Source organism: Azospirillum palustre (genome assembly GCF_002573965.1).
Lineage (GTDB): Bacteria > Pseudomonadota > Alphaproteobacteria > Azospirillales > Azospirillaceae > Azospirillum > Azospirillum palustre.
This window is the reverse complement of sequence record NZ_PDKW01000041.1, coordinates 340,654-455,996: the sequence shown is the minus strand read 5'-3', so window position 1 is coordinate 455,996 and position 115,343 is coordinate 340,654. Positions and strand designations below refer to the sequence as shown.

General features: G+C 69.1%; 95 protein-coding genes, 1 tRNA gene and 1 pseudogene (1 of these 97 running past the window's edge). 38 read left to right on the top strand and 59 right to left on the bottom strand.

All coding sequences use genetic code 11. The features are described 5' to 3' along the window. Positions 1 to 224, bottom strand: the beginning of a protein-coding gene (locus tag CRT60_RS15735; protein ID WP_098737452.1) for a GntR family transcriptional regulator. Its footprint begins 466 nt before the window's first position; 224 of the gene's 690 nt are visible here — the first part of the coding sequence; its start codon is at positions 222 to 224; its stop codon lies off the left edge, out of view. A 148-nt stretch (positions 225 to 372) separates the two neighbouring features. Beyond that, entirely contained in the window at positions 373 to 1,029 is a 657-nt protein-coding gene (locus tag CRT60_RS15730) for a thiamine phosphate synthase (protein ID WP_193548435.1), read from the bottom strand. Positions 1,030 to 1,421: 392 nt separating this feature from the next. Here CRT60_RS15730 and oxlT point away from each other — a divergent pair, with 392 nt between their 5' ends. Further along, positions 1,422 to 2,729 (top strand): oxalate/formate MFS antiporter, encoded by a 1,308-nt coding sequence (gene oxlT, locus CRT60_RS15725; RefSeq protein WP_098737449.1) that lies wholly within the window; start codon positions 1,422 to 1,424, stop codon positions 2,727 to 2,729. 80 nt (positions 2,730 to 2,809) lie between these two features. Here oxlT and CRT60_RS15720 read toward each other — a convergent pair whose 3' ends face one another. From CRT60_RS15720 to CRT60_RS15705, 4 genes are all read right to left on the bottom strand, one after another. Next, positions 2,810 to 3,220, bottom strand: a complete 411-nt coding sequence (locus CRT60_RS15720; protein WP_098737448.1) for a flagellar basal body-associated FliL family protein — start codon at positions 3,218 to 3,220, stop codon at positions 2,810 to 2,812. 188 nt (positions 3,221 to 3,408) lie between these two features. Then, positions 3,409 to 4,317 carry a pantoate--beta-alanine ligase gene (gene panC / locus CRT60_RS15715; protein ID WP_098737445.1) on the bottom strand — a complete coding sequence of 303 codons (909 nt, stop codon included), beginning with the start codon at positions 4,315 to 4,317 and terminating at the stop codon, positions 3,409 to 3,411. 211 nt (positions 4,318 to 4,528) lie between these two features. Beyond that, on the bottom strand, positions 4,529 to 4,693 hold the full coding sequence (locus CRT60_RS15710; RefSeq protein WP_098737443.1) for a sugar tyrosine-protein kinase: 165 nt from the start codon (positions 4,691 to 4,693) through the stop codon (positions 4,529 to 4,531). Between the two features lie 208 nt (positions 4,694 to 4,901). Beyond that, positions 4,902 to 4,976 (bottom strand) — tRNA-Val (locus CRT60_RS15705). 206 nt (positions 4,977 to 5,182) lie between these two features. Between CRT60_RS15705 and CRT60_RS15700 the strand changes: the two genes are divergently transcribed. Beyond that, positions 5,183 to 6,076 (top strand): DUF3108 domain-containing protein, encoded by an 894-nt coding sequence (locus tag CRT60_RS15700; RefSeq protein WP_244592523.1) that lies wholly within the window; start codon positions 5,183 to 5,185, stop codon positions 6,074 to 6,076. On the opposite strand, the gene CRT60_RS15695 is transcribed toward CRT60_RS15700, so the two are convergent. Then, positions 6,021 to 6,287, bottom strand: a complete 267-nt coding sequence (locus tag CRT60_RS15695) for a hypothetical protein (RefSeq protein ID WP_098737442.1) — start codon at positions 6,285 to 6,287, stop codon at positions 6,021 to 6,023. The two genes, CRT60_RS15700 and CRT60_RS15695, sit on opposite strands and share 56 nt — an antisense overlap. 503 nt (positions 6,288 to 6,790) lie before the next feature. On the opposite strand from CRT60_RS15695, the gene CRT60_RS15690 reads away from it, so the two are divergent. From CRT60_RS15690 to glmS, 3 genes are all read left to right on the top strand, one after another. Beyond that, a complete protein-coding gene (locus CRT60_RS15690; protein ID WP_143273279.1) occupies positions 6,791 to 7,201 on the top strand; it encodes a response regulator in 411 nt (136 codons plus the stop codon). A gap of 722 nt (positions 7,202 to 7,923) precedes the next feature. Continuing rightward, positions 7,924 to 9,276 carry a bifunctional UDP-N-acetylglucosamine diphosphorylase/glucosamine-1-phosphate N-acetyltransferase GlmU gene (gene glmU, locus CRT60_RS15685; RefSeq protein ID WP_098737437.1) on the top strand — a complete coding sequence of 451 codons (1,353 nt, stop codon included), beginning with the start codon at positions 7,924 to 7,926 and terminating at the stop codon, positions 9,274 to 9,276. A gap of 66 nt (positions 9,277 to 9,342) precedes the next feature. Continuing rightward, positions 9,343 to 11,169 (top strand): glutamine--fructose-6-phosphate transaminase (isomerizing), encoded by a 1,827-nt coding sequence (gene glmS / locus CRT60_RS15680; protein ID WP_098737435.1) that lies wholly within the window; start codon positions 9,343 to 9,345, stop codon positions 11,167 to 11,169. A gap of 173 nt (positions 11,170 to 11,342) precedes the next feature. Here the strand turns inward: glmS and CRT60_RS35675 are convergent. Together CRT60_RS35675 and CRT60_RS15670 are read right to left on the bottom strand one after the other, a co-directional pair. After that, a pseudogene (locus CRT60_RS35675) lies at positions 11,343 to 11,441 on the bottom strand (transposase); the annotation flags it as partial. 40 nt (positions 11,442 to 11,481) lie between these two features. Further along, complete coding sequence (locus CRT60_RS15670) at positions 11,482 to 12,093, bottom strand: TetR/AcrR family transcriptional regulator (protein WP_204561936.1); 612 nt, start codon at positions 12,091 to 12,093, stop codon at positions 11,482 to 11,484. A gap of 12 nt (positions 12,094 to 12,105) precedes the next feature. Between CRT60_RS15670 and CRT60_RS15665 the strand changes: the two genes are divergently transcribed. From CRT60_RS15665 to CRT60_RS15655, 3 genes are all read left to right on the top strand, one after another. Further along, on the top strand, positions 12,106 to 12,942 hold the full coding sequence (locus CRT60_RS15665) for an SDR family NAD(P)-dependent oxidoreductase (protein WP_244592522.1): 837 nt from the start codon (positions 12,106 to 12,108) through the stop codon (positions 12,940 to 12,942). A gap of 59 nt (positions 12,943 to 13,001) precedes the next feature. Further along, complete coding sequence (locus CRT60_RS15660; RefSeq protein WP_098737430.1) at positions 13,002 to 14,084, top strand: alkene reductase; 1,083 nt, start codon at positions 13,002 to 13,004, stop codon at positions 14,082 to 14,084. 226 nt (positions 14,085 to 14,310) lie between these two features. Continuing rightward, positions 14,311 to 15,312: an NADP-dependent oxidoreductase gene (locus CRT60_RS15655; RefSeq protein ID WP_098737428.1), complete on the top strand. Its 1,002-nt coding sequence runs from the start codon at positions 14,311 to 14,313 to the stop codon at positions 15,310 to 15,312. A gap of 233 nt (positions 15,313 to 15,545) precedes the next feature. Here CRT60_RS15655 and CRT60_RS15650 read toward each other — a convergent pair whose 3' ends face one another. From CRT60_RS15650 to CRT60_RS15600, 11 genes are all read right to left on the bottom strand, one after another. Next, positions 15,546 to 16,154, bottom strand: coding sequence for a phosphatase PAP2 family protein (locus CRT60_RS15650; protein WP_098737427.1), 609 nt, complete (start codon positions 16,152 to 16,154; stop codon positions 15,546 to 15,548). Positions 16,155 to 16,365: 211 nt separating this feature from the next. Continuing rightward, positions 16,366 to 17,484: a LacI family DNA-binding transcriptional regulator gene (locus CRT60_RS15645; protein ID WP_098737425.1), complete on the bottom strand. Its 1,119-nt coding sequence runs from the start codon at positions 17,482 to 17,484 to the stop codon at positions 16,366 to 16,368. 41 nt (positions 17,485 to 17,525) lie between these two features. After that, the gene (locus CRT60_RS15640) at positions 17,526 to 18,560 is read right to left on the bottom strand and encodes a M14 family metallopeptidase (RefSeq protein WP_098737423.1); all 1,035 of its coding nucleotides are present in this window, start codon (positions 18,558 to 18,560) and stop codon (positions 17,526 to 17,528) included. A gap of 107 nt (positions 18,561 to 18,667) precedes the next feature. Continuing rightward, positions 18,668 to 19,012: a RidA family protein gene (locus tag CRT60_RS15635; protein ID WP_098737421.1), complete on the bottom strand. Its 345-nt coding sequence runs from the start codon at positions 19,010 to 19,012 to the stop codon at positions 18,668 to 18,670. A 33-nt stretch (positions 19,013 to 19,045) separates the two neighbouring features. Continuing rightward, complete coding sequence (locus tag CRT60_RS15630) at positions 19,046 to 19,849, bottom strand: transporter substrate-binding domain-containing protein (RefSeq protein ID WP_098737420.1); 804 nt, start codon at positions 19,847 to 19,849, stop codon at positions 19,046 to 19,048. 67 nt (positions 19,850 to 19,916) lie between these two features. Continuing rightward, entirely contained in the window at positions 19,917 to 20,645 is a 729-nt protein-coding gene (locus CRT60_RS15625) for an amino acid ABC transporter ATP-binding protein (RefSeq protein WP_098737419.1), read from the bottom strand. Next, positions 20,632 to 21,282 (bottom strand): amino acid ABC transporter permease, encoded by a 651-nt coding sequence (locus CRT60_RS15620; RefSeq protein WP_098737417.1) that lies wholly within the window; start codon positions 21,280 to 21,282, stop codon positions 20,632 to 20,634. Before CRT60_RS15620 ends, CRT60_RS15625 begins: the two co-directional genes overlap by 14 nt. Positions 21,283 to 21,296: 14 nt before the next feature. Continuing rightward, on the bottom strand, positions 21,297 to 21,965 hold the full coding sequence (locus CRT60_RS15615; RefSeq protein WP_098737416.1) for an amino acid ABC transporter permease: 669 nt from the start codon (positions 21,963 to 21,965) through the stop codon (positions 21,297 to 21,299). A 21-nt stretch (positions 21,966 to 21,986) separates the two neighbouring features. Then, positions 21,987 to 23,288: an alanine racemase gene (locus CRT60_RS15610; protein WP_098737415.1), complete on the bottom strand. Its 1,302-nt coding sequence runs from the start codon at positions 23,286 to 23,288 to the stop codon at positions 21,987 to 21,989. A gap of 199 nt (positions 23,289 to 23,487) precedes the next feature. Further along, positions 23,488 to 26,004: a PAS domain S-box protein gene (locus CRT60_RS15605; protein ID WP_161958063.1), complete on the bottom strand. Its 2,517-nt coding sequence runs from the start codon at positions 26,002 to 26,004 to the stop codon at positions 23,488 to 23,490. Positions 26,005 to 26,237: 233 nt separating this feature from the next. Then, positions 26,238 to 26,480: a DUF4167 domain-containing protein gene (locus CRT60_RS15600; RefSeq protein WP_098737411.1), complete on the bottom strand. Its 243-nt coding sequence runs from the start codon at positions 26,478 to 26,480 to the stop codon at positions 26,238 to 26,240. A 247-nt stretch (positions 26,481 to 26,727) separates the two neighbouring features. Here CRT60_RS15600 and CRT60_RS15595 point away from each other — a divergent pair, with 247 nt between their 5' ends. From CRT60_RS15595 to CRT60_RS15580, 4 genes are all read left to right on the top strand, one after another. Continuing rightward, the gene (locus CRT60_RS15595; RefSeq protein ID WP_098737883.1) at positions 26,728 to 27,723 is read left to right on the top strand and encodes a LysR family transcriptional regulator; all 996 of its coding nucleotides are present in this window, start codon (positions 26,728 to 26,730) and stop codon (positions 27,721 to 27,723) included. Between the two features lie 228 nt (positions 27,724 to 27,951). After that, a complete protein-coding gene (locus CRT60_RS15590) occupies positions 27,952 to 28,938 on the top strand; it encodes an HlyD family secretion protein (RefSeq protein ID WP_244592521.1) in 987 nt (328 codons plus the stop codon). 1 nt (position 28,939) lies between these two features. Beyond that, positions 28,940 to 30,157, top strand: coding sequence for an ABC transporter permease (locus CRT60_RS15585; protein WP_098737407.1), 1,218 nt, complete (start codon positions 28,940 to 28,942; stop codon positions 30,155 to 30,157). Beyond that, a complete protein-coding gene (locus CRT60_RS15580) occupies positions 30,154 to 31,332 on the top strand; it encodes an ABC transporter permease (RefSeq protein WP_244592520.1) in 1,179 nt (392 codons plus the stop codon). The genes CRT60_RS15585 and CRT60_RS15580 overlap by 4 nt, the downstream gene beginning before the upstream one ends. On the opposite strand, the gene CRT60_RS15575 is transcribed toward CRT60_RS15580, so the two are convergent. From CRT60_RS15575 to CRT60_RS15470, 22 genes are all read right to left on the bottom strand, one after another. Continuing rightward, complete coding sequence (locus CRT60_RS15575; protein WP_098737405.1) at positions 31,311 to 33,062, bottom strand: nitric oxide reductase activation protein NorD; 1,752 nt, start codon at positions 33,060 to 33,062, stop codon at positions 31,311 to 31,313. The genes CRT60_RS15580 and CRT60_RS15575 overlap by 22 nt on opposite strands. Positions 33,063 to 33,108: 46 nt before the next feature. Continuing rightward, the gene (locus tag CRT60_RS15570; protein ID WP_098737881.1) at positions 33,109 to 33,909 is read right to left on the bottom strand and encodes a CbbQ/NirQ/NorQ/GpvN family protein; all 801 of its coding nucleotides are present in this window, start codon (positions 33,907 to 33,909) and stop codon (positions 33,109 to 33,111) included. Between the two features lie 85 nt (positions 33,910 to 33,994). Continuing rightward, positions 33,995 to 35,035, bottom strand: coding sequence for an aliphatic amidase (locus tag CRT60_RS15565; protein ID WP_098737403.1), 1,041 nt, complete (start codon positions 35,033 to 35,035; stop codon positions 33,995 to 33,997). A 116-nt stretch (positions 35,036 to 35,151) separates the two neighbouring features. After that, positions 35,152 to 35,847 carry an urea ABC transporter ATP-binding subunit UrtE gene (gene urtE / locus CRT60_RS15560; protein WP_098737401.1) on the bottom strand — a complete coding sequence of 232 codons (696 nt, stop codon included), beginning with the start codon at positions 35,845 to 35,847 and terminating at the stop codon, positions 35,152 to 35,154. After that, positions 35,840 to 36,589: an urea ABC transporter ATP-binding protein UrtD gene (gene urtD / locus CRT60_RS15555; protein WP_098737399.1), complete on the bottom strand. Its 750-nt coding sequence runs from the start codon at positions 36,587 to 36,589 to the stop codon at positions 35,840 to 35,842. Before urtD ends, urtE begins: the two co-directional genes overlap by 8 nt. 14 nt (positions 36,590 to 36,603) lie before the next feature. Then, entirely contained in the window at positions 36,604 to 37,743 is a 1,140-nt protein-coding gene (gene urtC / locus CRT60_RS15550) for an urea ABC transporter permease subunit UrtC (RefSeq protein ID WP_098737397.1), read from the bottom strand. 135 nt (positions 37,744 to 37,878) lie between these two features. Continuing rightward, on the bottom strand, positions 37,879 to 38,748 hold the full coding sequence (urtB, locus tag CRT60_RS15545) for an urea ABC transporter permease subunit UrtB (protein ID WP_098737395.1): 870 nt from the start codon (positions 38,746 to 38,748) through the stop codon (positions 37,879 to 37,881). A gap of 55 nt (positions 38,749 to 38,803) precedes the next feature. Next, positions 38,804 to 40,051 (bottom strand): transporter substrate-binding protein, encoded by a 1,248-nt coding sequence (locus CRT60_RS15540; protein ID WP_098737393.1) that lies wholly within the window; start codon positions 40,049 to 40,051, stop codon positions 38,804 to 38,806. A 556-nt stretch (positions 40,052 to 40,607) separates the two neighbouring features. After that, a complete protein-coding gene (locus tag CRT60_RS15535; protein ID WP_098737391.1) occupies positions 40,608 to 41,213 on the bottom strand; it encodes an ANTAR domain-containing response regulator in 606 nt (201 codons plus the stop codon). Positions 41,214 to 41,235: 22 nt separating this feature from the next. Beyond that, a complete protein-coding gene (locus CRT60_RS15530; RefSeq protein ID WP_098737880.1) occupies positions 41,236 to 42,405 on the bottom strand; it encodes a transporter substrate-binding domain-containing protein in 1,170 nt (389 codons plus the stop codon). A 311-nt stretch (positions 42,406 to 42,716) separates the two neighbouring features. Further along, positions 42,717 to 43,244, bottom strand: coding sequence for a histidine phosphatase family protein (locus tag CRT60_RS15525; RefSeq protein WP_098737389.1), 528 nt, complete (start codon positions 43,242 to 43,244; stop codon positions 42,717 to 42,719). Beyond that, complete coding sequence (gph, locus tag CRT60_RS15520; protein ID WP_098737388.1) at positions 43,238 to 43,921, bottom strand: phosphoglycolate phosphatase; 684 nt, start codon at positions 43,919 to 43,921, stop codon at positions 43,238 to 43,240. Before gph ends, CRT60_RS15525 begins: the two co-directional genes overlap by 7 nt. A gap of 12 nt (positions 43,922 to 43,933) precedes the next feature. Further along, positions 43,934 to 45,070 (bottom strand): ABC transporter ATP-binding protein, encoded by a 1,137-nt coding sequence (locus tag CRT60_RS15515; RefSeq protein WP_098737386.1) that lies wholly within the window; start codon positions 45,068 to 45,070, stop codon positions 43,934 to 43,936. A 14-nt stretch (positions 45,071 to 45,084) separates the two neighbouring features. After that, the gene (locus CRT60_RS15510; protein WP_098737384.1) at positions 45,085 to 46,797 is read right to left on the bottom strand and encodes an ABC transporter permease; all 1,713 of its coding nucleotides are present in this window, start codon (positions 46,795 to 46,797) and stop codon (positions 45,085 to 45,087) included. 87 nt (positions 46,798 to 46,884) lie between these two features. Continuing rightward, the gene (locus CRT60_RS15505; RefSeq protein WP_098737382.1) at positions 46,885 to 48,240 is read right to left on the bottom strand and encodes an extracellular solute-binding protein; all 1,356 of its coding nucleotides are present in this window, start codon (positions 48,238 to 48,240) and stop codon (positions 46,885 to 46,887) included. Positions 48,241 to 48,579: 339 nt separating this feature from the next. Beyond that, on the bottom strand, positions 48,580 to 49,926 hold the full coding sequence (locus CRT60_RS15500) for a sigma-54-dependent transcriptional regulator (RefSeq protein ID WP_098737380.1): 1,347 nt from the start codon (positions 49,924 to 49,926) through the stop codon (positions 48,580 to 48,582). An 11-nt stretch (positions 49,927 to 49,937) separates the two neighbouring features. Then, positions 49,938 to 52,442 carry an ATP-binding protein gene (locus CRT60_RS37535; RefSeq protein WP_280177225.1) on the bottom strand — a complete coding sequence of 835 codons (2,505 nt, stop codon included), beginning with the start codon at positions 52,440 to 52,442 and terminating at the stop codon, positions 49,938 to 49,940. Continuing rightward, positions 52,439 to 53,800 (bottom strand): ABC transporter substrate-binding protein, encoded by a 1,362-nt coding sequence (locus CRT60_RS15490; RefSeq protein WP_244592519.1) that lies wholly within the window; start codon positions 53,798 to 53,800, stop codon positions 52,439 to 52,441. The genes CRT60_RS37535 and CRT60_RS15490 overlap by 4 nt, the downstream gene beginning before the upstream one ends. Before the next feature lie 161 nt (positions 53,801 to 53,961). Beyond that, positions 53,962 to 54,462 carry a thioesterase family protein gene (locus CRT60_RS15485; protein WP_098737377.1) on the bottom strand — a complete coding sequence of 167 codons (501 nt, stop codon included), beginning with the start codon at positions 54,460 to 54,462 and terminating at the stop codon, positions 53,962 to 53,964. Next, the gene (locus tag CRT60_RS15480) at positions 54,459 to 55,964 is read right to left on the bottom strand and encodes a malonate--CoA ligase (protein ID WP_098737376.1); all 1,506 of its coding nucleotides are present in this window, start codon (positions 55,962 to 55,964) and stop codon (positions 54,459 to 54,461) included. Before CRT60_RS15480 ends, CRT60_RS15485 begins: the two co-directional genes overlap by 4 nt. Before the next feature lie 54 nt (positions 55,965 to 56,018). Further along, positions 56,019 to 57,005, bottom strand: coding sequence for a LysR substrate-binding domain-containing protein (locus tag CRT60_RS15475; protein ID WP_204561933.1), 987 nt, complete (start codon positions 57,003 to 57,005; stop codon positions 56,019 to 56,021). A 62-nt stretch (positions 57,006 to 57,067) separates the two neighbouring features. Next, positions 57,068 to 58,270 carry a CaiB/BaiF CoA transferase family protein gene (locus tag CRT60_RS15470; protein ID WP_098737374.1) on the bottom strand — a complete coding sequence of 401 codons (1,203 nt, stop codon included), beginning with the start codon at positions 58,268 to 58,270 and terminating at the stop codon, positions 57,068 to 57,070. A gap of 431 nt (positions 58,271 to 58,701) precedes the next feature. Between CRT60_RS15470 and CRT60_RS15465 the strand changes: the two genes are divergently transcribed. The 8 genes from CRT60_RS15465 to CRT60_RS15430 all read left to right on the top strand — a co-directional run bounded on the left by CRT60_RS15465 (position 58,702) and on the right by CRT60_RS15430 (position 66,461). Continuing rightward, positions 58,702 to 59,871, top strand: a complete 1,170-nt coding sequence (locus tag CRT60_RS15465) for an acetyl-CoA acetyltransferase (protein ID WP_098737372.1) — start codon at positions 58,702 to 58,704, stop codon at positions 59,869 to 59,871. A 10-nt stretch (positions 59,872 to 59,881) separates the two neighbouring features. After that, positions 59,882 to 60,298 carry a Zn-ribbon domain-containing OB-fold protein gene (locus CRT60_RS15460; protein WP_244592518.1) on the top strand — a complete coding sequence of 139 codons (417 nt, stop codon included), beginning with the start codon at positions 59,882 to 59,884 and terminating at the stop codon, positions 60,296 to 60,298. After that, positions 60,295 to 60,756, top strand: coding sequence for a MaoC family dehydratase (locus CRT60_RS15455; protein WP_098737369.1), 462 nt, complete (start codon positions 60,295 to 60,297; stop codon positions 60,754 to 60,756). Before CRT60_RS15460 ends, CRT60_RS15455 begins: the two co-directional genes overlap by 4 nt. Next, positions 60,753 to 61,511: an SDR family oxidoreductase gene (locus tag CRT60_RS15450; protein WP_098737367.1), complete on the top strand. Its 759-nt coding sequence runs from the start codon at positions 60,753 to 60,755 to the stop codon at positions 61,509 to 61,511. Before CRT60_RS15455 ends, CRT60_RS15450 begins: the two co-directional genes overlap by 4 nt. A 60-nt stretch (positions 61,512 to 61,571) precedes the next feature. Beyond that, positions 61,572 to 62,627 (top strand): extracellular solute-binding protein, encoded by a 1,056-nt coding sequence (locus tag CRT60_RS15445; protein WP_098737365.1) that lies wholly within the window; start codon positions 61,572 to 61,574, stop codon positions 62,625 to 62,627. A gap of 117 nt (positions 62,628 to 62,744) precedes the next feature. Next, a complete protein-coding gene (locus CRT60_RS15440; RefSeq protein ID WP_193548434.1) occupies positions 62,745 to 64,511 on the top strand; it encodes an ABC transporter permease in 1,767 nt (588 codons plus the stop codon). Further along, complete coding sequence (locus CRT60_RS15435) at positions 64,508 to 65,575, top strand: ABC transporter ATP-binding protein (protein ID WP_098737364.1); 1,068 nt, start codon at positions 64,508 to 64,510, stop codon at positions 65,573 to 65,575. The genes CRT60_RS15440 and CRT60_RS15435 overlap by 4 nt, the downstream gene beginning before the upstream one ends. Before the next feature lie 52 nt (positions 65,576 to 65,627). Then, positions 65,628 to 66,461, top strand: a complete 834-nt coding sequence (locus tag CRT60_RS15430; protein ID WP_098737362.1) for an enoyl-CoA hydratase — start codon at positions 65,628 to 65,630, stop codon at positions 66,459 to 66,461. A gap of 21 nt (positions 66,462 to 66,482) precedes the next feature. Here CRT60_RS15430 and CRT60_RS15425 read toward each other — a convergent pair whose 3' ends face one another. Continuing rightward, the gene (locus CRT60_RS15425) at positions 66,483 to 67,418 is read right to left on the bottom strand and encodes an AraC family transcriptional regulator (protein ID WP_098737360.1); all 936 of its coding nucleotides are present in this window, start codon (positions 67,416 to 67,418) and stop codon (positions 66,483 to 66,485) included. A 97-nt stretch (positions 67,419 to 67,515) separates the two neighbouring features. Between CRT60_RS15425 and CRT60_RS15420 the strand changes: the two genes are divergently transcribed. Then, positions 67,516 to 68,265 carry an SDR family oxidoreductase gene (locus CRT60_RS15420; protein ID WP_098737358.1) on the top strand — a complete coding sequence of 250 codons (750 nt, stop codon included), beginning with the start codon at positions 67,516 to 67,518 and terminating at the stop codon, positions 68,263 to 68,265. A 97-nt stretch (positions 68,266 to 68,362) separates the two neighbouring features. Further along, positions 68,363 to 68,887 carry a hypothetical protein gene (locus CRT60_RS15415; protein ID WP_143273277.1) on the top strand — a complete coding sequence of 175 codons (525 nt, stop codon included), beginning with the start codon at positions 68,363 to 68,365 and terminating at the stop codon, positions 68,885 to 68,887. A gap of 57 nt (positions 68,888 to 68,944) precedes the next feature. On the opposite strand, the gene CRT60_RS15410 is transcribed toward CRT60_RS15415, so the two are convergent. The 3 genes from CRT60_RS15410 to CRT60_RS15400 are packed head-to-tail and all read right to left on the bottom strand — an operon-like array spanning position 68,945 to position 72,164. Further along, complete coding sequence (locus CRT60_RS15410) at positions 68,945 to 69,829, bottom strand: efflux RND transporter periplasmic adaptor subunit (RefSeq protein ID WP_098737354.1); 885 nt, start codon at positions 69,827 to 69,829, stop codon at positions 68,945 to 68,947. Further along, positions 69,826 to 70,041, bottom strand: a complete 216-nt coding sequence (locus CRT60_RS15405; protein ID WP_098737352.1) for a DUF1656 domain-containing protein — start codon at positions 70,039 to 70,041, stop codon at positions 69,826 to 69,828. The genes CRT60_RS15410 and CRT60_RS15405 overlap by 4 nt, the downstream gene beginning before the upstream one ends. After that, positions 70,038 to 72,164: an FUSC family protein gene (locus CRT60_RS15400; protein ID WP_098737351.1), complete on the bottom strand. Its 2,127-nt coding sequence runs from the start codon at positions 72,162 to 72,164 to the stop codon at positions 70,038 to 70,040. Before CRT60_RS15400 ends, CRT60_RS15405 begins: the two co-directional genes overlap by 4 nt. A 93-nt stretch (positions 72,165 to 72,257) precedes the next feature. On the opposite strand from CRT60_RS15400, the gene CRT60_RS15395 reads away from it, so the two are divergent. Further along, the gene (locus tag CRT60_RS15395) at positions 72,258 to 73,070 is read left to right on the top strand and encodes an AraC family transcriptional regulator (RefSeq protein ID WP_098737876.1); all 813 of its coding nucleotides are present in this window, start codon (positions 72,258 to 72,260) and stop codon (positions 73,068 to 73,070) included. A gap of 45 nt (positions 73,071 to 73,115) precedes the next feature. Here the strand turns inward: CRT60_RS15395 and CRT60_RS15390 are convergent, their stop codons facing one another. The 4 genes from CRT60_RS15390 to CRT60_RS15375 form a co-directional block, all read right to left on the bottom strand. Beyond that, on the bottom strand, positions 73,116 to 74,546 hold the full coding sequence (locus tag CRT60_RS15390; protein WP_098737349.1) for an MATE family efflux transporter: 1,431 nt from the start codon (positions 74,544 to 74,546) through the stop codon (positions 73,116 to 73,118). Between the two features lie 130 nt (positions 74,547 to 74,676). Continuing rightward, complete coding sequence (locus CRT60_RS15385; RefSeq protein WP_098737348.1) at positions 74,677 to 75,483, bottom strand: maleate cis-trans isomerase family protein; 807 nt, start codon at positions 75,481 to 75,483, stop codon at positions 74,677 to 74,679. Positions 75,484 to 75,559: 76 nt separating this feature from the next. Next, complete coding sequence (locus tag CRT60_RS15380; protein ID WP_098737346.1) at positions 75,560 to 76,807, bottom strand: D-amino acid dehydrogenase; 1,248 nt, start codon at positions 76,805 to 76,807, stop codon at positions 75,560 to 75,562. A 53-nt stretch (positions 76,808 to 76,860) separates the two neighbouring features. Next, entirely contained in the window at positions 76,861 to 77,211 is a 351-nt protein-coding gene (locus tag CRT60_RS15375; protein WP_098737345.1) for a RidA family protein, read from the bottom strand. 252 nt (positions 77,212 to 77,463) lie between these two features. Here CRT60_RS15375 and CRT60_RS15370 point away from each other — a divergent pair, with 252 nt between their 5' ends. From CRT60_RS15370 to CRT60_RS15340, 7 genes are all read left to right on the top strand, one after another. Continuing rightward, positions 77,464 to 78,597 (top strand): ABC transporter substrate-binding protein, encoded by a 1,134-nt coding sequence (locus CRT60_RS15370; RefSeq protein ID WP_204561930.1) that lies wholly within the window; start codon positions 77,464 to 77,466, stop codon positions 78,595 to 78,597. Between the two features lie 91 nt (positions 78,598 to 78,688). Then, positions 78,689 to 79,588: a branched-chain amino acid ABC transporter permease gene (locus CRT60_RS15365; RefSeq protein WP_161958062.1), complete on the top strand. Its 900-nt coding sequence runs from the start codon at positions 78,689 to 78,691 to the stop codon at positions 79,586 to 79,588. After that, complete coding sequence (locus CRT60_RS15360; protein ID WP_098737341.1) at positions 79,581 to 80,480, top strand: branched-chain amino acid ABC transporter permease; 900 nt, start codon at positions 79,581 to 79,583, stop codon at positions 80,478 to 80,480. Before CRT60_RS15365 ends, CRT60_RS15360 begins: the two co-directional genes overlap by 8 nt. Then, a complete protein-coding gene (locus tag CRT60_RS15355; RefSeq protein ID WP_098737340.1) occupies positions 80,464 to 81,297 on the top strand; it encodes an ABC transporter ATP-binding protein in 834 nt (277 codons plus the stop codon). Before CRT60_RS15360 ends, CRT60_RS15355 begins: the two co-directional genes overlap by 17 nt. Further along, positions 81,294 to 82,019 carry an ABC transporter ATP-binding protein gene (locus tag CRT60_RS15350; protein WP_098737339.1) on the top strand — a complete coding sequence of 242 codons (726 nt, stop codon included), beginning with the start codon at positions 81,294 to 81,296 and terminating at the stop codon, positions 82,017 to 82,019. The genes CRT60_RS15355 and CRT60_RS15350 overlap by 4 nt, the downstream gene beginning before the upstream one ends. Before the next feature lie 178 nt (positions 82,020 to 82,197). Continuing rightward, complete coding sequence (locus tag CRT60_RS15345; protein WP_098737337.1) at positions 82,198 to 82,932, top strand: GntR family transcriptional regulator; 735 nt, start codon at positions 82,198 to 82,200, stop codon at positions 82,930 to 82,932. A 106-nt stretch (positions 82,933 to 83,038) separates the two neighbouring features. Next, on the top strand, positions 83,039 to 86,554 hold the full coding sequence (locus CRT60_RS15340) for an indolepyruvate ferredoxin oxidoreductase family protein (protein WP_244592517.1): 3,516 nt from the start codon (positions 83,039 to 83,041) through the stop codon (positions 86,552 to 86,554). Positions 86,555 to 86,585: 31 nt separating this feature from the next. Here CRT60_RS15340 and CRT60_RS15335 read toward each other — a convergent pair whose 3' ends face one another. From CRT60_RS15335 to CRT60_RS15325, 3 genes are all read right to left on the bottom strand, one after another. Continuing rightward, complete coding sequence (locus CRT60_RS15335) at positions 86,586 to 87,278, bottom strand: GntR family transcriptional regulator (RefSeq protein WP_098737335.1); 693 nt, start codon at positions 87,276 to 87,278, stop codon at positions 86,586 to 86,588. A gap of 119 nt (positions 87,279 to 87,397) precedes the next feature. Next, on the bottom strand, positions 87,398 to 88,126 hold the full coding sequence (locus tag CRT60_RS15330) for an amino acid ABC transporter ATP-binding protein (protein WP_098737333.1): 729 nt from the start codon (positions 88,124 to 88,126) through the stop codon (positions 87,398 to 87,400). Between the two features lie 62 nt (positions 88,127 to 88,188). Beyond that, positions 88,189 to 91,146, bottom strand: a complete 2,958-nt coding sequence (locus CRT60_RS15325) for an FAD-dependent oxidoreductase (RefSeq protein WP_098737331.1) — start codon at positions 91,144 to 91,146, stop codon at positions 88,189 to 88,191. A 138-nt stretch (positions 91,147 to 91,284) separates the two neighbouring features. On the opposite strand from CRT60_RS15325, the gene dapA reads away from it, so the two are divergent. The 6 genes from dapA to CRT60_RS15295 all read left to right on the top strand — a co-directional run bounded on the left by dapA (position 91,285) and on the right by CRT60_RS15295 (position 96,467). After that, positions 91,285 to 92,178, top strand: a complete 894-nt coding sequence (gene dapA, locus CRT60_RS15320; RefSeq protein WP_098737330.1) for a 4-hydroxy-tetrahydrodipicolinate synthase — start codon at positions 91,285 to 91,287, stop codon at positions 92,176 to 92,178. 47 nt (positions 92,179 to 92,225) lie between these two features. Next, on the top strand, positions 92,226 to 93,053 hold the full coding sequence (locus tag CRT60_RS15315) for an ABC transporter substrate-binding protein (RefSeq protein WP_098737329.1): 828 nt from the start codon (positions 92,226 to 92,228) through the stop codon (positions 93,051 to 93,053). 77 nt (positions 93,054 to 93,130) lie between these two features. Continuing rightward, a complete protein-coding gene (locus CRT60_RS15310) occupies positions 93,131 to 93,826 on the top strand; it encodes an amino acid ABC transporter permease (RefSeq protein WP_098737327.1) in 696 nt (231 codons plus the stop codon). Between the two features lie 13 nt (positions 93,827 to 93,839). Then, complete coding sequence (locus CRT60_RS15305) at positions 93,840 to 94,529, top strand: GntR family transcriptional regulator (protein ID WP_098737325.1); 690 nt, start codon at positions 93,840 to 93,842, stop codon at positions 94,527 to 94,529. 46 nt (positions 94,530 to 94,575) lie between these two features. Beyond that, positions 94,576 to 96,000 carry a dihydropyrimidinase gene (hydA, locus tag CRT60_RS15300; protein WP_098737323.1) on the top strand — a complete coding sequence of 475 codons (1,425 nt, stop codon included), beginning with the start codon at positions 94,576 to 94,578 and terminating at the stop codon, positions 95,998 to 96,000. Positions 96,001 to 96,050: 50 nt separating this feature from the next. Next, positions 96,051 to 96,467, top strand: a complete 417-nt coding sequence (locus CRT60_RS15295; protein ID WP_098737321.1) for a DUF3830 family protein — start codon at positions 96,051 to 96,053, stop codon at positions 96,465 to 96,467. Between the two features lie 50 nt (positions 96,468 to 96,517). Here the strand turns inward: CRT60_RS15295 and CRT60_RS15290 are convergent, their stop codons facing one another. After that, positions 96,518 to 98,419, bottom strand: coding sequence for a ShlB/FhaC/HecB family hemolysin secretion/activation protein (locus tag CRT60_RS15290; protein ID WP_244592516.1), 1,902 nt, complete (start codon positions 98,417 to 98,419; stop codon positions 96,518 to 96,520). A gap of 23 nt (positions 98,420 to 98,442) precedes the next feature. Next, a complete protein-coding gene (locus tag CRT60_RS15285; protein WP_098737318.1) occupies positions 98,443 to 104,517 on the bottom strand; it encodes an MBG domain-containing protein in 6,075 nt (2,024 codons plus the stop codon). A gap of 470 nt (positions 104,518 to 104,987) precedes the next feature. On the opposite strand from CRT60_RS15285, the gene CRT60_RS15280 reads away from it, so the two are divergent. Both CRT60_RS15280 and CRT60_RS15275 read left to right on the top strand, forming a co-directional pair. After that, complete coding sequence (locus tag CRT60_RS15280) at positions 104,988 to 105,689, top strand: response regulator (protein WP_244592515.1); 702 nt, start codon at positions 104,988 to 104,990, stop codon at positions 105,687 to 105,689. Between the two features lie 9 nt (positions 105,690 to 105,698). Further along, a complete protein-coding gene (locus CRT60_RS15275) occupies positions 105,699 to 107,648 on the top strand; it encodes a sensor histidine kinase (protein WP_098737317.1) in 1,950 nt (649 codons plus the stop codon). Between the two features lie 179 nt (positions 107,649 to 107,827). Here CRT60_RS15275 and CRT60_RS15270 read toward each other — a convergent pair whose 3' ends face one another. The 4 genes from CRT60_RS15270 to CRT60_RS36195 all read right to left on the bottom strand — a co-directional run. After that, on the bottom strand, positions 107,828 to 109,915 hold the full coding sequence (locus CRT60_RS15270) for an O-linked N-acetylglucosamine transferase, SPINDLY family protein (protein WP_098737315.1): 2,088 nt from the start codon (positions 109,913 to 109,915) through the stop codon (positions 107,828 to 107,830). Then, positions 109,915 to 111,687: a tetratricopeptide repeat protein gene (locus CRT60_RS15265; RefSeq protein ID WP_161958061.1), complete on the bottom strand. Its 1,773-nt coding sequence runs from the start codon at positions 111,685 to 111,687 to the stop codon at positions 109,915 to 109,917. The genes CRT60_RS15270 and CRT60_RS15265 overlap by 1 nt, the downstream gene beginning before the upstream one ends. Before the next feature lie 22 nt (positions 111,688 to 111,709). Beyond that, complete coding sequence (locus CRT60_RS35670) at positions 111,710 to 113,488, bottom strand: ShlB/FhaC/HecB family hemolysin secretion/activation protein (RefSeq protein ID WP_161958060.1); 1,779 nt, start codon at positions 113,486 to 113,488, stop codon at positions 111,710 to 111,712. 43 nt (positions 113,489 to 113,531) lie between these two features. Continuing rightward, positions 113,532 to 115,343 (bottom strand): beta strand repeat-containing protein (locus CRT60_RS36195; RefSeq protein ID WP_204561927.1); only part of this gene is annotated, 1,812 nt, incomplete at its 5' end.

Here is a 115,343-nt window from a genome sequence, read left to right as displayed (position 1 = left end):
TGAAGGCGGATGAAGCCCTCCTGCTCCAGCAGGGTCAGCGCCTCGCGGATCGGTGTGCGGCTGACGCCGAGCTTGTCGCTGAGCTGCCGCTCGTCCAGCCGGATCTCGCGGTCATGGTCGTAGATGTCCATCTCCGTGATCGCCTGCTTCAGCGCGTGATAGACCTGACTGCGGAAGGTGGTTCCGGTGTCGAGGGGCTGGACGTTGAGAGCGGGAAAAGTCATGGAGTGGATGTCCTCATGTCTCGCCGGACGTTGCGGCGCAGCCGGGCGGGTCCCCGGTTCGGGACCTTCGGCGTTTTCGTATCCTACATACCAGATGCATGCAAGGCGCTGAAATGTCCAGGGGGACAGGCCTGAAACGCGCCGGCGGTCAGCCGCGGCGCGGCAGATCGTCTCCCCCCGGCGCCAGCGCCGCCAGCAGAGGCTTGAGCGCTTGCGCGTCGCGCATCGCCAGCCCCATCACCGCAAAGCCCGCGGCCCCGGCCGCCCGGCATCCGGCCACCGCATCCGCCCGGTCGAGGCCGCCCAGCCCGACCACCGCCATGCCGCAGCGCGCCCCGAGATCAACCCATCGCCGCAGGCCCGCCTCGCCCAGGCAGGGCCCGTAGCCCGGCTTGCTGGCGGAGGGGAAAACCGGCGAGACGGTCACATAGTCGGCCTGCCCGGCCGCCCGCTCCATCGTCTGCGCACCGTCCGAGTCGTGGAGAGACAGCCCGATCAGCGCCCCGGCCCCCAGCAGCGCGCGCGCCGCCACCGGATCGCCGCCGGCCGGCAGATGCACCCCGTCCGCACCGGCCGCGGCGGCCAGCGCCGGGCCGCCATGCAGGGTGACGCGGGCTCCCCACGGACGGGCGCACGCAATCAATGCGCGAGCCAGATCGAGCCTTTCCCTATCGGGCAAGTCCTTGTCCCGCAAGGACAGCCAGCGCACGCCGCAGGCGAACAGACGCTCCGCCACCTGCGGCAGCGGCCGGTCGGCCAGCCGGCGGTCGGTGATCGCCAGCAGCGGCGGTTCGGGCAATGACACGGGATGCAAGGCAGGGTGTGAAATGGGACCGCGTCCTTCGGTTGGGCCGGCCATCATCGCAGGACCGATCTCTTTCGGCCAGGTCCGGGACTGTCATTTTCCCATCCTGCGGAAATCCAGCGGATACAAATCGACAATCCGCATGCCCGTTGTCCGCCCGGCAAATGGTTCGTATTGACATCATCCGTCAAACTGATGATCGTAGAGGCGGGCATGGGGCATTTGGCATGCCAGCAACCCCAAGTTGGTGGTGGAGAGCCTCAGCCCGTCGCCTTTTTTCCGGACCGGACATCAGAAACCAACAACGTGGCCACACGGGAGCCCGAGGTCCGGCAATCCGAACGAAACATGTCGCCGAACAGAACATGTCGGGTGCAATGGGGAGGAAGGACATGGTGCGTGACACGCACGGCAATACGGCCCAGGTCGCACCCTGGGGCGGGCGCTGGATGCAGCTGGCCATCGGCATCGTCTGCATGTCGATGATCGCCAACCTGCAATATGGCTGGACCCTGTTCGTCGAGCCGATCGACGACAAGCATGGCTGGGGTCGCACCGCGATCCAGGTGGCCTTCACCATCTTCATCGTCACCGAAACCTGGCTGGTGCCGGTGGAGGGCTGGTTCGTCGACAGGTTCGGTCCGCGCATCGTCGTGCTGGTGGGCGGTGCGCTGTGCGCCCTGTCCTGGGCGTTGAACGCGGTGGCGGATTCGCTGACCCTGCTCTATCTCGCCGCGGTGATCGGCGGCATCGGCGCCGGCGGCGTCTATGGCACCTGCGTCGGCAATGCCCTGAAATGGTTCCCCGACCGCCGCGGGCTGGCCGCCGGCCTGACCGCCGCCGGCTTCGGCGCCGGCTCCGCCCTCACCGTCGTGCCGATCGCCACCATGATCGAGACCTCCGGTTTCGAGAACACCTTCATGACCTTCGGGCTGGGCCAGGGGATGGTCATCCTGGTGCTGGCCTGGTTCATGGCCGACCCGCCGAAGCACGGCTATGGGCAGGCGCGCGGCGGCTCCGCCCCGCAGCGCCGCCATTACACCCCGCAGGAGATGCTGCGGACGCCGGTCTTCTGGATCATGTACGGCATGTTCACCATGGTCGCCGGCGGCGGCCTGATGGTGACGGCCCAGCTCGGCCCCATCGCCACCGACATGGGGCTGATCGATGCCCCGGTCAGCATCCTGGGCCTGACCCTGCCGGCGCTGACCTTCGCGCTGTCCATCGACCGGGTGATGAACGGCATCACCCGGCCCTTCTTCGGCTGGGTGTCCGACCATATCGGGCGCGAGAACACCATGTTCATCGCCTTCACCATCGAGGCGGTGGGCGTGATGGCGCTCAGCGCATACGGTGCCGACCCGGTCGCCTTCGTCATCCTGACCGGCCTGGTGTTCTTCGCCTGGGGCGAGATCTTCAGCCTGTTCCCGGCCTGTTGCGGCGACACCTTCGGCTCGCGCTTCGCCGCCACCAACGCCGGGCTGCTCTACACCGCCAAGGGCGTCGCCGCCCTGCTGGTGCCGGTCGGCAACCTGATGGTCGAGGCGACCGGCAGCTGGCAGACCGTCTTCTACAGCGTCGCCATCGTCAACGCGCTGGCCGCCTTCCTCGCCCTGTTCGTCCTGAAGCCGCTGCGCGCCCGCTATGTCGCGGCGGCCACCGGCACCGCCCCGCGCCTGACCACCCGGCTGGCCGACTGAAAACCAACCGACCGGCTGCACGAGACGCCCGGTCCCGCGGAAATTCCGCCGGTCCGGGCGTCTTCTTTTTTGGGGGCGTGCTACCTGACCACCATCCGGTCCAGCAGGATTTCCCTCACCCGCACGCCGCGCAGTTCGCGGTCGAGGACACCGGCAATCGTGCTCTTCATCAGCAGCGCCCCGTCGGCGCCGGTCAGCTGCTGCGGGTCGAGCTGGCGCATGCGGTCGGACAGCCGGTCGGTGATGCGGGGGACATAGGGGTCGGCCACCTTGCCGTCCACCGACGGGTCGATCTCCAGCAGGACCTTGACGTCGACCATCCGGGCATCGTTGCCGCCCAGGCTGAAGGTCATCAGCGGCAGCGCCGCGTATTTCTTGTCGGGTCCCAGCTGTGTCTGGGAGGCCGGGGCGCGGTTGCGGGTGGCGACATAAGCGGCGGTGCCCCCCAGCGCCGCCAGCACCAGCAGCAGGCCGGTCAGAAGGATTGGCATCAGGGAAACCGTTTCCCCCTGCCGGTTGCGACGAACGAGCCGCAAAGTGGCCTTTCCGCCCCCATCGCGGGGGCCACGAAACCCATCGGGGATCCTGCCCGTCCGGGAATGCTAGGCGCACAACAAATGCCGGTCAAATGCCGATCATGCCGGCAACTGCCAATGTTAGGGCCCCAGTCTCTGGCCGGTCAGCCGGCGGGGATCACCGGCACATTGTCGATCAGCCGGGCCTTGCCCATCCAGGCGGCGGCCAGCAGGCGGGCCGGCCGGGTGACGGCGCTCACCGGCTCCAGCGTCTCGGCGTCGCGCAGCTCGACATAATCGATGGTGCCGAAGCCGGCCTCGGCAATGCGGCCACGGATGCCGGTCAGCGCGCCGTCGGCCTCCGCCCCTGCCGCCAGCGCGGCGGCGGCGGCGGTCAGCGCCCGGTTCAGTTCGGGCGCGCGGGCACGCTCGTCGGCGCTGAGATAGGCATTGCGCGAGGACATGGCGAGCCCATCGGCCTCGCGCACCGTCGGCAGCCCTTCGACCCGGACGGGAATGTCGAGGTCGCGGGTGAAGCGGCGGATCACCATCAGCTGCTGGTAATCCTTCTCGCCGAACACCGCCACGTCGGGCAGGGCCTGGAGGAACAGCTTGGTCACCACCAGCGCCACGCCGCCGAACATCTGCGGCCGGAAGGTCCCGCACAGCCCCTCCGCCGGGCCGCCGACCGAAATGGCGGTGGCGAAGCCCTGCGGATACATGGCGCGCACGGTCGGCGCATAGAGCACGTGGCAGCCGGCCGAGGCCAGCTTGGCGGCATCGCCGCCTTCATCGCGCGGGTAGCGGTCGAAATCCTCGTGCGGGGCGAACTGGGTCGGGTTGACGAAGACGCTGGCGACCACCCGGTCGGCCAGCTCGCGACCGCGCCGGATGAGGCCCAGATGGCCGTCATGCAGGGCGCCCATGGTCGGCACCAGGGCGACGGTCAGCCCCTCCCGGCGCCAGGCGGCGACCTGGGACCGCAGATCCTCAACCGTCCGCAGGATCGGCAGGGTGCCGGCGGACAGGGTGCCGATCGGATTGGAAGACGACGGGGCGGCGGTCGGTGTCATGGCGTCGGTCCTTGGCACAGCGAAACGGGCGCTGGATACCCCGACGGACCGTTCCTGTCCAGAAAAGCTTTCCGCAGGACAGACTGTTGCCGAACCGCCATGGTTCGGCACCGGCGGCGGAGAGGACGGCCTCCCTCTCCACCGCGGTTTCGGATCGGCGCCTGGCTATCGGAGCCGGCCGATCAGCGCTTGCCCATCAGCGCTTGCCCAATCAACGCTTGAAGGTGATGCCGACCAGATAGGCCAGGTTCGCCCAGGCCAGCAGCGTCGCCAGCAGCGCGGTGAAGGACGGCACCAGGATCACCGAACCGATGATGACAGCCAGGACGGCGACCAGCAGGGCGAGAGACAGCAAAGCGATACGGGTATCGTCCATGTGAGTTGCTTTCCGAAGCGGGTGACAGGGATGGCGTCCTGTCTAGCCCATTGCAGCGCAAAAGGGGCTGATCTGCGTCAATCGACCGCGGGATCGCCACTCACATAAGGATTTTGCGATGTTGGCTGTCCGGTCCGCCCCTGCGCGCGCAATTCCCGTCGGCGGAAAGCAAAAAAGGCTCCGGACAATCGCCCGAAGCCTTTTTTAATGGTGGGCGCGACAGGGATTGAACCTGTGACCCTTCGCGTGTGAAGCGAATGCTCTCCCGCTGAGCTACGCGCCCGAACCTTGAAACTCTGTACCGAACTCTTTTGCGTCGCGACCGTCTTTCGTCGGCCCCGCCGCTGCGGTGGGCGGGTTTCTACGGCCTTCCCCACCGGGTGTCAAGCGTCAGATTCATCCCCATCTTAAAAAAGATTGCCCACCCGAAACGACGCCCCGAAAACGTCGCCCCCGAAAACGCCCCGACGACCGCAGGAGCTTTGGACCGTGCCGCAGCCCAGCCCCCGCCGCCTTCCCCGCCATCTCCTCCGCCCTGCCCGGACCGCCCTGATTGCGGCCGGCCTTTCCCTGCCCCTGCTTCCCCTGACGATGGCCGCGGCATCGGCGGAACCGGTGAAGGCGACCTACCGGGTCTTCGTCGGCGGGGTGACCGCGCTGGATGTGACTGCGACGCTGGACGTGGCCGGCGACCGCTACCGCATCGCCGTGTCGGCGGTAACCGGCGGCACCATCGGCCGGCTGTTCAGCTGGCGCACCGACTCCGAGAGCGACGGCCATGTCCGCGGCGACGATTTTCGGCCGGACAGCCACCGCCAGACCAGCCTGCTGCGCGGCGAACCGCGCAACGTCACGCTGACCTACGGACCGCAGGGCGACGTCTCCACCAGCGTCACGCCGCCGGCGGACAAGGACGACCGCGAGCCGGTGCCGCCGGACCTGCAGCGCGGCACGCTGGATCCGCTGACCGCCGTGCTCGACCTGCTGTTCGCGGTGGGAGCAAGCGAGGGCTGCGACCGGTCGCTGCCGGTGTTCGACGGCCGCCGCCGCTACGACATGGTGTTCAGCGAGGTGGGGCGGCGGATCGTCGACCCGTCGCGCTACTCGATCTTCTCCGGCGTCGCCCAGCAATGCCGGGTGAGCTACAAGCCGGTGGCCGGCTATGCCCGGTCATCGTCAGGCGGCAGCTTCTGGCAACGCAACAATCCTGCCGACCGGCCGCCGGTCAATCTGTGGCTGGCTCCGGTCGCCGCCGGCTCTCCGCCGCTGCCCGTCCGGCTGGAGACGGACAGCGATTTCGGCAGCGTGGTGGTCCATCTGACCGGGGTCACGCCGCCAGCGGCAGACCGCCGGGCCGGAGCCTCGCCGCAGACTGTGCGCTGACCGCGGCAGCCGGCCCGGCCGATCCCGTTGTGGAGCGGGTGTCCAGGATCAGGTCGGACAGCGCGATGCCGGCCCGCCGCGCCGCGCCGCTCAGCGCCGCGGCCGACGGCCAGAGGAAATAGCCTTCCAGTTCGAGCATCCTGCCATCCAGCAGCGCCGCAAAGCCGCCCAGTTTGCCCATATGAACGATCCGAGCCATGCGAGAGGCCATGGTGGAGTTCCTTCCCATCGGCTGCCGTCATGACGCCGGCCGGCCGGCCGCGAAGCACGCCGCCGTCCGACCCGCACCCGGCAGGTTTTTGATTGATTGTCGTGCCTGCCGGCTGCGGCCAACGTCAGCAGCAGGATGGCGAAAGCCAGCGAGCCGGCCGTCAGGGCATCGTCCTGCATCATGGCGCGTCCTCCCCCGGATCGGCGTCCCGTCGCCCGGCAGCACCGGATCGACCCTTGTCAGTCTATGGGCTTTGCGGGTCCGGCACGCGGGTCCTGAGGGATACCCCTTCCGGTCAAAGGGATAGTATCGGTGTATGTATCCGTCGCTATCCGAACCCGGATCGCCCCGCGGTCGGTGGACATCGCGCCTCGAACCTACTGACGGTTGAGGCCATCACAGGTTAATGACAAAGTTGAGACCGTATGCAATGTCCACCCCGGCCCACGAGTTACCGTCTCGGGAAATGTTCCGGACCACTCACGGCTGGAGGGCTTCGCACAGTGCCGGCAATCAAAGGGAACACCGTCGTTGTGTTGGAGCAGAACGCGGTTCTGCGCCTTGGCATCGAAGCATTGCTGGAATCCTGGGGATGCCAAGTCGTTTCCGGCGACAACCTGGATGACATCATTGCAGACACCAGGGCAGACAACCTCCGTCCGACGGTGTTGCTTCTTCCTCCGACGAACGGCCAGGAGACCGGCGACCAGCTGGCCAGCCGCTTCGAAGCCGAAATCGGCTATCCCCTGCCATGGATCGGCATCACGGGGGATTCCAGCCTTCTCCAACGCTGGAAAGCCGGCGCCTTCAGCGGAATCCTGCTGGAAATGCCCTGCTCGCCCGAGACCCTCCGGGCTGCCTTGCTCAAGGCGCTGCGGCAGAAGGACGGATCTTCCGGCCCTCCCACAGCCTGAAAACTGTTTCTGGCTGCGCCCCATATGGCGCCCCCGGCCAGACGTCATCGGACCCCGCCAGCCGGACGGCGGGATGACTATGACGGCCCTGCGGTCCTGGCTACTCAGAAAAAGACCGGTAGCCGGCTGTGGGTACCGTGCCGCGCGGACCTAAAGGCCGAGTTGACGCAGGGGAAGCGAACCGCTACTTCGGTGACAATACTGTTCAACTCCGCCTCCGGACGCCCCGGGACAGAATAGGATTTGGCGGCACCCTGCTCTTGGCAAGACAAGATCATCCGGAACCGAAAGGAAACATTTCCAAGATCTGTGAAAGGCACCATCCTCCCTGCCGGCAGAATTCGGCCGCCCTGTCTTGGAGATCGCGGCCGTCATCGGATACATGTCCCTGAAAGATCCCGGGCTCCATCGGGCCGGGCAGACCGGCCGGAACGGCTGACCGCAGCCATCGCGAAGCGGCAAGGCGACCGACGGAACCCATAGGAAATCTGGCTGATAACCCGTTGGAAACATTCGTTTATTGCAGATTGAAACAAAAGTTGACTTGGGCTTCCATGCTGTGCTGTGGCACACCATTCTCGGAAATGCGGATGGTGCGGCGCCCACTCCCGGAGAAGCGCCGTCCTTTCCAGCAGTGATGTCTTAACGTTTACCGGCTCAAGTACGTCGCCTTCATCGACCGGCTTTCCCTTCCACTTCAAGGCTCGACCAGGAACATCACCATGGCCCATCGTCCGCTCGCCTGCGTGATCCTCGCCGCCGGCAAGGGCACACGCATGAAATCCGATCTGCCCAAGGTGCTGCACCGGGTTGCCGGCCGGCCGATGGTCGGGCATGTGCTGGCCGCGGTGAAGACGCTCGACCCCGACCATGTCGTCGTCGTGGTCGGCCCCGGCATGGACAGCGTGGCCGCCGCCGTCGCCCCCTACCCCACCGCGGTCCAGCACGAGCAGCGCGGCACCGCCGACGCCGTGCGCGCCGCCTTCGGCCTGCTGGAGGGCTTCACCGGCGACGTCATCGTGCTGTACGGCGACACGCCGCTGGTGACGCCGGACACGCTGCGCGCGCTGGTGCAGGCGCGCCGGCAGGCGGCCGACCCGGCGGTTGTGGTGCTGGGCATGCGCCCCGACGATGCCGGCGCCTATGGCCGCCTGATCCTGAACGCCCGCGGCGGGCTGGAGAAGATCGTCGAGTATCTCGACGCCAGCGAGGAGGAGCGCGCGGTCACCCTGTGCAATGCCGGCCTGATGGCGTTCGACGGCGCGCGCATGTTCGACCTGATCGGCAGCGTCGGCAACGACAACGCCAAGTCCGAATATTACCTGACCGACGTGGTCCAGATCGCGCGCCGCGCCGGCATGGCCTGCGCCGTGGTGGAGGCCGCCCCGGCCGAGGTGGTCGGCGTCAATTCCCGCGCCGAGCTGGCGGAGGTGGAGAAGCTGCTGCAAGGCCGCCTGCGCAAGGCCGCGATGGACAACGGCGCCACGCTGATCGACCCCGACAGCACCTTCCTCAGCGTCGACACCCGGCTCGGCCGCGACGTGGTGGTCGGCCCCGGCTGCTTCTTCGGCGCCGGCGTGACGGTCGGCGACCGGGTTGAGATCAAGCCCTACTGCCATCTGGAAGGCGTGCGCATCGACAGCGGCGCCGTCATCGGCCCCTATGCCCGGCTGCGCCCGGGGGCGGAGATCGGCCCAGACGCCCACATCGGCAATTTCGTCGAGGTGAAGAACGCGGTGATCGAAGCCGGGGCCAAGGCCAACCACCTGACCTACATCGGCGACGCGCGGGTCGGGGCCAAGGCCAACATCGGCGCCGGCACCATCACCTGCAATTACGACGGCTTCTCCAAGAGCCGGACGGAGATCGGAGCCGGGGCCTTCATCGGCTCGAACAGCGCGCTGGTCGCCCCGGTCGTCATCGGCGACGGCGCCATCGTCGGCGCCGGCAGCGTGGTGACGATGGCGGTGGAGGCGGACGCGCTGGTGGTCGCCCGCGGCAACCAGAAGGCGTACGCCGGCTGGGCAAAGCGCTTCCGCGAACGGAAGCAAAACGAGAAAGCAAAAAAGGCGTAGGATCGGTCCGGGATCCGTTTCTCTCCGGCTCGTCTGCCGGCACCTTTTTTCAGGAGCATCAGGTCCATGTGCGGCATCATCGGCATCAACGGCATCCACGACGCGTCCCCCCGGCTGGTGGAGGGCCTGCGCCGGCTCGAATACCGCGGCTATGACAGCGCGGGCGTCGCCACCCTGGTGAACGGCCATATCGAGCGCCGCCGCGCCGAGGGCAAGCTGGCCAACCTGGACATGAAGCTGCGCGACCAGCCGCTGTCCGGGACAGTCGGCATCGGCCACACCCGCTGGGCCACCCACGGCGGCCCGACCGAGAACAACGCCCACCCGCACGCCACCAAGCGCGTGGCCGTCGTCCACAACGGCATCATCGAGAATTACCAGGAGCTGAAGGACGAGCTGACCGGCCACGGCTACGTCTTCGAAAGCGCCACCGACACCGAGGTGATCGTCCACCTCGTCACCTATTACCTGGACCAGCAGGGCATGACGCCGGTCCAGGCGTCGGCCGCCGCCTTCAAGCGCTTCACCGGCGCCTTCGCCCTGGTGCTGATCTTCGCCGGCGAGCATGAGCTGATGATCGGCGCTCGCCACGGCACGCCGCTGGCCGTCGGCTATGGCGACGGCGAGATGTATCTGGCGTCGGACGCCTTCGCGCTGGCGCCGCTGACCAACCGCATCTGCTATCTGGAGGACGGTGACTGGGTCGAGGTCAGCCGCACCGCCGCCATCGTCCACGACGCATCCGACGCGGTGGTGGAGCGGCCGGTGAAGACCACCGCGGTGTCCGGCGCCCTGATCGGCAAGGACGGCTACCGCCACTACATGCTCAAGGAAATCTACGAGCAGCCCCAGGTCATCGGCGACACGCTGAACGCCTACATCAACCCGGAGACCGGCAATTTCACCCTGCCGGACTTCCCCTTCGACCTGGCCGGTGCGTCGAAGCTGACCATCGTCGCTTGCGGCACCGCCTATTACGCCGGCTTCGTCGCCAAATACTGGTTCGAGACGCTGGCGCGCATCCCGGTCGAGGTCGACATCGCCTCGGAGTTCCGCTACCGCGAAGCGCCGCTGCCGCCGGGCGGCATCGCCCTGTTCATCTCGCAGTCGGGCGAGACGCTGGATACGCTGGAAGCCCTGCGCTACTGCAAGCGCCAGGGCCAGAAGATCCTGTCGATCGTGAATGCGCCGGAAAGCACCATCGCCCGGGAATCCGACGCGGTGCTCTACACGATGGCGGGGCCGGAGATCGGCGTCGCCTCGACCAAGGCCTTCACCACCCAGCTGACCACGCTGGCCTGCCTTGCCGTCACCGTCGGCCGCGCCCGCGGCGCCATCGACCAGGAGCGGATGCAGCAGATCGCCCACGCGCTCCGCGAAGTGCCGGCGCGGGCCGCCGACGTGCTGGCCCATGACGAGCGGCTGAAGGAGCTCGCGCAGGAGGTGTCGGAGGCCCGCGACGTGCTGTATCTCGGCCGCGGCGCCATGTATCCGCTGGCCCTGGAAGGTGCGTTGAAGCTGAAGGAGATCAGCTACATCCACGCCGAGGGCTATGCCGCCGGCGAGCTGAAGCACGGCCCCATCGCGCTGATCGACGACAATGTCCCGGTGATCGTGCTGGTGCCGTCCGACGCCCTGTTCGAAAAGGTCGTGTCGAACGTGCAGGAGGTCTGCGCGCGGTCGGGCAAGGTGCTGCTGCTGGCCGACCGGAAGGGCATCGACAAGCTGAAGGACAAGGTCCGCTGGTCGGTCGAGCTGCCCGCCTGCGACCCGCTGGTCGCCCCGCTGCTCTACGCCATCCCGGTGCAGCTGCTGGCCTATCACACGGCCGTGCTGAAGGGCACCGATGTGGATCAGCCGCGCAATCTGGCGAAGAGCGTGACGGTGGAGTAAGCGGGGCATTCTCCGTGGGCAAATTGTTCACTGAGAATAAAGTCTCATACTGATCGACCTTGCACCGCCTGGGGATTCGGCGCACCAACGAAAGAGGTGGCCGCACCCCGGAGGTGCCATTGCTCGCCGCCGTTACCCGTTCGACGAGGACAGGATCGCCGTCTTCCACAAGGAAGGGCGGTCCTGGAGAAATGCACCCGACACCTTTGCCACATCGCCTGGAAGACCCGGGTGACGGCGGCTTTGATGGCGCCATGGGCGTCGGAGATCAGCTGCCGCCGATGGCTGGCACAATGTGAATGGGGGCATCGTTTATTTGGCAGATGCCGGGTCCAACGTGGCCTCGATCCACGCACGCGTCTGTTCCAGAACCTCATCCGAAAGCGCCCTGTCGTCGATTGCGCGGGCAAGGATCACCGCTCCCACCATCGCGGCCCAGGATCCGATCGCCGCGCGGCGCCTGTCCTCCGCCTTGATATCCGGGAGGGCTTTCGCCACACACTCGATCTGCGACCGCAGGCCAGCCGTCATGGCGGCGCGGGCAGCCGGTGTCTGGTGGCGGATATCCGCGGCAAGGCCCGCCGTGGGACAGCCGGCGGCAGGATTGTCGCGATGCCGGGGCGCAAGATAGTCGGCAAGATAAGCCCGCAGATCGAGGCCTCCGCCGTCGCTCCTTGAAAGGACATGGCCAATCGTCTCGGCGACAAGATCGTCCTTCGAGCCGAAATGACCGTAGAATCCGCCATGCGTCAGACCGGCGGCCTTCATCACCTCGGACACGCTGACGGCATCGAACCCTTTCTCGCGGAACAGTCTGCTGGCGACATCCAGGATCCGGTCGCGATTCTCCGCCATCCTCTCTCGACTGACCTTCATTTCAAATTTCTCCACCGGCCCCATTGACACAATCATGATCATCATCATAATTAAGCAATCATGACGATGATCATGATTATAGGTTTCAGCAGAGCAGAGAGCAATCCCATGGCAACCCTTCCCTCGGTCCTGGTTACCGGAGCCTCCACCGGCATCGGCGCCGCCTATGCCGACCGGTTCGCACGGCGCGGCCACGATCTCGTTCTGGTCGCGCGCAACCGGAAGCGCATGGAGGCGCTTGCCGCACGCCTGAGGCAGGAAACCGGCGTGGCGGTCGACATCGTCGAGGCCGATCTGACGCAGGCCGACGAACTTGCCGTGGTCGAGGCGCGGCTGCGCGACGATGCGCACATCGGCATCCTCATCAACAATGCCGGAACCGCCATTGGCGGCAGCTTCATCGAGCAATCGACGGATGTCGTCACGCGGCTCCTCGCCCTCAACACCACAGCCATGCTGCGGCTTTGCAGCGCCGTTGCTCCCCGCTTCGCGCAGGCTGGCGAAGGTGCGATCATCAACGTCGGCTCCGTGGTCGGATTGGCCCCTGAATTCGCCATGACCGTCTATGGCGCGACCAAGGCGTTCGCGCTGTTCCTGTCGCAGGGGCTCGGCATCGAACTCGGACCGAAGGGCGTCTATGTCCAGGCGGTGCTTCCGGCCGCGACGCGCACCGAAATCTGGGAGCATGCCGGCGCTGACGTCAACAGCATGACCGGGGTGATGGAGGTCGATGACCTCGTCGATGCGGCGCTGGTCGGCTTCGACCGGCGCGAGGCGGTCACGATTCCGCCGCTGCCCGATGTGGAGCAATGGAACGCCTATCAGGCGGCACGTCAGGCCATCCTCCCGAACACCCGCCAGGACCAGGCCGCGGCGCGCTACCGGACGACGGACTGAGCCCTCGGGCAGCGAATTCTCCGACCGAACGCCCCAGCCGTACGAAAGGTGACCGCTCCATGAGCGAAAAAACCCTCTTCGGGCCTTATGAACTCGGCCCTCTCACGCTCTCCAACCGCATCGTCATGGCGCCGCTGACCCGAAACCGCGCCGGCGCCGGCCTGGTGCCGGGGGCGTTGGCGGCGGAGTATTATGCCCAGCGCGCAAGCGCCGGCCTGATCGTCACCGAGGCCACCCAGGTCTCGGCGCAGGCGCAAGGCTATCAGGACACGCCCGGCCTCTACACGCCGGAACAGATCGCGGGCTGGCGAACGGTGACCGACGCGGTCCATGCCAGGGGCGGACGCATCTTCGTCCAGCTGTGGCATGTCGGCCGGGTCAGCCATGTCGATCTGCTCGGCGGCGAGGCGCCGGTCGCGCCGTCGGCAATCCGCGCGAAAACCAAGACGTTCGTGAACAACGGCTTTGCCGATGTCTCCGAACCGCGTGCGCTGGACGCCGGGGAGATCCCCGCAATCGTCGACTCCTTCCGCCAGGCCGCCGCCAACGCGATCGAAGCGGGGTTCGACGGGGTCGAGGTGCATGGCGCCAACGGCTATCTGCTCGACCAGTTTCTGCGCGAGACGGCGAACACCCGCACCGACGCCTATGGCGGCTCGGTCGAGAACCGCGCCCGCCTGCTGCTTGAGGTGACCGACGCCGTGTCGGCGCGGATCGGGGCGGATCGCACCGGCGTCCGCCTGTCGCCGGTGTCACCGGCCAGCGGCATCGTCATCTCGGACAGCGAACAGGCACAGTTCAATTACGTGGTCGAGCAACTGGACAAGCTCGGCATCGTCTATATCCACGTCGTCGAGGGCGCGACCGGCGGTCCGCGCGATGCCTCGCCTTTCGATTACAGCGCGCTTCGCCAACGCTTCGGCCGGACCTTCATCGCCAACAACGGCTTCGACCTGACGCTGGCCGAACAGCATTTCGCAGGCGGCAAGGCGGACCTGTTCGCCTTCGGCCGGCCGTTCATCGCCAACCCCGACCTCGTCGAGCGGTTGAAGACGGGGGCGCCGTTCAACCCCCTCGATCCGGCGACCCTCTATGGCGGCGGGGCCAAGGGCTACACCGACTACCCGACACTCGCCGATTGACGGACATCGGGCGGCGCTTCAGCCAAGGCGCCGCCCATCCGAACCGCATCCAAGGATCCGCCCAGCATGTCGAGGTGGTCGGTACGCGGTTCGCTTATCGCCGGCTTGGGCCGTATGCAGGCACTCTTCTTCGAACGCGGCGCGAGAACCCGGGGCGTCCTGGCAGGCATTTCCAAGGTGACGGCTCCGTTCGTCAGGCCAGATATTTATTTTTCGAGGTCAATCCATGAGAGCTCTCGTCTTCAAGCGCTACGGCAAGTCCGCCCAACCCGAATACGCCGACATCCCACGTCCCACCATCCGTCCGGACGAAATCCTCGTTCAGGTCCATGCCGTTGGGCTGAATCCCATCGACACCGTCATCCCCAAGGGCACTTTCAAGCCAGTGCTCGCGTTCGAGCTTCCGGCGACCATCGGCAGCGACGTCGCAGGCGTCGTCGCGGAGGTCGGCAGCGGCGTGACACGCTTCAAGGTGGGCGATGCCGTCTTCGCCAGCGTGTTCGACCTGGGCCGCGGCACGCTTGCCGATTTCGTCGCTGTTCCGGAGCGTGCTGCGGCGTTCAAACCTGCAAAGCTCGATTTCAACGAAGCAGCCTCGATTCCGATGGTTGGCCTGACATCCTGGCAGGCACTGAAGGAACGGGCGGGCCTCAAGCGCGGGCAGAAGATTTTCATCCCCGCCGGTTCGGGCGGGATCGGCACCTTCGCGATCCAACTCGCCAAATATCTCGGCGCGACTGTCGGCACAACGACCAGCACCGGGAATCTTGCACTGGTCAAAGGGCTCGGCGCGGATGAGGTCGTGGACTATAGGCAGCAGAATTTCGAAACCGTTCTGCGCGCCTACGACATGGTGCTTGGGACCGTCCGAGGGGATGGCATCGAAAAGTCGATCGGGATCCTCAAGCCAAAAGGCTCCATCGTCTCTCTGGTCGGCCCCCTCGATGCCGCTTTCGCACGAGCCCGGCGCATGAATCCGGTGTTCCAGGCTATTTTCTCTCTTATGAGTTGGAAAATCCGGCGCCTCGCAAAGAGAAGCGATCTCCGCTACTCCTTTTTGTTCGTTCGCCCCGACGGTGGGCAGCTGGCGGAAATCGGCGCTATCATCGATGCAGGACATATTCGTCCGGTGATCGACAGGATTTTTGCGTTCGACCAAGCGAAGGAGGCACTGACCTATCTCGATGGTGGGCGCGCCAAGGGCAAGGTTGTTGTCCAGCTGATCTGAGATGAAATCTGGACTTTGGCCAATTTTGCGGTGTCCGAGGCAGGATGCTGTAAAGACCGCATGAAGGTTCCCCAAAAGGGTCGGTCCGAGCTGGTCCCCGTTTCCCGGACAGCTTGTCGGCATCGTCAGGCTCCGCTCAGGTTAGAGCCATGCCGCCGAGGGCGGAGCGCGGCCAGTCGGCACGGATCCGGCTCCCGATCCAGGCGGTTCGGGAGCACGATCCAATCAAGCCCTCACTTGCGGTCCAGCGGGAACAGGACGGCGGGCAGATGCAGCAGCCGCACGGTTCCCTCGTAAAGCCGGACGATGGCCGGCGTCAGCACTCCATCGACGATGGGGCGTGCCGGAATGACCAGCAGGGACGCGGTGGCGGAGACCAGAAGCGCACCCGCCATGTCCAGGGGGAAGTGAACGCCGAGATAGATGCGCGCCCACGCGACGCCCATCCCGAAGGCCATCATCCCCCAGCCCAGCCGCTGCCAGGACCCTCGCAGCAGCAGGCTGATCCCGATCGTCCACATGAAGGTCGCATGGTCGCTGGGGAAGGATGAATCCGCGGCATGCGGGATCAGTTGATTCCCCAACCCGATCACGAAGGGGCGCGGATGATGCCAGAGCGCGCCAATCGCCGCGTTGACCAGGGCCGCCGTCAGCAGCGCGCAGCCGGCACCGACCAGGACGGCGCGCCCGTCCTGCCGTCCCCACACCCACAGCGCCGCGACCAGGGCCGCGACCAGCACCACCACGTCGTCCGCCAGAAAGCGCGCCAGCATGAGAATCCCGGCCGGCGGATCGGGCGGAGCGTTCAGCAGAAGGAACAGATGTTGGTTCAGAGCTTCCATAAGCGGGATCCGATCGTTTCGATTCGATGACAGGCAGGGCAGACAGATAGGCCGTGGTGCTTGCGCCTGCCTGGGCGCGAACGGTCAGGACCGGGGCGTTCGGCTGAGTCCGGGAGAGCGATGAGGATAGCGAACGCTCCAATCGGCCCCCCGATGAAGACGGTCCTCATGGCAGGGCGGGCACGTCGGCACGCAGGCCGGCGGATCCGTCTCAGCTGCTTCCGCGATGGGTCAGCGTCAGCTCGACGGCACGGATCGGTTCCGGCGGCATGTCTCCGCGCATCCGTTGCAGGATCATCGATCCGGCCTGCCGGCCGAGATCGCGGCTGTCGATGCCGATGGTGGTCAGGCCGGGCGGCAGTTCCTCGGCCACGTCGTTGTGGCCAAATCCCAGGATGGCGATGTCGTCGGGCAGCCGCATGCCCAGCCGGCGCGCCTCCAGCAGCGCGCCGGTCGCCAGCAGGTCGTTGGCGCAGAACACCGCCTCGACCGCCGCGTTGCGGGACAACAGTTCGGCAAGCGCGCGGCGGCCGTCGACCATGCTGGTAACCCTGTCGACCGACAGCTCGGCGACGATGTCGAGCCCGGCGGCGCGGGCGCCCTCGCGGAAGCCGGTGAGGCGCAGGGCGCCACGGCCGCTGCGCCGGCCGATGAAGGCGACGCGGCGATGGCCCCGCCCGGCGAAATGCTCGGCCGCCAGACGGCCGCCGTCGATGTTCGAGAAGCCGACCAGCATGTCGATGGGGTCGCGGGGATAGGCCCAGGTCTCCATGATCGGAATGCCGAGCGCCCGCAACGCCCGCCGGTTCTCCTCGATCTCGATGACGCCGGTGAACATGACCGCCGCCGGCCGCATCTCGCGCAGCGACTGGATCATCGTCGTCTCCTTGGCGTAGGAGTAGGAGGTCTGCCCGATCATCAGCTGGTAGCCCTGCGGCTCCAGCACCTCGCCGCAGCCCTGCACGGCAAGGCAGAACTGCTGGCTCTGCAGGTTGGAGACGAAGGCGGCGACGATGTTCGACTGGCCCGACCGCAGCGCGCGGGCATGGGGATTGGTGGCGTAGCCGGTGCGCTCGACGATCTCCAGGATCTTCCGGCGCTTGGCCTCGGCCACCTTCTCGGGCTGGCGTAGGGCGCGCGACACGGTGATCGGCGACACCCCGGCCAGCCGGGCGATCTCGACGATGCGCGTCGGAGCCGCCCCCCCGTCTGCATCCCCGGCGGCGTCCCCGGTGGCGTCCCCATCTGCCGACGGCAGCGGTTCCGCCGCCCGGAGGCGGAGGACGTCGTCGATGGTCGGCGGACGCTTGGCCGCGCTGCTCTCACTCATGTCGCCCGTCTCCCTGGCCGCCTGTCCCTGCGATGCCCCGGTCAGGCCGCGCGCCCCAGGATGCCCGCCTCCTCCACCGGACGCGCCACCTGGATCAGGCAGTCGCCGGCCTCGCTGTCGCTGTGCAGGCGCCGCGAAATGACGATGCCCGCCTCCTCGAAGCGCAGTTCCTCCTCCGGCTGGTCGAGCCGCGTCAGGTCGTGGAACCAGCCGGCGAGATCGCCGGCGGCGACCCGCGCCCCGACATCGACCGCCGGTTCGAACCAGCCGCGCCGCAGCGCGTAGATCGCCTGCCGGTGGCTGTCAAGCTGAAGCAGTTGCATCGGCGCCGGAACGGGGGCCGCAACCGAGAGAACCGGCGCGTCGGTCAACCCGGTGGCGATCAGCAGATTGTCGATGGCGCGGGCGGTGTAGGCCATGGTCTCCGGCGTGACCGTGCCGCCGCCGCCGAACTCGCCGCTGATGCCGATGACGCCCGCCCGTGCGGCGGCGGCCATCGAGGTCGGCGCCGTCGCGCCGTTCTCCGCCACGAAGCCGTAGGGCATGCCGAGCGCCCGCATCAGTTCCAGCGCGCGGCCGAGCCGGTCGGGCGTGCCCTGCCGTTCGATCAGGGCACAGGGCAGGTGCGCCATCGAGGTGCCGCCGGAATGGATGTCGAACACCACGTCGTGGCGCGGGAACAGCTCGTGTTCGAGGAAATGCGCCAGCCGGAAGGTGGGCGTGCCGGCAGGGTCGCCGGGGAAGGCGCGGTTGAGGTTGCCCTCGTCCAGCGGCGACCGCCGCCGCGCCGCCATCGCCGCCGGGGCGTTGGCGACCGGCAGGATCGTCACCTCGCCACGGATGCGCGCCGGATCGAGGCGGCGGAACAGCCGGCCCAGCAGCAGTTCGCCTTCATATTCGTCGCCGTGGTTGCCTGCCATCAGCAGCACGCGCGGACCCGTTCCGTTGCGCACGCGGCAGACCGGGACCTTCACCTGATAATAGGGGGAGCGATCCACCGAGAACGGGATGCTGAGAAAATCCAGCGACTTGCCGTCGGCGGCGAAATCGAGCGCGTGGTAGAGGCCAGTGTGCATTCCAAAAACCTTCTGGCGGAGGGGCGCCTCAGCAGCGTTTGCCTCAGCAATGTTTGCCGGGGCAAGCGGCTGCCCGGCGCCCCGTCCGATTCACCGAGGAAGCCCGCTTACAGGGCGGCCAGCGCCGTCATCTCGACGCGCAGGTCCGGGTCTGCCAGCCGCGCCTCGGTGCAGGCGCGGGCCGGCGGGTTGGCCGGATCGATCCAGGCATCGTAGACCTCGTTCATGGCGTCGAAGTCGGTGATGTGCGGCAGGAAGACGTTGACGGCGACCAGCTTGGACTTGTCGCTGCCGGCCTCCGCCAGCAGGGCGTCGATCTTGGCCAGCACGTCGCGGGTCTGCTCGTGAATGGAGCCGGTGCGGTTGTTGGCGACCTGGCCCGCGATGTGGACCATGCCCTGGCAGACGACGGCCTGGCTCATGCGCGAACCGACCTGGAACCTCGTGATCATCGAAAAAACCTCTCTTGGATGCCGAACGGCGGGTTACATCTGCGGAAGCGTCTGCTTTTCCTTGAACCACGTCATCTGCAGGGCGCCCAGCTTGCCGTTCAGGCGGTTGTAGAACAGGAAGGTGTTGATCCAGTTGACCAGATCCTGTTCGCCATGGCGGACGGCCACATGGGCCGGCGACTGGCGGATCAGGAACTTCTGCTCGACCTCCTTGCCGGGATTGTCCTGCGCGACCTTCAGCGCGATGGCGCTGTTCTCGGCGAAGGTGTCGACCTGCCCCGCCAGATAGGCGGCGATGGCGCCGGGGGTGTCCTCGAAGCGCACCAGCTTGGCGCCGGGGGCGTTGTCGGTCAGCCAGATGTCGAGCGTCGAGCCCTTGGCGACGCCGATGCTGCGGCCCTTCAGCCCGTCGGGATCGCTGGCGTTCGCCATCGACTTCGGCCCGTAGACGCCGAGATTGACCGCGGCATAGGGCTGGGTGAAGGTCACCTGCTGGGCGCGCTCCGGCGTGGCCCCGGCGGCGGCGATCAGCACGTCGACCTTGTTGGCAAGCAGGCTGGGAATGCGGTTGGCGCCGGTCACCTGGACCAGATCCAGCTTCACGCCCATGTCGGCGGCCATCAGCTTCGCCAGATCGATGTCGAGGCCGGCGGCCTCGCCCTTGGCGTCCTTGAAGCCCCAGGGGGCCGCGTCCATCAGAACGCCGACGCGCAGCTTGCCGGCCGACAGCACGTTCTGCAGGGCGTCCGCCTTGGCGGCGGACGGCAGGGCGGCGGCGGAGAGCGCGACGGTGGCGCAGACCGCCACGGCGGCGGCGAGGGTCCGGAAGAGTCTCACGACATTGCTCCTCTGTTCTGGTGATTGTCCGGTCCTCGGGGGGAACCGGTGGTTGGTTCGGCACGCCTCAGCGGACGGAGGCGATGAAGCTCTGCAGTTCGGGGGTGCGGGGGTTGGCGAAGAGTTCGGCCGGCGGCCCCTCTTCCCAGACGCGGCCCTGGTGCATGAAGACGATCTTGGAGGCGACGTTGCGGGCGAAGCCCATCTCGTGGGTGACCAGCACCATGGTCATGCCCTGGCGCGCCATGTCCTCCATCACCTTCAGCACCTCGCCGACCAGTTCGGGGTCGAGCGCCGAGGTCACCTCGTCGAACAGCATCAGGTGCGGACGCATGGCGAGGCAGCGGGCGATGGCGACGCGCTGCTGCTGCCCGCCGGAAAGCTGGGCGGGATAGGCGTCGATCTTGTCGGCCAGCCCGACGCGCTCCAGCACGTCCAGCGCCAGCGCCCGGCCGTCGGCCTTGGCGATCCGCTTGTTGAGGACCGGGGCCAGCGTGATGTTGCGTTCCACCGTCATGTGCGGGAACAGGTTGAAGGCCTGGAAGACGATGCCGACGCGCTGGCGGAAGTCGCGCAGGTTCGGCATGTCGGTGCGCACCGGCTGGCCTTCCACTGTGATCTCGCCGCCGTCGATGCGCTCCAGCGCGTTGATGCAGCGCAGCAGGGTCGATTTGCCGGACCCCGATTTGCCGATGATGGTGACGATCTCGCCTTCCTTGATGTCGAGCGACACCCCCTTGAGCACCTGGGTCGACCCATAGCTCTTGGTAACGTTTCGGATGTCAACGAGCGCCATTGAGACGGACCTCCAGGGAACGGGCCCACAGGGTGAGCGGCAGGCAGGCGGCGAAATAGATCGCCGCGACGATCGAGTAGACCAGCAGGGGCTGGAAGGTGGCGGCGCTGACCAGCTGGCCGGCGCGGGCAAGCTCGACGAAGCCGACGATGGAGGCCAGCGAGGTGCCCTTGATCAGCTGGACGAGGAAGCCGACGGTCGGCGGCAGCGCCATGCGGAAGGCCTGCGGCGCGATGACGTAGCGGAACTGGTGCCAGGTCGACAGGCCGAGGCAGGCGGCGGCCTCCCACTGCTCGTGCTTCACCGCCTCGATGCCGCCGCGCCAGATCTCGCCGAGGAAGGAGGCGGTGTAGACGGTCATGGCGATGCCGACGGCGACCAGCGGCGGCATCTCGATGCCGAGGAAGACCGGCATGCCGAAATAGAAGAACATCAGCAGGCCGAGCAGCGGCACGCCCTGCACCAGCTGCAGGAAGGCGGTGGCGGTCCAGCGCAGCGCGCGGCTGGCGCTGGTCCGCATCAGGGCGAGCGCCAGCGCCAGCGGCGCGCCGAAGCCCAGCGCGATGAGGACGAGGACGGCGGTCCATTGCAGGGCGCTCAGCAGCGACAGGAAATCGGCGAGGGAGAAGGAACGCATGGCCGGTGTCTCCGTCAGCGCCGAACCGGCCAGCGGAAGGCGAGGTGCCCCACCGCGGCGAACAGCAGTTTGAAGGTCATCACCAGGGCGAAGTAGATGCCGCAGATCACGGCATAGACCTCGAAGCTGCGGTAGGTGCGCGTCTCGATGAAGCCGCCGGTGTGGAACAGCTCCTCCGCCGAGATCTGCGAGGCCAGCGAGGTGCCGAGCAGCAGCAGGACGAACTGGCTGGTGAAGGCGGGATAGACGCTGCGCAGGGCGGGCGGCAGCACGATGTACCGGAACACCTGCCAGCGGGTCAGCCCCAGGCATTGGCCCGCTTCCACCTGGCTGCCGGGGATGGCGTCGAGCCCGGCGCGGACGATCTCGGTGCAGTAGGCGCCGAAATAGAGGCCGAGCGCGATGGACGCCGCCTCGAAGGCCCCCATCCGCAGGCCGAAGCCCGGCAGCACGAAGAAGACCACGAACAGCTGGATCAGCGACGGCGTGTTGCGGATCAGCTCGACATAGCCGCGGATCGCCCAGCGCACCGGGCGCGGCCCGCTGCGCACCGCCGCCGCCGCGGCGACGCCGATGGCGGTGCCGAGGACCGCGGCGACCAGGGTCAGCAGCAGCGTGTGCAGCGTGCCGTCGATCAGCTGGTCCTGATAGCGCCAGAGCTGCTGGAAATTCAATGTCTGCATGGGGAATCTGGCCGCCTCGGGTCAGCCGAAGAAGGTGCGGTAGGCGCGGCACACCCGCCCGTCGGCATCGAGGCCGAACAGCACCCGCCAGCGGTCGATGCAGGTGCAGGGATGCGAGATGCCGAACTCGACGATGTCGCCGACCTCAAGATCGTGACCGGCAAGGTCGGGGCCGGCCGGCACGGCGACGAAGGCGTGCTGGTCGTTCAGCCGCGTCACCCGCAGCCCGTCCGCGGACAGCGCCACGCCGTCGCGGTGGATGCGCAGCGGGCGGGGCAGATCCTGGTCGAAGGAGGAATCGCGCATGCCGAAGCCGCAGATCGCCAGCCCCGGCTCCGGCCGGGTCAGCACCTCCGCCCACAGGCGCAGGGCCGGGCGGAAATCGGCGGCGGTGGCGCCGCCGCAGGCGAAGCCCTGCCGGGCGTCGAGCGCACCGAGCGCACGTTCGTAGGTGCCATGGTCGTGGAAGAAGATGGCGCCGCTGCGCAGCACCAGCGTGGCGTTGCCGTCGGCTTTCACGACCGGCGCCAGAGCGGCGACCACCATGTCGAAGAAGGCCGATCCGCCGGCGGTGAGCAGCAGCGGCCGGTCCGGCGCCAGCGCGCGCACCAGGGCGAAGGCCTCCGCCGTGCGCTCCATCAGGGCGGCGATGTTGGCGGCGGTCACGGCCGGGTCGGAGGTGGCGACCGCCCCCTCATAGGTGGCGACGCCGTCGAGGACCAGCAGGCCGGGATGGTCGAGGATTGCGGCGAGGATCGCCTCCACCGCCGCGCGGTCGCGGGCGCCGCCGCGGCCGGCGCCGACCTCGACCAGAACGGCCAGCGGACGGCCGGAGGTCTGGGCAGCCGCGGCCAGCGTCTCGACCGCCGCCGGGGAGTCGGCGAAAGCACGCAGGTCGGCGTCGGGATGGGCGGCCAGCAGCGCGCCCAGCCGCCGGCCGCTGGCGATGCCGCCGATCTCGTTGCCGAGGATCAGCCGGGTCACGCCCGCGCGCAGCAGGACGGCGGCCTGCTGCAGATTGGCGACGGTGGCACCCCAGGCCCCGGCCTCCACCAGTGCGGAAGCGATCTGCGGCGCCATCGGCGTCTTGGCATGCGGGGCGAGCGCCACACCGTGATGTCGCGCATAGGCAAGGATCAGGTCGCGGTTGGCGGCAAAGGCGTCCTCGTCGAGCGTCAGGACCGGCAGCGCCATGTCGCCGGCAGCCGGCCGCCAGCCCTGTGCGCCGACATCGCGCAGCCGCAGCGGCGCCGTCCCCGGCGGCACCCCACGGATGCTGTCGTCCAAACTGCTGTCGAGCAGGGCATCGAGAAACATGCTCATGGGCGGCAATCCTGATCAGCCAGAAGAGGACGAAGCGTCGAACGTCCGATGACAACGTTATCATATTGCTGCCCCGTTGCAATGACAACGTTGTCATTTCCGAGCACAAAGAGTCGTTCCCGGCCGACCGCGGGATCGAACGTGACCGTTTCCGCCGCAAAACCGGCCGGGTGCGATGGAATGGCCGAACGTGGAAGACTTAAAGTTGCGCGCTCCGGTCGATCTCCTGGCGCAGGGTCAGCGCCAGATCCTCGATCCGGTAGGGCTTCGACAGGACGGGGAAGCCTTTCAGCCCGGCGCGGTCCTCGCTGTAACCGGTGGTCAGAACCACCGCCAGCCGGGGCAGCAGGGCCCGCGCCGCCGCGGCCAGGGCCGCGCCGTCGATCTCGCCCGGCATCACCACGTCGGTGAACAGCAGGTCCGGCCTTTCCCCGTCCCGCAACAGGCGCAACGCCTCTTCCCCGGTCGCGGCACGGCTGACCCGGTACCCCATCTCCTCCAGGGCCGCAACGATCACCAGCGCCACAACCGGGTCGTCCTCGACCAGCAGCACGCTGGCGCCGCCGCCGTCGACCATGGCCCGCTGGGCATCGACCGCCGCCACGGGCATCGTCTCGGCGCGCGGCAGCAGCAGCGTCACAATGGTGCCCTGCCCCTCCACGCTGTCGACGGTCGCGATCCCGCCGGACTGCCGGCAGAAGCCGTAGACCTGCGCCAGCCCCAGCCCGGTGCCCTGTCCCACCGCCTTGGTGGTGAAGAAGGGCTCGAAGATCCGCTCCAGCATTGCCGGGGCCATGCCATGGCCGCTGTCCCGCACCCAGATCCGCACGAAGTGGCCTTGCAGCCCGCTCTCGCCGCACTGCTCGACGTTGCCGGCACCGATCATCAGCCGGCCGGCTCCGGCAATGGCGTCGCGGGCGTTGGTGGCGAGGTTCAGGACCGCCAGCTCGAACTGCACCGGGTCGGCCATCGCCGGCCACAACCCGCTTTCCAGATCGAATTCCAGCCGGATGTCGGCGCGCAGCGCCCGGTCGAGGAAGCTGCGCATTCCCAGCAGGCGGTCGCGGACGTCGAAGGCTTCGGGTTCCAGGCTCTGACGGCGCGAGAAGGCCATCAGCTGCCGGATCATGCTGGCGCCGCGGTCCACCGCCTGATACCCGGACTCCAGAACCTTCTGCACCCCGGCGACATGGCCGGCGCGCCGCCCGACCAGCTGAAGGCAGCCCGACATCGCCTGGAGCAGATTGTTGAAATCATGCGCCATGCCGCCGGTCAGCTGGCCGACCGCCTCCATCTTCTGCGCCTGCCGCAGCTTCTCCTCGGCCTGCATCAGCTCGGCCGTGCGTTCGGCGACGCGCTGCTCCAGGGTGTCGTTGAGGGAGCGCAGCTCCGCAATCGCCCGGTCGCGCTCCGCGACGATGGTGCGCCGCTCCTCCACGTCGATCAGCACGCCGGGAAAGCCCCGCGGCGTCCCGTCGGCATCGAGATCGACCCGCCCGTTGGCCTCGATCCAGTAATAGCGCCCGTCATGCCGGCGGACGCGGTACTGGTGGGCATAGCGGCCGCCCCGCACGATGGCCTCGCCCATCGCCTCGGCCAGACCGGCCCGGTCGTCCGGATGCACGGTCTCGACCACCTGCGACAGGCCGATGCTATCGCGGCCGAGCGCCGGATCGAGCCCGAAGGTCGCGGCGAACGCCTCGTCGACCGTGAAGCTGTCGGTCGGGATGTCCCAGAACCATGTGCCGATGATCGCACCGGCGGACAGGGCCAGCTGGATCCGTTCGGCATCGGTGCGGGCGGTCTCCAGGGCGCGCTTGCGATGGTCGATGTCGTTGAGCATCACGATGGCGCCGGTGACCTGTCCAACGCCGTCCGTCAGCGGCACGCTGCTGACGGCGAACCAGCGCTCGGACCCGTCAGCCTCTCTGTGGAGGAACTCGATGCCCGGCGAGACCACCTCGCCGCGCAAGGCGCGCGCACCGGGATAGCGGCTGGGCGGAAGGAGTTTCCCGTCCGCGTCGAAGCTGCGCCACCGGTCGGCGTCCTCCGCCTTCGTCATTCTGGAGGGCATGGGTTGATCGGGCAGGAGTTCGCGGAACAGCGGGCTGGACAGCAACACCCGCCCATCGGCGTCGAACAGGCACACCGCGACCGGAAGATGCTGGATGAGGGTGGAGAACCGGTTGCCGGCTTCGGTGCGGGCGGCCACCTCCTGCTCCAGCGCCACGTTGCGCGCCCGCAGCTCGGCCTCGACGGCGTCGCGCTGCCGGGCCGCGACGACCCCCGCCGTCGTTTCCGTCGCGATGTCGAGCATGCCGACGACCCGTCCGCCGTCGCGCAGCGGGCTGTAGGCGAAGGTCCACCATGTGTCCTCCTCGCAGCCGTTGCGGGTCATCACGAGGTGCAGGTCGGTGAAGCTCACCGCCTCGCCCTCCAGCACGCGCGCGATGAGCGGACCGATCGTGTCCCACAACTCGGACCAGACGACGGAAATCGGCTGTCCAAGCGCCGCCGGATGGCGCTTTCCCAGAAAGGGAACATAGCCGGCGTTGTAGAGCAGCGTCTGTTCCGGTCCCCAGGTCGCGCACATGGCGAAGGGGGATGCGAGCATCATCGTGAAGATCGCATCGAGGGCAGGACTCCAGCCCTCACGCGGTCCGAGCGGGGTTGCGCTCCAATCGCATGCCTCAAGGTCCGGCAGGGTGGTGCTCATGCGGTCACAGACTCTCTGCCCTGCCTGCGCGATTGGCTCTCGGCCGGCAATCGTCCGGCAACGGCTCGATGTTCGGGACCGGCCGGGACTGAAACAGTCTTCCGTTGAGTCATGCCTGTTTATAGATGGTGGGACTGTCCCGGACAAGATCGGCTCACGTCCCGGGGAAGACGCCGGCGACCGTCCTTACCGGGTGGAGGCGTCCATTCGCTCGCCTTCGCGACAGCCCGGCGTCAATCCTGCCCACGCGAGACGCGAAACCAATGCTCGGCATACTGCCGGCAAAGCTCCGCTTCCACACTGTCGCCAGTGCGTTCGGCATCGGTGGCGCGGGCGAGCCACTGGGTCTGTTTTTGCAGCGCCGATCCGTTCACACGGGCGGGCGCCGGCCGGACCCCGGTCGATGCGCCGGTGTTGGAGCGGGACTTGCTGAAGTTCGGTCGCGGCACTGGTACGCGGGGCCTGGAGGGTGGCATGGGGCTTACGGACGTCCTTGATGACACGGGAGGGGATGAAACGGGAGGGGCATCCTCCGATCCGGCAGAGTCTACGCTCCCCATCGCCGCGATGCGCGGAAATTCTGTAGCGCCGTGCCGCCCTTTGACGGACGGCGATATTCGCGTCAGCATGCGGACCGGCGGGGATGTGTGGCGGTGCCAAGCGACCGGACCCGGCGCACCCTTTCATCCATCCCCCTCAACCGACATGGATGGGACCGACGTCGTGCCGATCCGCAGACTGGACCTGAATCTGCTTCGGGTGTTCGAAGCCGTCATGCAGCATCGCAGCGTGATCGGCGCCAGCAGGGAATTGCGGATCACGCCCTCGGCGGTCAGCCACGCGCTCGCCCGGCTGCGTCAGTCGCTGGAAGACGATCTGTTCGTCCCCGGCACCTCCGGGATGGAACCGACCGCCCGCGCCCTCCAGCTGTCGTCCGGCATCGCCGATGGGCTGGGACGGATCGCCGACGCGATGAGCATGAAGGCGTTCATCCCGGCGGAGGCGGTGCGGACCTTCCGCATCGCCGCAACCGACTATGCGGCGGTGATCGTCCTGCCGCGCATCGTCGCCCGGATCGCTCCGCTGGCGCCGCAGATCGACCTGCGGGTCTTCCCTGTCAACCGCATGGACGTAGTCCGTCAACTCGACGACGGCCGGGTCGATTTCGTGATCGGCTGGTTTGCCGACCTGCCGGACCGCATGCGCCGCACCACGCTTTTCCAGGAATCGGAAGCCGTGGTGGTCCGCCGCGGACATCCGCTGGCCGCCGGGCCGGTGACGCGGGAACGCCTGTTCGAGTTTCCCCACGTCGTCGTCGAATTGACCGGCAGCGAAGAGGGGGCGACCGACGGGTTCATCGACGACCGCGGCGTATCCCGGCGGGTCTGGGTCGAACGGCTGATCCTCGAAGCGGCCGACAGCGACAGGGGACTGACCGGGCGGGTGGCCGTCTCGGTCCCGCACTATGCCGCCGTCCCTCCGTTGCTGCAGGTCAGCGACATGGTGGCGACCCTGCCCAGGCTCCTGGCCATCCGGGCCGTGGAACAGTCCGGCCTGGCGATTCTCGACCTTCCCTATGAGCCGCAGCGGGTGAACCTGGACATGATCCGGCACCAGCGTGCCGAGCGTGACCCCGGTGCCTGCTGGCTGATCGGGCAGATTGTTGCCGCGATGGCCGACCCGGACACACTGAACGCCGTTCATCATGGTGCTGTATAAACTTCATTTGCCGAATCCAGGTTTTTCAAAGTAGCTGTTCGACACCGGAACCGCCGCTTCACTGCAAAGTCCGGGAGAAGCTCGGCAGCCCTCAATGAATGACGGCGATGCATTGGCGCGGGCTCGCGCTGTATTCTCACCGAATACATCAGCCCATCGAGCACACGAAGGAAACGGGACCGGCGTCGCGTCCGGGGCAGGGTGGAAGCAGGCTGGGGGATGAGCGGAATGAGGGCACTTCGCTGGATGATCGGGGTTGCCGCCGTCGCGGCGCTCGGGACGACCCTGTGGTTTGCGACACGGCCGCCGCCGCTGACCGTCCAGGGGGAGGTGTCGGCCGACCGGGTCGACATCAGCCCCCGCGTTTCCGGCCGCGTCGCCAGACTGGGCGCCGACACCGGGGACAGGGTGGCGCGCGGGACGGTGCTGGTCGAGCTGGAAAGCCCGCAGCTGGTGGCGGCGCTGTCCGCCGCCCAGGCGGCGCTCGGCGTGGCCAGGGCCGACCTCGACCGGGTCAACAGCACGCGGGCCGAGACCATCACCGCGAGACGGGCCGAACTGGCTTCGGCGGAGGCCGACGTCACCCTCTATCAGGACAATTACGGCCGGCAGGCCCAGCTGATCCGCTCGGGCAACACCCCGCAGGCCCGGCTCGACGAGGCGGCGCGCAATCTGGAGGCCGCCGTCCGCAAGCGTGAATCGGCCGAGGCCGCTCTGCATCTCGCCGTCACCGGCGCCAGCCCGGAGGAGCGCGCCCTGGCCGCCGCCCAGGTCAAGCAGGCGGAGGCCGCACTCCGCCAGCGCTCCGTCGATGTGGAGGAGCTGGTCGTCCGCGCGCCCATCGATGGCCAGATCACCACCAGGGTGGCCGAGCCGGGCGAGAATTTCAGCGCCGGCGCGCCGCTGTTCTCGATGGTGGACATCGCCCACCCGTGGTTCACCTTCAACCTGCGCGAGGATCTGCTGAGCGGGCTCAGCGTCGGCGACGGCTTCCGCCTCGCCGTTCCGGCCCTTGGGGCGGCAAAAATCGGCTCGGCGGAAATCCCGGTGCGGGTGACGACGATCAACGTCCAGGGGCAATACGCGACGTGGCGGGCGACCCGCGCCACCGGCGATTTCGATCTGCGGACCTTCGAGGTCCGGGCCGTGCCGGTCGAGCCGGTGGAGGGACTGCGGCCGGGAATGAGCGCCATCTGGGTCCGGCAGGGGCATTGAGATGCGGCCCCGCACCGGGTTGCGTCCCGGCTTCCTGCTGGTCTTCCAGCGTGAACTGGTCTGGCTGCGCCGGCGCCGTCCCGGTCTTCTGGTGCTCGTGACCCTCCTGCCGCTTGGCCTGATGGGGCTGCTGATGGCGATTTTCAGCGCGGGCCTCGCCACCCGCCTGCCGGTCGCCGTGCTCGACCTCGACGGCTCCGACCTGTCGCGCACCATCGTCCGCACCGTCGACGCCACGCCCGATGTCGCGGTGGCGCGGCGCGTCGCCGACCTTGCCGAAGGGCGCCGGCTGATCCTGTCCGGTGCCGTCCACGGGCTGCTGATGATCCCGCGCGATCTGGAACGGGACGTGAAGTCCTCACGGCGGCCGGAAATCGTGTTCTTCTACAACGCCCAGACGCTGAGCACCGGCAACCTCGTCCTGCGCGGGGTCAACAATGCCGTCCCGACGGTGGCGGCCGGCATCCGCCTGTCGCTGCGCACGGCCCAGGGCCAGCCGATGGATGCCGCCCAGGCCTCGCTGGCACCGATCCCGGTGCAGGTCCACGGCCTGTTCAACCCCACCATGAATTACGCCCATTTCCTGTTGGCGGCCCTGTTGCCCAGCCTGCTCCAGGTCGTGGTGGTGGTGGCGTCCGCCTATTCGGTGGGTTTGGATGTCGAGACGCGGCACCGGCTGGCGATCCTGCGCAGGCTCGGCGGCGGCCTGTGGCCGGCCCTGGCGGGGAAGGTCCTGCCCTACACGATCCTGTCGCTGATGGTGCTCGGCATTGCCGACTCCGTCCTGTTCGGCCTGCTCGATCTGCCGTTGCGCGGCCAGCGGGGGATTCTGCTCCTCGCGGGCATCCTGTTCCTGCTGGCCTGCCAGCTGCTCGGCATCCTGCTGGCGCTGCTCCTGCGCTCCACCGCGATGGCGGTCAGTGTCGGAACGCTGCTGACCGCCCCGGCCTTCGGTTTCATGGGCATCGGCTTTCCGCGCCTCGGCATGGGCGGTTTCGCCCAGGGCTACGGGGCGCTGCTGCCGGGAACCTGGTACCTGACGGCACGGATCGACCAGACCGTCCGCGGCACGCCGTCCGACCTGTCCTGGCCTCCGGTGCTGGTCCTCGCCGCTTTCGTGATCGGGCTGGCCGGGCTGACCGCATGGCGGCTGGAGGGGCTGCGTGCCCGGCGCCGGCGGGCGGGCAGCATGGCGGTTCACGGCGGGAATGCGTCATGAAAACGGTCGTCATGAGAGCGGTCGTCGCCGTGTTCCGCCACGAACTCCGCCGCATTTTCACGGTCCGCCCGGTCTTTTCCGTGTTCATCCTGGCGGCGGCGATCTATGCCGCCTTCTATCCGCAGCCCTACCTCACCGAGGCGCTGCGCAACGTCCCCATCGTGGTGGTGGACCGCGACGGGACAAGCAGCAGCCGGGAGATGGTCCGCCGGCTCGACGCGACCTCCGACGTCAGCGTCGCCCTGGTGCTGCCCGACCTCCCCAGCGCCCAGCGCGCCGTCTATGAACGCGCGGTGTCGGGCATCCTGCTGATCCCCGGGAATTTCGAGCGCGACCTGCTGCATGGGCGACCCTCTCCGGTCGCTCTCTATGCGGACGCCAGCTATTTCCTGATCTATCAGCGGATCGCCGGGGCCGTCTCGGCGGTAGCAAGGACGCTGGGGGCGGAGGTCGAGGCCGCGCGGCTGGTCGCTGCCGGCGTCGATCCGGCCCTGGCCGGCGCCGTCGTCGACCCGATGCCGCTGACGGCGGTGCCGCTGTTCAATCCGCAGGGAGGCTATGCGACATATCTGCTGCCGGCGGCTTTCATCCTGATCCTGCAACAGCTCCTGCTGATCGGAACCGGCCTGCTCGGCACCATCCCAGACCCGGACCCCAACCATCCGAAGGCGGGGCCGCTGGCGACGGTGACCGGCAAATACATGGCCTATCTGGTGCCGGCAGCCCTGATCCTGCCCTTCTACCTGATCGCCCTGCCCTATCTGTACGGCATCCCGCGCCTGGGCTCGCCGGCGACCGTTCTCCTCTTCGCGCTGCCGTTCGTCCTTGCCGTCAGCGGCCTTGGCATGATCGCCTCGGCGGTCTTCCGCACGCCGCTCGCGGTCCAGCTCGCCACCGCGGCGGTCGGCTTGCCCTTTTTCTTCCTGGCGGGCTTTTCCTGGCCGCAGGAATCGATGCCGGACGCCGTTCGTCTGGTCGCCCGGCTGCTGCCCAGCACATCGGCAATCGACGGGCTCGTCCGCGTGGCCCAGCTCGGGGCGCCCCTCTCCGAGGTTGCCGAACCCTTCCTGACGCTGTGGGTCCTGGCCGGACTCTATGGCGCAATCGCCGTTGCGCTCGCAGCCCGGCGCGGAGCCCCCGCCCCTCGGCCCAATCACGTCGACAGGCGCAGATAGAAGGTCGGCAGCACCTCCGGCAGCTTGTCGGCGCGGTCGATCACCATGACGTTGCGCCCCCCGAACATCCGGGTCAGGTACTCGCGGCCCTGGGGATCGAGCCCGATCACGAAGCAGTCGATCCCCCGCGCCGCCAGCGCCAGCACGGCGCGGCGGGCGTCGTCCAGCAGATAGCGGCGGTCGGCGACGTCGATGTCCGACGGCTCGCCGTCGGTCACCACCAGCAGCAGGCGGCGGTGGGTCGCCTGCCGTTCCAGCAGCCGCCCGGCATGGCGCAGCGCGGTGCCGAGCCGGGTGGACAGCCCCGCCGTCAATCCGGCCAGCCGTCCCCTGGCCGCGTCATCGTAAGGCTGGCGGAACGCCTTGATCCGGTAATAGCTGACATCCTGCCGCCCGTTGGAGCGGAAGGCATGGATGGCGAAGGGATCGCCCAGCCCGTCCAGCGCCTGGGCGAACAGGGTCGCCGCCTCCCGCTCCACCGACAGCACGCTGCGCCCGCCCCCGGCAACCGGATCGCCGGTGGAGGCGGAGACGTCGAGCAGCAGCAGGACCGACAGGTCGCGGTTGCGGCGGACCAGAACCTCATGCACCCGCGGGTCGGGAGCCTCGCCGCGGCGGTGGCTGACCATCGCGTCGATGCAGGCGTCCAGATCCATGCGGTCGCCCTCCGGCTGGCGGCGCAGCCGCACCGGCCGGCTGACCTTGGCCGAGCGGACCAGTGCGGTCAGCCGGTCGGCGGTCGCCCGATGACGCTCGACGATGCGGGCGATGTCGGCGGGGTCGCCGGACCCGGTCCGGCGTTCATTCAGCACCACCCAGTCGGGCCGGTCGATGCCGACCCGGTAGTCCCATTCCGGGTAGCGCAGCGGCGGGGCGGTGATCTCCTCCTCCCCCACCGCGCGGGCGGGGACATCGGTGGCGGACAGCCGCGCCGGGGTGGCGCCCTCCCCCAGCTGCTCGTCGGGGCGGCCGTGGTCGCGCTCCTCCTGCTCGGTGCGGAAGGCCTCGAACACCGGCTCGGCGTCGCTGGGCGGGGTCGGCGGCGCCTCGCCATGGTCCCACAGGCCGATGTTGTCGTCGCGGTAGGCCGGCTCGACGACATGATCCTTGGAATTGAACTGCACCCGCATCTGGCCGAGATCGTTGCCCAGCAGCCCGCCGATCCGGCGGCTGAGCGCCGGGTTGTCCCACTCGCCCTCCGCCTCGAAGAACAGCCGCCTGCCCTTGGCGACCCAGGCGTCGCCGTCGCGGTAGCCGGGGTCGATCAGCGCGCGGGCCAGCCGCGCCATCAGGGCGGGTGCCGTGCCGGCGCCGTCCGGCTCGGCGACATGGAAGGGGCGCCAGACCCGCAGCAGTCCGGGATGCTCGCGCATCGCCAGCTGCTCGACCCGCGCATCCTCGATCAGCGAGACGAGCGCCAGCTGCAACGGCTTCAGCCCGGCGGCGGGAAAGCGCGGGCCGGTGAAGCGCAGATGCGCCCCGGCATGGACCAGGGCAGCGCGGAACAGCGCGCCGGAGCGGCGGCCCTCGACGCCGCGGAAGGTGCCGGGCATCCAGATCAGCCCGTCCGACAGGCTGACCCGCCGCGGCGGGTTGCCGGCGGCATCCGGCTTGGCATGGCGGATCGGCACCCGCAACCGCCACAGCGCGACCAGATAGGCGACCAGCCGGCGCTCGACGGTGGAGAAGGCGGTGTCTGCGGGAAATTGGCGCGATTGGTCGTCCGGCATTTGGTCTCCGGTCTTATTCCCTCTCCACGGAAAAGCGAGGGATGGGTCAGGCAATCGCCGCCGACACGGCAGCGGAGAAGGCGTCCCGCACGTCGGCGTCGTCGGTGATCGGCAGGACCAGCGCGATCCGGCAGGCGGTCTCCAGCGCGATCCCCTGCGCCGCCAGCCGGCCGGCATGGATCAGCATGCGGGTGGACACCCCCTCCTGAAGCCCATGGCCCTTCAGATTGCGCGAGCTTGCGGCGATGCGGACCAGCAGGGCCGCGGTGCCGGCGGCGACGCCCGATTCATGGGCGACGATCTCCGCCTCCACCGCGGCGTCGGGATAGCCGAACTCGATGGCGGCGAAGCGCTGCTTGGTCGATTCCTTCAGATCCTTCAGGACGCTCTGGTAGCCGGGGTTGTAGGAGATCACCAGCTGGAAGTCCGGATGGGCCTGGACCAGCTCGTTGCGCTTCTCCAGCGGCAGGATGCGGCGGGCGTCGGTCAGCGGGTGGATGACGACGGTGGTGTCCTGGCGGGCTTCGACGATCTCGTCGAGATAGCAGATGGCGCCATGCCGCACCGCCTGGGTCAGCGGCCCGTCGTGCCAGACCGTGCCTCCGGGATCGAGCAGGAAGCGCCCGACCAGATCCGACGCGGTCATGTCCTCGTGGCAGGCCACCGTCACCAGCGGCCGGCCGAGCCGCCATGCCATATGCTCGATGAAGCGGGTCTTGCCGCAGCCGGTGGGGCCCTTCAGCATCATCGGCATGCGCGCCGCATAGGCGGCTTCGAACAGCGCCACCTCCCCGGCGACCGGCCGGTAATAGGGCTCCTCCGGAATCCGGTGTGCATCCAGCGCCATCGGCGCGTCTCCTTCATGATTGGTCTCGCCCCGGAGAAAGGCGGCGGGCATCTCCCGACACCCGCCGCGCTATCCATGCGCTGCTTCAGCGGTGCAGGGCGGTTTCCGGGTTGGGGATGCCGTCGATGGGGCATTCCTCGGTCCCGACGGTGCCGCGGGTCATCGCCTCGACCCGCGCGCGGGTGCCTTCCGGATCGTTGACCCAGTCATGGTAGAAGCTGTAGGCGCAGGCCGCCTCGCCCTTCGAATCCTCACCGGAGTTGATCTTGCCGGTGTAGCCGCGGTGGACCAGCTTGAAGAGATGGTTCTGCGACTGCATGTTCTTCCGCGCGTCGCGGATCAGCGAGGTGGAGAGCTGGGCGTACTGGATGCCGTTCTCCTCGGTGCCGCACTCGCCCAGCGTCCGGCCGTCGAAGCCGATGATGGCGGAATGGCCGAAATAGGAATAGACCCCGTCGAAGCCGGCGGCGTTCGCCACCGCGACGTACGTGTTGTTGGCCCAGGCCATCGCCTTGGACATGATGACCTGCTGTTCCTTGGCCGGATACATGTAGCCCTGGCAGCGGACGATCAGTTCGGCGCCCTTCATGGCGCAGTCGCGCCAGATCTCCGGATAATTGCCGTCGTCGCAGATGATCAGGCTGATCTTCAGCCCCTTCGGCCCTTCGGTGACGAAGGTGCAGTTGCCGGGATACCAGCCCTCGATGGGCACCCACGGCATGATCTTGCGGTATTTCTGGACGATCTCGCCCTTGTCGTTCATCAGGATCAGCGTGTTGTAGGGCGCCTTGTGCGGATGCTCCTCATGCCGCTCGCCGGTCAGGGAGAAGACGCCCCAGACCTTCGCCTTGCGGCAGGCATCGGCGAAAATCTCGGTCTCGTCGCCGGGGACCGACGAGGCGGTCTCGTACATCTCCTTGGAATCGTACATGATCCCGTGGGTCGAATATTCCGGGAAGATCACCAGATCCATGCCGGGCAGGCCGACCTTCATGCCCTGGACCATCTCCGCGATCTTGCGGGCGTTGTCGAGAACCTCGGCCTTGGTGTGCAGGCGCGGCATCTTGTAGTTCACGACCGCGACGCCGACGGTGTCCTTGCTGCTGGAAATATCGCCGTGCAACATGGTGGATTCCCTTTCTGGTCTGTAGATCGATAAGGAGGGGGCATCCCGTCCCGGTGCGAGGCGGGACGGCGGACCCCTTGTTTCGGGGATGGCGGGAGTGGGACCGGAGCTGCGGCCTAGACGGCCATGTGCCGGTGCACCAGATCGTCGGTCAGGCTCTCCGTCGGCCCGTGGGCGGCGACGCGCCCCTTGTCGAGCATCAGGAAAAGGTTGGAGGCCTGCCGGGCGAACCTCACATTCTGTTCGACCAGCACGACGGTGATGCCGTACTGGCGGTTCAGGGTCATGATCACGGTCTGGATCTGCTCGACGATGTTGGGCTGGATGCCCTCGGTCGGCTCGTCCAGCAGCAGGACCTGCGGGTTTGCCGCCAGCGCCCGCGCGATCGCCAGCTGCTGCTGCTGTCCGCCGGACAGGTCGCCGCCCTTGCGGTTCAGGTTGTCGCGCAGGTAGGGGAACATCTCGAACACCAGGGGCGGGATTTCCCGCTTGCCGTCCGGGCGGGCGAAGCTGCCCATCAGGATGTTTTCGCGGATGGTGAATTTGCCGACGATGCCGCGCCCCTGCGGGACATAGCCGATGCCGAGGCCGGCGCGGCGGTGGGTCGGCTCGCCCCGGATGTCGCTGCCGCCCAGCCCGATCCGGCCGGTGACCCGGTCGGTCAGCCCCATGACGGTGCGCATCAGTGTGGTCTTCCCCACCCCGTTGCGGCCCAGCACGCTGAGCAGGCTGCCCCTGGGCACGGCGAAGCTGACATTCTGCAACACCGGGCTGCTGCCGTAGAAGGAATAGACGTCGGTCATGTCAAGCATGGGAGATGCCCCCGCTTCCAAGATAGGCCTCGCGCACCTTGGGATCGTTCTCCACCTGCCGGATCGATCCTTCGGCCAAGCGCTTGCCCTGGTGCAGCACGGTGATGGTCCCGGCGATCTCGCGGACGAAGCCCATGTCGTGCTCGACCACGATCAGCGTGTGCCGGCCGCGCAGCCGCTGGAAGATGCGCGAGGTCTTGCCGGTTTCCTGGATGGTCATGCCGGCGGTGGGCTCGTCCATCAGGATCAGGGCGCTGTCCTGAACCAGCAGCATGGCGATCTCCAGCCATTGCGTCTTGCCGTGCGACAGGAAGGCGGCCCTGGTGTCCAGCTCGTCGGCCAGCTCGACGATCTCCAGCACCTCGGCGATGCGCCGGTCGAGGCGGAGGCCGGGGAACAGGCGGATCGTCCGGGCCGGGCCGGGATGGCGCGACTGCGCCACCTCCAGATTTTCGCGCACCGTCAGTTCCTTGAACACGCTGGGCACCTGGAACTTGCGCCCCACCCCGTGGCGGGCGCGCCGGAATTCCGGTGCCCGGGTGATGTCCTGCCCGTCGAGCAGGATGCGCCCGCCGGTCGGCTGGGTGCGGCCGCAGATCAGGTCCAGGGTGGTGGACTTGCCGGCCCCGTTGGCGCCCAAGAGGCAGCGCAGCTCGCCGCGCTCGACCGCCAGATCCAGGCCGTTGACCGCCTTGAAGCCGTCGAAGCTGACTTCCAGCCCGTGGAGTTCGAGATAGGCCATGGGGATCGTCTCCTTCAGCTCGGCGTGCGGGGGGCATGCGGGGCATCGGAAAGGGCATCGACAGGGACGGCCTCCGCCTTGGGACCGGCCGGGCGGCTCAGGCGGTCGGCCAGGATGCCGATCAGGCTCGACAGGCCGTTGGGCAGGAAGACCACGACCAGGATGAACATGCCGCCGAGGATCAGCTGCCAGGTGTCGAGGAAACTCTCGGACAGGCTGCCCTGCATGAAATTGACCAGGATGGCACCGATGGCGGCCCCCAGCAGCGAGCCGCGCCCGCCAACCGCCGCCCAGATCACCATCGACAGGCTGAGCGGCACCCCCATGAAGGTGGGCGAGGCGAATTCCAGCACCATGGCGTAGAGCATGCCCGCCAGCCCGGCCATGCCGGCCGACACCGCGAAGGCGAGCGACTGGTAGGCGGCGACGTCGTAGCCGAAGAAGCGCACCCGGTCGGCGTCGTTGCGGATGGCCTGGAGGATCAGCCCGGCCTTGCTGCGGGTGAAGGCGAGGCCGAGCAGCAGGCACAGCGACAGCGCCCCGGCGGACAGATAGTAGAAGGCCGGGCTGTAGGGATCGAAGGTGACGCCGCCGGCCTCCAACCACGCCAGATCGGTGATGCCGTTGAAGCCGCCGGTGTAGGCCTGCTGGTCGATGAACAGCAGGTTGACCACCGCCAGCATGGCGAGCGTGATGATGGCGACATAGACCCCGGCGATCCGCGCCCGGAACATGAAGGATCCCAGCAGCAGCGCCACCACCACCGGGGCCAGGATGCCGGCCGCCACCGCGAACAGGCTGGAATGGAAGGGCTGCCAGAACCAGGGCAGGTGGTCGAGGTTGTTCCACACCATGAAGTCGGGCAGCCCGGCCGACCCGGTGTGGACCGGGCTGGTCTTCAGCTTCAGATGCATGGCGACGGCATAGGCGCCGATGCCGAAGCTGACCCCCTGCCCCAGATTGAGGATGCCGGCATAGCCCCAACTCAAGGCCAGCGCGGCGGCGGCGAGGCCGAGCGCCAGATAGCGGGCGAACTTGTTCAAAAGGAAGGCGTCGGTGACGAAGCTGGGAACCGCCAGGATGACGGCGCAGAACAGCAGATAGGCGGCGAGCTGGGCATAGGGCTTGCTGCGCGACAGGGTCGATTTCGACATGAGCGGGCTCCGGGGGACGGGACCGACCGGGGAACCGGCCCGGTTTTGCAGATCGGGTTGGCTGAGAGTCGATGGACCGATGCTGGCGGGCCGGTCGTCGGGGAACTGGAGGATGGTCATCGTCTTGGGCCCCCCTCACCGGCGCCGCTGGTCGACGAACAGGCCCTGCGGACGGAAGCGGACCAGGACCACCACCGCCAGGAAGACCAGCGCCTTGGCCAGCGTGTCGTTCAGGAGGAAGGCGATGCCGGCGGTGCCGCTGCCGAGCAGGCCGGAACTGACCACCGTGCCGATCAGGCTGCCGACGCCGCCGACCACCACCACCATGAAGGCATCGACCACGAAGTTGGTGCCCATGTCCGGCGCCACGCTCTTGATCGGCGCGACCAACGCCCCGGCCAGCCCGGCGAGGCCGGAACCGAAGGCGAAGGTCAGGCTGTAGATCCTGGCGCTGTCGATGCCGTAGCAGCTGGCCATCTCGCGGTTCTGGGTGACGGCGCGCAGCTTCATGCCGAACTCGGTGCGCTGGATGACGAACCAGGTCAGCGCCAGCAGGGCGGCGCTCAGCGCCAGGATGAACAGGCGGTAGCTGGGGATGCCGACCCCGGCGATGTCGATGCTGCCGGACAGGAACTCCGGCGTCTGGACATAGCGCAGCTCGGCCCCGGCGGACAGGCGCACCGCCTGTTGCAGCATGATGCCGATGCCCCAGGTCGCCAGGATGGTGTCGAGCGGCCGGTGGTAGAGGAAGCGGACCACCGTGCTCTCGACCACCCAGCCGGCCGCCGCCACCATGAAGAACACCAGCAGCAGGCAGGGGATCAGCGGCAGGCCGAACTGCGACTGGAGGAACCAGGTGCCGTAAGCGCCCAGCATGACGAACTCGCCATGGGCGAGGTTGATGACCCCCATCGCGCCGTAGATGATCGCAAGCCCGAGCGCCACCAGCAGCAGGATCGACGCGATGCTGAGCCCGGTGAAGAGTTGACCGAAGAAAATATCCATAAGCCCCTCCGACGGGGAGAGCGTCGGGCGACGCCCTCCCCTGCCCGTTCATTGCTCACGCACCCTTCAGGCCGTCCTTGGTGCAGCTCTGGCCCGGATAGGCCCAGTAGGGTTCCGGCTTCACCCAATCCGACGATTGCTGGATGACCTTGAACTGGCCGTCTGCCTGGGCCTGGCCGATCTTCGGCCACAGGTAGCAGTGCAGATTGTCGCCATCGACCTTCACCTTGCCCTGCGGCGCCATGATCTCCAGCCCCGCGGTGGCGTCGCGGACGGCGATGGGGGTGACGTCGCCCTTGCCGATTTTCTCCACCGCCTTGCGGAACAGGTGCATCTGGAAATAGGCCGCCTCCGACACGAAGTGCGTCACCGAGTCCTTGCCGAAGCGCTTGCGGTAATTCTCGACGAAGACCTCGTTCTCCTTGGACTGGTGGCCCATGAAATAGGGGGCGGAGGTGAAGTGGCCGGCGGCATACTCGCCGCCCATCGCCGCGATCTCCACCTCAGACGTGGTCAGGCTCGCCATCGGCATTTTGTCGGGGCTGAAGCCCGCCGCCTTGTACTGCTTGTGCAGCGCGATCACGCTGTCGCCGACCACGGTGGAGAAGATCACGTCCGGCTTGGTCTCGCGGAACTTGTTCAGCACCGAGCCGAATTCGGAATGGCCGAGCGGCACATATTCCTCGCCGACCACCTCGCCGCCCAGCTCCTTCAGCAGGATCTTGCAGACGTTGTTCTCTTCCTTGGGATAGATGTAGTTGGAGCCGATCAGGTAGAATTTCTTGCCGAACGTCTTGACCAGCCAGGGAATGAACTCCTTCTGCTGCTGGTTGGGCACCGCCCCGGTGTACATGACGTTCTTCGAACACTCGCGGCCTTCATAGAGCGTCGGATACCAGTAGAGGTTCTTGCGCTTCTCGAAGACCGGCAGCACCGCCTTGCGCGAGGCGGAGGTGTAGGAGCCGAAGACGCTGACGCACTTGTCGTTCAGCACCAGCTTGTTGGCCTTGTCGGCGAAGGTGGCGGGGTCGGAGGCCGGATCCTCGACGATTGCGGTCAGCTTCATCCCGTTGATGCCGCCGCCGGCGTTGATCTCGTCGATGGCCATCATGGTGGCGTTGTGCATCGACTTCTCGACGACCGCGGTGGTGCCGGTCAGCGAGAAGAGGACGCCGACCTTGATCTCGCCGTTCGCCGCCCAGGCGGCGCCGCTGTCCTTGATCCAGATGTGCGGGAAGCCGACCGATCCGGCCACCCCGGCGACAGCCGTCGATTTCAGAAAATTACGCCGTGTGAAGGTCATGACGTGTTTCCTCCTCGTTTGCCTGTTCTTTGCAGTTCTTCGGCACGGACAGGAGAGCGCACAAAAAAGCCCCACCCAGGCCGGCGGCCTGCTGGGGCTTCATTGCCTCGGCACGAACTCCCGGCGTCATCGGCGGGGGCGTGCCTGATGCGGTCTCAAGGCCAGTGCGGTCTCAAGTCGTGTGAGCTGATTTTAAAATATTCAACGAATGGTGGCGTCCAATATCCAGTATCGGTCCCGTCGGCTCCGAATGGATCGGGCGCCGGACAAGAATATCCGCTGCGCGGCAATGGACTAACCGCGTCGGGCCATAAGCATCGAACGGTCGGACTTATCCCTGCACAAACCCATCCATCGGCGTCCCTCGCATCTGTGGTGCCGGAGTGCGCGTCGGTACGTCAGGTTCGAACACAAAAAAGCCCCGGCAAGGCTGTCACACCTTCAGGGGCTTCATCGCCTGCCCGTCGATCCGACATCATTGGCGGACGCGGGCGATTTGCTTCGGTTGCTCAGTAAGATGCACAATGCGCCGCCTTACCGTCAATATCAAAAATGATCAGCGGGTCGGATTTTCCGCCATAAGCATTTCGCTGGCGTCGATGATGGCGGCGGCGACCGCCTCGATGGTCGTCCGCCGGGCCATGGCGCGGTCGCGGATGAAGCGGTAGGCCTCCTCCTCGGTGATGCGCCGCTGCTCGATCAGGATCGCCTTGGCCTTGCTCACCTTCTTGATGCCGTCCAGCCGCTGCTCGACCTTCTGGAGGCGCTTGCGCATGCCGCGCTCGCCCTCCGCGGCGCGGTGGGCCATGAACATGGTGGTCAGCAGGCCGAAGGCGCGGATCGGCTTGCTGACGAAGCCGCGCACCCCGTAATCGACCAGGGCCTTCAGCACCGTCGGGCTCTCATAGTCGAGAACGGCGACGATGGGCGGCCCGTCGTCGGCGCTGGACCAGGCAAGCCGTCCCTGTCCCGACAACAGCTGGGTCATGTCGAGGAAGATCAGATCGACGCCGCTGGGGCGGTCCTTGGGCGGCGGCCATTCGGACCGGGCCTGGCAGCCGATGCGGTGGAGCTGGCGCAGCAGCTCCTCCGCCTCGGCGTCCTGCGGGTGGATGACCACCACGCGAAAGGAGCGGATGTCGCGGAGCAGGTTGATCGACATGCGGCGTTCGCCCCGTTTGCGGTCAGACCGCGGCCTGCCGCCGCCAGCGGATGTCCGCCTCGTCGGCGGCGTTGTGATCGACCAGATACGGATCGGGCTTCATCGCCACCGGCGACTCCGCGACGATCTCGAACCGGCCCTCCGCATCGACCCGGCCGACGCGCGGCCACAGGTAGGTGTGGTTGTTGTCGGGATCGATCCGCACCCGCCCCTGCGGCGCATCGAACTCCTGCCCGAAGATGGCGTCGCGCAGCCGGTCGGTGTCCATGCAGCTGGCGATGCGCAGGGCCTGGGCGAACAGATGGACCTGGAAATAGGCGGCCTCGCACGACGCGTTGGTCCGCTCATGCTCCCCGAACCGCTCGCGGTAGCGGGCGACGAACCGGCGGTTCGCCTCGCTGTCGATGGAATCGAAATAGGGGGCGGCGGTGACATGCCCGCGCGAGGCGGCGACGCCGATGTCGCTGATTTCCGCCTCGCTGGTGGTCAGGCTGGCAATCGGCATCCGCGCCGGATCGAACCCGGCCTCGGCATAGGCGTGGTAGAGGTGCGCGGTGGCGGCGCCGACCACCGTGGAGAAGATGAAGTCCGGCTGCTTGCGCCGGATGTCGCGGATGACCGGGGCGAACGCCTTCTGCGTCGCGTTCAGCGGCAGGTACTTCTCGGCGAGGATCTTGCCCGACCGCTGGAGCACCAGCTCCCGCATGATCCGGCTGGATTCATAGGGATAGATGTAGTCCGACCCCACCATGTAGACGCGGCTGCCATATTCCCGCGTCAGATAGTCGGCCAGCTGCCGGCCGTTCTGGTTGGGGGCGGCGCCGGTGTAGATGACGTTGCGCGAGCATTCGAACCCCTCATAGAGGGTCGAATAGAGCAGCAGCCCGTTGCGCCGCTCCACCACCGGCAGGATCGCCTTGCGCGTGCTCGACATGTAGCAGCCGAACAGGACGCTGACCCGTTCCTCGGTCATCAGCCGCTCGGCGAGCGCCGAGAACAGCGCCGGATCGGATTGCGGATCCCGGACGACCGGCAGGATCTCCCGGCCATCGACCCCGCCGCCGGCATTGATCTCCTCGATTGCCATCAGCGTGCCCTGAAGCTGGGTGCGTTCGATTCCCGCCGTGACCCCGGTCTGCGAGAACAGCACGCCGACTCTCCACGGTTCACCGCTCTTGGGGGTACAATCCATCTGCATCCACCTCTTCGTCACGCTCGCAGCCGTAATCCGCGCAAAAGCCCGCCGCCCAAACCCGTCAATGGCCAACCGGCAGCGACCCGGTTGAAAATAAAAACAAAAAAAGCCCCAATCAGGGCGGTCGGCCCGGATTGGAGCGCCATTGCTCCGGCCCGCTCCGTCACGTCGGGACCACTGCTGAAACCCAGCCGCGGCCCCCTGGCGTGACGTCGGACAGATATGGAATTGCATACTATGACAAGGACGGATTGTTTGGCGACTCCTGTTTTATGCGGCCTCCGCCCGAAGGCCGCTCACACGGTCGCTCACTGGGCCGCCACCCCCTCCCGCGTCAGGGTGACGGGCGAGGCGTTGGGCGGCCACAGCAGGTCGGACTCGACCCCCATCCAGCGGCAGAGCACCGGCCAGGTGCCGGCATGGGCGACGATCAGCAGCGGGCCGCCGTCGCCGGGCACCGGCAGCCCGTCGAGCGCCGCGGTGACGCGGGCGCGGAAGCCGGTCAGGCTTTCACCGTTCGGCACCTCCTCCCGCAGCAGGTCGGCCGGGATGGCGCCGCCTTCGAGATCGCCCCAGCGCCGCTCCTCCAGCCCGGCCACCGGGATCACCGGAACGCCCAGCGCCTCCGCCAGGATGCCCGCCGTCTCCAGGGCCCGGCGCTGCGGGCTGCTGTGGACCGCAGTCACCAACTGGCCCCCTGCGAGCAGGCAGGCGGCGGCCTCCCGCGCCTGCGCCCGGCCCCGCTCGGTCAGCGCTACGTCCTTCGAGCCGGCGAGCCAGCCGCCGAGATTGCTCTCCGTCTCGCCATGCCGGCAGAAGATCGCCGACCTCAGCATGACAGCCGCCCTGCCAGATCGGCGAAGCCGCCGAGGATGCCGTCATGCGGCAGGCCGTCAAGCGGAACGCGGGCATAGCCATAGGGAACCACCAGCACCCGCGCCACCCCGGCGGCGCGGGCGGCTGCCACGTCATGCTCGTTGTCGCCGACGAAGACGGTCTCCGCCGGCGTGACCTCCAGCCGCTCCAGCAGCCCCAGCACCGGCTCCGGCGACGGCTTGCGGGTCGGGTAGCTGTCGCCGCCGACCACCGCGGCGAAGCGGCCGGCGATGCCGAGATCGTCGAGCAGCCGCAGGGTGGCCGCCATCGGCTTGTTGGTGCAGACGCCGAGCCGCAGCCCGGCCTCCGCCAGCCGGCCCAGCGTTTCGGCGACGCCGGGGTAGAGCATGCTGTGGGCGCTGGGGTCGGCCTCGTAGATCGCCAGGAAGCGCTTGACGCAGCGGGCGGTCTCGTCCGCAGCCGGAACCCCGCCGGTGGCGGCCAGCACGCGCTCCACCAGCTTGGGCGCTCCGTCGCCGACGAAGGAGCGCACCGCCGCCAGATCGACCGGCGGGCGCCCCAGCTCGGCCAGCAGGGCGTTGGAGGCATGCATCAGGTCGGCCACGCTGTCCACCAGCGTGCCGTCGAGGTCGAAGGCGACGGCGCGGATGGCGGGGCGGTTCACGGTATCGGTCACGATTGCGGCACCTTACTGGCGAAGGAAGCGGGCCTTGTCGGCCGCGAGGTCGAGGATGATCGGGGCATCCGGGGGGAGCAGAGCATCGCCCGCCTGATGCGGCGCGTCCACCTGAACCAGCTGCCCGCCGACATCCACCGCATAGCGGATCGACGCGCCGAGGAACTCGCGGTGGCGGACGGTGCCGGTCAGCCGGGAGTGTCCAGGGGCCGGCGGCCCGCCGTCGGTGCGGATGGCGAGGTTCTGCGGCCGGAACATCAGCTTGCCCCCAGCCCCGGTTCCGGCCTCCGCCGCCGGCAGCGCCACCGGGGTGAAGCCGGTGCCGACGAAGGCGCGACCCCCGGCCCCGTCGTCCCGCACCGTGCCGTCCAGCACGTTGGCGGTGCCGAGGAAGCCGGCGACGAACAGGTTGGCCGGATGGTCGTAGAGATCCTGTGGGGTGCCGACCTGCTGCACCCGGCCGTCCTCCATCACCGCGATGCGGTCGCAGATGGTGTTGGCCTCCTCCTGGTCGTGGGTGACGAAGATGGTGGTCAGGCCGAGCTTGCGCTGGAGGCTCAGCAGCTCCTGGCGCATCTGCACGCGCAGCTTGGCGTCGAGGTTGGACAATGGCTCGTCGAGCAGCAGGATCTTGGGCTCGATCACCACGGTGCGCGCCAGCGCCACGCGCTGCTGCTGGCCGCCCGACAGCTGCGAGGGGCGGCGGTCGGCCAGATGCTTCAGCCCGACCAGCTCAAGGGCGGCGTCCACCCGCCGCTCGATCTCGGCGCGGGGGACGCGGCGCTCCTCCAGCCCGAAGGCGACGTTGCGGCGCACGGTCATGTGCGGCCACAGCGCGTAGCTCTGGAACACCATGCCGACGTCGCGCCGGTGCGGCGGCAGGGTGGAGATGTCGCGCCCGCCGATGCGGACCTCGCCGCGCTGGGCGGTGTTGAAGCCGGCGATCAGCCGCAAAAGCGTGGTCTTGCCGCAGCCCGAGGGGCCGAGGAAGGCGAAGAACTCGCCCGGCTTGATTGCGAGATTCACGTCCTTCAGCACATGGTTTGTGCCATAGGACAGGTTGACGCCCTCGATGTCGACGCCGACGCTCTGGATTTGCGCAGCCAGCGCGGCGGAGGAAAACCGTTGGTCGGAAAACTGGTGGTTCATGACGATGGCTTCCCTCAGTGGTCCTGGCCGCGCTCGCGGCGGCCGCGCTCGATGACGACGTGCGACAGGTAGGTGCCAAGCCCGACGATGATGACGGCGAAGATGCCCAGCGCCGCCCCCGGACCGCGACCGGCCGCCGACTGCATGTAGACGTAGAGGCCGTAGGCCAGCGGCGCGTCGCTCTGCGAATGCACCAGCATGATGGTCGCCGACAGCTCGACCGCCGCGGTGGCGAAGCTGGTGACGAAGCCGGCGAGGATGCCGCCGGACATCAGCGGCACGACGATGCGCCCGACGGTGCGCAGCTTGGTGGCGCCCAGATTCTCGGCCGCCTCCTCCAGCGAGGAGCTGACCTGCTGCAAGGCGGCGGTGCAGGCGCGCAGCGCGTAGGGCAGGCGGCGGATCGCCAGCGCGAAGACCAGGATCAGCCAGAAGTTGGACAGCGGCTGGCCGGTGAAGGGCATCGGCACGCCGTAGAAGCTGCGCAGATAGCCGATGCCCAGCACGACGCCCGGCACCGCCAGCGCCGCCATCGCGATGTAGTCCAGCCATTGCCGGCCCGGCAGCTTGGTACGCAGGACCAGATAGGCGATGGCGGTGCCGATCACCACGTCGAGCAGCGCCGCCAGCGAGGCGTAGAGCAGCGTGTTGGTGATGTACTGCCCGCTCTCGGAGAAGACGGTGTGGTAGTGCTTCAGCGTGAAGGCGTCGGGCAGCGGGCTGAAGGACCAGATGGTGGCGAAGGACAGGAGCCCCAGCCCGACATGCGGCGCCAGCACCAGCACCAGGATCAGCAGCACGATGCCGTAGGCCGCCACCATCTCCAGCGGCTTCAGGCGCCGCTTGGCGAGGCCGCCACCACCGCGCTGCACCGTGGCATAGTCCTTGCCGCGCATCGCCAGCGCCGACACCCACAGCGCCAGCAGCGAGCAGGCGATCAGCACGACCGAGATGACGTAGCCCATCGGGTCGGCGATGCCGATGGAGGAGATGCGCAGGTAGGCCTGCGGCGCCAGCATGTCGTTGACGTTCAGCAGCAGCGGCGTGCCGAGATCGTCGAACACCTTGATGAAGACCAGCGAGGCGCCGGCGACATAGCCCGGCATCGCCAGCGGGAAGACGATGCGGCGGAACAGGCGGAAGCCGTGGCAGCCGAGATTCTGCGCCGATTCCTCCATCGCCCGGTCGATGTTCTTCAGGCTGGCCGACAGGTTGATCAGGATGAAGGGGAAATAATGGATGCTCTGGACGAAGATGACGCCGTTCAGCCCCTCCATGAAGGGGATCGAAAAGCCTAAATGGTCGCGCAGCAGCAGGTTGACCGAGCCGTTGCGCCCGAACAGCAGCTGCATCGCCACCGCGCCGATGAAGGGCGGCATGATCAGCGGGATGATGCCCAGGCTCTGGATCAGCACCGAGCCGCGGAACTCGAAGCGCGTGGTCAGGTATGCCAGCGGCAGCGCCAGCAGGCTCGCCACCACCACCGACATCGCCGAGACGTAGAAGGAGTTCCCGAAGGACCGCATGAACAGGTCGTTCTGGAAGAAATCGGCGAAGTTCACCAGGGTGAAGGCGCCGGTCGTCTTGTCCTGGAAGGCGACGAAGATGACCTGGACCACCGGAACGACCAGGAACAGCAGCAGGAATGCGGCGATCAGCAGCGCGGCCAGCGCCGGCCCCGGCCGCACGCGCGCGATGCGGTCGCGCGTGAGCGCAAGTGACGTCATGGAAAGGCCTGTCGGGCTGAGGAGAAAGGAGGGGGCGCCTGGAGAGCGCCCCCCTAGGCTGACGCAACCAGCGTCAGCGCAACGGCATCAACGCGCCAGGGCAGCCGCCTCGTCGGCCTTCTTGCGGGCGTTGGCGTAGTTCTCCTTGGCGAAGGCGGCCCACTTCTGCTCGACCTGCGCCTGGCGCTCCGGCACCGCGTCCTTGGCCGACTTGCGCTCCACCGTGAAGGCGCCGGCCAGTTGCGGGTCGGCGGCCTGTTCCGCCGTCACCGGCATGGCGGCGACGAGGTCGCGCGCCTCGGCCAGCAGGGCCTTGGCCTTGTCGTTCGGCTTCTTGGCGAGCGCCGCCTCGGCCTTGTGGATGGACTGGGTCGCCGCCTTGAGGTCGTCGAGCTGGAAGGTGACGAGCTGGTCGAACAGCGCGTCCACCACATTGTAGCGGGCCTGCGAGACGTTCACGTCGAAGTTCACCTGCGCGCCCAGCGACTTGTCCTTGAACGGGTTGGGATAGCCGGCGGGCGCCTTCTCATAGGTGACCGGGTTGACCGGCAGGCGGCGGATCGCCGGCTCCAGCAGGACCTCCTGCCCCTTGGGCGACAGCAGGAAATCGACGAAGCCCTCGGCGGCGGCCTTGTTGGGGGCGTTCTTCACGACGCCGACATTGGCCGGGACGATGGTGGTGACGGTCGGGTAGACGAACTCCACCGGGAAGCCCGAGGCCTGTGACGACAGCGCGAAGAAGTCGATGACGATGCCGACGCCGAAGGCGCCGGAATTCACCCCGTCCGGCACGCCGAAGCTGCGCTCGGTGATGGTGCGGTAGTTGCCGGCCATCTCCTTGTTGGTACGCCAGCCCTTTTCCCAGCCCTCGCCCTGGAGGATCGTCTCGATGGTCAGGTGCGTCGTGCCGGAGCGCGACGGGGCGGAGATGGCGACATGGTCGTAATAGGCCGGCTTGGTCAGGTCGGCCCATTCCTTGGGGATCGGCAGGTCGTTGGCCTTCATGTAGCGGCTGTTCCACATGATGCCGTAACCGGACGCGGCGAAGCCGGCATACATCCCCTCGGGATCGTTGACCGGATAGGCGCCGACCTTCTCGGGGATGCCCTCCACCTTGGGCTTGTAGGGCTGGAGCAGCCCGGCGCCCTTCAGCACCTCGAAGGCGTCGGGGGCCGACGCCCAGAACAGGTCGACGCCGTTGTTGGACGCGGTTTCCTGGAGATACTTCACGCCCGCGTTGGTGTTGCGGTTCAGGATCTCGACCGCGACCTTGGGGTTGGCCTTCTGGTAGGCCTGCTGGAAGGCGGTCGTCATGTCCTTCGGGAAGGAGGTGACGATGACGAGCTTGCCGCTGGCATCCTGCGCGAAGGCGGCGGTGCCGGACAGCAGCAGGACGCCCAGGGCGGCGGCGGCGTTGCGCAAGGTGCGCGAGGTGCGAAGCATGGGTGTTGTCCCTCCCTTGATGTCTTATGCTCGCCCATTCAGCAATCGGCGTGCCAGACGGTCAGCCCTTGCACGCTCTGGCTTTGCACAGCATCGATGGGTCAGGACGGGAACATCGCCCGGCTTGCCTGGGTAATGCGGGGAACATCCACGCGCCCCCGCACCTCAATTCTTCAACAGCAATTGCTTGAGGAAGCAAGAGGCCCTTCTCCCCTTGCGGGAGAAGGGTTGGGATGAGGGGTATCCGCCGAAGGCGGAAGAGATTTGCACCCCCTCACCCCAACCCCTCTCCCGCAAGGGGAGAGGGGGCTCGTGAAATAGTTCAAGGGATCAATCCTCTCACTCCTCCGCGAAATCGTCACGGCTCAGGCCGTGGTGGCGCATCTTCAGGTAGAGGGTCTTGCGGGTGATCCCCAGCCGCTCCGCCGTCTCGCCGACCCGGCCGCCGCAGCGGGCCAGCGCGTCCTCGATCAGCTGCTTCTCGACGCGGTCGAGCCGGTCGGCCAGCGGCTCGATCTCCACAGATCCAACCGTGGCTGCGGAAGCGCCGACCGCTGCCAGCCCGTCGCCCAGCCCCAGCGCCACCCGCTCGGCGACGTTGCGCAGTTCGCGGACATTGCCGGGCCAGCCATGGGCGGCGAGGCGCGCCAGCAGGACGGGATCGAGCGGCGGCGGCGTCCGGCGCGACCGCGCCAGGGCCGCATCGAGGAAATGGCGGAACAGCAGCGCCACGTCGCCGCGCCGTTCGCGCAAGGGCGGCAGCGGCACGGTGACGACGTTCAGGCGGTAATAGAGATCCTCGCGGAACTTCCCCTCCGCCGCCAGCCGCAGCAGATCCACCTTGGTCGCCGCCACCACCCGCAGATCGAGCGGGATCGTCCGGTTGCCGCCGATCCGCTCGATGGCCCGCTCCTGCAACACGCGCAGCAGCTTGACCTGGAGATGCATCGGCATGCTCTCGATCTCGTCGAGGAACAGGGTGCCGCCCGCCGCATATTCCAGCTTGCCGATGCGCCGCGCCTGCGCCCCGGTGAAGGCGCCCGGCTCGTGGCCGAACAGCTCGCTCTCGATGATGGTGTCGGGCATGGCGCCGCAGTTCAGCGCCACGAAATTCCCGGCGCGCCGCCGGCCCCCCTCGTGCAGGCTGCGCGCGACCAGCTCCTTCCCCGTCCCGGTCTCGCCGAACAGCAGCACGTCGACCTCGGCATCGGCGAGGTTCGCCACGGCGGCCCGCAGATGCTCGATGGCCGGCGACCGGCCGATGATCCGCCCCTCCGGCCCGCCCTCGGCCAGCTGCGCCCGCAGGCGGCGGTTCTCCAGCACCAGCCCGCGATGGGCGAGCGCGCGCCGCACCACCTCGACCAGATGGTCGGGCTCGGCCGGCTTCTCGATGAAGTCGTAGGCGCCCTCGCGGACCGCGCGCATCGCCATGGCGATGTCGCCATGGCCGGTGACCAGCACCACCGGCACTTCCGAGTCCGCCGCGCGCACCCGCTCCAGCAGGGCGAAGCCGTCCATCCCCGGCATGCGCACGTCGGTCACCACCACGCCGGGCCAGGAAGCGCCGAGCCGGGCCAGCCCGGCCTCCGGCTCGGTCACCGCCTCGACGGCGAAGCCCTCCAGCTCCAGCGTCTGGCGGCTGGAATCGAGCACTTCCGGATCGTCGTCGATCAGCAGGACAGTCATGGCAGAGACTTTCACGCGCGGGTCAAGGTGAGGACGAAGGCGGTTCCATCGGGGCCGCTCTCGGCCACCGACAGCACGCCGCCGAAGTCGCGGACGATGTTGTAGGAGATCGACAGGCCGAGACCCAGCCCCGTCCCCACCGGCTTGGTGGTGAAGAAGGGATCGAAGATCTGGGCGACCGGATCGGCGGCGATGCCGGAGCCGCTGTCGCGCACCTCGATGCGGACGGCGCCGCCCTCTTCCCCGTCCTCAACAAGCTCGGCGCGGATCAGGATGCGGCGCACCGGCGCGCCGGCCACGGCGTCCAGCGCGTTGCTCAGCAGATTGACCAGCACCTGTTCCAGCCGCACCTCCTCGGCGCGGACCCGCAAGGGCGTGCCGGAGGCGGGGTCGGCATCCGGCAACGCCAGCTCGACCGCGACCGCCTCCTCGCGCAGGCGGTTGCCGAACAGCGACAGGGCACCCTGGATCACCGGCGCCAGCTCCACCGCGCCCAGCCGGCTGTCGGGACGGCGGGCGAAGCGCTTCAGATGGTTGGTGATGTTCGCCATGCGGGCCGTCAGGTCGGCGATCTTGCCGAGATTGCCCTCGGCCTCCTCGACCCGGCCCAGCCCGATCAGCTTGCGCCCGTTGTGGGCGTAGGACCGGATGGCGGCCAGCGGCTGGTTCAGCTCGTGCCCGACCCCGGCGGCGAGCTGGCCGAGCGCCGCCAGCTTGCCGGCCTGCACCAGCTCCGCCTGCGCCTCTCGCAGCTCGCGTTCGGTGCGCTGGTGTTCGGCGATGGCGCGCTCCAGCCGGTCGTTGGTGGCGCGCAGGTCGGTGGTGCGCTCCTGCACCGTGCGCTCCAGCACATGCTGGGCCTCCAGCCGCTCGGTCATGTCGGTGAGGGTGACGATGAAGCGCTGCCGCTGGCGCCGCCAGAAGGGACGGACGCCGACCTGCACCGGAACCGCGCCGCCGTCCGGACGGCGCCCGGTCGCCAGGATCGACAGGGTGGGCGCCGGGCCGCCGGCCCCGTCGGGGACTTGAGCGAACGGCGCCTGGACGAAGAAAGCCGCAAGGCGGGCAGCGGCCTCCGCGTCCAGACGGTCGGCGAGGCGCCCGGCCTCCCCTGCCTCCCCTTCCCGGACGCCGGGCGGCGGCGCGATCAGCGCGGCGGCGAGCGGGTTGACGAACTCGATCACGCCCTGCGCGTCGGTGATCGCCAGCCCGGCCTGGGCATTGTCGATGATCGCCTGGGCGTTCGCCTCCTCCACCGCGATGGCGGTGTCGCGGAAGACCAGCAGCGCCGCCGCCATGTCCGACAGCTCGTCGCCGCCGCCGAGCGGAATGTCGGCCTTGAGGTCGCCGGCGGCGATGGCGCGGGCGGCGTCGCCCAGCCGGGTCAGGCGGGAAATCAGGTTGCGGTTGACGTAGAGCCAGGCCACCAGCACCGCCACCAGCAGGCTGACCAGCGCGCTCGCCAGCAGGGCGGAGCGGCCGAACGCCACCGCCCCGGCGGAGCGCGCGGCGGCGGCGCGGGAATCCTGCTCCACCGCCTGGACCTGCCGGGCGATCAGCCCGTTCAGCCGGGCGACGATGTCGCGGTTCTCCGCCAGCAGGGCCTGTCCGCGCGCCGCCGTCTCCAGCTCCTCCCGGCGCAGCGCCGGCACGCTGCCGTCGGCTCCGCGCGCAAGGTCGAGAAGCTGGCCCACCAGCTGCCGCAGCGAGACGCCGTCCGCCCAGCCGGCCAGCGCCGTCAGGTCGCGTTGCAGCCGGTCGGCGGTCTCGTCCAGAAAGCCGGCATTGTCGTCGAGCAGCTCCGCCGTGGCGAGCGTCGCCGCCCGCGCGACCAGCCCGACCGCGAGGTTTCCGTTGGCGCCGATCTGCAACAGCGCCTCGCTGCGCCGGTTCTCCTCGCGCAGGATGCGGACGGCATCGGCCGACGGCTTCCCGCTCTCCACCGTGGCGAGCGCGCTCTGGATGTTGAAGCGGGCGTCGGCGACCAGGGGATCGATCTCGTCGAGGAAATCGGCATGCAGCCAGCGCAGCCGTTCGATGGCCTCCTGGTTCCGGCGGGCGAGCGCCAGCCGCTGGCGCACCGTGCCGTCCAGCGCCGCCAGATTGCGGCCCAGCGAGTCCACCACCGGGCGCAGGCCAGGAACGCCGCCTTCGATGGCGCCGGTCAGCGCTCTCAAGGTGGACAGGCGGCGGCCGAGCGCGTCGCGGATCGCGTCCATCTCGTCCTCGGTCCGGCTGCCGGCCAGGATGGGGGCGGTGGCGATGATGGCGCCGCCCTCCTCCGCCAGCTTGGCGGCGACGCCCAGGGCCGGCAGGTGGCTTTCGGCGAACTCGTCCAGCGTGCCGCCCAACCGGTCGTAGGACAGCCAGCCGAGCGCGCAGGCCACCACCGACAGGGTGGCAACCGCGACGAAGGCCAGGAACAGCCGGGCCCGGATGCCGAAGCGCGGCCTGCCCGTGCCGTTGCCCGGCCGGGCCGACAGGCCACCGGAAGAGGGCGTCGCCAGCGCGCTCACGGCCAGACCCCTTCGCCGGCCGCGGCGCGCAGGATCACCAGCGCGCGTTCCGCCGCCGACAGCGCCGTTTCCAGCCGGGCTTGCGAGAAGGCGCGCCATTCCTCCTCCAGCTCGCCCTGCCGGGCGGACACCGGCATGCCGCGCGCCGGCCGGCGCAGGGCGGTGGAGAAGGCCGGGTCGATGGCCTGGACGGCATCGACCGGGACCGCCGTCGCCGCCTCGCGGGCCTTGCGCAGCAGGTCGCGCGCGGTCGGATCGGGCGTGGTTGCGAGACGGCTCTCGCCTTGGTGGATCAGGTGCCAGACGCGGTTGAGCGTCTTCACGCGGAAGGTGATCAGCTCGTCGAACAGCAGATTGACCAGCTCATAGCGGCGGCCGGACAGGGCGCGGTCGAAGAGGAAGAGGTCGTCGCCGGTTTCCCGCGCGTAAGGGGCCGGATAGCCGGCGGGTGCCGCGGCGTAGGCGTCGGGCCGCACCGGCAGGCGCCCTATGTCGGGGCGCAGCATCAGGGCCTGCCCGGCCGGCGACAGCAGGAAATCGATGAACAGGTTGGCGCCGGCCGGATTGGGGGCGGTCCGCAGGATCGCCACGCTGGCCGGCAGGAAAACGCTGTCGGCCGGATAGGCAAAGCGCAGAGTACCCATCTCCCCGCCCTCGCGCGGCCCGGACTCCGGCCTCGTCCCCTGCCCAAGGAAATCGATGGCGAGCCCGATGCCGAAGCGCCCCTTGCCGACGCCTTCCACCACGCCATAGCTGCGCGCCGTCACCGTCGCCAGATTGCCGGCGATCTCCAGCCAGGTTGCCCAGCCGCGTTCCCAGCCATGGAGTTGCAGCACCGTCTCCACCATCAGATGCATGGTGCCGGAACGGGACGGCGAGGTGATGCCGAGATGGCGGGCATAGCCGGGCCGGCGCAGATCCTCCCAGCGGCGCGGGGCGGCAAGGCCATGGCGGTCGAGATAGGACTGGTCCCAGATCAGCCCGTATCCCGACAGCGCGAAGCCGAGATACAGGCCGTCGGGGTCGTCGATGGGCTGGTTGCCGACGGTCGCCGGGGCACCGGTCGGACGCGGCGTCACCGGCGCCAGCAGCCTGGCGGCCTTCAGCACCTCGAAGGCGTCGGGGGCCGAGGCCCAGAAGAGGTCGACGTCCTTCGCCACGCGATCCTGCAACTGGGTGATCGCCGCGGTCGTCTTGGTGTTGATCACATCCAGGCGGCGGCCGGGATAAGCCTGCTCGAACGCGTCGCGCACCGGCTCGTAGAAGGCGGCGGGAAAGGAGGTCAGGACGGTGATCGCCTCCGCCCCGCCCGGCCGCTCCTGGCCGGAAGCCCCGGCACCCGGCAGCAGCAGGACCATGCCTGCCAAAGTCCGCACCACCCAAACGCCAAGACGACCGACCATGCTTGCGCCCACCGACGACGGCTTCCCAATGCGGGACAGCTTGCATGCGGCCGTATTGTTTTGATAGCCAGCAAAATTCCGGCCGATGGCGGTGCGGCCGATACCGGCCGCCGGTCTTACCCCCGGCAGGTCAGCCGGCGCCGATGACCGGCCGGCAGCGGCAGCGCGCCATGGACAGCCGCCAGATCGCGCAGCCGCTCGGCGACCGGCGGTTCGAACGGGACGACCCGCCGCGTCGTCAGATCGGCGTGGACGGACAGCTGCTCCATCGTCGCGGCCAGCGTGCCGTCGTCGGCGCGGCGCAGCTCCATCAGGCTGACAATCCGCTTGGCGTCGGCCTCCAGCAGCCGCAGCGCCAGCGTCAGCGGCGTGCCGGCGGTCAGTTCCCGCTTGTAGCTGACGGCGACATCGACCACGAACAGCCCCTTCCGAGTCTCGCCGGTGTAGGTCTCCCCCAGCTCCCAGCGCTCTTGCAGGGCATAGCCGACCTCGTCGAACAGGGCGACATAGCGCGCCATGTTCATGTGGCCGTAGAGGTCGATCCACGCTTCCGCGACCCGCAACGGCCCGGAGGTCAGGATTTCCGTGGGAAGCGGCGGCAGGGCGGCGCCGCTCATCCGAACACCCCCGCGTGGGCATCGCGAAGCTGCGCCTTCTGCACCTTGCCCATGCTGTTGCGCGGCAGCTCGTCCACCACCACCACCCGCTTGGGCTGCTTGTAGCGGGCAAGCCGGTCCTTCAGGGCGGCGGCGACGGTGGCCTCGGTGACGGGTGCCGTGCCGTCGGCAACCACGACGGCGACGACGGCCTCGCCGAAATCGGGATGGGGGATGCCGATCACGGCGCTTTCCAGCACGCCGGGCAGCTCGTCGATCTCGCCCTCGACCTCCTTGGGATAGACGTTGAAGCCGCCGCTGATGATCAGGTCCTTGCCGCGCCCGACGATGTGGACATAGCCCCGCCCATCGACACGGCCGAGGTCGCCGGTGATGAAGAAGCCGTCCGGCCGGAACTCCGCCGCCGTCTTCTCCGGCATGCGCCAGTAGCCCTTGAAGACGTTGGGGCCGCGCACCTCGATGGCGCCGATGGCGTCATCCGTCAGCGGCGCGCCGGTCGCCGGGTCGGCGATGCGGAGATCGACGCCCGGCAGCGGGAAGCCGACGGTGCCGGCCACGCGGTCGCCGTCATAGGGGTTGGAGGTCAGCATGCCGGTTTCGGTCATGCCGTAGCGCTCCAGGATGCGGTGGCCGGTGCGCTCCTCCCAGGCGCGGTGGGTTTCCGCCAGCAGCGGGGCGGAGCCGGAGACGAACAGCCGGATCGACCGGCACGCCTCCGGCGTCAGCCCCTCCTGGCCGAGCAGGCGGGTGTAGAAGGTCGGCACCCCCATCATCACCGTGGCGGCCGGCAGCCGGGCCAGCAGGTCGGCCGGGTCGAAGCGCGGCAGCAGGACCATCGAGGCGCCGGACAGCAGCACGAGGTTGCAGGCGACGAACAGCCCGTGGGTGTGGAAGATCGGCAGGGCGTGCAGCAGCACGTCGTCCGGCCCGAAGCGCCATTCGGACTGGAGCACCCGCGCGTTGGACAGCAGGTTCTCCTGCGTCAGCATCGCCCCCTTCGACCGCCCGGTGGTGCCCGAGGTGTAGAGGATGGCGGCCAGATCGTCCGGCCCGCGCGCGACGGTGGCGAACTCCTCCGGCTGTCCGGCCGCCGCCTCGGTCAGGCTGCCCTGCCCGCGCGCGTCCAGCGTGCGCACCGCGACGGCCCCGGCGAGCGCCACCGTGGCGTCGAGACGCGCCGGGTCGCAGACCACCAGGGCCGGTTCGGCGTCGCCGACGAAATAGCTCAGCTCCGCCGGGGTGTAGGCGGTGTTCAGCGGCAGATAGACCATCCCGGCCCGCAGGCAGGCGAGGTAGAGCACCAGCGCCTCGACCGACTTCTCGACCTGCACGGCGACGCGGTCGCCGGGGCGCACGCCGGCGGCGACCAGCGCGTTCGCCATGCGGCCGGTGGCGGCGCGCAGATCGCCATAGGAGAGACGCCCGCCGTCCGCGGTTTCGATGGCGAGGCGGGCCGGATCGGTGGCCGGGTTCAGCAGATGGTCGAAAAGGGTGTGGGACATGGTCGGGTTCCGCGATGGCCGGGAGCCGGACGGCGCCGCCCCGGATGGTGAAACTCAGGAGATCGGCTCCGGCACCGATGGAGGGAAAACGTCGCGCAGCCATTGCCGGATCGCGGCGATGACCGGCGTGTTCCATTTCTGCGCCGGGGCGATCAGGTAATAGCCGCCGATGGTGACGTCGCTGCGCACCATCTCCACCAGCTCGCCGCTGGCGAGATTGTCGATGACCAGCAGATCGCTGACCAGCGCCACCCCGCGCCCGAGCCGGGCGGCCTCGATGGTCAGATGGGCCTGCCACAGGCGCGGACCGCGCAGCCGCGGCAGGTCGCCGACGCCGGCCTCCTCCAGCCACGCCTCCCACATGCCGGTGGACTGTTCGTGGATCAGCGGCAGACCGACCAGATCGGCGGCGGTCCGCACGTCGGGATAGCGCGCCTTGAACTCCGGGCTGGCGATGGCGAGGATGCGCGGCTTGGCGAACATCTCGGCGCGCAGCCCCTCGGCGACGGCGGCGGCGCCGTCCTCCAGATACATGATCTCGACATCCGCCTCGCCGCGGCTGAAATCGGGTCGGGCGGAGGTCGGTTGCAGGATCACCTCGCGCCCGTCCATCGCCGCTTCCAAATCCGGCAGCCGGCCGAGCAGGCGGCGCGAGGCCAGGCCGGCGAGGCAGCAGATGTGCACCGCCTCGATCCCGCCGTTGCGCAGCTCGTTGCTGGCGTCGGCGATCAGATCGAAGGCGCGGTGCATCTGGGCGGCGAAGCGGGTGCCCTCGCGGGTCAGGGACAGGCCCCGCCCCGACTTGGTCACCAGCTTGACGCCGACGGACTGCTCCAGGTTCTGGATGTGGCGGGACACCACGGTGTGCGACACCGCCAGCTCGTCGGCGGCGGCGCGCACGGTGCCCAGCCGGGCGAAGACGTCGAAGGCGCGAAGCGCGAGGAGCGGAGGAAGGCGGCGCGCCATGCGGGGCTGGGTCATCGGGGCGGTGTGCGGCGGGGCGGTGTGCGATGGGTCGGATCCGACGCCATCATGAAGCATTTTCGCCAGCACCGCACGCGCCCCGTTCCCGCCCCTCTCCTTCGGCGTCCGCCCGTCCATCCTCACACCACCGCAGCGCTGCGCAGCGCCTCGATGTCGGCGGCGGCGAAGCCCAGCTCGGCCAGGATGGCGTCGGTGTGCTCGCCCAGCCGCGGCGCCGGGGCCTCGGCCGCCAGCGGGGCGCCCTGCATGTGGATCGGCACGGCGGCGAAGCGCTTGCCGGAGTTCGGCGGCACCTCCACCACCATGCCGCGGTGGACCACCTGCGGATCGACCAGCGCGTCGGCCACGCTGTTGATCGGGCTGGACGGCACGTCGGCCGCCTCCAGCCGCTCCAGCCACTCGTCGCGGCTGCGGCCGGCGAAGACCGGGATCAGCAGCGGTTCAAGCTCGGCATGGTGCGCGTTGCGCAGGGAGCCGGTGAGGAAGCGCGGGTCGGCCAGCAGATGTTGCAGCCCCATGGCGCCGACCAGCCGCTCCCACTGCTCGTTGGTGTCGACGCAGACGGCGATGGGCTTGTCGGCGGTGGGGAAGGACTGGAAGGGGGCGATCAGCGGATGGCGACTGCCCAGCGCGCGCGGCACGTCGCCGGCATTCAGATAGCGGGCGATGGCGTTCTCCATCAGCGCCAGCTGGCAATCCAGCATCGCCACGTCGATGAAGCTGCCCTCCCCGGTGGCGGCCCGCTTCTGCAAGGCCGACAGGATGCCGATGGTGGCGAACAGGCTCGACCCGATGTCGCCGATGGAGGCGCCGACGCGGGCCGGCTGGCCGCCGGGCTCGCCGGTGATGCTCATCATGCCGGACATCGCCTGGGCCACCACGTCGAAACAGGGCCGGTGGCGGTAGGGGCCATCCTGCCCGAAGCCGGAGATCGAGGCGTAAACCAGTTTCGGGTTGACCGGCTTAAGGTCGCCGTAGCCCAGCCCCAGCCGGTCCATCGTGCCGGCCCGGTTGTTCTCCACCAGCACGTCGCTGGTGGCGACGATGCGCCTGAAAATCTCTTTTCCCTTCTCCTCCTTCAAGTTGAGCGTAAGGCTCCGCTTGTTGCGGTTGACGCTCATGAAGTAAATGCTCTCGTCGTCGCTGAAGGGGGCGATGACACGGGTGAAATCGCCCCTGCCCGGACGCTCGATCTTGATGACGTCGGCCCCCAGCGCGCCGAGCAGCCAGGTGCTGTAGGGGCCGGCCAACATGTGGGTGAGATCGACAACGCGCACGCCGGCCAGCGGGCCGTCCCGGCGTTGGGTTTCCGTGTTGGTCATGAGCGGTCCTTCGGGGCTGCCGGACGCCGGGGGTCCGGGCCGGAGATGGCCGCGCCGCAAGGCGCCGACCGGAGTTTGGACGGGAAAGGCATGCCCAAAGGCTTGCGCCGCGGCGCTCCGAAAACAATCGCTTAGTTTGGCCCAATCCGGTGCAGCAAACGCACCGGACGGGCGGCGGTCATTGGTGCGCTCCATGCACCGGAGCGCACACTTTTTTCTGCTTGTGACACGGAGGGTGTCCGGTATTCTCGATTGTGCCGGCAGCGCACCGGCGGCGATCGAGTTCTATGATGGACGCCGGGACATCTTCGCGTTCCCCGTGCCGCCCCGTCGCCTCGTCTTCCAATACTTGTCCGATGGCCCCCTCTTTGCACGCCGACGCCCCACCGCCGGCGCCAGGGCTCCTGCAACCGTGAAAGGACGACCAGCGCGTGAAGCAGCTTTCGGGCAAGACCGCCATCGTCGGCGCCTATGAGTCCCCCCGCCGGGACGCGCCGCGCGTCCATCCCTTCGCCCTCCAGATGGAGTGCATCCTGGGCGCGCTCGACGATGCCGGGCTGGCCCTGACGGATGTGGACGGGCTCTGCGCGGCGTCCGGCGACTGGGCCGAGGGCGGCGGCACGATGGACGTCATCGAACTGGCCGAGTATATCGGCATCCAGCCGACCTACGTGAACAGCACCGACGTCGGCGGCTGCTCCTATATCTTGCAGGCGGGACAGGCCGCCGCCGCCATCGCCAGCGGGCTGGCCGAGGTCGTGGTCATCAGCTATGCCGCCTGCCCGCGCTGGTGGCCGCTCTCCACCCCGTCCTTCGATCCCTTCGTCTTCCCGGCCGGGCCGGGCCAGTACGAGATCCCCTATGCGCCGACGCTGATCTCGACCTACGGTCTGTTCGCCCGCCGCCACATGGACCTTTACGGCACGACGCCGGAGCAGCTGGCCCAGGTCGCCGTCACCTTCCGCGGCCACGCCGCCGCCAACCCCCAGGCCCGGCTGCGCAAGCCGATCACGGTGGAGGACGTGCTGGCCTCGCCGATGATCGCCTCGCCGCTGCACCGGCTGGACTGCTGCGTCGTCACCGACGGCGGCGGCGCGCTGGTGATGACAAGCCGCGAACGGGCGCGCGATTTGAAGCGCCGCCCGGTCTATCTCGCCGGCTATGGCGCCGCCGTCGCCCGGACCCAGAACAGCCAGATCCCCGACGACCTGACGACGCCCGCCGCCCTGTCCGGACCGCGCGCCTTCGCCATGGCCGGGATGACACCCGCCGACATCGACGTGGCGCAGATCTACGACGCCTTCACCATCACGCCGATGCTGGCGCTGGAGGATCTGGGTTTCTGCGAACGCGGCGAGAGCGGCCCCTTCGTCGCGGCCGGCGCCCTGTCGGCCGATGGCGGCAGCCTGCCGACCAACACCGACGGCGGCGGCCTGTCCTCCAACCATCCGGGCAAGCGCGGCATCTTCACCCTGATCGAGAGCGTCCGCCAGCTGCGCGGCGACGCGCCGGGCATCCAGGTGCCGGACGCCAAGGTCGCGCTGGCCCATGGCCTGGGCGGTACCTTCTGCTCCGCCGCCACCGCCATCCTCGCCGTGTAAGGGGGCACCCATGACCGCCATGACGACGCTGCCGATCCCCGACGAGACCTCCGCCCCCTTCTGGGAGGCGGCGCGCGAGGGGCGCTTCCTGATCCAGCGCTGTCCGGAGACCGGGCTGTACCAGTGGTACCCGCGCGCCCACTCCATCCATGCGCCCCACGCCACCCCGGAGTGGGTCGAGGCAAGCGGGCGCGGCGAGCTTCTCAGCTATTCCGTCGTCCATCGCGGCAACACGCGCGGCGATCCCTACACCTGCGCCCTGGTCCGGCTGGAGGAGGGCGTCACAATCTTCTCGCGGGTCGAGGGCATCGCCGAAGGGAGCTTGCGCGCCGGCCTGCCTCTGGCCGTCGCCTTCCATCGCCTGGACGACACCATCAGCCTGCCGATTTTCCGGCCCCCCAGCACCGCAGGAGGGAGCGACGCATGACCGAGACCATCCACCTCGACGACATCGAACCGGGCGCCCGCGCGCTGTCCAGCCGCGTCACCGTGACCGAGGCGCACATCGTCTGGTTCGCCGGGTTGACCGGCGACTTCAACCCGCTGCACATGGACGCCGAGGCGGCGAAGGCGACCGGCTTCGGCCGCACCATCGCCCACGGCATGCTGACCCATTCGATGAGCACCGGCCTGCGCTCCGCCATCGACGACTGGGCGATCCTGGCTTTCCTGGAGACCCGCCGCCGCTTCGTCGGCCCGGTCTTCGCCGGAGACACCATCCAGTACGAGGCGGAAGTGCTGGAGGTCCGCCCCAGCGCGTCGAAGCCCGACCGCGGCATCGTCCGCGTCGGCATCACCGTCCGCAACCAGGCGGGCGACACGGTGCAGGAGGGGGAGGACGTCTTCTCCATCGGACGCCAAGTCAAGGGGCAGGTGACGGCATGAGCAGGCAGGATCGTCTGAAGGGCCGCACGGCCTTCGTGACCGGCGGCGGCGGCGGCATCGGCCGCGCGGTGTGCGGGCGGCTGACGGCCGAGGGCGCTGCCGTCATCGTCGCCGACATCGGGCTGGAACCCGCCGAACGGGTCGCCGCGGACTTGCGCGACGGCGGCGGCGACGCCTTCGCCGTGCAGCTCGACGTGGCCGACCGGGGGAGCTGGGAAGCGGCCGTCGCCGCCCTGCCCGAGCCGTTCCGCGCCGTCGATATCCTGGTCAACGTCGCCGGCATCGTCCGCGACCGCTCGCTCGTGAAGATGAGCGACGCGGACTGGAGCGCCGTCCTCGACGTCAATCTGCGCGGCACGTGGCTCGGCTGCCAGACCGCCTTCAGGCTGGTCGGCGACCGCGGCTGGGGCCGCATCGTCAACATCGCCTCGACCGCCATGCTCGGCACCTTCGGGCAGGCCAACTACTCGGCCTCCAAGGCCGGCGTGGTCGGGCTGACGCGGACGGCGGCGCTGGAAGGCGCCCGGCGCGGCATCCTGGTCAACGCCGTCGCCCCCGGCGTGGTCGAGACCAGCATCGTCGAGGGCGTGCCTGAGGCGATCCGCGCGCAATGGGTGGGGAAGACCCCCATCGGCCGGCTCGGCAAGCCGGAGGAGATCGCCGCCATCGTCGCCTTCCTGGCGTCGGACGATGCCTCCTACATCACCGGCCAGACCATCGTCGCCGATGGCGGCGCCACCACCGGCGACTACTGAGCACGAAAACCAACCAAGCCGAAAACGGCATCCTCGCAACACCGAACAGGGACGACGAACATGACGGACATCACTCGCCGCGGGCTTTTGAAGACGGGTGGACTGGCCGGGGCGGCGCTGCTGTCCGGCGGCCTCGCCGGAACCGGCTTCGCCCGGCTGGCGGCCGCACAAGACGATCCGCTCTACGCCGCCGCCCGCAAGGAAGGCGCGCTGACGCTCTATTGGGGCTCCTACGAGCAGCAGACGATGGAGGCGATCCGCGACGCCTTCAAGGCGAAGTATCCCGGCATCGAGGTCCAGCTTCTCCGCCAGGCCTCGCAGACCGTCTACACCCGCCTGCGGCTGGAATTGCAGAACGGCGTCGCCGAGTGCGATTCCCTGGGCACCACCAACCTGCTGCATTACACCGAGCTGAAGAAGATCGGCGCGCTCGCCGCCTACGACCCGCCCGACGCGGCCATGCTGCCCACCGCCTTCAAGGGGCTGGACAAGGACGCCATGTACCATGTCGGCGCCATCAGCCTGACCAGCATCAACTACGCGCCGGGCAAGGTCTCCGCTCCGCCGACGAGCTGGATGGCGCTGCTGGAGGACCAGTGGAAGGGCAAGATCACCACCGGCAGCCCCGCCTTCTCCGGCGACGTGGCGAGCTGGGTGGTCGCCATCCGCCGCAAGTACGGCGACGACTATCTGCGCCGTTTCGGCCAGCAGAAGCCGAAGGTCGGCCAGTCCAACGTCGACACCGTCACCGACATCCTGGCCGGCGAGCGCGTGGTCGGGTCCGGCGCGCCCTTCAGCTACACGCTGACCCAGAAGGCGGCGGGCAATCCCATCGACGTCAGCGTGCCGACCGACGACGCCATCCTCAACCTCGGCCTGACCGGCATTCCGGTGAAGGCGCCCCACCCCAACGCCGCCCGGCTGTTCACCAACTTCCTCTATTCCAGGGAGGTCTCCGACATCCTGTCGAAGAATTTCTGGCCGACGCTGCGCACCGACGTCGCCTGGGCCGAGGGCCGCTCGCTGGACCAGTTGAAATGGTACCGCAACAGCGGCGACGACCTTGCCGCCGAAGTGGCCGAGGGCATCGCCAAGTGGAAGGAGCTGGTGCGCTAGCCTCCCCGAAAGGTTCAAAATCCCGGACCGGCGGCGGTTGCCACCCGGCCGCAGGTTCGGGAACACTCCATCATGCTGGGCCGCAGGGCCCATCCCTGGAAACGGGAGGCGGACCCAATGGGGGTCATTTCAACCAGTTCCCGCGACGCCGAATCCCGTCCCGTCATGGCGCGGGTGCCGCTCGTCAAGGCGGCGGTCCTCGGCGCCGTCATCCTTCTCCTGGTGCTGCTGGTGGTCCAGCCCTTCGGCTGGGTGCTGTTCAACAGCCTGCACGACGACGCGACCGGCGCCTGGACCCTGAACAACTACGCGCGCGTCGTCCAGTCGGCCGAGCTGATCGAACCGCTGGTCAATTCCCTGATCCTGGCCGCCGCCACGGCGCTGATCGCGGTCGGCATCGGCGTGCCGCTGGCCTGGCTGGTGTCGCGCACCGACCTGCCGTTGCGCCGCACCATCCGCGTCCTGACGCTGACCGCCTTCGTCACCCCGTCCTTCATCGGCGCCACCGGCTGGATCCTGCTGGCCGCGCCCAACTCGGGCTGGCTCAACAGCGCATGGCGCTGGCTGGCCGGCGAAGGCGCCGGGGCGCCGCTGAACATCTATTCGATGGCCGGCGCCATCTTCGTCTGCGGCATCTACACCGTCCCCTACAGCTTCACCATGGTGTCGAGCGCGCTCGACGAGATGGCGGTGGAGCTGGAGGACGCGGCGACGACGCTCGGCTGCGGCGTGCTGCGGACGATGGTCAGCATCACCATCCCGCTCGCCGCCCCGGCGGTGATCGCCAGCTTCATCCTCTCCTTCATCCAGGGCCTGACTTTGTTCGGCGTCCCGGCCTTCCTGCTGACGCCGACCGGCATCCCGGTGGTCACCACCAAGCTGGCCGAGTTCTACCAGCTCTTCCCGCCGGAGATTTATCTGGCCGCCGCCTACTGCATGCCGCTGCTGCTGGTCACCGGTGCTTTGTTCTGGATGCGCCGCCGCTATCTCGGCCGCAAGCAGTACGTCACCATCTCCGGCAAGACGCGCGCCGGGCGGCAGATCCGGCTCGGCGGCTGGCGCTGGCCCGCGCTGTTCCTCGCCCTGCTGGTGCCGCTGGTGTCGGTCTTCCTGCCCTACGCAGCATTGCTGATGGTGTCGCTGACCCGCGCCTGGGGCCAGGGTCTGAGCTGGGAGAACCTGTCCTTCTACTGGTACTGGTGGGCGATCTTCGGCAATTCGGAAACCCACACCGCCATCGTCAACTCGCTGGTCTATTCGACGCTGGGGGCGACGCTGTGCGTGGCGCTCGGCACGCTGGTCGCCTATATCGTCGAGCGGCGGCTGATGGTCGGCGCCTCCCTGCTGGGGGCGGTGGCGACGGTGCCCATCGTCATCCCCGGCATCGTCCTGTCGGTCGGCTTCTTCGCCGCCTACACCCGCGCCCCCCTCAACCTCTACGGCACGCCGCTGCTGCTGATCGCCGCCTTCGCCGCCACCTTCCTGCCCATCGCCTATTCCCATGGCGGGTCGATCCTGAAGGGCATCGGGCCGGAGCTGGAGCGCGCCGCCCGCAGCCTGGGCGCCGGCGAGGCGCGGACCTTCCTGTCGATCACCCTGCCGCTGATGGGCGGCGGGCTGGTGTCGGGCTGGTTCCTGGTCTTCATCCCGATCATCCGCGAGCTGTCGGTCGCCGTCTTCCTGATCACGCCGAAGACCAATGTGATGACCACGCTGATCTACAACGCCAAGGACGGCGGCAATTACGAAGCCGTCTGCGCGATGAGCGTCCTTCTCCTCCTGATCACGCTGTTCCTCGTGGCGGTGGCCCGCCCGCTCGCCGGGTTGACCGGCGCCCGGCGCACCTCCCGCAAGACCGCCACGGCGGCCGGAGTTCCCTCATGAGCGGCATCCGCATCACCAATCTGCGCAAGTCCTTCGGCAGCTACACCGCGCTGCACGGCATCGACCTCCAGGTTCCCAACGGCACGCTGCTGGCGCTGCTGGGACCGTCGGGCTGCGGGAAATCGACCACCCTGCAATTGCTGGCCGGCTTCGAAAGCCCGACCGAGGGCGAGATCTGGGCCGACGACGTGCTGCTCTCCTCGCCGCGCGGTGTGCTGCCGCCGGAACGGCGCGGCATCTCGCTGGTCTTCCAGAACTACGCGGTCTGGCCGCACAAGACGGTGGCCGAGAATGTCGCCTTCGGGCTCAGCATCCGCCGCCTGCCCAAGGCCGAGATCGCCGAGCGGCTGACCCGCGCGCTGCGCACCGTCCGGCTGGAGAGCCTGCGCGACCGCTACCCGTCCGAGCTGTCGGGCGGCCAGCAGCAGCGCGTCGCGCTGGCCCGCGCGCTGGTGGTGGAGCCCTCCATCCTGCTGCTCGACGAGCCGCTGTCCAACCTCGACGCCCATCTGCGCGAGGAGATGCGCTTCGAGATCCGGCAGGTCCACGACCTCCTGGGCATCACCACCGTCTATGTCACCCACGACCAGTCGGAGGCGCTGGTCACCGCCGACCGCATCGCCGTGATGAAGGCGGGGGCGGTCCAGCAGTTCGGCACGCCCGAGGACGTGTTCGAGCGGCCGGCCAACGCCTTCGTCGCCCGCTTCATCGGATCGAACAACGAGCTGCCCGGCACCGGCGAGGGCGAGGGCAGCATCCGCATCGGCGACCGCGTGCTGACCGCTCCCGACCGCAGCGGGGTGGCGCGCGGCGGTTCCGTCTCGCTCTGCGTGCGCCCCTCCAAGGTGCGGCTGGACGATGACGGCGGCCTGTCCTGCAACAGCCTGCCCGGCACGATCGTCCGCTCCGCCTATCTCGGCGAGCATCGCGACGTGCTGGTCGACATCGGCGAGGGGCGGACGATCCGCGCCTTCGTACCGCCGGAGCGGCGTTACGGACCGGGTGCGGCGACGACGGTCCATCTCCCCATCGACGCCTGCCAGATCCTGGCCCCCTCCGCCTGACGGCCTTCCCCTGGCGGTCTTCAAAGGCGGCCTTTAAAGGAAATCCTCGATCATGACCGATCCGACCACCGGCGCCCTGACGGGCGCCGCCCCCGACCCTGCCCCCGAAATCCTGACGGAGCGGCGCGGCGCGGTGGAATGGGTGATCTTCAACCGTCCGCGCGCCCGCAACGCCATGACCCCCTGGATGGAAGACCGGCTGATCGAGATCTGCCGGGCGGTCGATGCCGATCCCACGGTGAAGGCGCTTGCCCTGACCGGTGCGGCCGGCGACAAGCCGGCCTTCATGGCCGGGGCCGATCTGTCCTGCCTGCAAAGCGTCTCCTCGCCCGAGGATTTCGCCATCCTGGAGACCCGTGCCGAGGCGGCGGCGATGGCCCTGGAGGCGGTGCGCGTGCCGACGGTCGCCGTTCTCTCGGGCCCCTGCATCGGCGAGGGGGCGCTGCTGGCCTCCAGCTGCGACGTGCGCATCGCCTCGCCGTCGGTGCGCTTCGGCTTCCCCATCGCCCGCACGGTGGGGAACTGCCTGAGCGTCAAGAATCTGGCGAGGCTGTCGGCGCTGCTCGGCACCGCGCGGACGCGGGAGATGATCTTCAGCGCCCGCCTGCTGGGCGCGGCCGATCTGGCGGCGGCCGGGGCGGTGCGCACCGTCGTCGCCGGCGAGGACGAGCTGACCGCCCATGGGCAGCAGGTGGCCGAGGAGCTGGCCGCGCTGGCCCCCCTGACCCTTTGGGCGACGCGCGAGGGGCTGCGCCGGCTGCGCGACCATGATTTGCCGCCGGACATCGACGGCGACCTGCTGCGCCGCTGCTACCTGTCGGCCGACTATCAGGAGGGCATCGCCGCGTTCCTGGAAAAGCGCCCCCCGGTCTGGAGCGGGAGCTGAGTGCAGCGCGGATTTGAAAACTCAGCGCCAATCCTTCGCCGACGCCGGGCCTTCGCCGGTGCCGGGCGACCGTGAGTAGCGTGCCGGCGAAACCCCCTGGAAGCGCGTGAAGGCGACGGTGAACGTGTTGGCCGAGCTGTAGCCGACACGCTCCGCGACCTCCTCGACCCCGAATTCGCTGTCGCGCAAAAGCTGTTTGGCCAGCGCCATGCGCCAGGAAAGCAGATATTCCATCGGCGCCACGCCGACGACCCGGTCGAAGCGGGCAAAGAAGGCGGATCTCGACATCCCCGCTTCGGCGGCGAGGTCCGCCACCGTCCAGCTGCGGTCCGGCTCGGCGTGCATCGCGCCCAACGCGTCGGCCAGCCGCGGATCCGCAAGCCCGCGCGCCAGGCCCGGTGCGCCATCCACACTGCCGGCGCAGCGGAACGCCTCGATCAGCAACACCTCCAGCAACCGCTCCAGGACAAGGTCGCGGGCCGACCTGCGCGCCTGCGATTCGTCGCTGACGAGCTGCATCACCGTCAGAAGACGGGGTTCGCCCCGGACGATCACGGTGCGGGGCAGCAGGGGCACCAGAAGCGGGGCGTCGGGCGAATCGAAAACGCAGTGCCCGACCTGCATGCGCAGATCCGGGGATCCCTCCGCACATCCGGCCCGGAAATGCCCTGCCCGGATCTCCGCCGGCCTTTCGAACACGCCGGGGGGCGGCGGCACCGGACTCTCGTTGATGAGTTCGTGCATGGCCGGGACCATGACGAAATCCCCGGCTTCGAGCACCGCCGGCGTGTGGCCGTTCACCATCATCCGGCATTTGCCTTCCAGGATCGCGCAATAGAACGGCTCCCCGGTGCCTTCGCGCCGGATGCGCCAGGATCCGGCGCACTCCACGAATTTTGAAAACCGCGCGGCGGGTTTCAGGAGGCTGACGACTTCGGCAAGCGGATCGACGCGCAAATCAGGACCATCTGCGTAGAAATGAGGACGCCCAACCGTATACCGTCCTGCTCTCCCTGGCTAGCATGCAGGCCACACCCATGAAACGAGGCCTCGCATGTCCACCATCCTCATCACCGGCTGCTCGTCCGGCTTCGGCCTTGAGACCGTCCGGCTCTTCCTCGACCGCGGCTGGACTGTCATCGCGACGACGCGCAGCGGGCGCGCGGACATGCTGCCCGCGTCCGAGCGTCTGCGCGTCCTGCCGCTCGACATCACCGACCGGAGCAGCATCGATCGGGTGATCGGCGATGCCGGTCCAATCGACGTTCTGGTCAACAATGCCGGTTTCGGCGCACCCGTCCCGGTGGAGCTGACGAGCCCGGAAACGGCGAAATCCCTTTTCGAGACCAACACGCTCGGCACGCTGGCGATGCTCCAGGCCACACTGCCGCAGTTCCGCGAACGCCGTGCGGGCGTGGTGATCAACGTCACCTCGGCCGCCCTCCTCAAGCCGCTGCCGCTGATCGGCGTCTATCGCGCGAGCAAGGCCGCGGTGGATGCGTACACCGAATCCCTGGCGGTCGAACTGGAGCCCTTCGGCATCCGGGTGCATCTGGTGATGCCCGGCCGTTCGCCCGAAACGAAGTTCGGCGAAAGCGCGCGCCGGCATCTGCGCGGCCTCGACAACCCCGATTACCAGCCGCTGATCGAGCGCATGCTGACGGGAATGCGCAGCAACGCGGGTCCGGTGACCCATGCCGAGGATGTCGCGCAGGCGATCTGGCGCACCGCGACCGACCCCTCGGCACCCCTGCGCATCCCCGCGGGCGCCGATGCCGAAGCATGGATGGCCGAGGCCGGCTGAACTCCGGAGCACGGCGAAGCCGCGGGGGCTGCGCGGAACCGCCGCTTGACGGTCGGGGGCCGGGCTGCCCCTGGATGCTTGCAAGGCCGGAACGGCGATGGCTCAATCGATGATCGGCCAATCAGGGGAGGAGATGCGGATGGACGGGGCGCAAGTCATGCCGGTGTCGCTGTCTCCGCCCACCGATCCGGCCATCCGCTGGGCCGGCCGCCTGCTCGCCATGGTGGGCGAGCTTCACAAGGTCGGGTACCAGCGCCTCAGGATCGCGCCCGGCATGGCCCCGTCCGGATGCCATTGGCGCTGCCACGTCACGCCGGCGGGCAATGTGGCCGCGAACGGGTGGGAGCCGCTCGATTGGAGCCGGCAGGTCGCCAGCTACAGCACAGGCCAGAAGGACCGCTATTTCGGATGGGAGGATTCGTCGCAGGATTCCGCCCGCCATCTCGCCGCGAAGTTCATCGAGCGGTTTCCCGAGATCGCCCGCGACGGCCAGGGTGCGGACTGGGCCTATGCCGGCTGGTATGTCGCCATGCTGGGGGGCGCCGAGCATGGCACCTTTCCGGTCTTCTTCGCCGATTACCCGGTCGAAATCGCCCGCGGCCGGCTGCCCCCGCCGCCTTGAGCGGCAGTCGCGACATCCGGCACGCGACATCCGGCGCGCGACATCCGACGCGGCGGGTCACAGCGCGTCGGAGTCCGTCCCGGACCCGATGGCGACGGTCGCCGTCATGCCCGCCGCCAGTTCGACGCCGGGCGGCACCCGGTCGATGCGGATGCGCACCGGTATGCGCTGGGCGAGGCGGACCCAGCTGAAGGTCGGCTCGACGTTCGGCAGGCCGAGGGGACCGGGCGTTCCGTTGCTGTCCTCGATGCCCCGGCCGATGCTTTCGACATGGCCGGACAGCGGTTCGTCGAAGCCCATCAGCATGATCTGCGCCGGGCTGCCGACACGGATCCGCCGCAGCTTGGTTTCCTCGAAATAGCTGGTGATCCAGAAGCTGGTGGCGTCGAGGATGGCGATCTTCGTCACGCCGGCCGTGGCATAGTCGCCAGGCCGCAGCCGCAGGTTGGTGACATACCCGTCGACCGGCGCCCGGATCGTCGCCCGCGCGAGGTTGAGCCTGGCGAGATCGAGCGCCGCCACCGCACCGTCATAGGTCGCCGCCGCCTGTGCCGCGGCACCGGCCGTCTGCTGCACATCCTCCTGCGAGATGACCTCGCGGAGCTGGCTTCGCCGCCGCGCCGCCGCCTGCCGGACAAGCATGTCCTGGCGCCGGGCTTCGGCCTCGGCCTGTGCGGACGCCACCGCGAGCGAGAACCGCGCGGCGTCGATCGCATAGAGGACATCGCCCCGATGCACATACTGGTTGTCGGCGACGGAGACGGCGCCCACGGTCCCGGAGACCTCCGGCGCGATCTGGACCACCTCCGCGCTCACCCGGGCATCCCGCGTCCACGGCGTCTGCTCGTGACGGTTCCACACCTGCAACGCCACGACGGCGGCAGCCGTGCCGAAGCAAAGGGTCAGGGCATAGCGCCCGAGCAGGGACAGCACAGCTTTCATTGGAATGTTCCGCTGGAGGGCAGGGCCTGCAAAAGCAGGCCGTAGAGGAGGGCGAAGGTGGCGAGTTCGACGAGCGGCCGGCTGGCGGTCAGGCGGAACAGCCCCGCAGCCGCGAAGAGACGGACCAGCGCGACGGTGCCGGCGAGCGCCGCCAGGGCAAGCACCAGCAGACCGGGGAGGAAGACGCCCCCGACATCGAGATCGGGGATCATCGGTCGGTCTCCCAAGCCACCGCACCGCCCGGACCGAGGGCGAACCGGAGGTCGATGAGCAGGTCGAGCAGCAGAGCACGGCCGGCAGTCGGGCTTTCGGCGATCCGCGCCATCAGCGCTTCGATGCGCCGGTGCAGTGCCGTGGCATCGGACGGTCCCGCCCGGTATCCGGGGCCGAAGCGCAGGGCAACCGCGGTGAGAAGCTCGAACCCGTCATGAGCGATCTCACCGTCACTGGCGCCGTCATTGCCGTCGAGATGCCGGATCGCCCGATGAAGCCGTCCGGCGGCGTGACCGACGCGCAGATGGTGCAGGGTGTCGTCGAGCACATCCGGGTGGGATGCCCCGGACAGCCGGAGCCTCGGCAGCAGCAGCGCCGTCCGGTCGATCATCAGGCTCGTCCAGAGCGCCTCGTCGGGTGCGCCGCCCAGGGCCCGCCGCCTGACATCCCGCCGGTTCAGCCGAAGCAGCCGGCCGATTGCCGCATCGACCGGGATGGTCTGGAACAGGCTCATGCTGACGACGGCAAATCCTGTTGCCGCGAACAGCGCGACGACGCTGTTGAGCGACCCGGCGAAATCGCCGGCATAGCTGGCGCCCAGCCCCGACAGGATCGGGATCGTCAAAGTGATGCCGAGCGCCATGTAGGTCGTCGGCGGCCGGGCTTGCAGCGAGCCGGCGACCAGGAAGGCCGGTGCCAGCACCGCGGCGAGACCGGCGAAATCCGTCACGCGGGGCAGGATGGCGAAGCCGTAGACCAGACTGACCGCCACCCCGACGAGCGAGCCGGTCATGTATTTGACGACATTCGGCGCCGGCGTGTCGACATTGCCGAACAGGGCGCAGCAGACGCCCAGGATCGACACCGCCAGCCCGCCCTCCGGCCAGGCCGACCAGATCCAGAACGCGCAGCCGATGACGATGCCGGCGACCGCGCCCAGCGCGCTCCGGGCGGCCATCCAGGGGTCGCGGTGATAGACATAGCCCGTCGCGCGCCCGGCGCGGCGATGCGATGCGGCGTCCGGCGGCATGGTGGCGGCAATGGCGGTCCGGGCGCTGCTCCGGACAACGATCCGTCCGAGCCGGTCGCACTCGTGAAGCAGGCCGATCAGCTCGGCGAGGTGGCCGGCGAGGTTGGCCGCGAGCCTGTCGCCGGCCGTTACAGCCTCCCCGGCGATGCGTGTCCGCAGCGTCCGGGCGCGGTCGATCAGCCGGATCGCGACGGCATCCCGCCCGGCCGCATCGGCGGCAGCGAGCCAATGCCCCGCCTCATCCAGCAGTGCGGCCAGCTCGTCGGGCAAACTGCGGTCTCCGCTGCGCAGCGCATGGATGCGGTCCGCGACCTCCGTCGCGAGCGGCAGCAGCCGCGCAAGCCGGTCATGGATCAGGTGCAGCGTCTCGCGGCTCGGCGTCACCGGGACCGGGTCGTAGGGCAGGTGACCGGCCAGCCCCTGCAAGGCGAGAAGATCGCCGGCGAGCCGGTCGCGATCGCGGCGGATCTCCGGCCCGGAACTTCCGTGGAGCGCATCGCCCGCCAGCCGGCGGGCATCCCGCAGCGTCGCCGACAGCTTGGCGGTGAACTGGCCGGTCATGCGCTTCGGCAGGACGAAGCGATGGACCAGAACGGCGCAGAGGATCCCGATGGAGATCTCCTGGACCCGCACCGACGCCGTATCGAAGATGGCGGCGGGATTGAACACGCCGGGAAAGCCGATCAGGCTGGCGGTGTAGCCGGACAGAACGAAGGCATAGGCCCGCGCGGTGCGGTCGAGCAGCGAGAGATAGAGGCACAGGCCGATCCAGCCGGCGAGGACCACGCTGCAGACAAGCGGATCGTTCACGAAACAGGGGACGATCGCCACGGTCGCCGCCGCGCCGACAATCGTGCCCGCGAAGCGGTAGACGCCGCGGCTGAGCGACGCGCCGGCCGAGGTCTGCGAAACGATGTAGACGGTGACGATGGCCCAGGAGGGTTTCGGCACCCCTGCGCGCAGCGCGATGTAATAGGCCAGCATCGCCGCGGCGAAGCTTTTCGCCGAGAAGAGCAGCGCGTCCGCATCCGTCCGCAGCAGCGCGATCCCGGTGGCGGTCAGGAGCCGGTTCGAAGGAGAGTGGGTTCTCATGCCCCCGAGTATCGGCGCGTTGCGCACCCAGATAAATTAGGTATCCTGTCAAAAAATCCCTTAATCATGCCAAAACCGACCATGCCGAATGCGATGTCCGGGTCACGGTCCGCCGTTTCCGTCTTCGATCCCGATCTTGCGGACCGGCCTGCCGTCGCACGCCTGCTCGACTTCGCGGACTACGAGGCGGAAGTGCCGGTGCATGTGCATCGGCGGGGACAGCTGATTCTGGCGCTGCATGGCGCCGTCACCTGCACCGCGGACGACGAGATCTGGATCGTGCCGCCCGATTGCGGCGTGTGGATTCCGGGCGGCATGCCGCACAGCGTCAGGACGACGGCGAATGCCCGGCTCAGCTATTTGTTCGTCGAGCCGGGAGCGGCAAACCTGCCCGCGGTCTGCTGCACTCTGTCGATCTCTCCGCTGGTGCGGGAACTGGTCAACCGGCTGACCGGCGAGGTTCTGGACTATCCGCCGGACAGCCATGCCGCCCGGCTTGCACGGGTGACGCTGGACGAGCTGGCCGGGATGCCGCGCGAACACTTCAACCTGCCCATCTCCAACGATCCGAAGATCCGGGCGATTGCCGACGCCCTGACGCTCGACCCGTCCGACCGCAGCACCCTGGGGGACTGGGCCAGACGCGTCGCGATGAGCGAGAGGTCGCTGGCCCGCCTGATGCTCCGCGAGACCGGCCTGACCTTCGGGCGCTGGCGGCAGCAGCTTCACCTTGTCGTGGCGCTTCGCGAACTGGCCGGCGGGGCCGCTGTGCAGACGGTGGCGGACACGCTCGGCTACGAGTCGGTCAATGCCTTCATCACGATGTTCAAGAAGGCGCTGGGAAGCACGCCGGCACAATATTTCACCCAGCGCAGGGCGAAGAAGCTGTCGGCCTTGTCGCGATAGCCGAGCCGACGTGCGGGAAAGTGTGGGGGGCCGCCGGCTGCCGCCTCACGGCCGGTTGACCTGTACGGCCAGCGCGACCGCCGCCTTGCCGGACAGCGGAACGTCGGCCGGCACCGCCACGGCCTCCGGTGCCGGGCCGCCTCCGCTCCGGCCGAGCCGCCCGGTCACCCGGAACGCCACCAGGACCGCCGCGATGCCGAACAGCACCGATCCCGCCGCCTGTCCGATCAGCACCCCCGGCGCCCCGCCCAACCAACCGCCGACCGCAACGAACGGCATGGTCCCCAGCGTCGCCCTGCCCCAGTTGAACCCGGTCGCCAGCAGGGGAAAGCCCAGATTGTTGAACGCGGCGTTGCCGACGAACAGGAAGCCGACGAACAGGAACCCGCCGGCCACCGCGGTGCAGAACAGGCGGACCAGATCGGCCGACACGCCCTCGGCGGAAAAGGCGCCCACCACCAGATCGCGGGCAAGGAACAGGCCCAGCCAGACCGCCAGCACCCAGACGACGATCAGCACCAGGCTGGCCCGCAGGGTCGCCCGCACCCGGTCGGGGCGGCCGGCCCCCAGATTCTGCGCCAGGATCGGGCCGACGGCACCAGTCAGGGCGAAGATGGTGCCGAAGGCGACCGGAACCAGGCGGTCGACGATGGCCGCCCCGGCGATGGCCGCATCGCCGAAACGCGCCATGCTGGTGGTGACATAGACGCCGGCGACCGGGGTGGCGAGATTGGTGAGGACCGCAGGACCGGCGATGCCGGCCAGCGTCCCGGCATCCGTCAGAAGACCGGTCCAGCCCGGGGCGGCGACCAGCCGGTGCACCCGTGCCACGCCATGCCAGCCGACGGCGGCGAGCAGGCAGCGCGACAGCACGACCGTCACCGCCGCACCGGTCAGGTCCAGCCGCAGGCCGAAGATCAGGATCGGGTTCAGCGCCGCGGTGAACAGCGCCGCATAGAGCGTGACGGTCATGGCGCGGCGCGCATCGCCCTGCGCCCGCAGCATCGCCGAACAGCCCATGCCGAGGCCGAGCAGCGGCAGGGTCGGCGACAGGATGGTCAGGTAGCCGACGGCAAGATCCCTGGTGGCTCCCCTGGCGCCCAGCAGATCCATCGCCGGTCCCAGCAGCGGCAGGGTCAGCAGGCCGACCGCTGCGGAGACCAGCGCCGTCAGAATCAGGCTGGATCCCGCCAGCCTCGCCGCCTCCGCGCGCCGGCCGCCGCCGATGGCGCGGGCGACCAGCGCTCCGGCGCCGATCGACAGCCCGATGCACAGCGACGATTGCAGGAACAGGACGGTACCGGCGAAGCCCACCGCCGCCGCCAGCTCGCGTTCGCCCAGCAGCGAAATGTAGAACAGGTTCAGCAGATCGACCGCGAACACCGCGATCAGCCCGACCGAGCCGGTGGCGGTCATCACCATCACATGGCGCATCGGCGAACCGGTGGTGAAGCGGCCTGCGGCGGTTTCGGCCATTGCGGCGGTTCTCCTCTTGGGCGGCCCCGGGTTGGTGGCCCCTGGCGTAAGAGGTTGGTCCGCCGCCTTTCCCATCAAGTCGTCCCTGGCCACACTGCCGTATGCGGAGACCGCCGGCAAATCGCTTCGTCTAGCGCAGCGGGGTGCGGAACAGCCTCCCCCGGCCCTCCAGCCCCTCCGTGACGCCGGCAAGGCGCAGGCTGTGCCACGCCAGCGCATGGTTGCTCGACGTGACCGGCTTGCCGGTGCGCGTCTCCAAGGCCTCGACCGCCTCGGCGACACGCAGGCTGGTGCAGGAAACGAACACGGCATCCACCTCCGTGTGGGCGGCGGCCTGCGCCACCGCCGCGGCGATGGAGTCCGGGGCGATGCGGGCCGCGATGGTGTCGTCGGGTTCGTCGAAGATCGCCAGCACCGGCACCTCGTAACCGGCCTTCACGAAGTAATCGCGCATCGCTTCGCCGACGCGGCGCTGGTAGGGCGCGACCAGACCGATGCGCCGCGCGCCGAGGGAGCCGAGCGCAGCATCCACCGCCTCGACCGGCGTGGTGGTGGCGATGCCCGGCCGCGCCTCGCGGATGCGCTCGCGGACACGCTCCGGGCCGATCACCATGCTGCCCGACGTGCAGCCGAAGGCGACGACATCCAGTTCCAGCCCGGGCAGGATCAGCCGGGTCGTCGGTGCGATGTCCTGCTCCATCCGCGCCAGCGTTTCCGGCGCAATCTCCTTGTCGTTCCACAGGCGCGCGTTGTAGACGGCGACCCCCGGCTCCCCGAGCAGGAAGCGCCATTCATGCTCGATGGTCTGGTCGGTGGCGAGCACCAGAAGCCCGATGGCGGCGCGGGCGGCGAGGCCGCCATCGGTCGCGAAGGGAAGCACCAGGGTGGCGGCCGGGGAAGCGGCGCCATCCTCGGCGACGGTGACGTTGGTATCCATGTCGGGGGTTCTCCCAGTATCGCGGAGGAGTGGCGCGGACGCACCGGCACGGGCTGTGACGCCGCCCGCGCGCCTGTCAGTGGACGGCCTGCATGCCGTCGAGCGGGATGGCCGGGGTGCGGCCGGCGATCAGGTCGGCGGTGATGCGGGCCGACCCGCAGGACATGGTCCAGCCCATGTGGCCGTGTCCGGTGTTGAGGAACAGGTTGCGCTGGCGCCCGCGGCCGAAGATCGGCGTTCCCTCCGGCGTCATCGGCCGCAAGCCCGCCCAATAGCTGGGCCGGCTGTAGTCGGCCGCATCCGGGAACAGATCGCGCGCCGCCGCCAGCATGGCATGGAAGTCGGCCGGGCTGTGGCGCTTGTCGTAGCCGGCGAAATCGGCGGTCGCGGTGATGCGCAGCCGGTCGCCCATCGGCGCATAGGCGACGAGATTCTCCTCGTCCACCCCGCCGATGCGCGGCGTGTTGTTGCGCCCGGCCACCGGCACGGTGACCGAATAGCCCTTGATCGGATAGATCGGCAGCGACAGGCCGAGCGGCTTCGCCAGCGCAGCACTCTGGCAGCCCATCGCCAGCACATAGGCATCGGCGGTCAGCGTGCCCTTGTCGGTGACCAGCCCGGTCACCTCGCCGGCGGCGGTCTCGACGCCGCGGATCGTCGTGCCGTAGAGGAAGCGGACGCCCCGCTCCGCGCACCAGTCCGCAAGGTTGCGGGTGAACAGCCGGGCATCGCCGCTCTCGTCGGACGGGGCGTAGATGCCGCCGACGATGCGGTCCTTGGTGGCCGACAGCGCCGGGTCGATGGCGGCGGCGCGGTCGCGGTCGACCACCTCCAGCGGCAGGCCGTTGTCGGTCAGGATCCTCATCTTGGCGACACCGGCGTCGAAAGCCGCCGGGCTGCGGTAGAGGTAGAGCAGCCCGCCCTTGGCGCCGTCGAAGGCGACGCCGGTGTCCTCGACCACCCGATGCAGCATGTCCTGCGAATAGAGGCTGAGCCGCACCTTGCGGGCGGTGTTGACCGCCACCCGGTCCGACCGGCAGTTGCCGAGGAACTTCAGCGACCAAGCCCACAGCGCCGGATCCAGCCGCAGCCGGAAGCGCAAGGCCTGGTCGTTGCGCCACAGCGATTTCAGCAGGATCTTCGGCGCCTTCGGCGACGCCCAGGTGTAGGCGTGCCCCGGCGCCACCAGCCCGGCATTGGCGAAGCTGGTCTCGTCGGCGGCGCCGTCATGCCGCTCGACGACGGTGACCTCGTGCCCATCCTTGAGAAGGCAATAGGCCGTCGTCACGCCGACGACCCCGCTGCCCATCACGATGACCTTCATGAACACCTCCCTGGCATGAACGCCTCCTGGCCTGAAAGCCCCTTGGCCGGAGGTCACAGCGCCGCGGTCACCTGGATTTCCACGGTGAATTGCGGGGCGGCGAGCCTGGTCTCGACGCAGGCGCGCACCGGCGTATTGCCCGGCGCCACCCAGGCGTCCCACACCCCGTTCATCTCGGCGAAGCCGGCGATGTCGGCGAGCCAGATCGTGGCGGTCAGCAGCTTCGTTTTGTCGGTGCCGGTGGCGGCCAGCAGCTCGTCGATCCTGCCGAGGATGTCGGTGGTCTGCTCGGCCACCGGGGCGCCCGGCGCCCTGAGCGCCACCACCCCCGCCGTGTAGACCAGACCGCCGCAGACGACGGCCTGGCTCATGCGCGGGCCGACCTCGATACGCTGAATGCTCATGATTCTCTCCCGGAAAACCGGCGGGCCGGGAGGCGGCACCGCCTTCAACTCACACGATACGTAACTGTATACAGAATAGTCCACAGAATTTTTCCGATGCTGCACCGCCCAAAAATCGGGCCCGATTCCTGTGCAACTGCACAAATGTTCGCCCCGTCAACAAATCCGTTGACGCCCCCTTGCGGACGACGATACGCTTAAGTGTATACAGATTGTCATTCAGCTTAACATTCACCGGCAGGGAGATGTGCGATGGCGAGGATGAACGGCATGACGCGGCGCTCGGCGGGGGGCGCGCTGCTGGGCGCGGTGGCGCTGGCGATGCTGGGCGGCGGTGCGGCGCTGGCGCAGGACACGGTGACGCTCGGCGCGGTCCTGCCGCTGAGCGGGGCCAGCGCCACCATCGGCGAGGACCAGCGCCGCGGCATCGAACTGGCGGTGGAGAAGGTCAACGCCGACGGCGGCGTGCTCGGCCGCAAGCTGGCGGTGGCGGTCGAGGATTCCGGCGGCCGGGCGCAGAGCGCCGTCGATGCGGCGCGCAAGCTGGTGTCGGTGTCGAAGACCCCGGTGGTGATCGGCGAATATTCCTCGGGCAACACCATCCCGGTCGGCCAGTATCTCCAGCGCGAGGGGATCGTCCACATCAACCCCGGCTCCTCCTCGCCGGCGATCAAGACCATCGGCGACCGCTCCTTCAGCACCATCGGGCTGGACGACGTCGCCGGGAAGTTCACCGCCCAGGCGGTCTACGGGATGGGCCACCGCAAGGCGGTCTTCCTCGCCCCCAACAACGCCTACGGCCAGGGCGTCTACAGCGAGACCAAGGCGGCCTTCGAGGCGCTGGGCGGCCAGATCGTCGCCAACCTGCTCTTCACCGAGGGGCAGTCGAACTACCGGCGCGAATTGCAGCGCATCGCCGCCGCCAAGCCCGACGTCATCATCTATTCCGGCTACGGCCAGGAGGCGGCGACGATCAACCGCGAGGCCTTCGAGCTGGGGCTGTCGAAGACGCCGTGGTTCGGCATCTACCTGTCGATGTGCACCGCCGATTCCCGGCCGGAGACGGTCGAGGGCCAGATGGGCATGGAGGTCAACTATGTCGGCCCCGACGGCGCCTGGTACCGCGACGCCTACCGGAAGAAGTTCGGCAAGGAGTTCGCCACCACCTTCAGCGGCTACACCTACGACGCCGTGATGATGGCCGCCGCCGCGATCAACAAGGCCGGCAGCACCGAACCCGCCAAAATCCGCGAGGCGCTGGCCGCGCTCGGCGACTATGCCGGCGCCACCGGTCCCATCGCCTTCGACGCCCAGGGCCAGCGCAAGACCCAGCCCTACATCGTCGTCTCCTACAAGGGCGGCGAGCTGAAGACGGCCGCCAAGTAGGCACCGCCCCCCAGATCGGACCTCCCGCACGCGAAGGGTTCCCCGGCCGCCCGGCCGGGGGCTCTGCCCCGCCCGACCGGAGATATGTCCCTTGATTCAGATACTGATCGACACCCTGATCCGGACGAGCGACCTCGCCCTGATCGCGCTCGGCCTCAACCTGTCCTACGGCGTCAGCCGCTTTCCCAACGTCGCCCATGTCGAGATGGCGCCGCTGGGTGCTGCCGTGGCGCTGGCGGTGGCCGCCCTGTTTCCCGGCGGCGGGCTGGTCGGCGCCGCCATCGCCGGAGCGCTCGCCGCCGGGCTGGCGGCGATGCTGCTGCACCGCTTCGCCTTCGAACGGCTCGCCGGCGCCGGTCCGGCCAGCGCGCTGATCGGCTCGCTCGCCATCGCCATGATGCTGCGCGCCGGCCTCCAGGCGGTCTTCGGCACCCGGCCGCAGCAGTTCGACACGCCGCTGACCCCGCCGCACGACCTGTGGGGCGCCATCCTGTCCGATCTGCAGATCGCCGCCATCGCCATCACCGCCGTCTGCCTGATCGGCTTCTTCGCCATGCTGCGGCTGACGCCGCTCGGGCGTTCGATCCGCGCCATCGCCGCCAATCCGGCGCTGGCCACCGCGTCGGGCATCGACGCCCGCCGCGTCACGCTGGTCACCGTCTTCCTCGGCGGCACGCTGGCCGGCATCGGCGGCATCCTGCTGGCGCTGGTCACCCAGCTCGACATCGGCATGGGGCAGATGCTGCTGCTGCCGGTCTTCGCCGCCGCCATCGTCGGCGGGCTCGGCAGCCTGCCGGGTGCTGTGATCGGCGCCTTCGCCATCGCGCTTGCCGAAACGCTGGTGATGCGCATCGATTTCGGCCTGCTCGCCGCCGACGGGCCGCGCTACCTGCCGCTCGGCTACCTGACCGGCATCGGCTTCGCGCTCATCGTCGTGACCCTCGTATACCGCCCGGAAGGGCTGCTGAGCCGGGGAGGACGCCGTGCTTGAGTTCTGCCTGCATGTGCTGATCATGTCGGCGATCTTCGGGATCGCGGCGGTCAGCCTCAACCTCCAGGCCGGCACCGGCGGCCTGCTGAATTTCGGCCAGATCGCCCTGTTCGGCATCGGCGCCTACGCGGTCGCCATCCTGACCCGCGCCGGGCTGCCCTGGCCGGCCGCCCTGCTCGCCGGCATGGGCGCCGCGGCGCTCGGCGGCTTCGCCATCGGCCGTCTCGGCCGCGACCTCGCCGCCGAATATTGGGCGCTGGCGACGCTGGCGGTCGCCGAGCTGGTGCGGCTGGTCGCCCTCAACGAGGACTGGCTGACCGGCGGTCCCCAGGGCATCGGCGGCATCGCCGGCCTGTTCCCCGGCCTCGACGGCATGTCGCGCGCGCTGGCAACCCTGGCGCTGGCGGCGCTGCTGCTGCTCGGCACCGCGCTGGCGGCGCGGCGGCTCGGGCAAACCCAGTTCGGCCGCGTGCTGCGGCTGATGCGGGAGAATCCCGACCTCGCCACCGCGCTCGGCCACGACATCGTCGCCTGCAAGGTCAAGGTTCTGGCCATCGGCGGAGCGATGGCCGGGCTGGCCGGCGGGCTCTACACCCTCTACCTCGCCTTCATCGGGCCGGACCAGCTTCTGCCCTTCGAGACCTTCCTGATCTGGACGATGGTGGTTCTCGGCGGGCTCGGCAACGTGGCGGGGGCGGTGGTCGGCGCCCTGCTGGTCACCGCGCTCTATGCCGGCATTCCCTTCCTGAAGGATGTCGTCGCCCTTCCGTCCGACCTGACCGGCAGCCTGCGCGTCTTCGCCATCGGCTCGATCGTGCTGGCCGTCCTGATGCTGAAACCCCAGGGGCTGGTCCCCGAACGGCTGCGGAGGTTCCATGCTCAGCGCCCATGACGTCACCCGCAGCTTCGGCGGGCTGACCGCGGTCAACCATGTCAGCCTGGAGATCGGGCCGCGCGAGATCGTCGGCCTGGTCGGCCCCAACGGCTCCGGCAAGACCACCCTGCTCAACCTGCTGAGCGGCTTCCTCGCCCCCACCAGCGGCGAGATCCGCTTCGACGGCACCGCGGTCCGCGCGCGGCGCGCCTGGCAGCCGAGCCGGCTCGGCCTGCGCCGCACCTTCCAGCTTCCCAAGCTGCCGGCCCGCATGTCGGTGCTGGAGGTGATGCTGGCCGGCGGACGGCTGCCCGCCGGCGCCTCGCCCTGGCGCTCGCTGCTGACGCCGGGAGCCGTGCGGCGCGAGGAGGCGGCCTTCATCGGCAAGGCGATGGGACTGCTGGCCGAGGTCGACCTCGCCGGCCTTGCCGACCATCCGGCCGGCGGCCTGTCGGGCGGCCAGCAGAAGCTGCTCGGGCTGGCGGCGGCGCTGATGGACGACCCGGCGGTGCTGCTGCTCGACGAGCCGACGGCCGGCGTCAACCCGTCGCTGCGCCGGCGCATGGCCGATCATCTGCGCCGCATCCGCGAGGGCGGCACCGCGCTGGTCATCGTCGAGCACGACATGGGCTTCATCGGCGACCTGTGCGACCGCTGCCTCGCGCTGGACAAGGGGGCGGTGATCGCCAACTGCCGCCCCGACGAGCTGAGCGGCAACCAGCAGGTGGTCGAAGCCTATCTCGGCCGCCGCCGCCCCGGCGTCCCGCTGCGGGTCGTCGCAGGAGGAGCAGTTGCGGGAACGGTCGACATCAAGACCAGTGGAGCCAGGGCATGACGCTTTCCGTGCACGAGGTGCGCGCCGGCTACGTGCCGGACGCCGACATCCTGAACAGCCTGTCGATCACGGTGCAGCCGGGGGAGATCGTCACCATCCTCGGCCCCAACGGGTCGGGCAAATCGACCCTGTTGAAGACCGTCGTCGGCCAGCTCCGCCCGCGCGCCGGCCGGGTGGTCGCCGACGGCCGCGACCTCGCCGGCATCCCGGTGCACCGGCGGATCCGCGACTGCGGCGTCGCCTATGTGCCGCAGCTCGACAACATCTTCGGGCCGCTGACCATCCGCGAGAACCTGGAGCTGGGCGGCCAGTTCGTCGCGCCCGCCGCCCGCAGGACCCGGCTGGAACAGCTGCTGGAGCATTACCCCAATCTCGGCCGCAAGGCCGGGGCGCGGGCCGACAGCCTGTCGGGCGGCGAGCGCCAGATGCTGGCGCTGGCCCGCGCGCTGATGCCGGGGCCGCGCCACCTGCTGCTCGACGAGCCGTCGGCCGGCCTGTCGCCGCTGATGATGGACGAACTGTTCGCCCACATCCGCCGCATCCGCGACCGCGAGGGCGTCTCGGTCCTGATGGTCGAGCAGAACGCGGCGGAATCGCTGGAGGTCTCCGACCGCGCCTATGTGCTGGTGATGGGGCGGGTCCACCGCGAGGGCACCGCCCGCGAGATCCTGGAGGACGAAACGGTCGGCCAGCTCTATCTGGGCGCCGGCCCGGTGCATTGACCCTCCCCGTCCCGCCGAATTGGTCGCAGTTGTGTATACTGGCCTGCATATTCCACCGGTGCTATGGTCCCGCGCGACGCGCCGCACCGGTGCGTCGCCGGGCATTCCATCGCCGGAACCCGGCATCGGTATTCGGGTGTTGTCCCAACCGGCACCGCAGGAAGCACATAGGACGATCATGGCGGGAACCCCGCGCAAGAAGACCATCAAGGCGGCTCCCAAGGCGGCACCCGCGCCGCGCGCCGCCGACAGCGTGAACCGCGTCTATGCCGCAATCCAGCGCATGGCGGTGAATTTCGAATTCAGGCCGGAACAGCGGATCAACGAGGTGGAGCTGGCCGCCACCCTGGGCGTCAGCCGGACGCCGGTGCGCGAGGCGCTGAACCGGCTTGTGATCGAAGGACTGATCACGCTGGTGCCCAACAAGGGCTTCTACTGCCGCCCCTTCGACGCCGAGCAGATCATCGGCCTGTTCGAGGTGCGGGCGTCGCTGGAACGGCTGAGCGTCGAACTCGCCGCCGAGCGCGCCAGCGACGTCCGCATCGCCGAACTGATGGATTTCTGGAACGGCGTGCGGGCGAACCGCGCGGCGATGGATGCCGAGGAGCTGACCAGCCGCGACGAGGAGTTCCACATCCGCATCGCCGCGATGGGCGGCAATCCGGAGCTGGTCCGCATGCTGGAGAGCATCAACGCGCGGATCCGCTTCGTCCGCCGCATCGAGATCGAGAACCCGCAGCGCCGCACCACCACCTTCGACGAGCATCTGGCGATTGCCGAGGCGCTGAAGGCGCGCGACCGCGGCCGCGCCGTGGCCTGCATGTCGGACCATATCGGCATCAGCGTGGCCGACGCGGTGTCCGCCATGAAGGAAGGGCTCGCGCGCATCTACATGGGCCGCATGGCCAGCTGAGCCGGCCCGGACAGCGGCCTCGGATAGCGGCCCCAGAACCGGCGTTGACCCTCGCCGCAAAGTGTGTACACTTCAGAACACACAATGACACCGAGGGAGGACGCACATGCCGGACGGCGTGGCGATGACGGGCGCGGTGACCCTGGACGACAAGTATCTGGCCGAACACGGCCGCGTGTTCCTGAACGGCACGCAGGCCCTGGTGCGGATGGCGCTGCTCCAGAAACGGCGCGACCGCGCCGCCGGCCTGCGCACCGCCGGACTGGTGAGCGGCTACCGCGGCTCGCCGCTCGGCACCATCGACATGGAGATGGGCCGGGCGCGGAGCTTCCTCGACGCCCACGACATCCGCTTCGTTCCCGGCGTCAACGAGGATCTGGCCGCCACCGCGCTGTGGGGCAGCCAGCAGATCCATCTGCAGGACCAGCCGGACTGGGACGGCGTCTTCGGCCTGTGGTACGGCAAGGGGCCGGGGGTGGACCGCACCGGCGACGCCTTCCGCCACGCCAACCTTGCCGGTTCGGCCGGGCGGGGCGGCGTGCTTGTGCTGGCCGGCGACGACCACACCTGCAAATCCTCGACGACCTCGCACCAGAGCGAATATGCGCTGGTCGATGCGATGATGCCGATCCTGAGCCCGTCCGGCATCCCGGAGATGATCGAATACGGGCTGCATGGCTGGGCGCTGTCGCGCCTGTCGGGCTGCTGGACCGCCATGAAAGTGACGGCCGACCTGACCGACCGCAGCGTCTCGATGACCCTCGACCCGGCCCTCCCCGTCATCCGGCAGCCGACCGATCTCATCCTGCCGCCCGGCGGCCTCAACATCCGCTGGCCGGACAGCCCGCAGGAGCAGGAGGCCCGCCTGCACCTGCACAAGATCCCGGCGGCGCTGGCCTATGTCCGCGCCAACGGCCTGAACCGCGTGGCGCTGGGAAGCGGAGGCGGAGGCGGGGGCGGCGCGCGCTTCGGCATCGTCACCGCCGGCAAGGCCTATCTCGATGTCCGGCAGGCCCTGGCGGAACTCGGCATCGACGAGGACCGGGCGGCGGCGCTCGGCATCGCCGTCTTCAAGGTGGCGGTGCCCTGGCCGCTCGAACCGGACAGCCTGCGCAGCTTCGCCGCCGGCCTCGACGAGATCCTGGTGGTGGAGGAAAAGCGGCCGCTGATCGAGGGCCAGATCAAGGACATCCTCTACGGCCTGCCGGCGGACCGGCGCCCGCGCGTCACCGGCAAGAACGACTGGTCCGGCGCCCCCCTGCTGCGCTCCCACGACGAGCTGTCGGTCGCCGAGATCGCCATGGCCATCGCACGGCGGCTCGCCCGCTGCGGCGTGGAAATGGACGCCGACGCGCTGGCCCGCCTTGAAAACAGCAGCGCCGCCGCCCGCCCCGGCGGCCCGGTTGCCAAGCGCACGCCCTATTTCTGTTCCGGCTGTCCGCACAACAGCTCGACCAAGGTGCCGGAGGGCTCGCGGGCCCATGCCGGGATCGGCTGCCACTGGATGTCGCAGGCGATGGACCGCGACACCGCCACCTACACCCACATGGGGGCGGAGGGCGCCAACTGGATCGGGCTGGCGCCCTTCGTGCCGACCCGCCACATCTTCCAGAACATCGGCGACGGCACCTATTTCCATTCCGGCCTGCTCGCCATCCGCGCGGCGGTCGCCGGCGGCGTCACCATCACCTACAAGATCCTGTTCAATGACGCCGTCGCCATGACCGGCGGCCAGTCCCACGACGGCCAGCTCACCCCGCAGGCCATCGCCTGGCAGGTGCGCGCCGAGGGGGTGCAGCGCATCGCCGTCGTCAGCGACGAGCCGGAGAAATACGGCCTGTCCGCCGGCCTGCCGCCCTACGTCACCATCCACCACCGCGACGATCTCGACGCCGTGCAGCGCGAGTTCCGCGAGGTGCCGGGCGTGTCGGCGCTGATCTACGACCAGACCTGCGCCGCCGAGAAGCGCCGCCGCCGCAAGCGCGGCAAGCTGCCCGACCCCGGCCGCCGCGTCGTCATCAACGAGCGGGTCTGCGAGGGCTGCGGCGACTGTTCGACCCAGTCGAACTGCCTGTCGGTGGTGCCGGTCGACACCGAGTTCGGGACGAAACGGACAATCGACCAGTCCTCCTGCAACAAGGACTTCTCCTGCCTGTCGGGCTTCTGCCCGTCCTTCGTGACGGTGGAGGGCGGCACGCTGCGCAAGGCGCGCCCGGCCAAAACTCCGGCGCCCGACATCGACGCCGAGGCCGCCCCCCTGCCCGACCCGGCGGCACCGCCGCTCGACCAGCCCTACCGCCTTCTCGTCACCGGGGTCGGCGGCACCGGGGTGGTGACCATCGGCGCGATCCTCGGCATGGCGGCACATCTGGAGGGGCTGGCCTGCTCCATCCTCGACCAGACCGGCATGGCGCAGAAGGGCGGCGCGGTGATGTCGCACATCGTGCTGGCGCGTCGGGCCGACCAGATCCATGCCGCCCGCATCGCTCCCGGCGGCGCCGACGCCGTGCTCGGCTGCGATCTGCTGGTCGCGGCCGGCGAGGATGGGCTGAGCCGCATGCAGGCCGGCCGTACCCGCGCGGTGCTCAACAAACATGAGACCGTCACCGGCGCCTTCACCCGCAATCCGGAAGAGCGGCTGCCGCTGCCGCTGCTGGTGCGCCGGGTCGGCGACGCCTGCGGCGGGCCGGCGGCGGTCGATGCGCTGGACGCCACCGCCATCGCCACCGCGCTGTTCGGCGACGCGATCATGGCGAACCTCTTCCTGCTCGGCTACGCGTGGCAGAAGGGGCTGATTCCGCTGTCCGCCGCGGCCATCGACACGGCCATCGTCCTGAATGGCACCGGGGTCGCCGGCAACCGGTCGGCCTTCGCCTGGGGACGGCGCGCGGCCGCCGATCCAGGCGCGCTCGCGGCGGCGCACCCGGCCAAGCCTTCGAGCGTGGCCGCCCCGCAACCCGACGATCTCGACGGGCTGATCGCCCGGCGCATCGAACAGCTGACCGCCTACCAGAATGCGGCCTATGCCGGGCGCTACCGCCTGCTGGTCGACCGGGTCCGCCGGGCCGAGACGGCGGCGGTGCCGGGCAGCAGCCGGCTGACCGCGGCGGTGGCGCGGTCCTTCTACAAGGCGATGGCCTACAAGGACGAATACGAGGTCGCCCGCCTCTACACCGACGGCGCCTTCCTCGCGCAGCTGGCCGGGCAGTTCGAAGATGGCTTCCGCCTGCGCTTCCATCTGGCCCCGCCCCTGCTGGCGGGTCGGGACGAGCGGACAGGCCACTTGAAGAAGAGTGCCTATGGCCCCTGGATGCTGCCCGTGTTCAAAGTTCTGGCGACGTTCAAGGGACTGCGCGGGACGCCGTTCGATCCGTTCGGGCGCACCGCGGAGCGCCGGGCGGAACGCCGGCTGATCGGGGATTACGAACGGGCCATCACGGAAATGCTGGCCGGCCTCACCCCGGAAAAGCTGGATTTGGCCGTGCAAATCGCCGGCATCCCGGACCGGATCCGCGGCTATGGGCATGTGAAGGACAAGGCCATGGCCCAGGCGGAGATGGATTTGCGCGACTGGCCGGCGCAGTTCCGCTCCACGACGCCGCAGCGTCTGGCGGCGGAATGAGCAGCTGAGTGAACCGCCCAGGTGGGACCGTTCAGCTCTTGGCGATCTCGCCCAGCACATCCTTGGCGAGGCTGCGGATATGCCGCTCCATGGCGGCCCTGGCCTCCGCCGCATCGCCGCTCTCCAGTGCTGCAATGACGTCGAGATGCTCGTCGCAGTCGGGACGGATGCGCGACGGCAGGCCGGACAGCTCGAACAGGCGCGTCGTCACCCGCAGGTCGCGGATGATCTGCGCCAGCACCGCGTTGCCGGACGCCTCGGCAATCAGGGTGTGCAGCTCCTCGTCGGCGGCCCAATGGTCCTCGAAGCGGATCTTGGGCTCGTCGCGCAGCCGCAGCATCTCGGCCTTCATCGCCTGCAAGCGGACCGGATCGACCCTGGACGCGGCGGCGGCGATGGCCTCCCCCTCCAGGATCTCGCGCAGGCGCATGCTCTGGAAATATTCGCGGTTGGAGACCTCGCGCACCCGGTAGGGGCGGTTGAACTCCTTGCGGATCAGCCCTTCGCTCGCCAGCCGCACCAGCGCCTCGCGGATCGGCGTGCGCGAGATGCTGAGCGCGGTGGCCAGCCGGTCTTCGACGATCACCTCGCCGCTCGGGATGCGGCGGTCGAGGATCATCTCCAGGATGGTGCGGTAGGCCATGCTCGCCAGATTGACGCCGGCCTGAGTCGCACCTGCTGCGGCCGGCGTCGCGGCTTTGGAGTCGCCCATGTCCATGCTCATACCAAGTCCTGCCACCTGACGCTGATCTTTCCCTAACAAAGCAGACGAGCCGTTGTCCTGCAAAGGTTCTGATCGGCCATACCGATAAGATGGGGTGCGACGCCGCGCCCAGACGGATTTCAGTGCTGCAAAATCTTGGCGAGGAACTGGGTGGCGCGCTCCGAGCGCTGGGTCTCGAAGAACTCGGTCTTGGTGCAGTCCTCGATGATGCTGCCATGGTCCATGAAGATCACGCGGTGGGCGACCTTGCGGGCGAAGCCCATCTCGTGGGTGACGCAGATCATCGTCATGCCCTCGTTCGCCAGCTCGACCATCACGTCGAGCACCTCGTTGATCATCTCCGGATCGAGCGCCGAGGTCGGCTCGTCGAACAGGATGGCGATGGGGTCCATCGCCAGGGCGCGGGCGATGGCGACGCGCTGCTGCTGGCCGCCGGACAGCTGGCCGGGGAACTTGTGCGCTTGGGCGGCCAGCCCGACCCGCGCCAGCAGAGCCTCGCCCTTCGCCTCGGCCTCCGCGGTCTGGCGGCCCAGCACCTTGCGCTGTGACAGGGTCAGGTTCTGCATGATGGTCAGATGGGGGAACAGCTCGAAATTCTGGAACACCATGCCGACGCGGGCGCGCAACGCCGACATCTTCGTGCCCGGCGCGCCGACATCCATGCCGTCCACCTCGATGCGGCCCGACTGGAAGGGCTCCAGCCCGTTGACGCACTTGATCAGCGTCGACTTGCCCGACCCGGAGGGGCCGCAGACCACCACCACCTCGCCTTTCCGCACGGTGGTCGTGCAGTCCTTCAGGACCTGGAAGGTGCCGTAGCTCTTGCTGACATTCTCGATGGCGATCATTGGGGACTTCTCTTGGCGATGGGGGGCGTTGGACGGATGAGGGGGCGGATGAGCGAAGCGGGTCAGCCGAACCGGTCGATCAGGAAGGGGGTCGGGTCGATGTCGGTGCGGCCGTCGAGCAGCAGATCGGCGGTCATGCGGGCGACGACCGGCGCCAGGGTGAAGCCGTTGGACGTCACCGTGTTGAAGAAGCCCGGCAATCCCGGCACCGGGCCGAGGATCGGCGCGCCGTCGATGTTGATGTTCATCGCCGCCCAGGCGCGGACCACATGCAGCCCGGCGATCTGCGGCAGCACATGGCGGGCGACCCACAGATTGCCCTCGATGCTGGAGCGCGACACCGTGTTGAAGCGCCGCGCCGGGTCGAAGACCGCGGTCCAGGCGCCGCCGATGATCAGCCCGCCGGTCACCGCCTGCTTCAGGCTGAGATGGCGGTCGGCATGGGCGACCAGCTGGCCGACCAGCTTGGGCGCCGGCTCGGTGACGATCATCTGCAGGGGCGCGCTGTGCACCGGCACGTCGATGCCGACCAGCCGCCCGGTCTCGCGCGCCCACGGGCCGCTGGCGTTGACGATCTGTTTGGCGCGGATGCGGCAGCGCGAGGTCTCGACCCGCCAGCCGCCGCCCTCGACGGCAGGGACCGCGGCGATGCCCGTGACATTCACCCCGCGCAGGAAGCGGGCGCCCTGGCGGCGCGCCTGCTCCAGCACGGCGTAGGTCGCGCGCAGCGGGTTGATCTTACCCTCCTGCGGCGCGTATTCGGCGCCGATCAGCCCGTCCGACAAGGCGGGTGCGAGGCGGCGCAGCTCGGCCGCGTCGATGATGGCGTTCTCGACGCCGTACCGCCGCTCCAGCGCCGCCTTGGCGCGCAGGAACTCCATGCCGGCCGGGCTGTCCGCCACCATCAGGCCGCCGGTGACCGCCAGTTCGAAGTCGGCGCCGCAGGCAGTCTCCAGCTCCCGCCACAAGGCGATGGAGCGCGGGCCGAGCGTCAGCGTCGCCGCCGCCGGTCCGCCGCCCGCCTCGGCCTTGGCGCCGAAATCGAAGGACAGCAGCTGGACATGCAGGCTGCCGGCATTGGCGCCCGACGCCTGCAAATTGGTGTCGCCGCGCTCGACCACCAGCACGTCGCGCCCGGCCTGGGTCAGGTAATAGGCGAGGCAGGATCCCACCACGCCGCCGCCGACGATCAGGATCTCGGCCTCCTGGTCGGGCAGCGGGCCGTCCTCCAGCGGGCGGGCGAGGTTGGGGGTGATGGCACGCTGGTGGCCGCCCCATTCCGGCTTCTCGAAGGCGAAGGCGCCGGCCGGCGTCGGCTTGGCCGGCAGGCGCGGCGCCAGATACTGCTCGGGCGCCCGTTTCCTGCCGGTCGCCTGCTCCAGCAGCAGGGCGGCGGTCGCCGCGCAATAGCGCCCCTGGCAGCGCCCCATGCCGAGCCGGGTGTTGCGCTTCAGCGCCGCGAGGCTGTCATGGCCGGCGGCGATCTCGGCCCGGACCCGGCCGAAGGTGACCTCCTCGCAGCGGCACAGCATCGCCTCGTCGGGCACGGTGTCGAGCCGCGGCGGCGGCGCCCGGTAGATCGACCACAGCGCCGCCTGGAATCCCTCGGCCCGCCGCAGATCGGCCAGCGCCCGCCGGCCCTCCTCCGGGTCGCTGTCGCTCAGGCCGAGCTGGGTGGCGGCGGCGATGCCGGCAAGGCGTCCGCGCGCCTGTGCCACCTTCGACCCGCCGAGATCGACGCCGTCGCCGACGGCGAAGACCCCCGGCACGCTGGTGGCGCCATCCACGGCGATGTCGGTGGCGAGATAGCCGAGATGCCGGTCCTCGACCAGCCGGTGGGCGCAGCCGAGCGCGCGGGCGATCTCGGTCGAGGGGATGAAGCCGTAGCCCAGGCACAGCGCATCGGCGGCAACGGTGACGGCCTCGCCCAGCCGGGGAGCGCCGTCGGCGCCGAGCGGGGCGTAGCGCACCTGTGCCAGCCTGCCCTCCCCTTCCGCCGCGACGACGCCCTGCCCCCACAGCACCGGCACCCCGGCGCGCCGCAGCGTCAGCAGGTAGCGGGCGCCGTCGCCGATCAGGCCGGGGGCGGCGCGCAGCGCGGTCAGCATCTGCCGCCATTGGGCCGGCGACGGGCGCGGCGCGCTTTCCAGCACGGCGGCCACCGTGACGCCGCCCTCCACCAGCTCGCAGGCCAGCTGCAAATTGAGCGGACCGTTGCCGGCGACCACCACCCGGCGGCCGGGTGCGACGCGATAGGCGCGCGCCAGGGTCTGCCCGGCCCCGGTCGTCATCACGCCGGGCAGCGTCCAGCCCGCGAAGGGCGCCGGCCGCTCATAGGCGCCGCCGGCGATCACCAGCCGGCGCGGCCGGTAGACGGTCTCGCGCCCGGCAACGATGGCGACCACCTCGTCGGGGGCATGGGCGCCCCACACCGTCGCTTCCTGGACGATGGCGGCGCCGGCTGCCTTCGCCGCGTCGATCAGGGCGAGGCCGGCGCGGAACTGGCGGTCGGTCGGCCGGTCGGCGCGGTGCGAGGGGGCGAGCGGCTTGAAATACTGCCCACCGCTCTGCGGCCGCTCGTCGAGCACCACCACCGCCGCGCCGCGCCGCGCCGCCGCTTCCGCCGCCGCCAGACCGGCCGGGCCGGCGCCGATCACCAGCACATCGACCACACGTTCCTCGGGCGCGTCGCCCACCGGCGGCGGCACCAGCGGGACCAGCGGATCCTCCGGCGTGCCGGCCGGCGGCTGCGAGCGGATGGTCTGGCCGTCCGCCACCTTGGTCAGGCAGGCGCGCTGACTCGCCTTGCCGTCGACCGTCACCAGGCATTCGAAGCAGGCGCCCATGCCGCAATAGAGGCCGCGCCGGCCACCGTCGCGGCTGTGGCGGTAGGCGGCGACGCCGTGCGCCGCCAGGGCCGCCGCCACCGTCTCCCCGGCCAGCGCGGGAATCCGCTCGCCGTCATAGGTGATCTCGATGGGGGCGCCGTCGCGGCGGACGCTTGGATGTTCGAGGCGCATGGGCGGTCGGCTGTGTCCGGATTGCGGTGGAAAGCGCTTTTCGAGGCTGCGTCAATTAGCGCTGGATTCCTGTATACAGGTAGTATACGAGTAGTATTTAGGCAAGGTCAAAAATTAGGCAGGAGCTTGGGGGAACCCATGACGGCATTGCGCGGCACCTACACGGTCCTCATCACCCCCTTCACCGCCGACGGCGGTGCTGTGGATGTTCCGGCCTTGAAGAAGCTGGTGAACTGGCAGATCGAGCAGGGCATCCACGGGCTGATCCCGCTCGGCAGCACCGGCGAGTTCCTGTCGATGACCCCGGAGGAGCGGGCCCAGGTCATCGAGATCTGCGTGACCGAGGCGGCGGGCCGCGTGCCCGTGCTGATCGGCACCGGCGCCGAATGGACGCGCGACGCCGTCGCGCTGGCCAAGGAAGCGGAAGGCATGGGCGCCGACGGGGTAATGGTGATCCCGCCCTATTACAGCTCGCCGACGCCCGACGAGCTGTTCGAGCATTACCGCCGCATCGGCGAGGCGATCTCGCTGCCGGTGATGATCTACAACAACCCGGCGACCGCCAACGTCGACCTCACCCCGCCCATCGTCGCGCGGCTCAGCGAGATCGACAACGTCCTCTACATCAAGGAATCGACGCTGGAGGTGACGCGGGTCCGCGACATCATCGAGCTGTGCGGCGACCGCATGACGGTGTTCGCCGGCATCCTCGGCTATGAATCCTTCTGGCTCGGCGCCCAGGGCTGGGTCGCGGTCTGCTCCAACCTGATCCCGCGCGATTCCGCCCGCCTGTTCGAACTGGTGGCCGACCATGGCGACAAGGAGCAGGCGCTGGCGCTCTACAAGAAGATGCTGCCCATCGTCCGCTGGGTCGGCGGCCACCGCTACGTCGCCGCCTCGAAGACCGGGCTCGGCATGATGGGCTTGGCCGTCGGCGACCCCCGCGCGCCGCGCCTGCCGCTGCCGGAAGCCGACGCGGCGGCGCTGCGCGCCGATCTGGCGGCCTACGGCCTGATCGACTCCCTCGCCTGACCGTTTCGCCCGAATCCGAGATCCGAACACGAGAGAAGGGGTTTACGATGACCATTCGCACGCTGCTGATCGCCGCCGGCCTGACCCTGCTCGCCCTCCCCGCTGCTGCCCAAACCGCCTGCAAGCCGGCGGTCGCCGATTCCGAGCTGGTCAAGCCCGGCACGCTGGTGATGTCGACCAACCCGACCCTGCCGCCGATGCAGTTCGTCGACAGCAGCGGCCAGTTGAAGGGCATGCGCATCACGCTGGGCAACGAGATCGCCAAGCGCCTGTGCCTGACGCCGGAATATGTCCGCATCGAGTTCTCGGCGATGATCCCCGGCCTCCAGGCCGGCCGCTGGGACCTGATCAACACCGGCATCTTCTGGACCGAGGAGCGGGCCAAGATGATGCCGATGATCAACTATGAATCGCAGGCGATCAGCATCTCGGTGACCAAGGGCAACCCGCTGAAGATCGCCAAGCCGGAGGATCTGTCGGGCCGTCCGGTCGGCGTCGAGCTGGGTGGCTTCGAGGAACGCAAGCTGCGCGAACTCGACAAGATGATCGTCGCCAAGGGCCTCAAGCCGATCGAGATCAAGACCTTCGACAATTTCGCCACGGCCTATCAGGCGCTGCGCGCCGGCCAGACCGAGGCGTCGGTTGCCATCGACCCGACGGCGGCCGAATACGCCAAGCGCGGCGACTTCGAGCGCGCCCTGCATGGCCTGTTCCCGACCCCGGTCGCCCTGGCGATGAAGAGCAAGACGCTGAGCGAGGCCGTGGTCGGCGTCCTCAACGACATGCAGAAGGACGGCTCCTACAAGAAGCTGATGGACGAATACGGCCTGCTGCCCAACGACGGCGCCTTCAAGGTCAACGGCCCCGGCATGTGAGACGCGGAAAGCGGGCGGCGGCGGGGACCCGTTCCCGCCACCGCCCGCGCATCGGACAAGAGTGAAAAGGTGACGGAATGACCAGCGGCTGGAACTGGGACGGTTTCTTCGAATACCTGTTCAACGGGTATCTGTTCAGCGGAGCGATCACCACCCTGTGGCTGACGCTGGCGGGCATCGCCGGCGGCCTCGTGCTCGGCTGCGTGCTGGCGCTGCTGCGGCTGTCGCCCTACCGCTGGGTCGCGCGGGTGGCGCAGACCTACATCTGGGTGTTCCGCGGCACGCCGCTGCTGGTCCAGCTCATCATCATCTACACCGGCCTGCCGCAGATCGGCATCAAGCTGTCGGTGACGGAATCGGCGCTGATCGGCCTGATCCTCAACGAGGCCGCCTATCTGGCCGAGATCATCCGCGGCGGCATCCTCGGCGTCGCCGCCGGGCAGAGCAACGCCGGCCGCGCGCTCGGCCTGAATTCGGCCCAGGTGATGGCCTACATCGTGCTGCCGCAGGCCGTCCGCATCATCATTCCCGCACTCGGCAACAGCGTGAACGGCCTGCTGAAGACGACCTCGGTGACCTCCGTCATCTCGATGGAGGAGCTGCTGCGCAGCACCCAGCTGCTGATCCAGGAGCGCTTCATGGTGCTGGAGCTGTTCACGGTCGCCGCGCTCTATTATCTGCTGATGACCTCGCTGTGGGACATCGTCCAGCGCCGCATCGAGCGTCATTTCGGCCGCGCCTACCGCAACATCGCCATCGTCGACGGCCAGTGAGAGGCGCTCGGCCATGAGTCCTCCGCTCCCCCCGGCCCTCCCGTCCTCCTCCCGGACCGCCAACCTCGGCGACCGCGCCTTCGGGCACCTGCGCGAGCTGATCCTCAGCCGCGAGATCCCCGGCGGCGCCGAGGTGCCGGAGGGACGGCTGGCCGAGCGGCTGAACGTGTCGCGCACGCCGATGCGCGAGGCGCTGGTCCGGCTGGTCGGCGAGGGGCTGCTGGAGCGCACCAGCGAGCGCAGCTACCGCGTCCGCATCGTCTCGGCCCGCGAGTTCTTCGAATGCATGCAGATGCGCGAGCTGCTGGAGTGCCACGCCATCGAAACCGCGGTGCCGCTGGTCGGCGACGCCGATCTGGCCGGGCTGCGGCGCGGGCTCGAGGCGCTGGAGGACGGCGAGGACGACATGCAGCACTGGCTCTACGACAATCATTTCCACAGCTTCTTCGCCCATGTCAGCGGGAATGCGACGCTGGCCGAGACCATCACGCGCATGCGGGTGGTCGCCCGGCTGTTCCGCATCTCCAGCAGCTTCCACCGCAAGGGCGAGATCGACACCGAGCACCGGGCGGTGCTGGACGCGGTGGAGCGGCGGGACGCCGCCGCCGCCAAGGCCGCCATGCTGGCGCATCTGCGCAACCTCCAGGACGACGCCCGCCGCGCCATCGCCGCCGAGGCCAATCCGGGCGGCTATTTCCTGTGATCCCGGCAACCGCAAGACCCGTCCTTCGGGACCGAGGGAGAGTTCCATGCCGCAGTTCGACACCGTAATCCGCAACGGCACGCTGGCCACCGCGTCCGACGTGTTCGCCGCCGACCTCGGCGTGATCGGCGGCCGCATCGCCGCCATCGGCGCCGGGCTGGGGCCGGGAGCCCGCGAGATCGACGCGGCCGGCAAACTCGTGATGCCCGGCGGCGTCGACGGCCATTGCCACCTCGACCAGCCGACCAGCGACGGCTCGCAGTCCGCCGACGATTTCGAGACCGGAACCCGCTCGGCCGCCTGCGGCGGCACCACCACGGTCATCCCCTTCGCCTGCCAGTTCAAGGGCCAGTCGCTGCGCGACGCGGTGACCGACTATCACCGCCGGGCCGACGGCAAGGCGGTGATCGACTATGCCTTCCACCTCATCGTCAGCGACCCGACCGACCAGCTGCTCGGCCAGGATCTGCCGGCGCTGATCCATGACGGCTATACGTCGTTCAAGATCTACATGACCTACGACGACATGAAGCTGAACGACCGGCAGGTGCTGGAGCTGCTCAGCGTCGCCCGGCGCGACGGCGCCATGGCGATGATCCATGCCGAGAACGCCGACTTCATCGGCTGGCTGACCGACAGGCTGCTCGCCGCCGGCCACACGGCACCACGCTACCACGCCGATTCCCGGCCGATGCTGGTGGAGCGCGAGGCGACCCACCGCGCCATCGCCATGGCCGAGCTGGCCGACGTGCCGATCCTGATCGTCCACGTCTCCGGCCGCGAGGCCATCGAGCAGATCCATTGGGCGCAGGGCCGCGGCATGCGCATCTACGCCGAGACCTGCCCGCAATACATGGTGCTGACCGAGCACGATTTGCACGGCCACGGCATGGAGGGGGCCAAGTGCATCTGCTCGCCGCCGCCGCGCGACAAGGCCAACCAGGCGGCGGTGTGGGACGCGCTGGCCGGCGGCACCTTCCACATCGTGTCGTCCGACCACGCGCCCTTCCGCTACCAGGACCCCAAGGGCAAGATGCTGCACGGCGCGAACACCCCCTTCAACTGGATCCCCAACGGCGTGCCGGGCATCGAGACGCGGCTGCCGATCCTGTTCTCCGAAGGGGTGAAGAAGGGCCGCATCAGCCTGCAGCGCTTCGTCGAGCTGTCCTCGACCAACCCGGCCAAGATGTACGGCCTGCACCCGCGCAAGGGCAGCCTCGCCATCGGCGCCGATGCCGACATCGTCATCTACGATCCGGACCGCAAGGTCACCATCACCAACGCCATGCTGCACCACAATGTCGACTACACCCCCTATGAGGGGCTGGAGGTGACCGGCTGGCCGGAGACCGTGCTGTCGCGCGGCGAGGTGGTGGTGGAAAGCGGCACCTGCGTGGCGCAGCCCGGCCGCGGCGCCTTCCTGCGCTGCGACACGCCGGATCTGGCGCGACCGAAGGTCGGCGCCGCCTGAAAAGACGATCACTCCACCCGACGACCACGAAACGCAAGGATCCCCCAAGCATGGACGCCCTGACCATCACCGCCGGCCCCTTCACCTTCGGCGCCCGTTTCGAGACGGCCGCCGCGCCGAAGACCTGCGCCAAGTTCCGCAGCCTGCTGCCCTACGAGGGCCAGATCGTCCATGTCCGCTGGAGCGGCGAAGGGGTGTGGATTCCGCTGGGCGACACCGATTTCGGCCTCGGCTACGAGAACCACACCAGCCACCCGGCGCCGGGCCAGTTCATCCTCTATCCGGGCGGCATCAGCGAGACCGAGATCCTGCTGGCCTATGGCGGCGTCCAGTTCTCCAGCAAGATGGGCCAGCTCGCCGGCAACCACTTCATCACCATCACCGACGGGCTGGAGAATCTGGCGGAACTCGGCAAGCGCACCCTGTGGCAGGGCGCGCAGCCGATCCGCTTCGAACTGGCCCGCTGAACTTGGCCCCGCTGAACCTGGCCCGCTGACGCGGCAGAGGGCATTGGCGGTCAGAACGACATCAGCAGCCGGGCCTGGGCGGTGACGGTGCCGCGGTCCGTCTCCGGCCCGTCCGTCAGGGCGACGCCGACGCTCAGCCCGCCCTGCAGGCTCCGGCCAAGCGTGTAGTCGAGCCCGAGGCCGAGGCCGACGAGTCTGGTGTCGGCCCGCTCGTTCACCCCCTGCAGGGCATCCAGGTTGTAGGTGTGGCCATAGGCGACATCGAGGAAGGCGAAGGGGGAGGCCGCATCCTCCACCCGCCCGACGCCGGGCATGTCGGAGACCCCCACAGCGCCCAGGACCGGGAATACCGGCAGCCGCAGCTCGTTGCGCAGCACGAACCCGGTATCGGCGCTGCCGTCGCGCAGCGTGTAGCCACGGGCGGCGTAATAGCCGCCGAGTGCAAGCTGCTCGGTCTCGGGCAGCGCCTTGCCGGCAATCTGGCCGGTGAACGCGGTGGTCCAGGTGAAGCCGTTCAGGCCGGGAACGGCGGCAAGCGACGTCGCCTGATTGAGCGTGCCGTACCCATAGGCATAGTCGGCCCCGGCCACCCGTCCGTTGGTGAAGCTGTTCCAGGCCGCATCGGTGTTGCCGGGCACGATCCCGGTCCGGTTGACCACGGCGCGGACGTCAAGATCGGCCGTATCGCCGCCGGCGCGCTGCCAGGCAGCGGCCCAGCCGACGGTCAGGTCGAACACCCCGGCCGATCCGTCGGCGAGGCCAGCACCCCGGTACAGCGTCTTGCGCGACATCCATTTCGGCGCGACGCCGCCATAGACGTCCCCCCACCCGGCCAGCCGTTCGTCGATGTTGGACAGCGCCGAGCGGTAGAGAATGGGCAGTTCGACGGTGGTGGTGTGGAAGGTCAGGATGTTGCCGGCGCTCTCCTGGCCCGTCGCGACGAAGTTCGGGGCGATGCTGACCGCCTGCCGCGGAAAGGTCATCGCCGCGATACGCCCGGCATGGCTGACATAGGCCGGCCAGTTTCCCCCCGACAGCCTGACCGAGGCGGGATCGGAGACGACGTCCGGGCTGCCGGTGAACTGATAGGCGACGGTCATGTCATGCATCGCCTCGATGCCCGCGCTGAAGCCGGCGAAGAGGCGGTTGCTGTCGTGATCCCTGACGGTGCTGGTGTTGGACCAGCCGGCGAACGCCTGCCAGGGCTGGCGGCGGCTGAGCTCCAGGGTCAGGTTGCTGGTGCCGGGATCGGACCCCGGCTCGAACACGCCGTTGAGCTGCCGGTAGGGGAAGCGGTTGAGCCAGTCGAGATCCTCGGAGATGCGGTCCGCTTCGATGAGCTGGCCGGCTGGCGCGCGCAGACCGGCGGCAAGCGCCGGGTCCGGCTCCTGCGGCCCGCCGTCGCCGTCCTGCACCTGCACGCGGCCGGTCCGGAAGGCCACCACGCGCAGGTGCAGCACGCCGGAGGTGATCTCCTGCGGCGGTGCCGTGATCGAGACGAAGGGGCGGCCCGCCTCGCGGTAGGCCAGCGCCACCGCCGCCTGAACCTCGGTCAGCAGCTTGCGCGACAGCGGCTTGTTGATGAAGGGGCTCAAGGCTTTCCGCAACCCGGCATCGTCCAGCCCCTCCGCCCCCGCGACCGTGATGCCGGCCGGCGGGTGGGAGGTGATCGCGCCGTCCAGCCCGATGAGGCGGAAGCCGGCGACATCGACCCCCAGCGGGGTGTCGTCCCCGGACGCCGTCGGCGCCGGGCCGGGGCGCAGTCCCCCGCCGCTTCCCTCCACCGCCGGGGGCAAATGGCGTTCCATCGCCGTGGACTGGGCCGCCGTGGACTGGGCAAGGGTGGCGCCCGGCGCACCGCCGGCGAGCCCCATCGCGGTCACCGCAACCACCCCGAACAACCGGGGGGCGGCTCCACGGAGCCGCGACGGACGGGCTTCGGTTCCGTACATCTGAAACATCCTCACTGAATCCGTCACGGCTGTTGGAAGAAGCGCAGGAAGCGGCCGACCCGCGTGTTGGCCGGATGCGGCTGGCTGGCGCACGCCGCTCCGGCGGCCCCGCCGATGCAGCCGGCTTCGCCCTTCTCCTCCCGCACGCCGTTGCCGCTCCCGCCCTGGGTGTCGGCGCCCGGCACGGCGGACGCGGTCGCAGTCGCGCTTCGGGTTCCGGCCGTGGGGGCGCTGTCGCCGCCGGACAGGACGATCCCGCCGCCGGAGAAGGCGGTGTCCGTCCCCTGAGCCGTGGTTTCGACCATGTTGCGCGGCAGCGTCGCCACGATGATCTGGCGGGTCACCTCCTGCGCCGGGGCGCCGGCCGGCGGCACGCTGTTGCCGCTGTCGGCCGGCTGCACCGTGAGCACGCCCGGCCCATAGGAGAGCGCGTAGTTGGACGAGGCCGCGAGGCTTCCCTGCGTGATGGCGTAGGAGCCGGCTGGCGAAGACGCGGTGGCGGCGGTGGCGAGCGCCCCCGACAGCGTGTCGCCGTTGACGAGCCCGTCGCCGCCGACACTGTAGGTGAGCGCCGGATTGGCGTTGCCGTAGAGCCGGCTCTTGCCGTCCGCCGCCACGGTGATCGGGCGCGCGATGACCGACAGCGTGCCGGGGTTGAAGACGAGGCTGTAGTTGGACGAGGCCGCCAGCGTGCCCTGGCCGATGACGTAGGAGCCCACCGACGACGCCGCCCCGGCAGCGGTGGCGAGTGCGCCCGACAGCGTGTCGCCGTTGACGAGGCCGTCGCCGCCGACATTGTAGGTGAGCGCCGGATTGGCGTTGCCGTAGAGCCGGTTCGTGCTGTCCGCCGCCACGCTGATCGGGCGCGCGGTGACCGACAGGGTGCCCGACTGACGCAGGATGCTGTAGTTGCCGGCAGCGCCGCCGCCCAGGGTGCCGCCGGACGTGGTCGTGGCATAGCTGCCGACATTGGAGGAGGCGGAGGCGGAGGCCGCCGTGCTGACCCCGGTCAGCAGGCTGCCATCCTGCCCGTTCTTCCAGCCCGTGGCGGCGTAGCCGATGGCGGGCACGCTGCCGCCATAGGTCATGCTGCCGCTGCCGGCGGTGACCGTCAGCGCCGCCGGGGTCACGCTCATCGTGCCGGCGGCGTAGCTGAGGGTGTAGTTGCCGGTGGCGGCTCCACCCAGCGTGCCGCCGGACGCCGAGGTGGCATAGCTACCGACGTCCGAAGCGGCGGTGACGGCGGTGGACGTGGCGACCCCGGTCAGCAGCGTGCTGCCCTGCCCATTCTTCCAGCCGGTGGCGGTGTAGGCGATGTCGGTCGGGGGAGCGTCGCCATAGGTCATGCTGCCGCTGCCGGCGGTGACGGTCAGCGCCGCCGGGATCACGCTCATCGTGCCGGCCGCGTAGCTGAGGGTGTAGTTGCCGCTGGCGGCTCCACCCAGCGTGCCGCCGGACGCCAAGGTGGCATAGCTGCCGACGTCCGAGGCGGCGGTCGCGGCGGTCGCCGTGGCGACCCCGGTCAGCAGGCTGTCGCCCTGCCCGTTCTTCCAGCCGGTGGCGGTGTAGGCGATGTCGGTCGGGGGAGCGTCGCCATAGATCATGCTGCCGTCGGCGGCGGTGACGGTCAGCGCCGCCGGGATCACGCTCATCGTGCCGGCCGCGTAGCTGAGGGTGTAGTTGCCGCTGGCGGCTCCACCCAGCGTGCCGCCGGACGCCGAGGTGGCATAGCTGCCGACGTCCGAGGTGGCGGTCGCGGTCGTCGTCGTGGCGACCCCGGTCAGCAGGCTGTCGCCCTGCCCGTTCTTCCAGCCGGTGGCGGTGTAGGCGATGTTTGCCGGGGGGGTATCGCCATAGGTCATGCTGCCGGCGGCGGTGACGGTCAGCGTCGCCGGGGTGACGCTCATCACGCCGTTGACGTAGCTGAGGATGTAGTTGCCGCTGGCGCCTCCACTCAGCGTGCCGCCGGAGGCCGTGGTGGCGTGGCTGCCGACGTTCGAGGTGGCGGTGGCGGCGGTGGACGTGGCGACCCCGGTCAGCAGGCTGTCGCCCTGCCCGTTCTTCCAGCCGGTGGCGGTGTAGGTGATGTTCGTCGGGGGGGCGTCGCCGTAGGTCATGCTGCCGCCGCCGGCGGTGACGGTCAGCGTCGCCGGATTGACGATGCCGGCACCGGCGAAGCGTGTGGCGCCGCCTGTGACGAAGGTGCCGCTGAGGCCGGACACGGCGAGGGACTGCGCCCCGGCCTCGGTGGCGGTGAGGGGGCCGACGGACAGGGTGCCGGTGACGGTGTTCCACCAGCCGTCGCCGACCGTGCGGGCCGTGGCGCCGGCCGGATCGTCGCCATAGGTGATGCTCCGAATTCCCCCGACCACCCCGGAGACGCCGTAAAGTTCCGGCCGGAGGCTGCCGGGCACGGGCAGTGCCCACACCGTCCAGTCCCAGCCCAGGAAGAGGCTCCAATCCTCCGCCATTTCGGCAGTGGTCAGGCCGACCGCCCCGCTGCCGCCGGCCGACCTGGCCTGCCCGGTGCTGTCCGTATCCCAATAGGACGCGGTCACGGAGCCGGCATCGCTTCCGATCAGGCCGCCGATGTCGGTGCCCGAGCCGCTCACCATGCCGGCGGCGTAGGCCTGCGTCACGGTGCCGGCGTTGAGCCCGATCAGGCCGCCGACCTGATCGGTGCCGGTGACGGAGCCGGTGGCATAGACCTGGGTCACTGTGCCGCCGCTCACGCCGATCAGGCCGCCGACCATGAGGTTGCCGCTGACGGTGCCGGTGGCATAGGCCCGCGTGACGCTGCCGATGTTCATTGCGCCGATCAGGCCGCCCACCGCGTTTGTGCTGCCGGTCACGGTGCCGGAGGCGAAAGCGTCGGCGACGGCCCCATCCTCCAGGTAGCCGATCAGGCCACCGGCCGGCCCGGCACCGTCGACGAAACCGGTGGCGTACACGTTCGACAGTGTGCCGGCGGTGTTCTTGCCGACCAGTCCGCCGACATTGGTCATGTTGTCGCCGCCGACCGAGCCGGTGGCATAGGCATTGGTGATGGTGCCCGAGTTTAGGCCGACCAGCCCGCCGGCCTCCGGGGAGTTGAGGACAGCCCCGGTTGCGTAGGAATCGCGGATCGTACCGTTGTTGTTTCCGATCAGGCCGCCGGCCTTGCCGACGCCGTCGACGGTGCCGGTGGCATAGGCCTGCGACACCGTGCCCCCGCTTGTTCCGATCAGACCGCCGGCTGCCTCGACCGTGGAGCTGACCGCCCCGGTGGCATAGGCCCGCGTGACGCTGACACCCCAGGCCAGTTCACCGATCAGGCCGCCCACCGGGCTCCAGTGGGCGCTTACGTCGCCGGAGGCGTAAGCGTCGGTGACGGCCCCTCCCGCCATGCTGCCGACCAGTCCGCCGACCGGCCCGTTGCCGTTGACGGAACCGGTCGCGTACACGTTCGACAGCGTGCCGGCGTTGTTCGAGCCGACCAGTCCGCCCAGAAAGTTCCTGCCGTCGCCGCCGACCGAGCCGGTGGCATGGGAGTTGGTGATGGTGCCCGAGTTGACGCCGACGAGCCCCCCGGCGAACCAGGAGTCGGGGACAGACCCGGTTGCATAGGAATCGCGGATCGTGCCGGTGTTTTCGCCGACCAGCCCGCCGGAGTTGTTGCCGTCGCCCCAGTCGGGCTTCACGTCGCCGGTGGCGTAGGAGGACTCGATGGTCCCGCCGTTGTTATAGCCGACCAGCCCGCCATTGTAGAAACGTCCGCCGTTCGCATTGTTGATGACGGTGCCGCTGGCGTGGACCCGCGTCAGGGTGATGCCGGCGCCGTCGACACGGCCGATCAACCCGCCGACGTAGCTTTTTCCGGTCACATCGCTGTTACCGGACGAGTCGGTGACGCTGCCGCCGGTCATTTCGCCGATCAGGCCGCCGACATAGTTCGTCCCCGTCACCGCCGCCGCCGCGGTGACGTTCGTGACGATGCCGCTGCCACGTCCCGCCAGACCGCCGGTATGGGCCCCGCCCGTGATTCCTCCGGTCAGCGACAGGTCGCGGATGACCGATCCGGGACCGGCGTTGGCAAACAGGCCGACACCCTCCGTGGACCCCGCTTCGATGGTCAGGTTGGCGATGGTGTTGCCAAGCCCGGCGAAGGTGCCGACGAAGCGCCCAGTGACCAGGGCGTCGCCGTAGGTGTTGCCGTCGCCATTCAGGCTCTGGGCCAGCGCGAAGTTCCCGGTTCGGTCCGTGCTGGTGGGGTCGGCGGAGTCGATGTCGTCGATATCCGACAGCGCGTGCAACAGGGCATAGGTCGTGAGGCTGCCGGTCGGACCGATCTGCAGCGTGGCGCCGTTCCCCGACAGGGTGATCGGCGCCGCGACGCTGTAGTCCTTGCCGACGCCGTATTCCAGCACCAGCCCGGCGGTATTGCCCGTCGCCGTCACCGCGGCGTTGACCGCGATGTGCCCGGCGGCCTGGAGGGTCAAAATCGTGTCGGCCGACCATGACACCGGGTCCGCCACCGTGATGTTGCCCTCCTGGCTGCCGCCCGTCCCGGTCGACACCGTCACGTTGGCCGTCGCCAGCGCCGCCGTCAGCGTGCCGACACTGAGCACGCTGTCGTCACCGGCGGCATCGAAGCCCGACATGCCGCTGTCGCTGCCGTTGGAGATCGTCAGGTTGTACGGATCGAGCAGCAGCGATCCCGTCCGGCCGGATTCGGCCCGCAGATCGGCGGTCCCGCGGAACGACAGCGACGCCTTGCCCGACACCTCGGCCCGGCCGCCGTTGGCGCCGGCACCGTTGCCCCGCGCGCTGATCGCACCGTAGAATGCCGTGCGCTCGTCCGACCACACCACGACGCTGCCGCCGTTCCCGGCGCTTCCGTCCGCCGACAGCCGCGCCCCGGCCTCGACGGTGGTGGTCGCGGCGTTGGCCACCGTCTCGGCGAGCGTCTTCGTCCGCGCGTCCTTGCCACCCTGGTAATCGCCGCCGATCACCACGGCGCCGCCGCTGGTGCCGCCCGCGTCCACCGTGGCGGTCCCGGCCACCGTCACCGCCCGGCCCGTCACCGCCACGGTGCCGCCCGCGCCCCGCGCCGGCTTGACGCCGGGTATGGGCGGCGCCGATCCCCTGGCCGTCAGCGTGCCGGTGACCGTGGCCCGTCCGCCCGATACCCGGATGTCGCCGCCCTGGCGGGCGCCATCCGCCATCGTCCGGGTGGCGGCGATGGTGCCGCCGGCCTCCACCGCGCCGTCGTCGCCCGCGGTCAGGTAGACCCGCCCGCCGCTGGCCGCTGTGCCGGTCGCCGCGATGACGCCGCCGGTGTTGCCGGCGAGCGCGTAGACGTTGCCGCCGTTGGCCCGCAGCTCGGCCACCGCCGCGGTGATGGTGCCGGTGGTCTTCGCCTCGGTGTCCGCCCCGCCGACCCTGACCTGGAACTTGCCGCCGTTGACGGCGCCGTCCCGCGCCAGCACTTCGTAGCCGACGGCCAGCGCGGCGGTGCCCTTGGGCGCCGCGATGGTGCCGCTGTTCTCGACCGCCCGCGCGATCAGCGCCACGTCGCCGCCCAGCGAGCCGATCGACCCGGCGTTGGTCACCGTCGCCTTGGAGGTGCCGGCGAAGGTCTTGTCGCCGCCGCGCAGGAACTCCTCGTCGCGGACGTCCAGGGTGGAGGCGACGAAGGACCCGCCGGTGGAGACCCGCCCGCCGGGTCCGACCGCGACCCCCGCCGGGTTGATCAGATAGACCGAGCCGGTGGCGGTCAGGCTGCCGTCCAGGCGCGAGGGGACGTTGCCGGTGACGCGGTTGAGCGTGGCGCCGCTGCCGTTGTTGACGTGAACCGTGTTCCCCGCCCCGATGGAGAAGGACTGCCAGTTGACGACGGCGCTGGGGGAGGATTGGTCGATGATGAGGCTGGTGCCCGACGGCGTCGCTATCGATACCGAGCCGGCGGCGACGGCCGGCCCGCTCGGCAGCGGCTGCGCCAGGGCCGTGCTCTCCCGGCTCGCCAGCAGCGCGACGCTCGCCATCAGGCTCAGCAGCAGCCGCGATGGCCGGCTCGGCGATCCGGCTCCGCGGAACGCTTGAGAATCGACGCTGGTCATCCGCTAACCCCTGTGTTCTGTCTTGATCGGCAATAGGCGGCCGGGCTGGCCGGGCACGGCGGCTGCCGGCCCTCTTCAGGGGGCCAGGCCGCTTCGTGCCCGGGCCGACGGGCGGCGCGGTGCTGTTGGGGGACCGCCTCCGGCCGCTCCGTCGGGCGTGGTTCCCGCTGAGGAGGATTGGGCGACACGCGGCACAACCATAGTCAGGCCCGCCATACCGCGGTATCCCAACATCGTGTGAGGAAGCGGGGTGTTGGGGGAGCGGGGTGCGATGGGGCGGGCGTACCGGCCCGTGCCGCCTCACATGTTCATGGGATGCCGCGGCGAAACCGTTGCGGGTAGTCTCCCCATGGGGGCACTGTCCGCGCCCTCGACCTGTGATTGGGTATTGTCACGGTTTCGCGAACCTTCCTATCCTGCGCTCGCAGACCAAGACGCGATCCCTCCCGGACGAAAGGCGTTCCCCTGTGGTGACCAGTGACTTGCCCGCAACCCCGTCGCCGGACCACCGCATCCGCGTCCTCCTGGTGGAGGATGACCGTCCGATCCGCGAGCGCATGTCCGCGATCCTGCGCGCCGCCGACCCCATCGAGCTGGTGGCCGCCGCGGCCACGCTGGCGGAGGCCCGCGCGCTCTGCGCCGCCCATGTGCCGGCGGTCCTGGTCACCGACCTGAAGCTGCCCGACGGCAGCGGCCTCGACCTGATCCACGAAAACCGGCGGCTCTACCCGGCCATGGAGATCATGGTGGTCTCGGTCCTGGGGGACGAGCGCAGCGTGCTGACCGCCATCGAGGCGGGAGCGGCCGGCTATATCCTGAAGGATTCGGCGGCGATCGATCTGGTCGGCTCCGTGCTCGACCTGGTGGCCGGGCGCTCGCCGATCTCGACCTCCATCGCCCGCACCATCGTCCGCCGCGTCCAGAACCGGCCGGACTCTCCGTCGGCCACGCCGCCGACAGAGCCGGTGCCGTCGCTCACCGAGCGGGAGACCGACATCCTGTGGGGGGTCGCCAAGGGACTGACCTATGGCGACATCGCGGAGCGGCTGGGCATCTCCCGCAACACGGTGCTGACCCACATCAAGAACATCTACCGCAAGCTGGAGGTGAACTCCCGCGGCGAGGCGGTGTTCGCCGCGATCAACCACAACATCATCAACCTGAAGGGCTGAGGGTCCGCCATGCCGTCGACGGACGCCGATCCGGGCATGGGCGGCGGCGAGGCGCCCGCGCCCGCGCCGCTGTCCCGGCCAGCCTGGGCATGGCGGTCCGCCCTGTGTCTGGCGATCCTGATTCCCGTCCTCGCCGCCCTCGCATTCATCGTCAATCCCACCCTGTCCGACGATGCGGCCGCCTTGTTCATCGGCGAGGCGTTGCTGACGGTGCCCGGCGATTGGGCCGGCGACCGGGCGGCCGGCCCGGAGGCCTGGTCGCCAGTGTCTCTGCCCTACCGCTGCCCGACCACGACGGCGGTGGAGGGATGCGCAGTCACCTTCCGCATCGGGTACCGCTACGATCCGGCCGCCCAGTCCGCGGACCAGGGCGTCATGTCGTTCTATGCGCCCTCTTTCCAGGGTGTGCTCACCGTTTCCCTGAATGGCGTTTTTCTCGCCACCAGCGTCTGGTCGCGGGCGGAAGCCGATATTTCCGGCAATGTTCCGTTCCTGGTGACGGTCCCGCTTCTGCACCCCGGCCTGAACGAGTTCGAGATCGCCCTGTCGAAGCGCGGCGTCATCAGCGCCTTCCTCGACCGCGTCGCCATCGGGCCCGACGCCCTGCTGCGCCCTGACTATGACAGGCGGCGGTTCCTGTTCGCGACCCTGCAACGGATGCTCGACGGCTGGCACGTCACCATGGGCCTGTCGCTGTTCATGATCTGGCTCGCCAGCCGTCGCGAGCAGGTCTTTCTGGTGACCAGCGGCGTTATCCTGTCGCACGCCGTCGTGTCGCTGCCGGCGATCCTGGGCGATGGGGTGCTGAGCGAAACCTCGCTCCAGCTCATCAATCACACCCGCTTCCTGACCACCTGCCTTCTCCTGCCCATGGCGCTGCTGTTCGTCCGCCGCCCGCTCCCGGTCCCTCTCGGCGCTTTCCTGCTGCCGCCGTTCATGGTTGCCGTCAGCTTCCTCACCCTCCCGGTCGATCTGCACCGCTGGCTGCTCACGACCGTCTATTTTCCGCTCATGTGCGCTGCCGCGCTGTGGGTGCTGTTCGTGGTGGTGCGCGTGGCGGTCCGGGAGCGCGACATCGCGGCCACGGCGCTGGCCGGCGCCTTCCTGTTCAATCTGGTCATCGCGGTGCATGACATTCTGCTGACCCGCGACTCCCTGGGGGAAAGCCGGGTGCTGCTCGGCCGCTTCGCCTGGCCCGTCATCATGGCGGTCGTCTCCGCAGTGCTGATCTGGCGCTTCGCCCAGACCATGAACGTGCTGGATCAGTTCAGCCAGCGCCTGAAGAGCGAGGTGGCGGCGGCCGAGGATGCCCTGCGCCGCAGCTTCGCCCGCGAGCAGCAGCAGGCCAAGGCCGCCGTGCTGGAAGCCGAGCGGGTGCGCCTGATGAGCGACCTGCACGACGGCATCGCCGGTCAGCTCGTCTCGATCCTGGCGCTGTGCGAGCTGCAGGGGGAGTCCTCGGGCGAGGTCGCCGTCTCGGTTGGCGGGGCGCTGGCCGACCTCCGGCTGGTGGTGGCATCGCTGGAGAGGTCGGGCGACGATCTCGGCGTGATGCTCGCCCTGTTCCGCGAACGCATCGAGCCGCAGCTCATGACCCACGGCATGACGCTGGTGTGGCGGGCTTCCGCCCTGCCGGAGGTGCAGGGCCTGCACCCCGGCGCCACCCTCAACATCTTCCGCATCCTGCAGGAGGCTTCGGTCAACGCCGCCCGCCACAGCGGCTCGTCCACGCTGACCATCGAGGCCGGCCCGTCTCCGCGGCCGGGCCACGGCGTGCGCTTGTGCCTGCGCGACCAGGGACGCGGCGGGGTAGCCGCCCGGCCGGGCAGCTACGGCCTGGGAAACATGCGCCGGCGGGCGGATGCCCTGGGCGGGACGCTCGACATCCAGTCCGGCCCTGGCGGGACCACCGTCACCTTGGACTTGCCGGCCGAGATCCGCGGACCTTTGTCCTTGTGAACTCGCCGCCCACTGCGAGGCATGCTCCCCGTCGTGCCCGAACGCCATCCGAACCGCGCGCCCGCGCAACTCAGGGGCGTATCCGGGTGATGCCTGCTTCGCGATGTCGACCCCGGTTTCTCAGATGATGGGGCCTCCGGGAAACCTGGGGCGGTTCATCACCCATTTTCCTGCATGGCTCATTGAGCTTCGGCCACGGAAAAGCACATCGCTTCGAACCGCCGGGCGAACCGCTGGGCGTCGCACAGATCGGACGCGATCAAAAGGCCGCGCAGCCCTTGGCGAACCGTCGCCAGATGATCGGGTTCGGCGGCCAGGGCCACCGCCTTGGCCACGAAGTCCGCTTCATCGGCGGCGATCCATTCGGTCAGAGCCGCGGCGGTCAACAGGCTGGCGCCGACCCGTGCGGCGTGACGATCGCCGGGAAGCGTCAGCACCGGCACCCCCATCCACAACGCCTCGCAGGTGGTGGTGGTGCCGTTGTAGGGAATGGGATCAAGCGCGATGTCGATCTCCCCATAGGCGTCCAGATGACCGAAATGATGAGGAATATGGGACAGCAGCGTCAGGCGTTCCGCCGCGATCCCGTGCGCCGCGAACAACCCCGCCACCCGCCGGCGCATGCCGGCGTCGGCCAGCAGCGACGTCTTGAGCACCAGCCGGCTGCCGGGCGTCGCCGTCAACACCCGCGCCCACAGCGCCACGGTCGCCGCGGTCAGCTTGGACAGCGCGTTGAAGGAACCAAAGCTGACCTGACCGCGCGACAGGATCGGGGCCGGCAACGGGTCCGGCGTCGGCCCGAGGGGGCGGTAGCACAGGAACCCGCCGTCCAGGCGGACCAGCCGTTCGGAATGCCGGCGGTCGGCGTCGCCGGGCGGATCGGAAACCGCGTCGGTCAACCGGACGTCCATGGCCGGCAGGCCGGTGGTGGCGGGGTAGCCGAGCCAAGTCATCTGAACCGGGGCCGCCCGCCGGGCGAACACGTCCAGCCGGTTGCGGGCGGTATGCCCGGCGAGATCGACCAGGATGTCGACGCCGTCGGCACGGATCGTCGCCGCGACCGTGTCGGGATCGACGCCGGCGATCGGACGCCAGTGGTCGACGTGTCGGCGGACGTGATCGGTGATGAAATCGCTTTTCTCGACGTTTGAATAGGCGAAGACCTCGACCCGGCTGCGGTCATGCTGCTCCAGCAACGGCAGCAGGAACATCGCCACCGAATGCAGGCGGAAATCCGGGGAGACGTAGCCGATCCGCAACCGCCGCCCGTCCCGCGGCTGCGGGGCCGGCGGCGGCGGCGTCGGGAGGCCTTGCCGATACCCGGTCCCCCAGCGGCGATGGGCGTCATACACCGCGTCGGCCGGCAAAGCGTCGCGGTAGTTGAGCGTCATCAGGATGTTGCTGTCGATGCCGGTATTGTCGGCCAGCAGCGGCCGGGCATGTTCATACGTCGCGGCGGCCTGTTCAAACGCTCCCGCCGCTTCCTGGGCGGAGGCGAGGGCGAACCACGCCTCGGCATAGTCGGGTCGGTAGGTCGTCGCCTTGGTGAAGGCGTCGATCGCCGCACTCACCTGTCCCATCCGCACCAGCACCAGCCCCAGATTGTTCCAGGTACCGGGGTCACGCGGCTGATACAGCAGGGATTGGCGCAGATACCCCTCGGCCTCCGGCAGGGCGTCGGCGTTGAGCGCCGCCGTCCCGGTGAGGAAAATCAGACGCGGGTTGCCCGGATCGGCGGCCAGCAGGTCGCGATAAATTGCGAAGGCGGCTTCCGCCTGGCCGATGCCGACCAGAACGGTGGCGAGGTTGATATGGGCGTCGAGATAGCCGGCGCGTTCCGCCGTCGCCCGGTGAAAGGCGGCGATGGCGTCGTCGGCGCGGCCGACGGCGGCCAAGCTCACCCCCAGGCTGTTATAGGCTTCGGCGAAGCCGGGCGCGCGCAGGATCGCCGACAGATAGGCCTGCACCGCCCCGTCGCCGTCGCCTTGGGCGTGCAGCGCCAGCCCAAGGTTATAATGACACTCCGGCGTTCCGCCACCGGCGGCGATGCTCGCCCGCAGCCGCGCCACCGCCGTTGCCCCGTCGCCGGTCAACGCGGCCGCCATGCCATGGAGATAAAGCGCGTGAGGGTGACCGGGCGCCGCTTCCAGCGCCCGCGCGGCCAGCGTCGCGGTTCGGGCCGGATCGCCGCCCGCCAAGGCTTGGCCGGCTTGCTCGATCAGGCCTTCCGCCGTCACCGCGGGGCTCTCGGGGGACATGGGCTTCATCACGCCTCTCCCATCGCGCGCGGCAGGCCGGCTGCGTCGACACCCGCCAGCGCCGCCGCCACATCGGCGACCACCGCCGGCCAATCACCGGCGCAGCGCTGGCGAAACAGCGTCATGGTCGGATACCAGGGGCTGTCGGTCCGCCCCAGCATCCAACGCCAATCGGGGCTGAACGGCACCATGACCCACACCGGCACGCCCAGCGCGCCGGCCAGATGGGCCACCGCCGTATCGACGGCGATCACCAGATCCAGGTTGACCACCGCCGCCGCGGTTTCGGCGAAGTCGTGCAGCAACGGTCCCAACGCCACCGCCCCCGGTGGCCGATCGCCGGTTTCCTTCTGCAACGAAAAGAACGTCACGCCGGGAACCGCCATCAGCGGGGCCAGAAGCTGGGACGTCAGCGAGCGGTCGCCGTCGCGGCTGTGTTCCGGTCGGCCGCGCCAGACCAGGCCGACCCGCAAGCGCCCCCCAGCCGCCGCTTCCAACCGCTCGGCCCACAGGCGGCGGCGGCGCGGCTCGGCCCAAAGATAGGGAATTGTCGCCGGGATGGTGTCGATCAGGGTGCCGAAGCGGTGGGGCAGGCTCAACAGCGGGACGTGGCGGGCGAACGGCAGGTCGTCATGGACATGGGCCGGCGAGACCGAACGCGGCACCACCCGCACGCCGCTGTCCCCCAGGCTCGACCAAAGCAGGGTGAACAGGGGGGTCTGCGCCTCGAACACCACGTCATAGCCGCGCGCGGCCAGCAGCGGCAGATAGCGGCTGAACTGGATGGTGTCGCCGTACCCCTGCTCCGCCGTCACCAGCAGGGTGCCGCCGACCTGATGGGGCGGTTCCCCCTGCCATATGGGTTGGCTGAACGGCCGCGGTTCCTCCCCGAAACCATGCCAGCGCCAGCGCCATTCATGTTCCTGCCAGCCGCGGGTGAAATCGCCGCGCAACAGCAGGCACAATGACAGATTCCAATGGGCGGCGGGGAAGTCGGGCTGGAGCGTCAGCGCCTTGCGATAACAGCGCTCGATGTCGCCCAGGGGGTCGATGGCAAGGCGGGCGTTGCCCAGCGTCACCAGGGATGCCGCGGTTTCGGTCACCCCCCCATCGGCATCGGCGTGTTCCCCGGCCGCCGCGTCCTCCGGCAGGCCGCTCAGCCATGCCAGGGCCAGACCGAGATTGCTCTCAGCCTCGCTGTAGTCGGGGCGCAGGGCGAGGGCGCGCCGGAAACTCGTCACCGCGTCGCGATAGGCCCCGGCCCCCAGCAGGGCGTTGCCCAGGTTGCAATGGGCCTCCGCCTGGTCGGGGTCGCCCTTCAGGAAGGCGGTCAGCCGTTCGATGGATTCCGCATGCCGGCCCATGGCTTGCAACGTCGCCCCAAGATTGGCCGCGGCCGGACGATACCCCGGCTCCCATTCCAGCGCCGCCAGGAAAGCCGCCCGCGCCAGCTCGAACGCCCGCCGCTCATAATGGAGCTGGCCCAGTTGGTTGGCGGCTTCCGCCGCCTCCGCCATCTGCCCGGCCTCCGACAGCGCGATCGCCAGATTATGGACGCTTTCGGGGTTTTGCGGGTCCATCCGAACCGCTTGATGAAGAAACGGCAGGGCTTCCGCCGTCCGCCTCATCTGGGCCAGCACCGTACCGACCAGACTGCTCAACCTGGCGTCCCGGGGATTGGCGGCCTGAAGCTCCCCGTAGAGGGAAAGCGCCCCGGCCAGTTCCCCCTTCTGGTGATGCTCGGCGGCGCGAACCGCCATTTCCTGAAGCGTCATGGACATGGGGCGTGTTCCTTCCAGACCGTCAATAGGACAGCGTGACGCCGAAATGCAGGCGGTCGCCCCGATCATTGCCCTGTCCTGTTCCCGGCATGGCGTGCCCCCATGCAAGCCGCATCGACCCGTAAGGCGTCTGATAGCGCATGCCGATACCCAGGCTCGACAGGGTCCAGGCGCTTTTCGCCCCGTCCACCGGCCGCCGGGCGACCAGCCGGCCGGCGTCCCAAAATCCGAGCAGTTGCAGCCGGTCGTCCACATCCCCCAGCCCAAGCCGGCGCGCGACCTCGATATCCGGGGTGCGGATTTCATGGGTGACGATCACCCCCTGGTCGGCCGTCACCTCCTGCTCGCCATAGCCGCGAATGCTGTCGGCGCCGCCGGCTCCCAGCTGTTCGGACGACAGCAGGTTGGTGCTCGCCCATTGGCCCTGTATCCGGGTCAACCAGGTGAACCCCTCCGGCAAGTCGACGCCGCGTTCCACGCTGGCGCGCAGATAGGCGTAACGGGCGTCGGCGAAGCTGCGGCCGGTGTGGGTGTCCGACGGCCGGAACGCCGTGCTGGTGTTGCCGTGCGACAAGCCGCCGGGACTGAAATAGGCGTTCAATGCCAGCGCGGTCGAGCCAAAGCTGTCGGCCCGCGCTGCCGAGTAACCCAACACACCCTGGAAGATATCGGTGAAACCCGAGGAAACGCTGGTCCCGCCGAACTCGAGATTGTTGTTGGTGCGCTTGAAATCCACACCGAGTTCCAGCTTTTGGGACACCGCCTCCAGCGTCGGGAGCGGGGACGAATAACGGGCTGAAATCTGCGTGCTTTCACCCACCTGACGAAATTGATCGCCCAACTTGGGCAGGCTGCGCGAGGTGCTGCCCATGATCGTCAGGCTGTCGCGCCAGGGCAGAGGAATTTGATAGGTCACGGCATGGGCGGTATAGCGCTTGCTTCCCGGATGCAGAAAGCCGTCGGGGCTGGCGGTGTACTGATAAGACAGAAGATGCCCGAGCCAGAAGGCATTGCCCCAGTTGAAGCCGGTGACGGCCCGGTTTTCGCTGGTGGTCTTGGAACCGGTATTCTCAAAGCCGCCGTAAACGCGCAACGGCAAACGGTCGCGGGTTCGCAGGACGATATCGGTTTCACCCGGACTCCGGCCGCGCTGATAAACCAGATCGGTATGGCGAAACGGGTTTTCGTTCAGCCAATTGATGTCGTCGAGCAGGCCCTGCCCGCTGATGCTCTCTCCGGGCTTCGTTCGGATGGCCGCCAGCAACTGGCCGTCGTCGAACCATTCGGCGCCTTCGGCCGAAATGGACCCGGCGACGAACTCCATCGACACCAGCTGTATCACGCCGCTGCTGATGTTCTGTTCCGGCACCACCACGTCGACGAGCGGACGGTCATGGTTGCGGAAATACAGAACGGTCTTGCGCGCGACCTCATTGAGCAGGTCGAGGGTCAGCGGACGCCCGAGATAGGGCGCCATCAGCGTCCGGAAATCCTCGCTATCCGTCACGCTGCCCGGAATGACATGGATGCCGGGTGTGTCGACGCCGTCGGGCATCACCGCGTCGGCCCGTCCGACGAAGACCAATCCCCGCAGCCGAGCGACCAGCACCTGTTGTCCCTGCGGCAGCGGCTGCGGCGTGTCGGGCAGCGCCAGGGATTTCTGCGGCGCCGGGGTTTCCAGTTTTTCCGGCGCGATGCGCTCGAAATTCTGCGCCCGCGCCTGCATCCCCCCGGCTGCGGCAAGCCCGGCGGCCAGGACGCCGACGGCCATACGGTGGCGCCCCTGGTGGTCGTTTGCCATGGGCAGTCGCGTCCTTTGCTTGATCATTCGGTCCACGGGGCTGTCAGTTCGCGGATTGGCGCTTGCGCTCGGTGTCCGCCGATTGGCGGAGGGGGCTGCCGTCGGACACCAACGTGCTCTGGACACCCGAGTCGGCCGCAAAGGTCGTGAAGCTGGTCGCCGACGCCAGGATCCCGCCGCCGCCCGCTCCGGTGCCGGTGTTGCCGCTCGCACCGCCATTACCGCTTCCCGCCGACGATCCCGGCGTGTAATTCGCGGGCTGGCGGAAGACCACTTGCAGACCCGCGACCGACAGGCTGTTCTCGACCACCGCGCCGTTGCCCGCTGCGCGGCCGCGGCTGGCGTCGATGATGATCGGGGTGTTGGAAACCCCACCGGACGACAGGTTGGCACCGGTGTTGGAATTGGACACCGATGTCGAACCCGAGCCGACGGCGGTGGCACCGCTCGAGCTCGACGGCCCGGTGCTGGTGCTGGTGCTGGTGTTGGCAACCGCGGTCGAGGTGATCATGGTTCCGGAGCTGCCCAGAACGCTCAGGCCACTGTTGAACAGCAGGGGTGTCGTCACCACCGGCAGAGCCGACAGCTGGTTCAGGGCGGTCGGAGCGGGGGCGGCCGTCGATGGGTTGATGACGAAATCCGCACCGGCAAAGGCGATGATGTAGTCGCTGATCGCCGCCAGCGTGCCCAGGCCAATCCGATAGGTGCCGACGGTATCCCCATCGGCCCGGTTCAGGCCGCCGCTCAACACCGACGACTGGCTGTCGCTGCCGCGCAAGCCGTTGAATGAGTAGGTCAAAGCCGGATCGGCGGCTCCCACTGTCTTGGACGCCGCGTTGGCGACCACGCTCAGAACCGCCGGATTGACCACCAGGCTTCCGGCGCTGTTGCCATTTTGCGCCAGAGTATAATTGCCGGCGTCGCTGCCGGTCAAAGCGGTGACCTGTTGACTGTAAGTCCCGACATGCGTTCCGGCCGATGGCAGGAAACCCTTGCCCGCAGCAAAAGCGGCGACCGTCGCGCCGATGTCGTCGCCGCTGATGACACCGTTCAGCGTCGCCGCGCCCAGGTTGATGGCGTCGCCATAAGTCGCACTCACGCCCGCCACCGACCAAGGCAGCGCCTTGGCGATGATGCTGTAGACGGCGGCGCCCAGCGTGTAGTTGCCAGCATCGCCACCGCTCAGCTTCGCGCCACTCACCGACTTGCCCGATCCGACAGTCTTGCTGTTGACGGTTCCGCCGCTGACAGACACGGTATCGCCACTCACCACACCGCTGAGGCTCAGCCCCGAGGCGTCGGTGGTGCCGTCGTAAACCCTGCTGCTGCTGGCAGTCAGCGTCTTGGCCATGATGTCGAGCGTGGCGCCGCCCAGCGTGTAGTTGCTGGCCCCCGCACCCGCCAGCGACAGGCCGCTCACGGTCTTGCCGGTGCCGACATTCTTGTCGGCCACGGCACCGCTCCCGCCGAGGCTGACCACGTCGCTGCCGACGATGCCGCTGAGGCTCAGACCAGAGGCGTCGGTGGTGCCGTCGTAAACCCTGCTGCTGCTGGCAGTCAGCGACTTGGCCGTGATGTCGAGTGTGGCGCCTCCCAGCGTGTAGTTGCTCGCCCCCGCACCCGCCAGCGACAGGCCGCTCACGGTCTTGCCGGTGCCGACATTCTTGTCGGCCACCGCGCCGGTCCCGCCAATGCTGACCGCGTCGCTGCCGACGACGCCGCTGAGGCTCAGCCCCGAAGCGTCGGTGGTGCCGTCGTAAACCCGGTCGCCGCTGGCGGTCAGCGTCTTGGCGGTGATGTCGAGCGTGGCGCCTCCCAGCGTGTAGTTGCTCGCCCCCGCACCCGCCAGCGACAG

Bases quoted from the DNA above. Each gene is read 5' to 3' on its own strand.
- oxlT (WP_098737449.1), top strand. From the start codon at position 1,422: ATGGTGCGTGACACGCACGGCAATACGGCCCAGGTCGCACCCTGGGGC.
- CRT60_RS15720 (WP_098737448.1), bottom strand. From the start codon at position 3,220: ATGCCAATCCTTCTGACCGGCCTGCTGCTGGTGCTGGCGGCGCTGGGG.
- panC (WP_098737445.1), bottom strand. From the start codon at position 4,317: ATGACACCGACCGCCGCCCCGTCGTCTTCCAATCCGATCGGCACCCTG.
- CRT60_RS15710 (WP_098737443.1), bottom strand. From the start codon at position 4,693: ATGGACGATACCCGTATCGCTTTGCTGTCTCTCGCCCTGCTGGTCGCC.
- CRT60_RS15695 (WP_098737442.1), bottom strand. From the start codon at position 6,287: ATGGCCTCTCGCATGGCTCGGATCGTTCATATGGGCAAACTGGGCGGC.
- glmU (WP_098737437.1), top strand. From the start codon at position 7,924: ATGGCCCATCGTCCGCTCGCCTGCGTGATCCTCGCCGCCGGCAAGGGC.
- glmS (WP_098737435.1), top strand. From the start codon at position 9,343: ATGTGCGGCATCATCGGCATCAACGGCATCCACGACGCGTCCCCCCGG.
- CRT60_RS15670 (WP_204561936.1), bottom strand. From the start codon at position 12,093: ATGATGATGATCATGATTGTGTCAATGGGGCCGGTGGAGAAATTTGAA.
- CRT60_RS15665 (WP_244592522.1), top strand. From the start codon at position 12,106: ATGACGATGATCATGATTATAGGTTTCAGCAGAGCAGAGAGCAATCCC.
- CRT60_RS15660 (WP_098737430.1), top strand. From the start codon at position 13,002: ATGAGCGAAAAAACCCTCTTCGGGCCTTATGAACTCGGCCCTCTCACG.
- CRT60_RS15655 (WP_098737428.1), top strand. From the start codon at position 14,311: ATGAGAGCTCTCGTCTTCAAGCGCTACGGCAAGTCCGCCCAACCCGAA.
- CRT60_RS15650 (WP_098737427.1), bottom strand. From the start codon at position 16,154: ATGGAAGCTCTGAACCAACATCTGTTCCTTCTGCTGAACGCTCCGCCC.
- CRT60_RS15645 (WP_098737425.1), bottom strand. From the start codon at position 17,484: ATGAGTGAGAGCAGCGCGGCCAAGCGTCCGCCGACCATCGACGACGTC.
- CRT60_RS15640 (WP_098737423.1), bottom strand. From the start codon at position 18,560: ATGCACACTGGCCTCTACCACGCGCTCGATTTCGCCGCCGACGGCAAG.
- CRT60_RS15635 (WP_098737421.1), bottom strand. From the start codon at position 19,012: ATGATCACGAGGTTCCAGGTCGGTTCGCGCATGAGCCAGGCCGTCGTC.
- CRT60_RS15625 (WP_098737419.1), bottom strand. From the start codon at position 20,645: ATGGCGCTCGTTGACATCCGAAACGTTACCAAGAGCTATGGGTCGACC.
- CRT60_RS15620 (WP_098737417.1), bottom strand. From the start codon at position 21,282: ATGCGTTCCTTCTCCCTCGCCGATTTCCTGTCGCTGCTGAGCGCCCTG.
- CRT60_RS15615 (WP_098737416.1), bottom strand. From the start codon at position 21,965: ATGCAGACATTGAATTTCCAGCAGCTCTGGCGCTATCAGGACCAGCTG.
- CRT60_RS15610 (WP_098737415.1), bottom strand. From the start codon at position 23,288: ATGAGCATGTTTCTCGATGCCCTGCTCGACAGCAGTTTGGACGACAGC.
- CRT60_RS15605 (WP_161958063.1), bottom strand. From the start codon at position 26,004: ATGAGCACCACCCTGCCGGACCTTGAGGCATGCGATTGGAGCGCAACC.
- CRT60_RS15600 (WP_098737411.1), bottom strand. From the start codon at position 26,480: ATGCCACCCTCCAGGCCCCGCGTACCAGTGCCGCGACCGAACTTCAGC.
- CRT60_RS15590 (WP_244592521.1), top strand. From the start codon at position 27,952: ATGAGGGCACTTCGCTGGATGATCGGGGTTGCCGCCGTCGCGGCGCTC.
- CRT60_RS15585 (WP_098737407.1), top strand. From the start codon at position 28,940: ATGCGGCCCCGCACCGGGTTGCGTCCCGGCTTCCTGCTGGTCTTCCAG.
- CRT60_RS15580 (WP_244592520.1), top strand. From the start codon at position 30,154: ATGAAAACGGTCGTCATGAGAGCGGTCGTCGCCGTGTTCCGCCACGAA.
- CRT60_RS15575 (WP_098737405.1), bottom strand. From the start codon at position 33,062: ATGCCGGACGACCAATCGCGCCAATTTCCCGCAGACACCGCCTTCTCC.
- CRT60_RS15570 (WP_098737881.1), bottom strand. From the start codon at position 33,909: ATGGCGCTGGATGCACACCGGATTCCGGAGGAGCCCTATTACCGGCCG.
- CRT60_RS15565 (WP_098737403.1), bottom strand. From the start codon at position 35,035: ATGTTGCACGGCGATATTTCCAGCAGCAAGGACACCGTCGGCGTCGCG.
- urtE (WP_098737401.1), bottom strand. From the start codon at position 35,847: ATGCTTGACATGACCGACGTCTATTCCTTCTACGGCAGCAGCCCGGTG.
- urtD (WP_098737399.1), bottom strand. From the start codon at position 36,589: ATGGCCTATCTCGAACTCCACGGGCTGGAAGTCAGCTTCGACGGCTTC.
- urtC (WP_098737397.1), bottom strand. From the start codon at position 37,743: ATGTCGAAATCGACCCTGTCGCGCAGCAAGCCCTATGCCCAGCTCGCC.
- urtB (WP_098737395.1), bottom strand. From the start codon at position 38,748: ATGGATATTTTCTTCGGTCAACTCTTCACCGGGCTCAGCATCGCGTCG.
- CRT60_RS15540 (WP_098737393.1), bottom strand. From the start codon at position 40,051: ATGACCTTCACACGGCGTAATTTTCTGAAATCGACGGCTGTCGCCGGG.
- CRT60_RS15535 (WP_098737391.1), bottom strand. From the start codon at position 41,213: ATGTCGATCAACCTGCTCCGCGACATCCGCTCCTTTCGCGTGGTGGTC.
- CRT60_RS15530 (WP_098737880.1), bottom strand. From the start codon at position 42,405: ATGGATTGTACCCCCAAGAGCGGTGAACCGTGGAGAGTCGGCGTGCTG.
- CRT60_RS15525 (WP_098737389.1), bottom strand. From the start codon at position 43,244: ATGCTGAGGTCGGCGATCTTCTGCCGGCATGGCGAGACGGAGAGCAAT.
- CRT60_RS15515 (WP_098737386.1), bottom strand. From the start codon at position 45,070: ATGAACCACCAGTTTTCCGACCAACGGTTTTCCTCCGCCGCGCTGGCT.
- CRT60_RS15510 (WP_098737384.1), bottom strand. From the start codon at position 46,797: ATGACGTCACTTGCGCTCACGCGCGACCGCATCGCGCGCGTGCGGCCG.
- CRT60_RS15505 (WP_098737382.1), bottom strand. From the start codon at position 48,240: ATGCTTCGCACCTCGCGCACCTTGCGCAACGCCGCCGCCGCCCTGGGC.
- CRT60_RS15500 (WP_098737380.1), bottom strand. From the start codon at position 49,926: ATGACTGTCCTGCTGATCGACGACGATCCGGAAGTGCTCGATTCCAGC.
- CRT60_RS15490 (WP_244592519.1), bottom strand. From the start codon at position 53,800: ATGGTCCTGCTGCTGCCGGGTGCCGGGGCTTCCGGCCAGGAGCGGCCG.
- CRT60_RS15485 (WP_098737377.1), bottom strand. From the start codon at position 54,462: ATGAGCGGCGCCGCCCTGCCGCCGCTTCCCACGGAAATCCTGACCTCC.
- CRT60_RS15480 (WP_098737376.1), bottom strand. From the start codon at position 55,964: ATGTCCCACACCCTTTTCGACCATCTGCTGAACCCGGCCACCGATCCG.
- CRT60_RS15475 (WP_204561933.1), bottom strand. From the start codon at position 57,005: ATGCTTCATGATGGCGTCGGATCCGACCCATCGCACACCGCCCCGCCG.
- CRT60_RS15470 (WP_098737374.1), bottom strand. From the start codon at position 58,270: ATGACCAACACGGAAACCCAACGCCGGGACGGCCCGCTGGCCGGCGTG.
- CRT60_RS15460 (WP_244592518.1), top strand. From the start codon at position 59,882: ATGACCGCCATGACGACGCTGCCGATCCCCGACGAGACCTCCGCCCCC.
- CRT60_RS15455 (WP_098737369.1), top strand. From the start codon at position 60,295: ATGACCGAGACCATCCACCTCGACGACATCGAACCGGGCGCCCGCGCG.
- CRT60_RS15450 (WP_098737367.1), top strand. From the start codon at position 60,753: ATGAGCAGGCAGGATCGTCTGAAGGGCCGCACGGCCTTCGTGACCGGC.
- CRT60_RS15445 (WP_098737365.1), top strand. From the start codon at position 61,572: ATGACGGACATCACTCGCCGCGGGCTTTTGAAGACGGGTGGACTGGCC.
- CRT60_RS15440 (WP_193548434.1), top strand. From the start codon at position 62,745: ATGGGGGTCATTTCAACCAGTTCCCGCGACGCCGAATCCCGTCCCGTC.
- CRT60_RS15435 (WP_098737364.1), top strand. From the start codon at position 64,508: ATGAGCGGCATCCGCATCACCAATCTGCGCAAGTCCTTCGGCAGCTAC.
- CRT60_RS15430 (WP_098737362.1), top strand. From the start codon at position 65,628: ATGACCGATCCGACCACCGGCGCCCTGACGGGCGCCGCCCCCGACCCT.
- CRT60_RS15420 (WP_098737358.1), top strand. From the start codon at position 67,516: ATGTCCACCATCCTCATCACCGGCTGCTCGTCCGGCTTCGGCCTTGAG.
- CRT60_RS15415 (WP_143273277.1), top strand. From the start codon at position 68,363: ATGGCTCAATCGATGATCGGCCAATCAGGGGAGGAGATGCGGATGGAC.
- CRT60_RS15410 (WP_098737354.1), bottom strand. From the start codon at position 69,829: ATGAAAGCTGTGCTGTCCCTGCTCGGGCGCTATGCCCTGACCCTTTGC.
- CRT60_RS15405 (WP_098737352.1), bottom strand. From the start codon at position 70,041: ATGATCCCCGATCTCGATGTCGGGGGCGTCTTCCTCCCCGGTCTGCTG.
- CRT60_RS15400 (WP_098737351.1), bottom strand. From the start codon at position 72,164: ATGAGAACCCACTCTCCTTCGAACCGGCTCCTGACCGCCACCGGGATC.
- CRT60_RS15395 (WP_098737876.1), top strand. From the start codon at position 72,258: ATGTCCGGGTCACGGTCCGCCGTTTCCGTCTTCGATCCCGATCTTGCG.
- CRT60_RS15390 (WP_098737349.1), bottom strand. From the start codon at position 74,546: ATGGCCGAAACCGCCGCAGGCCGCTTCACCACCGGTTCGCCGATGCGC.
- CRT60_RS15385 (WP_098737348.1), bottom strand. From the start codon at position 75,483: ATGGATACCAACGTCACCGTCGCCGAGGATGGCGCCGCTTCCCCGGCC.
- CRT60_RS15380 (WP_098737346.1), bottom strand. From the start codon at position 76,807: ATGAAGGTCATCGTGATGGGCAGCGGGGTCGTCGGCGTGACGACGGCC.
- CRT60_RS15375 (WP_098737345.1), bottom strand. From the start codon at position 77,211: ATGAGCATTCAGCGTATCGAGGTCGGCCCGCGCATGAGCCAGGCCGTC.
- CRT60_RS15370 (WP_204561930.1), top strand. From the start codon at position 77,464: ATGGCGAGGATGAACGGCATGACGCGGCGCTCGGCGGGGGGCGCGCTG.
- CRT60_RS15355 (WP_098737340.1), top strand. From the start codon at position 80,464: ATGCTCAGCGCCCATGACGTCACCCGCAGCTTCGGCGGGCTGACCGCG.
- CRT60_RS15350 (WP_098737339.1), top strand. From the start codon at position 81,294: ATGACGCTTTCCGTGCACGAGGTGCGCGCCGGCTACGTGCCGGACGCC.
- CRT60_RS15345 (WP_098737337.1), top strand. From the start codon at position 82,198: ATGGCGGGAACCCCGCGCAAGAAGACCATCAAGGCGGCTCCCAAGGCG.
- CRT60_RS15340 (WP_244592517.1), top strand. From the start codon at position 83,039: ATGCCGGACGGCGTGGCGATGACGGGCGCGGTGACCCTGGACGACAAG.
- CRT60_RS15335 (WP_098737335.1), bottom strand. From the start codon at position 87,278: ATGAGCATGGACATGGGCGACTCCAAAGCCGCGACGCCGGCCGCAGCA.
- CRT60_RS15330 (WP_098737333.1), bottom strand. From the start codon at position 88,126: ATGATCGCCATCGAGAATGTCAGCAAGAGCTACGGCACCTTCCAGGTC.
- CRT60_RS15325 (WP_098737331.1), bottom strand. From the start codon at position 91,146: ATGCGCCTCGAACATCCAAGCGTCCGCCGCGACGGCGCCCCCATCGAG.
- dapA (WP_098737330.1), top strand. From the start codon at position 91,285: ATGACGGCATTGCGCGGCACCTACACGGTCCTCATCACCCCCTTCACC.
- CRT60_RS15315 (WP_098737329.1), top strand. From the start codon at position 92,226: ATGACCATTCGCACGCTGCTGATCGCCGCCGGCCTGACCCTGCTCGCC.
- CRT60_RS15310 (WP_098737327.1), top strand. From the start codon at position 93,131: ATGACCAGCGGCTGGAACTGGGACGGTTTCTTCGAATACCTGTTCAAC.
- CRT60_RS15305 (WP_098737325.1), top strand. From the start codon at position 93,840: ATGAGTCCTCCGCTCCCCCCGGCCCTCCCGTCCTCCTCCCGGACCGCC.
- hydA (WP_098737323.1), top strand. From the start codon at position 94,576: ATGCCGCAGTTCGACACCGTAATCCGCAACGGCACGCTGGCCACCGCG.
- CRT60_RS15295 (WP_098737321.1), top strand. From the start codon at position 96,051: ATGGACGCCCTGACCATCACCGCCGGCCCCTTCACCTTCGGCGCCCGT.
- CRT60_RS15290 (WP_244592516.1), bottom strand. From the start codon at position 98,419: ATGTACGGAACCGAAGCCCGTCCGTCGCGGCTCCGTGGAGCCGCCCCC.
- CRT60_RS15285 (WP_098737318.1), bottom strand. From the start codon at position 104,517: ATGACCAGCGTCGATTCTCAAGCGTTCCGCGGAGCCGGATCGCCGAGC.
- CRT60_RS15275 (WP_098737317.1), top strand. From the start codon at position 105,699: ATGCCGTCGACGGACGCCGATCCGGGCATGGGCGGCGGCGAGGCGCCC.
- CRT60_RS15270 (WP_098737315.1), bottom strand. From the start codon at position 109,915: ATGAAGCCCATGTCCCCCGAGAGCCCCGCGGTGACGGCGGAAGGCCTG.
- CRT60_RS15265 (WP_161958061.1), bottom strand. From the start codon at position 111,687: ATGTCCATGACGCTTCAGGAAATGGCGGTTCGCGCCGCCGAGCATCAC.
- CRT60_RS35670 (WP_161958060.1), bottom strand. From the start codon at position 113,488: ATGGCAAACGACCACCAGGGGCGCCACCGTATGGCCGTCGGCGTCCTG.